The organism is Cupriavidus sp. 96C5-1, assembly GCF_057798855.1.
The window spans coordinates 1-113869 of sequence record NZ_JBYOJU010000031.1 but is presented as its reverse complement, the minus strand read 5'-3'; the positions used below and the strand labels follow the sequence as shown (position 1 = coordinate 113869).

The window sequence follows — 113869 nt, the reverse complement described above, 5'->3', positions numbered from 1 at the left end:
CATCGAGCGCGACCAGCTTGGCGTCGAGCGTGCCCATGTAGAGGCGGCCGCCGCTGACGGCGACGCCCCGGTTGTTGGGCCCGCAGCAGAATGTCGTGATCGGCCCCATCTTGTGCTTGTAGTGCCAGAACTCCTTGCCGGTCACGGCGTCGATCGCGTAGACGTGGTTGTACGAGGTGGTCAGGAACATCACGCCGTCGATCACGACGGGCGCGGTTTCCATCGATTCCAGCACGGCGGTCTGGAACAGGAAGGCCGGCTTCAGTTTCGACACGTTCCTGGTGTTGATCTGGCTGCCCGGGTAGTAGCGGGACTGGGCGTAGGAGCCGTTCGAAATCAGCCAGTCGTTGGCATTGCCGCCGGCGGCATCGAGTTGCGCCTGCGTGACCGGCGGGAGGGAACGGGTCATGGGTGCGCCCGTGGTGGTGGCGCCGCCCTGGATTTCCTCCGCGCCGAAGGCAACGGTCGCCACCGACACGACGGCTGCCGCAAGGGCAAGGAATAGCAGGGGGAGGGTCAACCGGGAAAGGCTGCGTGGCAAGAGCATGGGAAGCTCCTTTCTTGACATTTTCTTCGTGCCCCGGCTTTCCCGAGGCGAACACATGCGCTGTCGCACAAGCAGACGGCCCGGGGTCACAAGCAGTATAGGTAAGAGTGCCGGCAAAACAACCGCGCGTCGCGCCCGCCGGCAAAAAGCACGGGGCGTGCGCCGTTGCGCCGCAGGAACCCCGTATGTCGCGCTGCAGCACGCGTATGCGCGCGCCTTGAATTTGCGCGTCTTACGCACCACACTTAGGCGGCGATGGCCTCGCGGCGAACGAGGCCGGCAACGTACGCCAGGGTGAAGACGGCGGGAGACCGACATGAACACAGGCACGGGATGGCGCGCGGGGCTTGCGGTGCTGTTGTGCAGCGCCGGCATGCTGTGCGCGCAGGCGAGGGCGGATGACGACATCAGTCCCAATGCCCGCCTGCTGGCAGCCGCCAGGGCGGGCGACACCGCCGGGGTGAGCGCCACGCTGCAGCAAGGCGCGGCCGTGGATACGCGCAACCGCATCGGCGACACGCCCCTGCTGAGCGCCAGCAAACGCGGGCTGACCGAGATGGCGCGCACGCTGCTCGAACACGGCGCCAACGTCAACCAGGCCAACGTGCAGGGCGTGACGCCGCTGATGGCCGCCGCCTTCGGCGGCTATGAGGAGATCGTGGCGATGCTGCTGGCACGGCATGCCGAGCTGGCCGCGACCGACCGCGTCGACAAGACCGCCATGGTCTATGCAGCCGGGCAGGGCCACGCGGGCGTGGTGCGCCAGTTGCTGGAGGCCGGCGTCGACGTCAACACGACTTACGGCAACGGACTGACCGCGTTGATGTGGGCGGCCGGCTACGACCAGGCCGATGCGGTCCGGCTACTGCTCGCCAAGGGCGCCAGGCCCGAGTTGCGCGACAACCGCGGCAAGACCGCGCGCGACATTGCCGAGCAGGCCGGGGCGGCGAACGTGCTTGGCCTGCTCGGCACGCCGCGTTGAGGCACTGCCTCCGGCGCGTCGCCGACGTACGCCGATGCGCGCTTACGGCGCATCCAGCGTGCCCGCACTCTTGGGATAGGTGACCACGCCCCAGCTCAATGCGAGCCCGTCGAACTGCCGTACCGGCCGGTAGGTCTGCGCGTCCACCACATACACCGCATTGGAGCGGCCGCAGGCAAGCAGCAGGCGCGTGTCGTCGGGCGTGAAGCTGAAGTGCCAGCAGCGTTTCCCGGTGGGGATGTCGGCGATGTTCTGGTAGCTGTTCGCATCGAACACCTGCAACGTGTCCGCGCGCGAGGCGGCGATGAAGAGCCGCTTGCCGGCGCGGTCGAAGGCGACGCCGTAGGGGCCGTTGCGCGTCGGCACCGTTTGCAGGATGCGGTAGTCCCCGGCATCGAGCACGATGAAGGCATTGCCCGATTCCAGCGTGACGATGTAGCGCCGTCCGTCCGGGCTCACCTTGATGCCGCGCGGCCGCGAGCCCGGCGGCGCCTTCAGCAGGCCGACGCGGCGGCCGCTCGCGCGCTCATAGACCGAGATCGTATCGTCGCCTTCGTTGGTGACCAGCAGCCGCCGCCCGTCGGGGGAGAACTCGATGCCTTCGGTCTCCAGTCCGCTCGGGATCGCGCGGGTGACGCGCCACTGCGCGAGGTCGATCACGGCGATCTCCGCCGGGACCGGTGCGTCGTCCCCGGCCTTGGGCTGTACGGGCGCGTCAGGCGCCGCGCCGGGCGCGCCCGTGCGCTCGCCGGGCTCGTAGGTGACGAAGGCCTGCCCGCCGGAGACGCGCACGAATTCCGGGTTCTTGCCGATCGGCACGCGCCGGAGCACCTGCCCGTCGCGGGTGTCGATGACGGAGAGGTCGCCGGTGGCCTTGTTGGCGGTCAGCAGATATTTGCCGTCCGCGCTGATGGCGAGGCCGCGCGGGCCCTTGCCGCCGGGATCCAGGGTGCGCGTGACTTCGAGCCGGTCGAGATCGATCACCGCGATGCCGCCGCTCTCGCTCGACACATAGGCCGTGGCGGCGCGCAAGCCGGTTGTGAGCGCCGCGCAGGCCAGTCCCGCGCAGCATGCCAATATGGCGAGCCCGGGTTTGCCACCTGTCCATCTTGCCGCCATGCCTGCCTCCGTTGTCAGCTTTGCCGCTGCTTTTGATCCGATCGATTCATTCTCGGCGAGGGCGCGCCATCTTCCAAGGCTTTCCGGCGCGCTAGTGCCCGCCCCATTCGTAGCGCACGCCGACCAGGAACAGGCGCGGCGCGCCGGGCGCGACAAAGCGCTCGGTCGGCACCGTCGCGCCGGGCTGCAGCAGCGTGCCGCCGGGAAATACGTTGAGACCCGCATGGCCATAGCTTTCGTAGCGGCGGTCGAACACGTTGTCGACGCGCGCATAGAGTTGCCAGTGCGGGTCGACCTGCCAGCTTGCCCGCAGGTTGAACAGCACAAGGCCCGCGGTGCGGGCAAGCCGCGGGTCCTGCGCGCTCAGCGCGCCGTCCTCGTTGCCGGCGACGGGGCGCGAGGACGACACGGTCATCGCTCCGCCCAGGGTGACGGATGCGGTCGCGCGCCAGTCTGCCCCGAGCTTGAAACCATGCAACGGCACGCCGGCCATGCGCGTGCCGGGGCGCACGTTGACGGGCGCCGCGAACGGCGTCTGGATCTGGCCATCGGCCTGGTAGGTGGCCTGCAGGTAGCTGTAGCTGGCACGCAGCGTTAGCCGGCCCAGCCGGCGGCGCAGGCCGAGTTCCAGCCCCTGGCTGCGGGTCTTGGGAAAATTCGTGAAGTAGCCGAGCGGGCTGACCGGCGATCGCTCGAACAGGATGTCGTCGCGGTTGTCGCTGCGGTACAGCGCCAGCGTCAGGTCGGTGGCATCGCTGGCTTTCCAGCGGCCGCCGAACTCGACGGTGCGCGAAACCACCTGCCGCAGGTAAGGATCCGCCTGCAGCCCCGTAGGCAACTGGCAGGCGTTGGCCGGGTCGGCGCAACCGAGTTCGATGGCGGTGGGCATGCGGGTGCCCTGCGAGCCCGAGGCGAAGACGGTGAGGCCGCTCAGCAACTGGTGCGAAAGGCCAAGCGAAGGATTGAGCCGCGAGAACGTGAAATGCTCGTCGGAGGCCTTCGGCAAGCTCAGCACCGTATGCGTGCGCGAGGTGTTCCAGCGTGCGCTCGCGGTGAGGTAGGTATGCGGCAGCAGCCTGATGGTGTCGGAAGCGTACAGGCTGGCGGTGGTGGTACGGCCATCGAGCGAGGCATTGGCGGTGGGCGTGGAGCCCGGTTCCGCGATGGCCACGCGCTGCGCGTCGAAGCTGCCGTCCTGCGTCTCCTGGCGATACGACGCGCGGCTGAGCTCGAACGCGGCGCCGAGCACCGCGTTATGGACGTCGCCGGAATGCGACCACTGCGTGGAGACGCCGTAGTCATGCGTGCTTACCGTCGACGTATTGAAGACGGCGCTGGCCGGCGCATCGCCGGGCCGGCAGCCGGCGCCTGCGGCATTGCCCTGGCAGCCCTGCAGCCAGCTCAGGTAGTCGTCGCTGACGTCGCCGGTCGCGGCGGTGGCGTGGCTCTGGCGCATGTAGAGCGTCAGCGCCAGCTGGTCTTCGGCATTGAACTGGTGCGCGCCGTTCAGGATCAGTTGCAGGGCGTGCGAGCGGGTCAGGTCGGGGGCGGAGTAGATGGCCTGCCGCCGCTGCGCATAGATGCTGTCGGGCAACAGGCCATTGCCCGCCAGCTTGCTGCTGCTGCCCAGGAGGCTGACGCTCCACTGGGTATCTGTGGTGGAGCGCCCCACCTTGGCGAAGAGGTTGCCGAGCTGGCTGCTGGAGAGGTCGCGCCAGCCGTCTTCGCGAAAGCCGGTGCCGGCAACGAAGGCATGCCAGCCATCGCCGAGCATCTTGCCGGCGCCGATATCCAGCCGCGCGCGGCCGTGGCTGCCGAGGCTCAGGTCGGCTTCCACGCCAGGATGCGTCTCGCCGGATTTGGTGGTCAGGGCCAGCGCGCCGCCGAGGGAGTTCAGGCCGTACAGCGGATTGCTGCCCGGCACCAGCGTGATGGCGCTGATGGCGGCTTCCGGAATGCTTGCCCAGTCGACGACGTCGCCGAGCGCGGAATTCTGGCGCACGCCGTCCAGGTAGAGCGACAGGCCCTGGGGAGCGCCGAGCGTGGACGAGAGCCGGTAGCCGCGGTACAGGATGTCCTGCTGGAAGGGATTGCCCTGCGCATCGTTGAGCACGACGTCGTCCATGGTTTCCGCAAGGAAGGAGGACAGGTTGCCGGCCTTGGCGCGTTCCATGTCCGCGTCGGTGGCGCTCTGCACATTGCCCGGGAACGCCTCGCGGGGGATGGCGAACGACGGCAGCGGCGCGGGCGCGACCACGGTGACTTCCTTGAGGTTATGCACCTCGTCCACCGGCGCTGGCGGAGACGTTTCGGCCGCCCCGGCATTGCTGGCCATTGCCAGCCAGGCGCATCCGGCCGCGCTGCGCCGCAGGCTCCCGCGCGTGACCCGGAACCAGGCCGGCTGTCTGGCCTGCATCAGGCTGGATCTGCCAAAGCTGGGGGAGACGGGGGCCATCACCTGCTCCATGGAGACCAGGGCAAAGGAGCGGGGCCGCGCATGCCGGAACCGCCGGTGGAGTGATGCAAGTGGTACTTACTGTAGTGCAGGACAAGGCCATCGCCAAATTCGCCTGCATCGGCCTCCGGCGGCAGTCTGCCGAAGCGGTGCGGGGCACGGCGGTGCGGGCTGCATTTTTCGCCTAGAGTTTGAAGGCAGATCCGGTATTGCCCCCGGCGCCGCGGCCAATCGGGACAAGCCGGCCGAGGCTGATCTGGCACTGCAGCGTGCCGGTCACAGCAGCGAGGAGCCCGTCATGCCGTTCTCCGGCCATCCCATCCGCACCCGCTTTGATACCGCCGAAACCATCGACCGGCGCCGCCGCCTCCTTGCCGGTGGCGCCGGCTGGGCCTTGCTTGCTGCGGCACTGGGCATCCTGCCGGCCCGCCTGCGCGCGCAGGCGGGGCCCGCTGGCGGCGCGGTGCCCATCGGGGTGATCGGTGCCGGGCGCATTGGCGGCACGATTGGCGGACTGTGGGTGCGGGCCGGGCATCCCGTGTTGTTTTCGTCGCGTCACCCCGAAGCACTCCAGCCGCTGGTCGAGAAACTGGGGCCGCTGGCCCGGGCCGGGACGGTCACACAGGCGCTGGCCTTTGCCGACGTCATCTTCCTGGCCGTTCCCTACAAGGCCTTGCCGGAGATTTCGGCGGACTACGGCCGTCTGTTCGCCGGCAAGATCGTGGTGGATGCGACCAACGCCATCCGCGAGCGGGATGGCGAAGTCGCGGTGGAGGCGGCGAGCAACGGGATCGGCATCACCACCGCGAAGTACCTGCCGGGAGCGCGCATCGTTCGTGCCTTCAATTTCATGGGAGCGGCGAACTTCGCCCAGGATAACCACCGTGCGGAGGGCCTGATTGCGGTGCCGATCGCGGCCGACGACCCGGCGGCCTTGCGCATGGGGGCGCAACTGGTGCGCGATGCTGGTTTCGAGCCGGTGGTGGTGGGGCCGCTGGACTCGGCTGACAGCTTTGCGCCGGGCGGGCCGCTGTTCCACCAGATCGGTTCGGCCGAGGCGATGCGCCAGCGGATGGCCCAGGTAGCCAAATCGGGATGGAAGAGAGGGAGGGGAGGCGATGTCCAAATGACATCGCCGCACCGGGAATGAAACAGGCCGGGCGCCTCCCGGTGCCCGGCCCTCCCGTGCAGGCTGCCGTCCTCAGGAGCGCCAGCCGCCCTTGACCCAGGCCCACCCGCCGCCGCCCTCGAAGCGCCAGACCCAGTGGCCGGGCACCCAGAAGGCGTGCGGAGCAGGGGGCGCTACCGTGATCTGTTCGACGATCACGGGTGGCATGGCCTGCACTGGCTGCTGTACCCAGCGTCCGTGCACCCAGAACCAGTCGTTGCCTTCCCATTTCCAGTGGCCCGGTACCCAGTTCCAGCCATAAGCAGCGGGGGCGGGGCCGCGATCCTCATGTACCGGCAGCGGCATATTGCGCACCACCACGTGCGGCGGCGGTGCGGGCTGGCGCACTACCACGCGCTCGGTTACACAGCCTGCCAGGCTCCCGAGCAGGGCCAGCGAAGCCACGGCGGGCAGGGCGGCGCGGAGCAGGCGGCGGCGCTGGGGCGCCTGGGGTTTGCTGCTTGCCATCTTTGTTGTCCTCTTGTTTTCGATCGGGCGTAGTGAAAGGCGCCGGCACCGGCCAGCGCGATCCGTGCGAACGGATAGCTTTCTTAACGGCGCCCGGCCGGGATTCCGGGACAGCAGCGGGGCGGCATTTTGTAATTGAGTATTACGCTGGATACAAGGGCCGCTAAGTTCAGGCGCCGCTTCCGCCCACGCGGCCGAAGGCCTCGGCCACCCAGCCGACAAAGCCCCGCGGCCTGCTGGCCTGTCTGGCCATGCGTGGCCGGGCCCGGCTCAGCCGCCCACGCCAAGCAGCGCCAGCACGCCCAGAGCCAGGAAGATGGCAGCGGCGATCTTGTGCACCAGGCCGATCGGCATCTTGTTGGCGAAGCGGTCGCCCAGCACCACGGCGGGCGCATTGGCCAGCATCATGCCGAAGGTGGTGCCTGCCACCACGGAAATGACCTCGGTGCTGAAGCGTGCCGCCAGCGCCACCGTGGCGATCTGGGTCTTGTCGCCCATCTCGGCGAAGAAGAAGGCCACGATGGTGGTGCCGAGAATGCCGATGGCGCCCTTGACCGGCTTGGCCTGTTCGGCGTCGTCCAGCTTGTCGGGGATCAGCATCCAGCCGGCCATGGCGATGAAGCCGATGCCGAGGATCCAGCGCAATACGTCGGCGCCGAGCATATGCGTGATCCAGCCGCCGAGGGCGCCGGCAAAACCGTGATTGACGATGGTGGCGATGAAGATGCCGAGAATGATCGGCAGGGGCTTGCGGTAACGCGCCGCGAGCACGAGGGACAGCAACTGGGTCTTGTCGCCCATTTCTGCAAGGGCGACGATGCCTGTGGAGACGAGGAAGGCTTCCATTTGATTTCTTGGTGGTAACCGGGCCGCCGCATCGCGAGATGCCAATGACGCACACCTTTCCCGGCCCGGCCAGAAAGGTGAGGTCATCGGTCTCGCCAGGCGCTGGAAGCAGGCATCAAGCCCGTTCCGGTTGCTGCGCACGCCATAACCGCAAGCGGTCAAGTCTGTTGACGTACGCCCCCGTTTTTTCCTTGCTCCACATTGCGTGGATGGCGAAAACGAGGCGGCTACTCCCCAATGGAAGCCCGCATTATAGCCAAGGCGGGTGGCGGCCGTCCATAGCCGCCGTTGGGTGCTGTTGCGTGGTTCAGACCGGTACCGGCGAGTTATCGCTGGTCTGGCGGCCGCGGAAGTCGGTCCAGCACAGGGCCTTGAAGTCGTACAGCTTGCAGCGGCGCGCGGTGTCGAAATACCAGCGCCAGCTGAAGTTCTGGATGATGATGCGGCCCGGCAGCGCATGCTCCAGCAGTGCCTGGGCGCGTTTGAGGCGGTACAGCGGCACGCTCATGTCCACGTGGTGCGCGGTGTGTTCCATGATGTGGTGCAGGGCGGCGCCGATGCCGTAGCTGAAGCGCAGGTGCACGGTGGTGGAAACGAAGGGTTGGGCGCGCGCCCACATCGTCTTGGTGTCGTACCAGGCCACGCTGGTGTGGGTGTGGTGCACGTAGAGCACGAAGCCCACGGTGAAATTCCATACCAGGAAGGGCAGCACGAAACCCAGGCCGATCAGCAGCGCGACCGACTGGCCGCTGGCTGCCGCCGCCCAGACCAGTGCGCCGATCCAGGCCGCGCCGAAGGCGGCCACCAGCGCGCAGTCCCACAGGAAGATGGCGCGGCGCGTGGGCATCTGGCGGCGGCTGGGGAAGAACATCTTGAACCACCAGATCTCGAGCAGGTAATACAGGCCCGCGCCGAAGCCGTTGCGGTACACGCGCTCCAGCGCGCGGCGCCAGCGCGGCAGCGCCTGGAATTCCTCGAGCGAGTAGGGCGCCCAGACGAAGTCGAAGCCCTTGAGGTTGGAGTATCCGTGGTGCACCACGTTATGGCCGACTTCCCACAGGCTGTAAGGCGTCAGCGACGGCAGGAAGGTCAGCCGTCCCAGCCATTTGTTGAGGCGGCGACGGGGCGTCAGGCTCTGGTGGCAGGCATCGTGGCCGATGATGAACAGGCGGGCGATGATGATGCCCATCGCCAGGCTCGCGGCCAGCTTGGCGAGCCAGTGCGAGAACAGCACGACACCGGCCAGGGTGGCCAGGAACAGCGCGGTGTCCAGCGCGAACAGCACCAGCGCGCGCGGCGTGCTGCGCTCGGCCAGCGGGATCAGCCAGCCCCGGATGATCTTGCGCGAGGGCAGTGGCACGTCGGGGGAAATAGGCTCCGGTACAGGGGCTTGCTGCGTGGCAATCATGCAAAAACCTTCAGTTGTCGAACGCGGGATGAGCGCGGGATAGGACGATAAGACGGCGCAGGCCGCAATGGGGCCAAGGTTGCGACAGCTTAGAAGGCTTGCGTGACAGGGGTGTTGATCGGGGTCAAGCCGCCGTGGCGCGGCCGGCTGCGAGTGATGCACCGTACACATGGTGCATCCCCAGCATGGCGAGAGAGGCGGGCAAGTCCCCGGGGCAGGGCGCTTAGTGCGCGGCGGGAGCCGACGCGCCGGCTGCCTCGCCCATCACATAGACGTTGCCGATGACGCGGTCGTCACCCAGCATGGCGAAGGCGAACAGTTGTTCTTCCAGGGTTTCCGAGCGCTCGCTGCGGCGGGCGATGAGCGGCGTGGCTTGCGGGTCGAGCACGATGAAATCGGCCTCGCAGCCGGGCGTGAAGCTGCCCACGCGCTCGCTCCAGCCCAGTGCGTCCGCCGCGGCGCGGGTGGCCAGGTAGAACATGCGCAGCGCGCTCAGGTGATAGCCGCCCATGCGGGCCACCTTGTGCGCGGCGTTCATGGTGCGCAGCATCGAGAACGAGGTGCCGCCGCCCACGTCGGTGGCCAGCGTTACGTTGAGGCGATGGGCGTCGGACTGGTGGAAGTCGTAGAAGCCGCTGCCCAGGAACAGGTTGGAGGTGGGGCAGTGCGCCACCGCGGCGCCGCTGTCGGCCAGGCGCTTGCGGTCATCCTGGTCCAGGTAGATGGCGTGGCCGTAGAGCGCGCCCGGACGCAGCAGGCCATAGTGGTCATAGATGTCCAGATAGCTGCGCGCTTGCGGGAACAGCTCGGCCACCCACTTCACTTCGTCGCGGTTTTCCGCCACGTGGGTCTGGATGAAGGCGTCCGGGTAGGCCCTGGCCAGTTCGCCGCAGGCGGCCAGCTGCGCGTCGCTGGAGGTGGGCGCGAAGCGCGGCGTGATGGCATACGACAGGCGGTTCTTGCCGTGCCAGCGCGAGATCAGGTCGGCCGAGTCGCGTGCGCCGGATTCGGCGGTGTCGCGCAGGAACTCGGGGCAGTTGCGGTCCATCAGCACCTTGCCCGTCACCAGGCGCAGGTTGCGGCGGTCGGCTTCGGCGAAGAGCGCGTCGGCCGACGCCGTATGCACGGTGCTCCAGGCTACCGCGCTGGTGGTGCCGTTGCGCAGCAGTTCGTCGGCGAAGAAGCCGGCCACCGCGGCCGCGTACTCCGGCTCGGCAAAGCGGCGTTCCTCGGGGAAGGTGTAGGTCTCGAGCCAGTGCAGCAGGCCGGGCGAGGGCGAGGCGATGATGTCGGTCTGCGGGTAATGCACATGGGTGTCGATAAAGCCGGGCAGGATCAGCTTGCCACGGTGGTCGATCACCTCGGCCCCGGCGGGGATCTGCGCGGCCAGCGCGGTATAGTCGCCGGCCGCGGCGATATGCCCGGCGGTGACGATCAGCACCCCGTCTTCCCAATACTGGTACGCGTCGTCATGAAACTGCGGATCGCGCAGGAAGTGCAGCACGCGGCCACGGATGGCGCGGGTGATGGACTGGGTGGGGGGCGTGGTCGTCATATCCATGTCTCGTCGTGCGCCGGCGCGCGTGGCGCGCCGGCATCTTGGTGTGCGCCGCGCGTCAGGCCGTGGAGGCCGTGGCGGGCAGTGGGGATTGCCAGAAGTGGTCGACTTCGGCGAGGAAGGCGGCCTTTTGCGTGGCGGGCAGGAAGGCCGCCTCGAAACTGTTGCGGGCCAGCTTGTGGCCATCGTCCGCGGTCAGCGGCAGGGCGTCGAAGGTGGCTTCCCAGTTGGCGTTCATATAGCCGCCGAAATAGGCGGGGTCGTCCGAGTGCAGTGTCACTGCCACGCCGGCGTCGAGCAGGCGCTTGAGAGAGTGGTCGCGCAGGTCGGGATAGACCTTGAGCTTCTGGTTGGAGAGCGGGCACACGGTCAGCGCCACGCGCTCGCGTGCCAGGCGTTCGACCAGCGCCGCGTCGTCGATGGCGCGCACTCCGTGGTCGATGCGCTCCACTTTCAGGATGTCGAGTGCGTCGGTGACGTACTGCGCCGGGCCTTCCTCGCCGGCATGCGCCACCAGGTGCAGGCCAAGCTCGCGGGCGCGGGCGAAGACGCGGGCGAATTTCTCCGGCGGGTTGCCTTGCTCGGAAGAATCCAGCCCCACGCCGACGAAGCGGTCGCGGTAGGGCAGCGCGGCTTCCAGCGTGGCGAAGGCGTCTTCCTCGGACAGGTGGCGCAGGAAGCAGAGGATCAGGCTGCTGGAAAAATCGTATTGCGTGCGGGCCTGGGCCAGCGCGTCGGAGATGCCGTCGATCACCACGCTGATCGGCACGCCGCGCGCGGTGTGCGTCTGCGGATCGAAGAAGATCTCCGCGTGGCGGACGTTGTCGGCGACGGCGCGCTGCACGTAGGCCATCGTCATGTCGAAGAAATCTTCCTCGGTCAGCAGCACGCTGGCGCCGGCGTAATAGATATCGAGGAAGGATTGCAGGTCGGTAAAGGCATAGGCTTCACGCAGTGCCTCCACGCTGGCGTAGGGCAGCTTGACCTGATTGTGCTGGGCCAGCCGGAAAATCAGCTCGGGCTCGAGCGTGCCTTCGATATGGACGTGCAGTTCCGCTTTCGGCGTTTGGCGGATACGGTCTGCTAGCGCGGCATCGAGCGTCATGGGGTTCCTTTTGCGGTCTTGGTTTGCGTCGTGTCCGTCGCTTGGCTGCCGCGGCCGGCGGCCAGCGCGCCCAGGTGGGCGAGGCGCTGGTCGCGAACCTGCAGCAGTTGCGCGACGATGGCAACCGCAATCATAGCCGGAGCTTTGTCCGTGATGCCGGAGACGCCCATCGGGCACGTCATTTCCGCAAAGCGGGCAGGGTCAATTCCTTTTTCCGCCATGCGATGCTCGAAGCGCGCGCGCTTGGTCCTGGAACCGATCAGGCCGAAATAGGCAAAATCATTGCGCCGCAGGATGCGCTCGCACAGCGTCTGGTCCAGCGCATGGCTGTGCGTCATCACCAGGAAGTAGCTGCCGGCGGGTGCGTCGTCGACCACGGCCTCGGCCGTATCGGTCGCTTCCGCGACAACGTTGTCCGGCAGGCCGGGCGGGAACAAGGTGTCACGCTCGTCCACCCAGTGCACGCGGCAGGGCAGGTTGGCCAGCACCTTGACCAGCGCATGGCCGACGTGGCCGGCGCCAAACAGCACCACATGCAATTCGTCGGGCACCATGATGTCGGTCCAGCTGCCGTCCCTGCGCAAGGCCACCGAAGGCGTCAGTGCCTGTGCCGCGGCGTGCCGCACCGGGCCTGCCGGCGGCACCGTGCGCGTCAGCGCGCGTCCGGCGGCGAAGGCCGCTTGCACCGCGTCCAGCCACGGCAGGTCGGCTTCGCTCAAGACTTCGAAGGCAAGTTGCACTACGCCGCCGCAGCATTGCCCCAGTGCCGGCCCCAGCGGGATGCGCACGATTTGCCGCGTGGCGCCGTCCTCGGCCAGCATCGTGCGCGCGATCTCCATGCCGCGCCATTCCAGGTGCCCGCCGCCGACCGTGCCAACCAGATCGTCGGCCGTCACCAGCATGCGCACGCCCGGCTCGCGCGGGGCCGAGCCTTTCACCTCGGCGATGGTGACCATCGCCACCGGCACGCCGGCACGCACCAGGCGGGTGGCGTCGGCGAAGCGGAAGGGTTTGAGAGGAGCGTCCTGCATGGTGGTGCCTTTTGGGGTTGATGCTGTGCTTCTTTGAAGCGCCTTACGTCGTCGATTCGTTGCGGTCTTCAGCGATGGCGGCGGACGGGAGGCGCTGTCGTCAGCCGCCTCGCCTCACTGCACCACCGGCGCAGTTGCCCGCATGGCATCCACCGCATCCAGAATCGCCTCGCTGGTAGCCGGCGCCACCAGCGGTGGATTCATCTTGTAATCTCCCACGCTGGCCACCGCATCGCGGATCGCGAAGAACACCGAGAACGGCAGCAGCAGCGGAGGCTCGCCCACCGCCTTGGAGCGATGGATGCTGTCTTCCGCGTTGTCGTTCTCGAACAACCGCACGTGGAAATCCTCCGGACAGTCGTTGACCGTCGGGATCTTGTAGGTGGAAGGGGCATGCGTCATCAGCTTGCCGTCCCTGTTCCACCAGAGTTCCTCGGTGGTCAGCCAGCCCATGCCCTGGATAAAGCCGCCTTCCACCTGGCCGATGTCGATGGCCGGGTTCAGCGAGCGGCCGGCATCATGCAGCACGTCGGCGCGCAGCAGGCGCCATTCGCCGGTGAGCGTGTCCACCAGTACCTCGGAGCAGGCCGCACCGTAGGCGTAGTAGTAGAACGGCCGCCCCTGCAGCCTGGACTGATCCCAGTAAAGCTTGGGTGTGGTGTAGAAACCGTCGGACCACAACTGCACGCGCGCCACATAGGCCTGGCGCGCCAGGTCGCTGAAGTCCAGGCGCAGTTCGCCGGCGACGATCAGGTCGTCGCCGAACTGCACGCTGTCCGCATCCACGCCGGCCTGGCGCGCGGCGAAGGCGGCCAGGCGCTCGCGGATCTGGCGCGCGGCGTCCTGGGCGGCCTTGCCGTTCAGGTCGGTGCCGGTGGAGGCGGCGGTGGCCGAGGTATTGGCCACCTTGCTGGTGTCGGTGGCGGTCACACGCACGCGCTCCAGGCGGATGCCGAGTTCGTGCGCTACCACCATCGCCACCTTGGTGTTCAGGCCCTGGCCCATCTCGGTGCCGCCATGGTTCACCAGCACCGAGCCGTCGTTGTACACGTGCACCAGCGCGCCGGCCTGGTTGAAGTGCGCGACGTTGAAGGAGATACCGAACTTCACCGGCGTGATGGCGATGCCTTTCTTCAGCACCGGGCTGCCTGCATTGAACGCACGCGTGGCCGCGCGGCGCTCGCGGTAGGCGCTGCTGGCCTCGAGTTCGTCGAGCAGTTCGTGGATGACGTTGTCTTCCACGGTCTGGCCGTAGGGTGTGACGTTGCGCTCGGCCTTGCCGTACAGGTTGGCGCGGCGCACGTCGAGCGAATCGCGGCCCACGGTGCGCGCCACGTTGTCGAGGATGTACTCGATGGCGAAGGCGCCCTGCGGGCCGCCGAAGCCGCGGAAGGCGGTATTGCTCTGCGTGTTGGTCTTGCCGCAATAGCCGTCGATCTTCACATTCGGCAGCCAGTAGGCGTTGTCGAAGTGGCAGATAGCGCGGGTCATCACCGGGCCGGACAGGTCGGCCGAGAAACCGGCGCGCGAGACCATTTCCACCGCCACGCCGTCGAGACGGCCCTCGGCATCGTGGCCGACTTCGTAGTTGAAGACGAAGTCGTGGCGCTTGCCGGTGATCATCATGTCGTCGTCGCGGTCCGGACGCAGCTTGACCGGGCACAGCAGCTTCCAGGCAGCCAGCGCGGCGCAGCAGGCGAACATGGCCGACTGGGATTCCTTGCCGCCGAAGCCGCCGCCCATGCGGCGGCATTCGACCAGCACCTGATGCGCGTGCCAGCCCAGCATATGTGCGACAGCGTGCTGCATTTCAGTGGGATGCTGGGTCGAGCACCACACGTGCATGCCGTCGTTTTCCTTGGGCGCGGCGTAGGCGATCTGGCCTTCCAGGTAGAACTGCTCCTGGCCGCCCAGGCGGATATTGCCCCTGTCGCGATGGACGGCGGCGGCAATATGGCTGGCCGGCTCGCCGCGCGTCAGGTGCATCGGCGGCAGCACGTAGCTGCCGGCCTGGTGCGCCGCCTCGGGCGACAGCACGGGCGGCAGGTCTTCATATTCGATCGCGCCCAGGCGTGCCGCACGGCGCGCGGCATCGTGCGAGGTGGCCACCACCACGAACACCGGCTGGCCGATGAACTGCACCAGGCCGTTGGCGAGGATGGGGTCGTCGTGGATGATCGGGCCGCAGTCGTTGGCGGCGGGGATGTCCTCGGCGGTCAGCACGGCGACCACGCCCGGCGCGGCCCGCACCTGGTCGAGCGAAATGGCCTTGATGCGGGCATGGGCCCGCGCGCTCATGCCGAGCGCGGCGTGCAGCGTGCCGGCCAGCTCGGGAATGTCGTCGGTATAGGTGGCCGTGCCCGCCACATGCAGGTGGGCGGATTCATGCGGGCGCGAGATGCCAACCTGCGGCGTGGAGACGGCGGCCCTGGCCTCGATCCCGGCGTCGAACAGGAAGGGTTCGGTTTGCTTGTTCATGCCGATCTCTCCTTATGCGGTGGCGGTGGCGGTGGCGGCGGTCCGGCCCGCGCCGATGGCGCGGACATTGACGGCGGCGGCGGGCAGCGCGCCGGCGCGCGTTTCCAGCCAGAAGCGGTACAGCAGGTTGGCGGCGCCGCGGCTGCGGTAGGCTGCGGTGGCGCGCATATCGGTGAGTGGCGTGAAGTCCTGCGCCAGTTCGCCCATGGCGGCGCGGGCGGTGGCTTCGGTCCAGGGCTGGCCCACCAGCGCGGCTTCGGTGCGCGCGCCGCGCTTGGGTGTGGCGGCCATGCCGCCGAAGGCAACCCGTGCCTGCCGGATCACGCCATCTTCCACCGTCACGGCAAAAGCGGCGCACACCGCGGAGATGTCTTCGTCGAAACGTTTTGACAGCTTGTAGGTGCGGAAGTGCTGCGGTCCCGCCAGCGGCACGCGCAGCGCCGCGACGAACTCGCCCTCGGCCATCGCGGTCTTCTGGTAAGCCAGGTAAAGGTCCTCAAGCGGCAGGGTGCGGCGCGTTTCGCCGCGCTGCAGCACCACTTCGGTGCCAAGCGCGATCAGCGCGGGCATGGAATCGCCGATCGGCGAGCCGTTGGCGATATTGCCGCCGAGCGTGCCGGCGTTGCGGATCGGCAGCGAGGCAAAGCGTTTCCACAGTTCTTCCAGCGCGGGGTGCACGGCATTGAGCGCCGCGTAGGCGCGCTCAAGCGAGACTGCCGCACCGATTTCCATAGCGCCGTCGACCTGTCCGATGCTGTTCAGGCCGGCGACCTGGCCCACGTACAGCAGGTTGCCGAGTTCGCGGAACTGCTTGGTCACCCACAGGCCCACGTCGGTGCTGCCGGCCAGGATGCGCACGCCCGGCTCGGCTGCCTTGATGGCGGCAAAGGCAGACGCCGTGCGCGGCGCGTAGAAGTGCTGGCCGTCGAAACTGTAGTGGAAGGTAGCTTCGCGTTGCAGCGAGCGCAGCGTGTCGGCGATCCGGCGCGGCTCGAGCTTGCTGGCCTGCGGCGCCGGCAGCGCCATCATGCGCTGGCCGGCCTCGATGATGGGGCGGTAACCGGTGCAGCGGCACAGGTTGCCGGTGAGCGCATCGCAGATGGTAGCGCGGGCCGGCGCGCGGCCGGTGCCGGCGTCCTCGGCGTTCTGCTGGTAGAGCGCCCACAGCGACATCACGAAGCCGGGGGTGCAGAAGCCGCACTGGGAGCCATGGCATTCCACCATCGCCTGCTGGACCGGGTGCAGCGCGCCATCGGCCTGGCGCAGGTCTTCCACGGTGATCAGCGCGCGGCCGTCCAGCGTGGGCAGGAACTGGATGCAGGAATTGACCGCCTTGAACTCGACCTCGCCGTCCTCGCGCAGTTCGCCCAGCACCACGGTGCAGGCGCCGCAATCGCCTTCGGCACAGCCCTCCTTGGTGCCTGTGCAGCGCGCGTCCTCGCGCAGGTACTGCAGCACGGTACGGGTCACGGGGGCGTCGGCGATCTCCTGGACCTTGCCGCGGTGGTAAAAGCGGATGGTTTGCGTCTCCATGGCGTGTTCTCTCTTTATGATGGGGACTAACATAGCACTGGTGCCGGTGATGCAATATTCGGCCCAGGTGATATGCCCCATCAAGGGGGGAGAGCGTTGCGCGGCCGGCAAGGAGAGTGACGGCCGGATTTGACCGATGACGGGGTGCCTGACATACACTATGCGCCGTTCCCATCCCCCACGCCACCGGTCGCCATGCGCGCCTGGCGCCCCCTCGCCATGCATGGACGCGACCATCTCGACACCTATTTGCTGCGGGTGCTGCACACGCTGCTGACCGAGCAGAGCGTGACCCGCACCGCGGTTCGGCTCGGCCAGTCGCAGCCGGCCATCAGCAATACGCTCAAGCGCCTGCGGGAGATCACCGGCGACGCCATCCTGGTGCGCGGCAAGAGCGGCATGGTGCCGACCGAGCGCGGGCGCGAACTGCTGCAACTGGCCGAGCAGAGCCTGGCGGCGATGGATCGCATTGCCCGTCCGCCCCAGCATTTCGACCCGGCCACCACCACCCGCACCTTCCACCTGGGCGCGCCCGACTACCTGGACGCCTTTTTCCTGCCCAATATCGTCGAGCGGGTGCGCAGGCTGGCGCCCGGCGCCAAGCTGTTCGTGCACCCGATGACCTCGTCCAGCGATTTCCTGGAGAGCCTGGAGCAGGGGCAACTGGACATCGTGGTCGGCAACTGGCTGTCGCCGCCCGAGCACCTGCATATCTCGCCGCTGTTCGACGACGAGGTGGTGTGCATGCTGGGCGCCCAGCACCCGCTGGCGCGCAAGGGGCTCACGCTCAAGCATTACCTGGAGATGCCGCACCTGGCGCCCGCGCCGTATGCCTCGATGCAGCGCAGCATGATCGACCAGGCGCTGGCCGAGCAGGGCTATAAGCGCAATATCCAGGTCACGCTGCCGTACTTCGGGCTGGTGCCCTACGTGCTGATGAAGACCGACATGGTGTTCACCACCGGACGGCAGTTCGCCGCGCATTACGCGCAATACCTGCCGCTGAAGATGGTGCCTTCGCCGGTGGCCTTTCCGCGCATGCGGTTCTACCAACTCTGGCACGAGCGCTGCCACGCAGCGCCGGACGTGATGTGGCTGCGGCGCATGATCGCGGAAGTGGCGGGGGAGTTGCCGGTGTTGCCGCAGTTGCCGAGGGTGGGAGAGGCGCAACCCTGAGCGGGCTGAGCCTTACACTTCGCACCCCGCTTTTTCCCGGCCTGCTTGCCCTTATCGCCCGGGAAGAACAGCGCCGGCCTGCTTCGTTCCGTCTTTTTCCATCGCGCCGGCGCCGGCGTTGTCGTCGTGCGAGATGAATTGGACACCGGCCATGACGTCCTTGTCACCCTTGAGCCTGGCCGGCCCGACCCCACGAAGTCGTTGTACGTCACGTTATGTCGCGGCGGTTGACACCCATGGCCGGCGGCGACGAATTCGTCCCCCCATCTTTCCATCTTGCCCCGCAATAAGTCCACGCCGCTTAATTCGCCCATTATGCGATGAGCAGCGGTGATTATCCTTGTCTTATGCTTTTATAAACATAATTGCCATAAACTCATGGCATCGGTGAGAATGCGGCGGAGAACGAGAAAATCAAGGCTTTACGTTGTCGATGCCCCATATCTCCGAAGTAAATATGAAAAGCGTTGCATATGACATTCCGCTTTGACCTGTTCCCGGTGGTAGCCGCGGACGATAATCCGCGCTCCAACGGCAAGGTGTTCCAATTGCTCAAGGCCGTGCGCGAGACCGGCTCCCTGCATCGCGCGGCGCGCGAGATCGGGCTGTCCTACCGCCATGCCTGGGGCGTGATGCGCGCATGGGAGGAAATGCTCGGGCGCAATATGCTCGATATGGAGCGAGGCCGCGGCGCGTCGCTGACCTTGTTCGGCGAGCGCCTGCTGCGCGCGGAAGGGCGCCTGCGCGAGTCCATCGATCCCATCGTGCAAAAGGCCATGGTGGACTTTCTGGCCGATCTCGACGACGCGGCCCAGCCCCAGACCCGCATCCGCTTTTCCGGCAGCCACGATCCCGCCATGGAGGTGCTGGCAGGCGCGCTGCACGGCCAGCCGGCCGGGCTCCATCTCGATACGGTGTTCTGCGGCAGCGTGGAAGGCCTGATCTGCCTGCAGGAGCGGCAGTCCGAACTGGCTGGCTTCTACGTTTCGCCGATCCAGACCGCGGGCTCGGTGGCCCATGTGACCCTGCGCAAATGGCTGCGGCCCGTCGGCGTGCGGCTGATCCGGCTGGCCTGGCGCGAGCAGGGCCTGATCGTCACGCCTGGCCTGGCCCGCGAGATTCGCGACCTGCGCGATCTGGCGCGCACCCGGGCGCGCTTCGTCAACCGGCAGCGCAGTTCCGGCACGCGCATGCTGTTCGATCAGTTGCTGGCGACGAACGGTCTTTTTCCGGACCAGATCGTCGGCTACGAAACCCCCGAATTCAGCAACGAGAAAGTGGCGGAAGCGGTGCACGCCGGCCGCGCCGAGGCCGGCTTCGGCCTGCGCATGAACGCCGAAGCCCACGGCCTGGCTTTCGTGCCGCTCACGCGCGAGGCGTATTTCCTGGCGCTGCGCAAGAATGACCAGTTGGCGCCCTGGGCGCACGCGCTGCTGGCGCTGATTGCGGATCCCGCTTTCGCGCGCCGCATCGAGGCGCTGCCGGGGTACATCATGGCGCAGCCGGATGGGATACTCACGCCGCAGGAGGCCTTGCCCTGGTATGGCCCGGACGGCAAGGAAGGCAGCTAGGGACAGGGCGCCTGCAAGCGCCGGCGAAACGGTATTTGCGTTCGCCGCACGCCATGCCGCAAGCCACGCCCGGCCTTCCGGGCGGCCCCGTATTACACTGCTTGCATCGGCAGGCCGCGTGCCCGCCAGCCTGACCTTGCAAGGAGCGCCATGCTAGAAACGGCCGCACTGGCCGCGGGCTTGTCCTGGACCAGCGGATTTCGCCTTTACCTGGCTGTATTCACCGCCGGCGCGCTGGGCCGCGCTGGCTGGCTGCACCTGCCGCCCGGCCTGCATGCGCTGGAGTCGTGGTGGGTGATCGCGCTGGCCGCGGTACTGGCGCTGGCCGAATTCGTGGCCGACAAGGTACCTGGCTTCGACTCCTTCTGGGACAGCATCCAGACCTTTATCCGCATTCCCGCCGGCGCGATCCTGGCGGCCGCGGCGTTCGGGCAACTCGATCCGCAATGGGTGGTCGCCGCCGGACTGGTGGGCGGCACCCTGGCCGGCACCGCCCACGCCGCCAAGGCAGGCACCCGCGCGCTGATCAATGTGTCTCCGGAGCCGTTTTCGAATTGGGTGGCCTCACTGAGCGAGGACGTGGCAGCCAGTAGCGGATTGCTGCTGGCATTCTTCCTGCCGGTAGTGTTCCTGGCGGTACTGCTCTTGCTGCTGCTGGTGGCGGCATGGCTGCTGCCGAAGTTGTGGCGCGGCGTGCGGCGCTTGCGGGATGCCCTGCGCAAGCGTTCGGAGGCCGCCTTGCCGCCAGCCCGCCAGCGCCAGCCCAGGCGCTAGCGCGCCCACGATCGCCGCTGCCCAGGCGATATCCGGCAATATGCCGGGGCCCTGCGTGGATTCAGCAGGATTTACCGATTACCCGCACGCAGCCTGCCAGGCAGGCTGCAGCAACGCATGCACGGATAAGAAATCAATGCCTTCAGAACGCGCCTCGCAGTCCGCCTCCCAGTCCGCATCGGACAACGACGCCGCAGCGCCGGCCGGCGCCGCCCGGCGCAGGGGGCCGGCACGCTTCTCGCCCTGGCGCCAGGCCCTGCGCATGGCGCGGCGCGACTGGCGTGCCGGTGAGCTGGGTCTGCTCCTGTTCGCACTGGTACTGGCCGTGGCGTCGCTCAGCAGCGTGGGCTTTCTCGCCGACCGTATGCGCCTGGGTCTGGAGCGAGACGCGCGCCAGATGATCGCCTCCGACGTGCTGCTGGTGTCCGACCAGCCGTTCGACGCGGTATTTGCCGGCCACGCCGCTCAGGCTGGGCTGGCCACGACGCAGACGGTTACCTTTCCCAGCATGGCGACCGTGCATGTGCCGGGCACGGCAGGACCGCAAGGCAAGTCCGACGCCGCCTCGCAACTGGCCGCGCTGAAGGCCGTCGCGCCCGGTTATCCCTTGCGCGGGCAGCTCAAGGTTACCGCCGCGCCCGGCGCGCCGGAAATCGCCGCCACCGGCATTCCGGCCGCGGGCACGGTGTGGGTGGACGCGGCCTTGCTGGATTCGCTCGGGGTGTCCGTGGGGGACACCATCCAGCTGGGCAGCCGCGGCTTTCGCATCGAGCGCATCATCACCCAGGAAATGGACCGCGGCGCCGGCTTCATGAATTTCGCGCCGCGCGTGATGCTGCCCTTGTCGGACCTGGAATCCACCGGGCTGGTGGGCTGGGGCAGCCGTGTCACCTACCGCTTGCTGGTGGCCGGCCCCGACGCTGCCGCGCAGGCCTACCAGAAGTGGGCGGAGGCCGAAATCGACAAGCGGGCCCTGCGCAATACCCGCGTCGAGTCGCTGGAATCCGGCCAGCCGCAAATGCGCGCCACGCTGGATCGCGCCGAGCGCTTCCTGTCGCTGGTGGCGGTCCTGTCGTCGATGATCGCCGCGGTGGCCATCGCCATGTCGGCACGCCGCTATATGCAGCGCCATACCGATGCCTGCGCGGTCTACAAGTGCATGGGCCTGTCGCGCCGCGAGATCCTGCTCGCCTTTGGGCTGGAGTTCCTGTTGCTGGGCATCGGTGGGGCGGTGGCCGGCGTGGCGCTGGGCTATCTGGCGCACTATGGCCTGCTGCTATCGCTGGGCAGCCTGCTGACCGTGACGCTGCCGCAGCCGTCCGCCTTGCCTGCCCTGGTGGGCTTGCTGGCCGGCGTCGTGCTGCTGGCAGGCTTTGCCCTGCCGCCGCTGCTGGCGCTGACCCGGGTGCCGCCGCTGCGTGTGCTGCGACGCGATATCGGCGCGCCGCCGGTCTCCACCTGGGTCGCCTACGGGCTGGGCCTGGGCGCCTTCGTGGCGCTGCTGCTGGTGGCTGCGCGCGATCTCAAGCTGGGCTTGACCACCGCGGGTGGCTTTCTTGCCGCCGGGGCCCTGTTCGCGCTGCTGGCGCTGGGCTTGCTGAGCCTGCTGGCACGCCTGATGCGCGGCCGGCGCCTGGCGCGCGGCCGCGTGGGCTGGCGCTTTGCGCTGGCGGTGCTGGAGCGGCGCCGCGCCGTCACGGTGCTGCAGACGGTTGCGCTGGCGGTGGGTCTGATGGCGCTGCTGCTGCTCGGCATGACCCGCAACGACCTGATCGCCTCCTGGCGCAACGCCACGCCGGCGGATGCGCCCAACCGTTTCATCATCAATATCCAGCCGGACCAGCGCGCGCCGCTGGCCGGCATGCTCGCGCACGCCGGCATCAAAGACCTGCTGTACCCGATGGTGCGCGGCCGCCTGACGCATATCGACAACCAGCCGGTGCGGGCCGAGCGCTATCCCGATGGCCGCGCCCGCAACCTGGTCGAGCGCGAGTTCAACCTGTCCTACACCGATGCGCTGCCGGCCGGCAACCGCGTGGTCGCGGGCCACTGGCTTGGCGGGGGCAAGGCCGGGGCATCGGTGGAGGAGGGCATTGCCAAGACGCTGGGGATCCGGCTGGGGGATACGTTGCGCTTCGACGTGGCGGGCCAGTCGGTGGAGGCGCCGGTCACTTCACTGCGCAAGCTCGACTGGGGTTCGATGCGGGTGAACTTCTTCGTGATCCTGCCGCCAGCCGCCATGAAGGGCTTGCCGGAGACCTACATCACCGCCTTCCACCTGCCCGTCGCGCAGGCCGCGCTGGGCAACCGGCTGGTTTCGGCCTTCCCGAATATCACGGTGGTCAACACCGACCTGATCCTGCGCCAGATCCAGGACATCCTCGACCAGGTCATCGCCGCGGTCGAGTTCCTGTTCGTGTTCACGTTGGCGGCCGGCGTGACCGTGCTCTACGCGGCGCTCTCCGGCGCGCGCGACGAACGCAAGCGCGATGCCGGCCTGCTCAAGGCGCTGGGTGCCTCCGCCGCCGTGGTGCGGCAGACGCAATATGCCGAGTTCCTGGTGGTGGGCGGGCTGGCTGGCCTGCTGGCCAGCCTGGGGGCGAGCGCGGTGGGCTGGGGTTTGTCGCAGTTCGTGTTCGATTTCCCCTACCGCTTCAATGGCTGGATCGTGCCGGCGGGCGTGCTTTCTGGCATGCTGTGCGCTTTCGCGGGCGGCTGGCTGGGTTTGCGCGAGGTGCTGAGGCAGCCGGCGCTGGCTACCCTGCGCGAGACCTGAGCGTCTTGCCCGCTTGCCATGCAGCCCGCGCCCTGAGTATTTCCGAGTGTCTTATGCGTACCGAATCCAAGCCTGAAGACGTCACTTCCGCAACCGCCGAGAGCACTGCCTATGAACTGGTGGGTGGCGAGGCGCGCGTGCGCGAACTGGTGGACCGTTTCTACGACCTGATGGACCTCGAGGCCGAGTTCAAGGGCCTGCGCGCCCTGCATCCCGCCTCGCTGGATGGCTCGCGCGACAAGCTGTTCTGGTTCCTGTGCGGGTGGCTGGGTGGGCCCAATCATTTCATCGAGCGCTTTGGCCATCCGCGGCTGCGCGCGCGCCACCTGCCGTTCGAGATCGGCACCAGCGAGCGCGACCAGTGGATGCGCTGCATGGCGCTGGCGATGCAGGACGTGGGCTTGTCCGAAGACCTGCAGATGCGCCTGATGCAGGCCTTGTTCCAGACCGCGGACTGGATGCGCAACGTGCCGCGCTGATGACCCGGCGCACGGCTCCAGCCCCCCACCGATCGCCAATGACCAACACAACCCCCCAAGCTGCCGTGATTCCCACTGCCGACGCCAGGCGCGTGCTGGACTTCTGGTTCGGCGCGCCCGCATCGGCCGGATGGGACACCACGCGCGCGCAGTGGTTCACCAAGTCCGAAGCGTTCGATGCCGGCATGCGCGAGGCCTTCCTGCCGCTGTGGCAGGCCATGCACGCCGGCGCGCACGCCGGCTGGGCGCAAAGCCCGCTGGGCGCCTGCGCGCGCATCGTGGTGCTGGACCAGATGCCGCGCAATATTTTTCGTGGCGACCCGCGCAGTTTTGCTTCCGACGCGCAGGCGCTCGAGACGGCCCGGGAAACGGTGGCGAGCGGCGCCGATCGCCTGCTGCCCACGCCCTTCCACCGCATGTTCTGCTACATGCCCTTCGAGCATTCCGAATCGCTTGCCGACCAGAACGAGGCCGTGCGGCTGATGACGGCGCTGCGCGACGAAAGCGGGGGCCGCGTCGACGAGGTCGATTGGGCGCTCAAGCACCGGGCGGTGATCGCGCGTTTCGGGCGCTTTCCGCATCGCAATGCCCTGCTGGGACGGCAGAGCACGGAGGCAGAGACGGCTTTCCTGCGGGAGCCCGGATCGTCGTTCTGACCGGCAGCCGGCGTTACCGCGCCGGCATCAGGGCCAGCCGCACCAGTTCGATCCGGTACGCCGGGCCCGGCGGCAGGCAGTTGCCATCAGGTCTGCCCGCGCTTCTCCTGCCATTTGTCCACCAGCACGCGAGGCGCGTTGCCGAGCTTGTCGAGGATGCCCTCGGGCGTGGGGGCCACATGCAGCAGGTCGTTGTGGACCTGCTTCAGGAAGCCCTCGTCGACCGCATGCTGCAGGAAGCCGAGCATGCCATCATAGAAGCCAGCCACATTGAGCAGACCGACCGGCTTGGCGTGGTAGCCCAGTTGCAGCCAGGTGAAGGTCTCGAACAGTTCCTCGAAGGTGCCGACGCCGCCGGGCATGGCGATAAAGGCATCGGCGCGGTCGGCCATCATCTGCTTGCGTTCGTGCATATTGCGCACCACGTGCAGCTCGGTCAGGCCGCGGTGGCCGACCTCTTTCTGCATCAGCGCCTCGGGAATGATGCCGATGGCGGTGCCGCCGTGCGCCAGCACGGCGTCGGCCACGGTGCCCATCAGCCCGACCTTGCCCCCGCCGTACACCAGCGCGAGGCCACGTTCGGCCAGGGTCTTGCCCATGGCGCGCGCCGCGTCGGCGTACTCGGGACGGTTGCCCGGGCTGGAGCCGCAATAAATACAAAGCGATTTCACTTTTTGTCCTTTGCCGTCTGCGCCGCCCTGGCGGCGGCGTATTCCTGGGCCTGCTTGTCGAATGCCTGGCGGGCCTTGCCGCGCAGGTAAGGGGCCAGGATCGAGAAGATATGGTAGCTGGCGCCGTGCAGGTAGCCACGGATCTGCTCGGGGTCGTTGTACTGGCGCGGATGCTGGACGAACTGGAACGACAGCCAGTAGGTGGCGATCACCACGATGTTGGTGCAGATGGCCTCGACCTGCTCGGGCGTGGCCTCCATCTCGCCGTCTTCCTGGAACTGCCGGCAGATTTCCATCGCAAAGCGCTTCTTCTGCTCGACGATGCGCTTGAAATTGGTCTCAAGCATGCGGTTGCGCGCCAGCAGGTCGTTGATGTCGCGATACAGGAAACGGTAGTTCCACAGGAATTCCGCCATGTACTGCAGGTAGCCCCAGCTTTCGTCCAGCGTGGCCTTGTGGTCCGCCGGCATCTTGAGGCGGCGCTCCATCTCCTGCTCGAACAGCACGAAGATGGAGTTGATGATGTCGTCCTTGTTGCGGAAGTGATAGTAGAGATTGCCGGGGCTGATCTCCATCGCTTCCGCGATGGTGGTGGTGGTGACGTTGGGTTCGCCGACTTCGTTGAACAGGCGTAGCGAGACGTCCAGGATGCGGTCCCGGGTGCGGCGGGGACCGGCTTGCTGTTTGGGTTCCATAGGCGACCGGGCGAGCGGCAATTCGGTGAGTTGAAGGCGATTATAAGCAATCGCCGTATGCCATCGCCGTTTGCCGCGTTGCCGCAGGTGCCTTCTTGGGGCGTGCCGGGGCGCTTGCGCCATGCCCGCCACCAGCCGCGGCGCCTGCCGGCGCCGCCGCATCCCGCCCGGCGGGGGTGGCCTCAGGCTGCCAGCCCGCGCAGCCAGTCCAGCACGATCGGTCCGGCGATCGCCACCCAAGTGCCGCCGCACAGCACCAGCGCCAGCATCACGGCGGCGCTGCCGAAATCCTTGGCGCGCTTGGACAGGCTGTGGCGCTCCAGCGAGATGCGATCGACCGCGGCCTCCACGCTGGAATTGAGCAGTTCGACGATCAGTACCAGCAGCAGGGTGCCCAGCAGCAGGATGCGCTCTACGATGCCGACCGGCAGCAGCAGTGCGCAGGGCGTCAGGATCGCCACCAGCGTCAGTTCCTGGCGGAACGCGCTTTCCTCCAGTACCGCGTAGCGCAGGCCGGACAGGGAATTGATGGCCGCGTGCCAGGCCCGCGCCAGGCCGCGGTTGCCCTTGTGGGGGTTCTGCTCAATCGTGTAGTCGCTGTTCGGCGAGTCCGGCGCCATGGTCTGCGGCGCTGGCGGGTGGTGAGGGTCGGACGGCGGGCGATGCGGAGTCGGCATGTTCGGGGGAAGGACGGGCAGCATTGCCATTCAGGGCCGCGCGGACCGTCGGCAGCGGTTGCAGGTGTGTCAGGAATTGCTCGGAGGCGGCGCGCCACGAGAACCGCTCGGCATGGGCGCGAGCGGTGGCGCGGTCGATGCGCAGCGCCTCCAGGCAAGCTTCACGCAAGTCTTCGTGCATCACACCGGCAGTACTGTCGCCAAGCACGTCGATCGGCCCGGTCACCGGATAGGCCGCTACCGGCAGGCCACTGGCCAGTGCTTCCAGCAAGACCAGCCCGAAGGTATCGGTGCGGCTGGGAAATACGAAGACGTCGGCTGAAGCATACACCTTGGCCAGCTCCGGCTGGCTCAGCACGCCAAGGTAGCTGGCGGCGGGATAGCGGGCGCGCAGCGATGCCAGCGCCGGTCCGTCCCCAACGACCCACTTGGAGCCCGGCAGGTCCAGCGCGAGGAAGGCTTCGACGTTCTTCTCCACGGCAACGCGGCCGACGTAGAGAAAGATCGGATGGGCCGTGTTGAGCACGTTCACCTGCTGGGTGGTGAACACGTCCAGGTCGACGCCGCGGGTCCACAGTACGCCATGCGCGATGCCGAAGTGCCGGAGGTCCTGCAGCACCACCGGGGTCGGCGCCATCACGGCACGCGCGGGGCCATGGAACCAGCGCAGGAAGCGGTAGGTCCAGGCCAGCGGAATGCCGAAGCGGGCCTGCACGTATTCCGGAAAGCGCGTGTGGTAGGCCGTGGTGAACGGGATTTGCTCGCCGATCGCATAGCGCCGTGCGGCCAGCCCGAGCGGCCCTTCGGTGGCGATGTGCAGGGCGTCCGGCGCGAAGGCGCGGATGCGCTCCCGGACTTTGGCGCCGGCGAACAGCGATAGCGCGATCTCGGGATAGGTCGGGCAGGGAATGGTGCGGAATTCCTGCGGTGTGATCAGCTCCACCGTGTGCCCCATCGCAAGCAGTTCGCGGCGGGTGGATTTGAGCGTGCGCACCACGCCATTGACTTGCGGCTCCCAGGCATCGGTGACGATCAGGATCTTCATGCGTGCTCCTTGCGGCGGGGCCGCGTGGACGACTGGCCTCGGCGAAGCCAGGGGATTGCGTTGGCGGGGGCGTCAGGCCTTGTCACGCCGGGGCGGTGGCGCGTCGGCGCGTGGCCGTGGCGGGGGCGTCGAGCAGGGTGGTCCAGTAGACGATCCGTAATTCGCCCTCCTGCGTTTCCACGAGGGCGGACAGGCTTTCCACCCAGTCGCCGTCGTTGCAGTAGAGTTGTCCGTCCACCTCGCGGATCTCGGCCTTGTGGATATGGCCGCAGACCACGCCGTCGCAGCCGCGCCGGCGCGCCTCGTCCACCATGGCGTGCTCGAACGAGTTGATGTAGTTGACGGCGTTCTTGACCTGGTGCTTCAGGTATTGCGACAGCGACCAGTAGGGGAAGCCGAGGCGGGCCCGGATGCTGTTGAAGTGGCGGTTGATGGCCAGGATCACGGTATAGAGCGAGTCGCCCAGGTAGGCGAGCCAGCGCGCGTGCTGCACCACGCCGTCGAACAGGTCGCCATGCACCACCCACAGGCGCCGGCCGGCTGCAGTGACGTGGACGGTATCTTCGCGCACCGTGATGTCGCCGAAGGCGAGGCCATCGAACTGGCGTGCCGCTTCGTCATGGTTGCCCGGCACGTAGATTACCTCGGTGCCCTTGCGCGCCTTGCGCAGCAGCTTCTGCACCACATCGTTGTGGCTTTGCGGCCAGTACCAGCCGCGGCGCAGTTGCCAGCCGTCGATGATGTCACCGACCAGGTAGAGCTGGTCCGATTCGTTGTGCTTGAGGAAGTCGAGCAGGTAATCGGCCTGGCAACCCGGCGTGCCGAGGTGGATGTCGGACAGCCAGATGGCGCGGTAATGGCGGACCGGGTGGGTTGGATGCGGGGTCTGGGCGGTGGCGCCGGGAGGGGTGGGGTCGGCTGGAGCGGGAGCATTGGCGGACGACGGGGCGGGCTGCGCCGCTGGCCGTGGCGGCAAGGCGTTGCCTGGTGGCATGAAGGCGGCCAGTGCGGTGGGCAATGAATGGCGTTGCGGTTGCGGCTCGGTCTCGGCATTGCGGCTGCGCAGCTGTTGCGCAGCCTCGGCCAGACGCCCGCAGGCAGAACGAAGAGCTTGAACCATGGCGGCCCCGGTAGCGACGATGGCTGCATTGGGCCAGCAGACCATGACCGAGCCGTGACGGGAACATGAACGTCACATGACCGTTGCGTCGCCGCCATGGGGGCGCGCATGGAGTCCCTGCCCGGCTGTCCGCGGGGCGGGACCCGCCGAGGTTCGGCTCAGGCGGTGGGCGCCACGGCAGACAGCTGTGCAAGTGCGCCCAGCACGGCCTGCGTGACCCGTGGATGGCGCAGCAGGCTGACGTGGCCGATGCCCGCCAGGGCAATATGATGTGCGCCATCCAGCCAGGCCGTGCCTGCCGGGCCGGCAATCGAGTCGTGCCAGCTGAAGATGGATACCAGGGTCTCGCGCTGGCGCGGCTTTTCGCGTGCCGCCAGCGCACGTAGCCAGGCGCTGCCGCAGCGCATCTGCCGTGCATTGAAGCCGCTGCCGTAGCGCGCCAGCGCGCAGCCATGGTGCGGCGTGCCCAGCGTGACGATGCCGCGGCAGGGCGGCGCGGCGCCCCGGCCCGCCAGTGCGGCGCGCGCGGCCAGGCCGCCCATGCTGTGGCAGAGCAGCAGCGGTGGCTGGCCGCTGGTGGCGGCGATGCGCGCGATGGCGGCGCGCACTTCGAGGGCGTACTGGTCGATGTCGCCGAAGACCGGCTCCAGGTCGATCGCTTCGCAGTGATAGCCGGCAGCCGCCAGGGCCGGCTGCATGTCGAGCCAGACCGCATGGTTGCAGCCGTAGCCGTGCACCAGCAGCAATGGGGGGTGCGATGCAGGAGCCCTGGCCGGCGCGAAGCGCCGTTGCGAGCAGAATGGCTGCAGCCAGTTGAACATGCGGAATACGGCGGCGTATTCGCGCAGAAAGCAGGTCAGCGCCTGCGCCAGCGTCAACGGCGCAGGCCGGATGGCCTGCAAGACGGGCGGGACCGGCGGCCGAGTCCCGGCCGGCTCGCCCAGGCCGCGCAAGGAAATGGCAAAGGCGCCCGCGACTGACAATCCATATGCCGCCAGCGCGACGCCGATACCGGCCAGCAAGCCCGCGGCGATGGGCCAGCCAAGCCAGGCATGGAGCGCGGCGGCGCAGCCCAGCGCGGCGGCGGCCTGCAATGCCACCGCGATGCGGCGCAAGGCGGCGGCCGACAGCTTCATGAATTGGGCGGGCGCAGGTCAGTCAGGCGGGTGCGGGCCAGGCGGTCGTGCAGGAACTGCCGCCTGGGGTCGAGCCAGGCGAGCAGGATCCAGATCAGCAGGCCGGCGGCGAGCACGCCGACGAAGGGCCCCTTGACCAGGCCGAGCCAGTGGCCGACCGCCGCCGATGGCGGCAGCCATAGCCAGGCCAGGAGGTAGCGCAGCGCTGCCTGGGGCCAGCGCGGGGGGACGCCCGCGCTGGTTTCCACGCGCATGCGCCAGGTCTGCATGGCCAGGGTCTGGCCATTGCGCTGCCAGAACCAGGCGAAGTAGCAGCCCAGCACCAGGAAGCTCCAGAGCTGCATGGCGAACGGGCCGTCCAGCCCCAGCTGCCGCAGTCCCGGGCGCGCCAGCAGGTACAGCGCGGTGGACGCGCTCAGCACGCCGAACAACAGCACGCCCTCGTACAGCATGCAGGCAATGCGCCGGCGGAGCGTGGGCGCCCTGGCCGGCAGCGCGGGGCCGGCTGGCGCGGAGGTGGCTGGCTTGGCGTCGGGTTTGGGCGTGATCACGGCAGGCATGGCGCAGAGGCGGGAAAGCGGCGAGGCCCGGTGATGAGGCCGCATCGGGCGGAGTGCCGTCGGGTAGATAAGACTGCCGGCTCGGCGGTGTCGCGTGTCGCCACGTGGCACCGCTGTCATTCGCGGCAGCGGCAGCCAAGGCATGGCGGTATCGCAACGCCCGGCCGCAAGGCAGCAAACAGGGCGCGGCGAGGCCGGGACAAGCGTGCATTATGCCAAAAGGCAGCGGCGGCAGGGCGGGAAGGCAGCGCCCGGCGACCTGTACGGCTCAGCGGCGTACCGGTTCGTCCGGCATGCCGGCGGTGCTGCTGCTGGCGGCTTCGGTGGCCGCCTCGCGCGGCGTGTCGGCGGCCGCCCCCGGCGCGCCGGTGGTTGCCGCAGGCGCCGGAGGCTCCTGGGCGGGCGCAGCGGATGCTGGCTCGGTCTTGCGCATGGCGGTCGACGTGGTGCCGGCGGGGGCCTTCTTCTGCAGGTGCAGCTGGCGGTTGGTTTCGGTGGGCAAGTGCCTGCCCGAGGGCAGGGCGCTGACGGCTCCCGGACGGCGCGGCACTTTTTCGGCCGCCGCGAGATTCTTCTTCTGCTCTTCCGGCAACTGCTGATACTTGTCCCAGGCTTCAGTCTTCTTCTTGGCCGGCAGCGAGCGCGTGATCTGGTAGTTTTCGCGCGCCAGGCGCCGCTGCTGCGGCGTCATCTTGACCCATTCCGTCATGCGGGTCTGCAGGCGAGCCTGCTCGGCCGGCGAGAACTTCTCATAACGCTCGGCAATCTTCAGCCATTTACGCCGGTTCAGCTCGGGAAAGCTGTTCCACTCTCCCGCCAGCGGCGCGAGCGCATGCTGCTGCACCGGGTTGAGTTCTTCCCAGGTCGGATGGGCATTGGCGACGGCGACGCCGGGCGCATGGCCGCCTTGCGCCTGGCAGGTGGCCGGGCTCAGCCACAAGGTCGTGGCCGTGGCCATCGCCGCCAGCAGCAAAACCGCCAGCCGCCGGCGCGTCGCGTCGGGATGCAGGGGTGCGCTGGTCATATTACTGGCCGCGCTTCAGGAACACGTGGAAGCCCTGATCGGCGTAGGCGGTGGGCGGCAGGTCGTCGAGCAGCATGGCCGCATCCACATCCGCCAGTTCGTCGACGCGTTTTTGCTGCTGCCAGTGGTAGATACCCGCCAGGCCGGCGGCCAGCGCCACCAGTGTCCAGACCAGACCCAGCCGGCGCAGCCACGAGCCCGCCCGATGCAGTGGCGAATCGTCCTCGCCGAAGTCGGCCGTCTGCATGCCGGCAATCGCCAGTTGTGGAACAGTGGCAACGGCCTGTGCCTTTTTACGGGACAGCGCGATGCGCCGCGCGGCGGCGAGCCGTTCGGTCACATCTGCCGGCAACGCATTCGCCCCGGCATCCAGTGCCGTACGAATCTCGTGTGCCAGGCGGCGTTCGTTGATCTCTTTTTCGTTTCTCGTGCTCATAGTCGGACCCCCCGCGCTCGCAATGCCTGCGCCAGTGTGTGCGTGGCACGGGAACAGTGCGTCTTGACGCTGCCTTCGGAGCATCCCATGACGGCAGCCGTTTCCGCGACGTCCATATCCTCCCAGTAACGCATCAGGAAGGCTTCGCGTTGACGTGCGGGCAGGCGCTGGATCTCCTGTTCGATGATGTGCATGGTCTGCGCGCGCTCGACCTTGTCGGCGCTGCTTTCGGCGGATTCGGAGCCGATTTCGGCCTCGAAAGTGTCGAGCAGGTCATTGTCTTCGCCCTCCCGGTCATCGCGCAGGTTGGAGAACAGCGTGACCCAGGTGTTGCGCACTTTCTGGCGGCGGAACCAGTCGTGGATGGTGTTTTGCAGTATGCGCTGGAATAGCGGCGCGAGTTCGGCGGCGCTCTTGTCGCCGTATTTTTCGGCGAGCTTGATCATCGCGTCCTGGACGATGTCCAGGGCGGCTTCGTCGTCGCGCACCGCAAACACGGCCTGTTTGAAGGCGCGCCGCTCGACGCTGGCGAGAAAGTCGGATAGTTCCTGATCGGTTGCCATGCAGGCGGGGTACAGACGGTGGGGCCGTGGCCGGCGGAAGTGCAGAATGGGGCTTCTTGCACGTCCAAAATGGTGGGATGCTAGCAAATAACCCCCCCTGTGACCATCCTTGTTCTCTCTTGTGGTCATTCAGGCGCAGGAAGCTGCCCCCCGCTCGCGACGCCATGCGATGGCCGGCAGGATGAAAAAAGCCCATAGACCAGCCTGATGCAATGCAGTAGAATCCTTGGTTCACACGACATCAGTGGTTGTCTCATCCGGCCGCTTATGAGGCGGTCTTCCATGCAGACGCGCACCGCTTGAACCCGTGCCACAAGCCCGGCAGAGAGCATCCGAACAATTTTTTGCCGAAAATTGCAAAGGACTGAAATGAACATGCCCAGCGCGGAATTCTCCCACGCAGACAGCAATTCATCTGCCGCACCCGAAATGATCGGGGCGGAAATTCTCGTTCACGCACTTGCCGAAGAAGGCGTCGAGTACGTCTGGGGCTACCCTGGCGGCGCAGTGCTGTATATCTACGACGAGTTCTACAAGCAAAAGAAGATCGAGCACATCCTGGTGCGCCACGAGCAAGCCGCGGTTCATGCCGCAGACGGCTATGCGCGTGCGACCGGCAAGGTGGGCTGCGCCCTGGTGACCTCCGGTCCCGGCGTCACCAATGCGGTGACGGGCATCGCCACGGCCTACCTGGATTCGATCCCGATGGTGATCATCACCGGCAACGTGCCGACGCACGCCATCGGACAGGATGCTTTCCAGGAGTGCGACACGGTCGGCATTACCCGCCCCATCGTCAAGCACAACTTCCTGGTCAAGGACGTCCGCGATCTCGCTTCGACCATCAAGAAGGCGTTCTATATCGCCGCGACCGGCCGTCCCGGCCCGGTTGTCGTGGATATCCCCAAGGACGTCTCCCGCAATTCCTGCAAGTACGAGTATCCCAAGTCGATCGACATGCGCTCGTACAGCCCGGTGAACAAGGGCCATTCGGGCCAGATCCGCAAGGCGCTCGCGCTGTTGCAGGGCGCCGAACGACCGTTCATCTACGCCGGTGGCGGGGTGGTGCTGGCCAACGCCAGCGAGGAGCTGCGCCAGCTGGCTGCGCTGACCGGCCATCCGGTTACCAACACGCTGATGGGTCTCGGTTCGTTCCCCGGCACCAGCAAGCAGTTCGTCGGCATGCTCGGCATGCACGGCACGTATGAAGCCAATATGGCCATGCAGAACTGCGACGTGCTGATTGCCATCGGCGCCCGTTTCGACGACCGCGTGATCGGCAACCCGGCGCACTTCACCTCGCAGCCGCGCAAGATCGTTCATATCGACATCGATCCCTCTTCCATCTCGAAGCGGGTCAAGGTCGACATTCCCATCGTCGGCAACGTCAAGGACGTGCTGCAGGAGCTGATCGCGCAACTGCAGGCCAGCGACGTCAAGCCCAAGCGCGAGGCCCTGGCCCGCTGGTGGGAGCAGATCGAGCAATGGCGTTCGGTGGACTGCCTCAAGTACGACCGCAACTCCGAGATCATCAAGCCGCAGTACGTGGTGGAAAAGATCTGGGAACTCACGCACGGCGATGCCTTCATCTGCTCGGACGTGGGTCAGCACCAGATGTGGGCGGCGCAGTTCTACAAGTTCAACGAGCCGCGCCGCTGGATCAATTCCGGTGGCCTGGGCACGATGGGCGTGGGCCTGCCGTATGCGATGGGCATCAAGAAAGCCTTCCCCGAGAAGGAAGTGGTGACCATCACCGGCGAAGGCTCGATCCAGATGTGCATCCAGGAACTGTCGACCTGCCTGCAGTACGACACCCCGGTCAAGATCTGCGCGCTCAACAACCGCTATCTCGGCATGGTGCGCCAGTGGCAGGAAATCGAGTACGACAACCGCTACTCGCATTCCTACATGGACGCGCTGCCCGATTTCGTCAAGCTGGCCGAGGCCTATGGCCATATCGGCATGCGCATCGAAAAGACGGCCGACGTCGAGCCCGCCCTGCGCGAAGCCTTCCGTCTGAAAGACCGTACCGTGTTCCTCGATTTCCAGACCGATCCGACTGAAAACGTGTGGCCCATGGTGCAGGCCGGCAAGGGCATCTCCGAAATGCTGCTCGGCGCGGAGGACCTGTAATGCGACACATTATTTCGGTCCTGCTTGAAAACGAAGCCGGCGCGCTGTCGCGCGTGGTCGGCCTGTTCTCGGCCCGCGGCTATAACATCGAGACGCTGACGGTGGCGCCCACCGAAGACGCCTCGCTGTCGCGCATGACCATTGTCACCAGCGGCTCCGACGACGTGATCGAACAGATCACCAAGCATCTGAACCGCCTGGTGGAAGTGGTCAAGGTGGTGGACCTGACCGAAGGCGCGCACATCGAGCGCGAGCTGATGCTCGTCAAGGTGCGCGCGGTCGGCAAGGAGCGTGAGGAAATGAAGCGCACCGCCGACATCTTCCGCGGCCGCATCATCGACGTCACCGAGAAGACCTACACCATCGAGCTGACCGGCAACGGCGTCAAGCTGGATGCGTTCCTGGACGCCATCGACCGTGCCGCGATTCTCGAGACCGTCCGTACCGGCGGCTCGGGCATTGGCCGCGGCGAGCGCATCCTGAAGGTCTGACCCGATTGCAGTATCCAAGGGCGGCGCCGATGCCGGCACTAGCCGGGCGGTAGCCGCCAGCCCGACACACGAAAACGAAAGATCGAAGGAAATATCATGAAAGTGTTTTACGACAAGGACGCCGACCTCTCCCTGATCAAGGGCAAGAACGTCACCATCATCGGCTACGGCTCGCAAGGCCACGCCCACGCGCTGAACCTGAATGATTCGGGCGTGAAGGTCACCGTCGGCCTGCGCAAGAACGGCGCCTCGTGGAACAAGGCTGTGAACGCCGGCCTGCAGGTGAAGGAAGTGGCCGAGGCCGTCAAGAGCGCCGACGTGGTCATGATCCTGCTGCCGGACGAGCAGATCGCCGACGTGTACAAGAACGAAGTGCACGACAACATCAAGGAAGGCGCTGCGCTGGCCTTCGCCCACGGCTTCAATGTGCACTACGGTGCCGTGATCCCGCGCGCTGACCTCGACGTCATCATGATCGCGCCGAAGGCCCCGGGCCACACCGTGCGCGGCACCTACGCCCAAGGCGGCGGCGTGCCTCACCTGATCGCCGTGCACCAGGACAAGTCGGGCTCGGCCCGTGACATCGCCCTGTCGTACGCAACCGCCAACGGCGGCGGCCGTGCCGGCATCATCGAGACCAACTTCCGCGAAGAAACCGAAACCGACCTGTTCGGCGAGCAGGCCGTGCTGTGCGGCGGTACCGTCGAGCTGATCAAGGCTGGCTTCGAGACGCTGGTGGAAGCCGGCTACGCGCCGGAAATGGCTTACTTCGAGTGCCTGCACGAACTCAAGCTGATCGTCGACCTGATCTATGAAGGCGGCATCGCCAACATGAACTACTCGATCTCCAACAACGCCGAATACGGCGAATACGTCACCGGCCCGCGCGTCGTGACCGAGGAGACCAAGAAGGCCATGAAGCAGTGCCTGACCGACATCCAGACCGGCGAATACGCCAAGAGCTTCCTGCTGGAAAACAAGGCTGGCGCACCGACCCTGATCTCGCGCCGCCGCCTGACCGCCGAGCACCAGATCGAGGAAGTAGGCGCGAAGCTGCGCGCCATGATGCCCTGGATCGCCAAGAACAAGCTGGTCGACCAGTCGAAGAACTAAGCTGTACCGCAGTCCTACGGCCTGCCGCGGCTGACGGCGCGGGCCGCGGCCGTTCAGATTTCCGCACGATTCCCCGCTTCGAGGGGTTATTCGGGCGGAGGCTGAACGGCTTTTTGTTATCCTTGTCAGACTTTATCCACCTAGTAAGCACTGCATGAACTATCCTCATCCGCTAATCGCCCGTGAAGGCTGGCCGTTCCTGGCTGGCGCCTTTGTCATCTCGCTGCTGGTGCAGGTCGGCGCCGGCTTCTGGTGGGCCTTGCCGCTGTGGATCATTACGCTGTTCGTGCTGCAGTTTTTCCGCGATCCGCCGCGGCCGATCCCGGCCCAGCCGAACGCCGTCCTGGCCCCCGCCGACGGCCGTATCGTGGTGGTCGAGAAGACCATGGATCCCTATGCGGGGCGCGAAGCGCTGAAGATCAGCGTATTCATGAACGTGTTCAACGTACACTCCAACCGCGTGTCCGTGGACGGCAAGGTTGAGAAGGTCGAGTATTTCCCCGGCAAGTTCGTCAACGCCGACCTCGACAAGGCCTCGCTGGAGAACGAACGCAACGCCGTGGTCATCCGCCGTGCCGCCGACGGCAAGGTGGTGACCCTGGTGCAGGTGGCCGGCCTCGTCGCCCGCCGCATCCTGTGCTATACGCGAGTTGGCGAAACGCTCTCGCGCGGCCAGCGCTACGGCTTTATCCGCTTTGGCTCGCGCGTGGACGTCTACCTGCCGGTGGATGCGCGTCCGCGCGTCACCATCGGCGAGAAGGTGTCGGCCTCGTCCACCATCCTGGCCGAGCTGGATTGATCCGGCTTCGCCGGAGCAGATCAGACCCACTGGAGAACAGGCATGGGTGCTTTCAACCGACGCAACAAGCGCGCCAGCAACGGCAATGTGACTCACTTGCGTCCCTTCCGCCATAACCAGCGGCGCGGCAACGAGGCCGACGGCTTCGACGACGAGGCGGCCGCCGACGATCACGACATCGAGTACGTGCGTCCGCGCCGGCGCGGCATCTACCTGTTGCCTAACGCCTTTACCACGGCGGCGCTGTTTGCCGGCTTCTTTGCGATCGTGCAGGCCATGAACATGCGCTTCGACAGCGCGGCCATCGCCATTTTCGCCGCCATGGTGCTGGACGGCATGGACGGCCGCGTGGCGCGCATCACCAATACGCAGAGCGCGTTCGGCGAACAATACGATTCGCTGTCGGACATGACCTCGTTCGGCGTCGCGCCGGCGCTGGTGATGTATGAGTGGATCCTGCACGACCTGGGCAAGTGGGGGTGGATCGCCGCCTTTGTCTATTGCACCTGCGCCGCGCTGCGGCTGGCCCGCTTCAATGCCAATATCGGCGTGGTCGACAAGCGCTTCTTCCAGGGGCTGCCCAGCCCGGCGGCGGCGGCGCTGGTGGCCGGTTTTGTCTGGCTGGCGATCGACAACAAGCTGCCGGTCAAGGAGCTGTGGATGCCGTGGGCGGCGTTCGGCATCACGCTGTATGCCGGGCTGTCGATGGTGACGAATGCGCCCTTCTATAGCGGCAAGGCGCTCGACGTCCGCTACCGCGTGCCCTTCGGCATGATGGTGCTGGTGCTGGTGCTGTTCGTGGTGGTGTCGACGGATCCGCCGGTTGCCTTGTTCGGCTTGTTCGTGGTGTACGCGATCTCCGGCTATGTGCTGTGGGGCTGGCGGGCGCTCCACGGCGAGCCGGCCGGCGCGCGCAAGGTGCGCGACGGCGGGAACGATCGTTCCTGAACGCAGGTCAGTAAAAAGGCGCTTCGGCGCCTTTTTACTTTTTGGTTCCCGGGTCCGCAAGGATCCAGGCGCCGGTTTCCGGAATCCCGGGCTTCCCCTGCGGCAGGGCGGAGCCCGGGCCAGCGGCGCAGTCGGCCGTGGTTTGCTGTACCCATTGTTGTCCACTTATCACTGGAGGTTTGTCATGGGCATGCTCGACTTCATCAAGGAAGCAGGAGAGAAACTGTTCGGCGGCGGCGAAGCCAAGGCCGCACAGGATGCGGCTGCCGCGGATGCGTCCCCGGCCAATGTCGATGCGGCCAACCGCGCCGCCGGCGATGCCATCGAGGCCTATATCAGGCAGATGGGGCTGGATGCCACCGGCCTGATGGCGCAGGTGGATGGCTCGCAGGGGTTGGTGACGGTATTCGGCGTGGCGCCGGACCAGGCCACGCGCGAGAAGATCATCCTGTGCTGCGGCAATGTGCAGGGCGTGGACAAGGTAGAGGACAAGATGTCGGTCAATGTCGAGGCGGCCGAGTCGCAGTGGCATACCGTGGCCAAGGGCGACACGCTGTGGGCAATCTCGCAGGCGGCCTACGGCAACGGTGCGCTATACACCGCCATCTTCGAGGCGAACCGGCCCATGCTGTCGGATCCGGACAAGATCTATCCCGGCCAGAAGCTGCGCATTCCGTCCAAGGACTGACGACGGCCGGCGGCCGGCATCCCGGGGCCTGCCGTGCCCGGAGCCGGCCGGAGCCCGCCATCGAACCGATTGACGCATCCGTATTGCGCGCGCGCGGCTTCTCGGCTATAGTCGCTGACATGATTTCGCGCCAAGCCCTACTCGCCCGCACCATTCTAGGTGGCCTACTAGGCCATCAGGTCGGGACGCGTTCGCGCTGAGGGAAGCCAACCCCCTCGCGCAAAGTCACACAGGATTCACAAACGCCCCGGCCTGCATTACTGCACGCCGGGGCGTTTTGCATTCAGCGGAAATACAGCAGGACAGCAGAACGAAACGGCGGACGCCGAGACAGCAACTTGATTCGCCAGACACAAAGATAAGCCCAGGAGCCCCACCCATGTCCGACAAACTCATTATTTTCGACACCACCTTGCGCGATGGCGAGCAGTCGCCTGGCGCCTCCATGACCCGCGAGGAAAAGATCCGCATCGCGCGCCAGCTGGAGCGCCTCAAGGTCGACGTGATCGAAGCCGGCTTCGCGGCCAGCTCCAACGGTGATTTCGAAGCCATCCGCTCCATCGCGCAGGTCGTCAAGGACTCGACCATCTGCTCGCTGGCACGCGCCAACGACCGTGATATCGCACGCGCCGCGGAGGCACTGAAGCCGGCCAACTCCTTCCGCATCCATACCTTCATCGCCACCTCGGCGCTGCATATGGAAAAGAAGCTGCGCATGACGCCGGACCAGGTCTACGAACAGGCTCGCCTGGCAGTGCGCTTCGCGCGGCAGTTCACCGACGACATCGAGTTCTCGCCGGAAGACGGCAGCCGCTCGGACATGGATTTCCTGTGCCGCGTGCTGGAAGGCGTGATCGCCGAAGGCGCCACCACCATCAACCTGCCGGATACGGTGGGCTACGCCGTGCCGGAAGGCTACGCGGCGCTGATCCGTTCGGTGCGCGAGCGTATCCCCAATTCCGACAAGGCCGTGTGGTCCGTGCATTGCCACAATGACCTCGGCATGGCGGTGGCCAATTCGCTGGCGGCGGTCAAGCTCGGCGGCGCGCGCCAGGTCGAGTGCACCATCAACGGCCTGGGCGAACGTGCCGGCAATACCAGCCTGGAAGAGGTGGTGATGGCGGTCAAGACCCGCCGCGACTACTTCGACCTGGACGTCGGCGTGGACACCACCCAGATCGTGCCGGCCTCCAAGCTGGTATCGCAGATCACCGGCTTCGTGGTGCAGCCGAACAAGGCCGTGGTCGGCGCCAACGCTTTCGCCCACGCTTCCGGCATCCACCAGGATGGCGTGCTGAAGGCGCGCGATACCTACGAGATCATGCGGGCCGAAGATGTGGGCTGGACCGCCAACAAGATCGTGCTGGGCAAGCTGTCGGGCCGCAACGCCTTCAAGCAGCGCCTGCAGGAGCTCGGTATCGAGCTGGACAGCGAAAGCGAGGTCAACGCCGCGTTCGCCCGCTTCAAGGAACTCGCCGACCAGAAGTCCGAGATTTTCGACGAAGACATCATGGCCATCGTTTCCGACGAGGCGCACGACGTCAACGACCATTTCCGCTTTATCTCGCTGTCCCAGCACTCCGAGACCGGCGAGCGCCCGCATGCGCGCGTGGTGTTCAATATGGACGGCCAGGAACTGACGGGCGAAGGCGAGGGCAATGGTCCGGTCGATGCCACCCTGCACGCGATCGAGGGCAAGGTCGGCAGCGGCGCCGAGCTGGTGCTGTATTCGGTCAACGCCATCACCACGGGCACGCAGGCCCAGGGTGAAGTGACCGTGCGCCTGTCGAAGGGCGGGCGCATCGTCAACGGCGTGGGTACCGATCCCGATATCGTCGCCGCCTCGGCCAAGGCCTACCTGGCCGCATTGAACAAGCTGCACGACAAGGCCGTGCAGAAGATCAACCCGCAGATCTGATCCAGGTCCGTGCGGTAAGCCCGCGGCCTATCCGGCCCGCGGGGCTTGAATCGGCCCGCCGCGTTCCCACGAGGACGCCGGCGGGCAATTTGCGTTCACCGTCCGGCCCGCGCGAGGTCAATGGATGGCAGGCGGGTGGGGCTCAGCGCCGCCGGCTGGGCCGATCGAAGAGCGGATCCGGCGTGATCTGGGTCTGGCGCAGCACGCCGCCGTCGTCGAAATAAAAATTGAACAGCGACGGCCAGTTGTCTTCATGGCGGAATCGGTACGACCACACTTCCCGTTTCATCAGCGGGTAATACTGCGAGGGCTCGCGGGGCTTGCCGAAGTGCTGCTCCACGTCCAGCTTGGTCCAGACATCGACCTTGGCCTTATAGAGTTCTTCGGTCTGCAGCATCTGGCGGAACCTGGTCAGCCGTCCGCTTTTGTCGAAGTCGGCCGCGTAAGCCTGCTGCCCGAGGGGTTGCTTCGAGTAGATCCAGCGCTGCGTGCCGTCGGATAGCTGATACGTATCCGTTGGCGTGCCGAACCGCGCCTGCACGGCCGCTTCCGGCGCACCTACCATTTTCTGGCCTTCCTCGACGGGTTGCAGCACGGAGCAGGCCGATAGTGCCGTCGCTGCTGCAGCGAGCACGATCCAGCTGACTGCACGTGGCGCTGACGTCTTCATGGCTGTCCTTTTGCGGAAATATCCGCGTGATAAAACTTAAGAGTGTAGCCGCGCGCAAAACGTTGTGTGCGAGGCTAGTAACATGCACGGACTTCCCGGCGCTGGGGCGTGCTGGGTCCGTGGCACGTACTAAAGATCACTTGCGGCCGGCCGATATCCTTTCTTTTGTGCAGCAGCCATTCGAACAAGAGGGATACCGTCCATGCAAGGCAGACACATTCCGTCCAACCTTCAAGCACTAGGGCTAGACGGTATTCTCATCATCAACGTCCGATCCTTCGTGGAGCGGCGCAAGCATATCGAGGCGCAACTGGCCCGCTTTGGCATGACCGGCGAGCTCGTCCACGAGTTTGATGCCGACGATATCGACCCGGAAACCGACCGCGCCTATTTCAAGGGGGAAGGGCTGCGCCCTGCGCAGAAATCCTGCTCGCTGAAGCATATCGTCGCGCTCGAGCGTATCCGGCAACGCGGATGGCGGCGCGCGCTGGTGCTGGAAGACGATGCCGTGCTATCGGACGCCTTCCTGGCGGGCCTGGCGCAAGCGCTGGAGGAAGCCGGTTCCCACGCCGGCCCGCACGTCATCTACCTGGGCTGTGGCGGGAACCAGTACACGCCCCGCAGCAAACGGGTTGCCGGGCAGTACCTGTACCGCAACTGCCGCGGCCGGCTCACCGACTCCTATCTGCTTGGCGCTGCCGCGGCCGGCCTCAGGCTTGAGTGGATGGCACGCAACCCGACCGAATTGCCGATCGATCTCGCGTTCGACAAGATGGATCATGAAATGGGAATTGCCATTCTCTGGTTCGAAGACCCGTTGGTGGAGCAAGGCAGCAAGAACGGCGCGTTTCGCAACACGTTGGAGCCCGTCGCTCGCCCACCCGTGGTGCAGCGAGTCCATTTCCACTGGAAGAAACTCTGGCAAAAGCGCCTGCGCCAGCTCTGGCGCTAGTGGTCGTGGTCTCGCACTGAGATGCGCTGGGCAAGCAAGTCTCCTGGGAACGCGGCGCGTCCGGTGTTGCCGCAGCCCGGTCCCTGGCTTACCATGCACCGCTTTGGCGGGAGATCTATCGATGCGGGTGAAACGATGGCTGGCGGGCTGGCTGCTGGCGATAGCGGCAAGCGCCGGCGCGCAGGAGCCGATCCGGCTCGGCCTGATCGAAGGGCTGTCCGGCCCTTTCGCCAACGCGGGCGATGCGGTGGTGCGCAATCTGCGGATGGCCATCGACCGCGTGAATGCGCGCGGCGGCGTCAGGACCGCCGAAGGCCCGCGCCCCTTCGAGCTGGTCACGTTCGATAGCAAGGGCAATGTCGACGAGAGCCTGATCCAGCTGCGCGGCCTGGTGGACCGGCGCATTCCCTTTGTCTTGCAGGGCAACAGTTCGGCGGTGGCCGGCGCGCTGGTGGGCGCCATCAACCGCAACAATGCGCGGCAGCCCGATGCCCGCGTGCTGTTTCTCAACTATTCGGCGGTCGATCCGGTTCTCACCAACGAGAACTGCAGCTTCTGGCATTTTCGCTTCGACGCCAGCGCCGATATGCGCATGCAGGCGCTGACCGAGGTCATCCGCACCGACAAGAGCGTGCGCCGTGTCTACCTGATCGACCAGGACTATAGCTTCGGCCACCAGGTGGCGCGTTCGGCCCGCGAGATGCTGGCCGCCAAGCGGCCCGACCTGCGCATCGTCGGCGACGAATTCCACCCGATCGGCAAGATCAAGGACTTCGCCCCGTACATCGCCAAGATCAAGGCCAGCGGCGCCGATGCGGTGATCACCGGCAACTGGGGCAACGACCTGACCCTGATGGTCAAGGCCGCGCGCGAAGGCGGGCTGAACGCCAGGTTCTATACCTTCTACGGCAATGGCCTGGGCGCGCCGGCGGCCATGGGCGATGCCGGTGTAGGGCGGGTGCTGGCCGTGGCGGAGTGGCATCCCAATGTCGGCGGCGCGGCCTCCGACGCCTTTTACCAGGCCTTCCGCGCCCGCTACCCGGAGCCCAGGGACGACTATGTGCACCTGCGCATGCAGATGATGGTGGAAATGCTGGCGCGGGCGATCGAACAGGCGGGCTCGACCGATGCCGCCAAGGTGGCGCGAGCGCTGGAGGGCATGCGCTATGTCAACGACTTCCATGAAGCCACGATCCGCGCGGACGATCACCAGGTGCTGCAGCCGCTTTATGTTTCCGTGATGGAGCGGCAGGGCGGGGAGGTCCGGTTCGACAATGAGGGCTCGGGGTACGGGTTCCGGACGGTGAAGAAGCTGAAGGCGGCGCAGACGACGTTGCCGACGACCTGCAAGATGGAGAGGTTTTAAGTCTTGAGCCGGGGCGTGGCCGCGTCAACAGCGTGTCAGGCCGCCGCTGCCCACGCCGGCTCCGTAACGGCGCCATAAGCCGTTGCAGGTCAAACAGCGGGATTTGGCCGCGTATCCGGGCCTGCGCATCGGGGACTGGCCGGCGCCGCCCGGGCGCTGAGACCAGTCCAGTGCGGCGCCGTATGGCGCCGCACCTCTCAAGCCGTAATCAACGCCTCCAGCTTCACCGCATCCGCCGCAAACAGCCGGATGCCTTCAGCCAGCTTCTCGGTAGCCATCGCATCCTCGTTGAGCTGCCAGCGGAAAGCCGCCTCATCGCAGGCGATGCGGGCAATGTTGCCGGCCTGGGCCTGGTCCACCGAGAGCTTGCATTCCACCGTGCCTTGGCCCGCGGCCAGCTTTTCGAGCAGGTCGGGGCTGATGGTCAGCAGGTCGCAGCCGGCCAGCGCCAGGATCTGTTCGGTGCTGCGGAAGCTGGCGCCCATCACTTCGGTAGGGTGGCCGAACTTCTTGTAGTAGTCGTAGATCTGGCGCACCGAGCGCACGCCGGGATCGTTGTCGCCCGCGTTGGCGGCGGCGTCCCATTTGTCGCCGGCCTGCTTCTTGTGCCAGTCCAGGATGCGGCCGACGAAGGGCGAGATCAGTTGCGCGCCGGCCTCGGCGCAGGCCACCGCCTGGGCCAGCGAGAACAGCAGCGTCATATTGCAGCGGATGCCGTCGCGCTGCAGGATTTCAGCGGCGCGGATGCCTTCCCAGGTGGAGGCGATCTTGATCAGCACGCGCTCGCGCGCCACGCCGCGTTGCTCGTACAGCGTGATCAGGTGGCGTGCCTTGGCGACCGTGGCTTCGGTGTCGAACGACAGGCGGGCATCGACTTCGGTGGAGACGCGGCCCGGCACGATGGCCAGGATCTCGCAGCCGAAGGCGATCAGCAGGGCGTCCATGACGGCCTGGGTGCCTTCGTGGTCGCGCACCGCTTTTTCGAGCAGCGGGCGGTATTCCGCCTTCTGCACCGCTTTCAGGATCAGGGATGGATTGGTCGTGGCGTCCTGCGGCGTGTACTGCTTCATCAACTGGAAATCGCCGGTGTCCGCCACCACGGTGGTGAACTGCTTGAGCTGATCGAGCTGGTTCATGGTCAGTGCATTACTGGTAAGGGTTGGGGATGGCGCGGGGCCGAAACGGCAGGCCCGCAGCGCCGGCGTGCATCCTTGCAGGCCCAGGCCCGGATGGCGGGAACCACGACGGGTGGCGCGCGCAGCCCTGGGGTTGCCTCGCGGCCATTGTACCGTTGGCAGGTGGCGGAACCTGCGATGCCACGGCAATCCGGTACACTATGCGGTTTCCCCCCAAAGCAGACGGGCTGTTGTCATGACTCAGGATGAACTCAAGGCGCTGGTAGCGCAAGCCGCGGCCGACTATGTCGAGAAGGAAGTGCCGGCGGGTGCGGTGCTTGGCGTTGGTACCGGTTCCACGGCCAACCTCTTTATCGACGCGGTGGCGGCGTTCAAGGAACGCTTTGCCGGTGCGGTTTCCAGTTCGGAGGCTTCCACCCGCCGCCTGCAGCAGCACGGTTTCAAGGTCCTGGACCTGAACGAGGTCGACGAGATCCCCGTGTATGTGGACGGCGCCGACGAGATCGATGCCAGCGGCGCGATGATCAAGGGCGGCGGCGGCGCGCTGACGCGCGAGAAGATTGTCGCTTCGGTAGCGAAGCGCTTCGTCTGCATTGCGGACGGCAGCAAGCTGGTGGCCGCGATGGGCGCGTTCCCGCTGCCGGTGGAAGTGATTCCAATGGCACGCGCCGCCGTGGCGCGCAAGCTGGCGGCGCTTGGCGGCCAGCCGCGCCTGCGCATGACCAAGGAAGGCGGCATCTACAAGACCGATAACGGCAATGTGATCCTGGACGTGGCCGGGCTGAAGATCACCGATCCGAAGGGGCTGGAAGAGATCATCGACCATGTGCCCGGTGTGGTAACGGTGGGGCTGTTCGCCCTGCGCGGTGCCGATGTGCTGCTGCTCGGCACATCCGACGGTGTGACGCGTAGCGATTATTGAGCATTGGCCGGGCTCGCCGGCTGCCGCCTGCATGAAAAAAGGGTGCCTCGAACGGCACCCTTCTTGTTTTCCGGCCGCGCGGCAACGACCGCGGGCAGCGGCAATCAGGCCTGCGGCGGCGGGACGTAGCCCTGCGCCTGGTCGGCGCCTTCGCCGAAGAAGTACTTTTCGGTCTGCTTGAGCAGGTATTGGCGCGCACGGGCATCCGCCATATTGAGGCGGTTCTCGTTGATCAGCATGGTCTGGTGCTTGAGCCAGCCGGCCCAGGCTTCCTTGGACACACTTTGCCAGATCTTCTTGCCGAGTTCGCCCGGCAGCGGCGGCAGGTCGAGCCCTTCGGCTTCCTTGTTGAGCTTGACGCAGTTGACCATGCGGGCCATTGGGGAACTCCTTGTTGTCGTGTGATGTAGCCGGCGCGGCGAGAGGCCGGCCGTTGCGATGCCGCTATTGTAGCGAAGCGGGGGCGAGCCTTCCGGCTACCCCCACCGCCGTCACAGTTTTTTCATCAGCACCATCGATTTGCGCTGCCAGTTGTAGAGCTTGCGCTTGTCTTCCGGCAGGTCGTCCACGGTGGCGTGGACGAAGCCGCGCTTGAGGAACCAGTGTTCGGTGCGGGTGGTGAGCACGAACAGGCGGTCCAGCCCAAGGCTGCGGGCGCGGCGCTCGATACGCTTGAGCAGGCGCTCGCCGTCGCCGGTGCCCTGCGCTTCGGAGGACACGGTCAGGCAGGCCATCTCGGCCATGCCTTCGCGCGGATAGGCGTAGAGCGCGGCACAGCCGAACAGCACGCCGTCGTGCTCGATTACCGAGAAGTTGGCGATGTCGCGCTCGATCAGGTGACGTCCGCGCGGCACCAGCGTGCCATCCTGCTCCAGCGGCGCGATCAGCTGCAGGATGCCGCCGACGTCGTCCAGCGTGGCTTCGCGCAGGCTTTCCAGGTCGGTGTCGGAAATCATGGTGCCGACGCCATCGTGGAGGAACAATTCCAGCAGCACCGAGCCGTCCAGGTCGAAGGGTATCAGGTGGGCGCGCGGCACGCCGCCCTTGAGCGCCTTGACCAGGTGTTCGAGGTAGACGGCGACCTCGGCGGGCAGGTGGTTGTTCTGCAACCGTTCGATGGCGGTGCGCAGCGACATTTCCGGCATCAGCTTGCCGACCGCGTCCTGCACGCCGGGCACCTCGGTGATAAAGACCAGCTTGTCGGCCTTCAGCGCGATGGCGGTGGCGCTGGCCACGTCTTCCATCGACAGGTTGAAGGCTTGCCCGGTGGGCGAGAAGCCGAGCGGGGAGAGCAGCACGATCTTGCCGTGCGACAGCGACATGCGTACCGATTCGCCGTCGATTTTCCGTACCAGCCCGGTGTGCTGGTAGTCCACGCCCTCGACGATGCCGACCGGGCGCGCGGTGACGAAGTTGCCGGAGATCACGGAGAGCTGGGCGCCGGCCATGGGCGTATTGGGCAGGCCCTGGCTGAACGCGGCCTCGATATCCAGGCGCAGTTCGCCGGCGGCTTCCTTGGCGCACTCCAGTGCGGCGTTGTCGGTGATGCGCACGCCTTCGGCGAATTGCGACTCGACCTGGCGCAGCGCCAGCTGTTCTTCCACCTGCGGGCGCGAGCCATGCACCAGTACGATCTGCATGCCCATGGCGTGCAGCAGCGCCACGTCGTTGACCAGGGCGTTGAGCGTGCCGGCCTTGACCAGTTCGCCGCCAAAGGCGATCACGAAGGTCTTGCCCCGGAAGGCGTGGATGTAGGGGGCGACCGCACGCAGCCAGTCGACGAACTGCTGGTGGTCGGGGCCGCCGCGCTCGACCGGGTCGGTGCCGGTGGCGGTCGCGGGCTGCGCTGCAGGGGCGGGGACGGGCAGGGGCTCGTCCATTTCGGACGGCGCGGGCGCGTCGGCTAGCGTGTCGGTTCGTGCATTCATGCCGCGGATTATAATCCCGGCCAATGTCAGCACAACGTCCCGCCAAACCTTTGTCGCCGGATCGGAAAACCGATGCCGGCCGGCCCGCGCCCGAGGTCGCCCCGTCTCCCGCCCAGCCCGTCGCGAGGCAGGCGCGCGCGCCTGCCGTAGCCGCGCCGCCGGCAGCGGGTCCGGACAACCGCCAGCCGGAGCGCCGGCAAGCAGGCCGCTCCCCCCAGCCGGGCAGCGGTTCTCCTGCCCGGGCGGTAGCGCCGGCCGAGCGCCGTCCCGGGCAGCCCGGCCCGTCCCGGCCAAGGCCCATCGATGCCACGGGCAGGCCGCCGCGCCAGGAAGGCGATCGGCGCCCGTCACGGCAGGACCAGGAGGTGCGCCCGGAACGTGCCGGGCGCCCGGCACGCGAGGCGCGCCGTCCGCTTCGCGTCGCCAATCCGCTGCCGCCCATCGCGTTCCCGGAAGCCCTGCCGGTTTCGGCCCGGCGCGAGGAGATCGCGCAGGCCCTGCTGGCCAACCAGGTGGTGATCGTCTCCGGCGAGACCGGCTCCGGCAAGACCACCCAGCTGCCCAAGATCTGCCTGTCGATCGGGCGCGGCCCGGGCGCGGACGGCGGCGGCGGCCTCATCGGCCACACCCAGCCGCGCCGGATCGCCGCCACCTCCACCGCAAAGCGGATCGCGCAGGAGATCGGCACGCCGCTGGGCGAGCACGTGGGCTATCAGGTGCGTTTCAACGACACCATGTCGCCGGGCGCCTCGGTCAAGCTGATGACCGACGGCATCCTGCTGGCCGAGACCCAGACGGATCCACTGCTGCGGGCCTACGACACCATCATCATCGACGAGGCGCATGAACGCAGCCTCAATATCGATTTCCTGATCGGCTACCTGAAGGAGATCCTGCCGAAGCGGCCGGACCTGAAGCTGATCATCACGTCGGCCACCATCGATGCGAAGCGCTTCGCCGAGCATTTCGCCCAGGGCGGCAAGCCGGCGCCGGTGATCGAGGTCAGCGGGCGCCTGTACCCGGTGGAGATCCGCTACCGGCCGATCGAGAAGGATAAGCCCGCGCCGGGCGAAGCTGCGCCCAAATCGGCGCAAACCAAGGAGCGCGATCTCTTCGACGGCATCGTCGAGGCCGTGGACGAACTGTGCCGGCTCGGCCCGGGCGATGTGCTGGTATTCCTGCCCGGCGAGCGCGAGATCCGCGAGGCGGCCGAGGCGCTGCGCAAGCACCATCCGCCGCACACCGAGATCCTGCCCCTGTTCGCGCGCCTGTCGGTGCAGGAGCAGGAACGCGTGTTCCGGCCCTCGAACGCGCGCCGCATCGTGCTGGCCACCAACGTGGCCGAAACCTCGCTGACCGTGCCGGGTATCCGCTATGTGGTGGATACGGGCCTGGCGCGGGTCAAGCGTTACTCCTACCGCAACAAGGTCGAGCAACTGCAGATCGAGGCGATCTCGCAGGCGGCGGCCAACCAGCGCGCCGGGCGCTGCGGCCGGGTGGCCAACGGCGTCTGCATCCGTTTGTACGAGGAGGCCGATTTCGCCGGCCGTGCGCGCTTCACCGATCCGGAAATCCTGCGCTCGTCGCTGGCCGCCGTGATCTTGCGGATGAAGGCGCTCAAGCTCACCGCGATCGAGGCGTTTCCCTTTATCGAGCCGCCGCTGGGCCGCGCCATTGCCGACGGCTACCAGTTGCTGCAGGAACTGGGCGCGGTGGAAAGCGTGGGCGACGACGCCAACGCGCTGACCCAGACCGGCCGCCAGCTGGCCCGCCTGCCGCTGGATCCGCGCGTGGCGCGCATGACACTCGCCGCGCGCGAGCACCATTGCCTGCGCGAGGTGCTGATCATCGCCAGCGCGCTGTCGGTGCAGGATCCGCGCGACCGCCCGCAGGAGGCGCAGGAAGCTGCCGACCAGGCCCACCGCAAGTTCATGGACGAGAAGTCCGAGTTCCTGGGCTGGGTCAAGCTGTGGAAGTGGTTCGAGGAGGCGGTGGCGCACAAGAAGACCAACCGCCAGTTGCAGGACCAGTGCCGCGCCAATTTCCTCTCGCACGTGCGCCTGCGCGAATGGCGCGACGTGCATTCGCAGTTGCTGACCACGGTGACGGAGCAGGGCTGGCGCCTCAACGAGAGCGAGCCCACCTACGAGCAGGTGCACAAGGCGCTGCTGACGGGTTTGCTCGGCAACGTGGGCTGCAAGCTCGAGGACGCCGACGGCCGCGGCCGCGAGTATCTTGGCGCGCGCGGCATCAAGTTCCACCTGTGGCCCGGTTCGCTGATCGCGCGCAAGGTGGGCCGCTGGATCATCGGCGCGGAACTGATCGAGACCAGCCGGCTGTTCGCGCGCACGCTTGCCAGGATCGAGCCCGAATGGCTGGAGCAGGTGGGCCGCCACCTGCTGAAAGTGAGCTGGAGCGATCCGCACTGGGAGAAGAAGTCCGGCCAGGTGATGGCGATGGAACGTGCCACGCTGTACGGGCTGGTGGTCTACCAGCACCGGCGCGTGCACTACGGCCCGATGAACCCGGCCGAGGCGCGCGAGCTGTTTATCCGCCGCGGGCTGGTGGAGGGCGAGTTCGATACCAGGCTGCCGTTCTTCGCCCACAATCAGCGCCTCACGCGCGAGATCGAGAACCTGGAGCACAAGGCGCGCCGGCAGGACGTGCTGGTCGACGATGAGCTGATCTTTGCCTTCTACGATCGCCTGATTCCTGCCGAAATCCATCAGCAGGCCACCTTCGAACAGTGGTATCAGGCCGAAAGCGCGCGCGACCGCAAGCTGCTCTACCTGAACCGCGAAGAGCTGATGCGGCACGAGGCCGCAGGTATCACCACCGACCTGTTCCCCAAGGTGCTGCCGGTGGCGGGCGTGGATATGTCGCTGACCTATCATTTCGAGCCAGGCAGCCATCGCGATGGCGTGACGCTGACCGTGCCGCTGTACGCGCTCAACCAGGTGCGCCCGGAGCGGGCCGAGTGGCTGGTGCCAGGCATGGTCAAGGAGAAGGTGCACCTGCTGCTGAAGTCGCTGCCGCAGAAGCTGCGCCGCCATTGCGTGCCGTTGCCCGATTACGCAGCGGGTTTTGTCGAGCGCAATCCCTTCGGCGAAGGCGAGTTGCTCGACGTGCTGATCGCAGACATCCGCGAGCAGACCGGCACCATGGTCAAGCGCGCGGACTTCAAGCTGGAGACCTTGCCCGCCCACCACGCGATGAATTTCAAGGTGGTGGACGAACATGGCCGGCAACTGGACATGGGCCGCAACCTGGCGCAACTGCGCGCCGAGTTCGGCGGGCAGGCGCAGCAGTCGTTCCAGAACATCGCCGCGCGCGATGTGCCGGCGGCGGAGGCCGGGCAGTACGAGAAGCTGACCAGCTGGTCGTTCGGCGAGCTGCCCGAGCTACTGGAAATCCGCAAGGGCAACCAGACGCTGTACGGCTATCCGGCGCTGGTCGACCACACCACCCATTGCGACGTGGAGGTGTTCGACGATCCGCAGGAAGCCGTGCGTGTGCACCATGCCGGGCTGCGCCGCCTGTTCGCGCTGCAACTGCGCGAACAGGTGAAGTTCCTGGAAAAAAATATTCCCGGCCTGCAGCAGATGGCGATGCAGTACATGACGCTGGGCACGCAGGAGATGCTGCGCGACCAGATCGTGATGCTGGCGCTGGAGCGGGCCTGCCTGCAGGCGCCGCTGCCGCGCGTCGAGGCCGAGTTTGCCGCGCGCAAGGAAGAGGGGCGTTCGCGCCTGAACCTGCTGGCGCAGGAGATCGCCCGGCTGGTGGCGGCCGTGCTGGCCGAGTACGCGACGCTGCCGCGCAAGCTGATCCAGGCCAAACCCTTTGCCGCGGCGCATGCCGATATGCAGACACAGATGGCGCGGCTGATGGGCAAGCAGTTCGTGGCCGACACGCCTTACCAGCAGCTGGTGCATTTCCCGCGCTACCTGAAGGGCATCGCCATGCGCATCGACAAGATCAAGGGAGACCCGGCGCGCGATACGCAGCGGCTGCAGGAAATCACCCCGCTGTTGCAGCAATGGCAGCGCGCCGAAACCCAGCTGCGGCAGCAGGGCAGGGGCGTGGAGGACGCGCGCCTGGACGAGTTCCGCTGGATGCTGGAAGAACTGCGCGTGGCGCTGTTCGCGCAGGAGCTGCGCACGCCGGTGCCGATGTCGGTCAAGCGGCTGCAAAAGGTGTGGGAGGCCATGCAGCGGTGAGGCCGGTCCCCCGGTCCCGCGCGGGACCGGGGGAGATTGTGACCAAATGTTAGTTTGTTGAGCTACGTCATCGGTTCGCAGTCTGGAAACGTTAGAATGGCCGATTAAGTCATTGATCAACAGCCTTTATGCTCGCTTTGCGTCGTGTAGTTTCCGGGTTTGCCGCGATCGGCACCCTGGCCCTGGGGGTAGTGGCGGCGCCCGCGTCGGCGGAAGTGGTGGTGGTGCTCAACTCGGGTGACGCCACGGTCACCCTGATCGACAAGGACACCCAGAAGGTGCTGGAAACGTTCCCGATCGGGAAGGAGCCCCACCACCTGATCGCCACCCCCGACGACAAATCCCTGATCGTCGCCAATGCGGTGGGCAACGACCTCGTCTTCCTCGATCCGGTGACGGGCAAGGTCCAGCAGCGCGTTGCCAATATCGACGATCCCTACCAGATCGGCTTCTCGCCCGACCAGAAATGGTTCCTGACCACCGGCAACCGCCTGGACCGGGTCGATGTCTACCGCTGGGACGGCAAGGCGCTGAAGATCGCCCGGCAGTTGCCGCTGGCCAAGACGCCGAGCCATATCGCCTTTACCAGCGATAGCCGGGTTGCTTTTGTCACGCTGCAGGATTCCAACGAGGTGGTCGCCATCGACCTGCCCACGCAGACCGTGATGTGGCGCATGAACGCCGGTTCTGCGCCGGCGGGCGTGTGGGTCACGCCCGATCAGAAATACCTGCTGGTGGGCATGACCGGCGCCGACTATGTGGCGGTGATCGACTGGCACACCCGCACCGTGGTCAAGCAGATCCCGACCGGCAAGGGCGCGCATAACTTCCGCGCGGTGGGCGACAAGCGCCACCTGTTCCTGTCCAACCGGGTCTCCGGCACCATCAGCATCGTGGACCAGCAGACCTTGACCAAGGTCGGCGATATCGCCGGCCTGCCGGCCGGCCCCGACGATATGGAACTGACCGCGGACGGCAAGACCCTGTGGGTGAGTTTCCGCTGGGCGCGCTCGGTGGGCCTGATCGACGTGGCCAGCCGCAAGCTGATCAAGACCATCCGCGTGGGCCGCTCGCCGCACGGTATTTATTTCCGCACCCGCGCACCGCTTTACTGACTTTTTACTGACGCTTTGCCGGGATTGGCCTGCGCCACGGCATGAGGCGGGAGCGCGGTGGCGCCAGCAGCATAGAACTAGTCTGGCTGCGAGCACTCCAACGCAGTCACAGGACATCAGGACAGGCATCATGAGCAAGACTTCGCTGCCCCGGCTGACCCGCGCCCTGAGGCGCGTCGTGCGCCGCGCGGCAGCCCCGGCGCTCGCCGCCGCCGGCCTGGCGCTGGCCGCCGCGCCGGCCGGCCCGGCGCTGGCTGCCGCGCCGACGGCGCCCCAGCCCTGCCGCGCCGGCACGCTTTACCTCACCTTCGATACCGGCAGCATGAGCCAGGCGGCATTCATCGCCGACACGCTGCGCCGCCACCATATCAAGGCCACCTTTTTCCTCGCCAACGAGCCGACGATCAACAAGGACAGCTCGCTCGATCCGGGCTGGGCCGCCTACTGGAAGGGCCTGGTGGCGGACGGCCACGTGTTCGGCAGCCACACCTTCGACCACGTCTACCTGCGCAGCACGCGCGATGGCAAGGTTGTCATGCGCCCGCAGTTCGGCGCGCATGCCGGGCAGGACGTGGTGATGGACCAGCAGGGCTTCTGCGCCGAACTCAATCGCAGCGCACAGGCGCTGCGCGGGCTGACCGGCGCGGCCATGTCGCCGCTGTGGCGGGCTCCTGGCGGCCATACCGCGCCGCAGACGCTGCAGTGGGCCGAGCAATGCGGCTTCAAGCATGTGGGCTGGGCGCCGGCCGGTTTCCTGGGCGACGAACTGTCCTCCGAGCGCTTCCCCAACAAGGTCCTGCTGGCGCATGCGCTGCGCGACCTGCGCGATGGCGATATCACCCTGGCCCACCTGGGCATCTGGTCGCGCAAGGACGCCTGGGCGCCCGGCGTGCTCGAACCGCTGATCAGCGGACTGGAGCAGAAGGGCTTCTGCTTCGCCACGCTGCGCGAGCACCCCGCCTACCGTGACTGGCTGGGCAAGGAGGCCGCCAGCGTGGCCGGGCGCGAGCCTGGAGGGCGCTGATGTTCGATGCGCTCAATGCGTGGATAGGCCAGGTAGAGGCTGCGCTGTTCCAGGACGTCATCCTTCCCGTGGTGTACCAGCTCGGCCTCGGCGGCTATGCCGAAGACGCTTTCACCGGCACCGAATGGCTGCTGGTGGGGCTGGTGCAGATCGCGGTGATGGTGCTGATCCTCGGGCCGCTGGAAAAGCTGCGCCCCGTGGAGGCGGTGACCGACCGCGCCGCCATCCGCACCGATATTCTCTATACGCTGGTGCACCGGCTGGGCCTGTTCCGGCTCGCCATGTTCTTCCTGCTCGATCCGCTGATGGACGCGCTGGAGGGGCATCTGCGCCTGCTTGGCTGGCAGCGGATCAATGTGGAGGACTGGTGGCCGGCGGTGACGTCGATCCCGCTGGTCAGCTTCCTGGTCTACCTGTTGCTGTTCGACCTGCTCGACTACTGGTATCACCGCCTCTCGCACACCTATCGCTGGTGGTGGAGCCTGCATGCGGTCCACCACAGCCAGCGCCAGATGACGCTGTGGAGCGATAACCGCAACCACCTGCTCGACGATATGCTGCGCGACGTGGTGTTCGCGGCGGCGGCGCTGGCGGTAGGTGTGGAGCCGTCCCAGTATGTGCTGCTGGTAGCCTTGTCGCAGCTCTTGCAGAGCCTGCAGCATGCCAACCTGCGCATGCACTTCGGCGCGCTGGGCGAACGGCTGCTGGTTTCGCCGCGCTTTCACCGTACCCACCACGCGGTTGGCGTCGGGCACGAGGCGATCGGCCGTCCGGGCCGCCTGGGCGGTTGCAACTATGGCGTGATTTTCCCGTGGTGGGACATGCTGTTCCGCACGGCGGTCTTCTCCGGCGCCTATTACCCCACCGGCATCCGCGACCAGATGCCGCCGCCGGCGGGCAAGGGGCGCGACTATGGCGCCGGTTTCCTGTCCCAGCAGTGGTACGGCATCAAGCGGCTGCTGCGGCTTGGCTGAAGCAGCCGCTGTCCGGCTGGCCCCGGCCCCGGGATGCCGGGGCATCGGCATCCGGCCCTTCGCCGCCCGCCGCACACGCGTCTCCCGCTATCGCGGGTGACGTGTGCTAGTCTATCTGTCCCCCGCTTTCGTGGTATCCCAATTCACTGCATGAACGATATTTTCCGCGCGTTTGGTCGTGCCCTGATCAGCCAGCTGCATCCGCGCATGCTGATGCTCACCGTCATTCCCTTCCTGCTCGCGACCGGGTTGTGGGGTGGCCTGCTGCTATGGGGATGGGAGCCCATCATGACCACCGCGCGCGGCGTGTTGGAAACCTCGGTGCTGACCAGCTGGATCTATGGCGCGCTCGACTGGTTCGGCCTGCAGTCCCTGCGCGCGGTGGTGGCGCCGCTGTTCGTCGTGGCGCTGATGATCCCGCTGGTGATCGCGTCGATGCTGGTGTTTATCAGCCTGTTCTCGGTGCCGGCGGCGGTGCGCCATCTCGAGCGCAGCTACCCGGACCTGGTCAAGGCCAAGGGCGGCAACATGATCGGCAGCGTATTCCAGGCGCTGGGCAGCACCGTGGTCTTCCTGTTGCTGGCGCTGGTGACGTTGCCGCTGTGGCTGATTCCGCCGTTCTTCGCGCTGATCCCGCCTTTGCTGTGGGGCTGGCTGACCTATCGCGTGATGACCTACGATGCGCTGGCCGAGCATGCCAGCCCGGAGGAGCGCAAGACGCTGATGAAGCGCCACCGCATTCCCTTGCTGGCCATCGGCGTGGCCGTGGGCCTGCTGGGCTCCGCGCCGACCCTGGTCTGGGTATCCTCGGCGGCCTTGATTTTTCTCTTTCCCTTCGTGCTGGCCGGCACGCTCTGGCTCTACGTGCTGATCTTTATTTTCTCGGCGCTGTGGTTCGGCCATTTCTGCCTGCGCGCGCTGGAGCAGTTGCGCGCCGAACGCGCAGCGGCCGCAGCGGCGGCGGCACCGTTGGCGGACGTTATCGATCTCGCGCCGTCCGATGTGCGGCGCATTGAACAATCCTGAAGCGAGGGCATCATGGGTTTCGGCCTGATCGTCATTGGTGACGAGATTCTGTCGGGGCGGCGCGAAGACAAGCATATGCGCCGTGCCATCGAACTGCTGGCGGCGCGCGGGCTGGCGCTGGACTGGGCTGAATATGTGGGCGACGAGCGCGCACGCATTACCGCCACGCTGCGCCGTACCTTTGCCGGCGAAGATGTGGTGTTCTGCACCGGTGGCATCGGCGCAACGCCGGACGATCACACCCGGCAGTGCGCCGCCGCCGCGCTCGGCGTACCGCTGGCGCTGCACCCCGAGGCCCGCGAGCTGATCGCCCAGCGCATTGTCGAGACCGCGGCGGGCGATCCCGCCAAGGCCGACCTGGACCTGCCGGAGAACCAGCACCGCTTCAAGATGGGCGAATTCCCCGCCGGCGCGCGCATCATTCCGAACAGCTACAACCGGATCCCGGGCTTCTCGGTGGGCAACCATCATTTCATGCCGGGCTTCCCGGTGATGGCGTGGCCGATGATGGAGTGGGTGCTGGATCATTACTACCCGCACCTGTTCCATCAGGCTGTGCAGGTGGAGCGCTCCTTCCTGGTGTTCGAGGCGCCGGAGTCCACCCTGACGCCGCTGATGGAGCAGGTCGAAGCCGCGTTCGACGGTATTCGGGTGTTCAGCCTGCCGTCCGTGGGCGATGCGAAGCGCGGCGAACTCTATGCGCGCCGGCATATCGACCTGGGCGTGAAGGGGGCGGCGGAGCGTGTGGAGCCGGCCTACCTCATGCTGCGCGAGGGCGTGCGGGCGATGGGCTTCGAACTGGTGGAGGTTGCCGCCAGGCGGCCGGGAGATCCCGCCGGGGACTGAGCCGCAATGGCCGGGAAACAAGAAACGGGACAGCATGGCTGTCCCGTTTTATCTTCTGTTTGCGGCTATCTGCCGCGCAGGCGGTCCGGATCTTCAGGCGCCATGCCAGGGCAGGCCGCGTACACACCATCCTTCCACCGTCTTGCGGTGGTGGTGTTCGTCGCGGTTGCCCTCGAACCCCTCCAGCACATCCATCGCAAACTGGAAACCTGCTTCCGTGGCGACGCGTGCGGCATGCTTGGAGCGTGCCGCGCTGCGGCACAGGAACAGCACCGGCACGTCGGCGGGCACGCGGGCCTTGAGCTGGGCGACGAAGGCGGCATTCTGCGCACCGCCCGGATAGCTCATCCACTCCACATGTGCCGACTGGGCTTCCGGCAGGTCAGGTGCGCCGATCCAGTCCAGCTCGGCCTGCGTGCGGACGTCCACCATCACGGCGGTGGGATCGCTCTGCAGCAAGGCAAAGGCCTCCTGCGGGGTGAGCGCGCCGAAGTAGGGCAGTTGGTTTTGCTGCTGGCGCTGGCGCGCCGCTTGGAGGAGTTCGTCTCGGGTGGTCATCGGGGTGACAAAATCGAAGGGTGGAATGGCATATGGGAGCGCCTGCCAGGTATTCTAGCGCGGCGGACACGGTGTCCGGCGCGTTTGGGCTCCCGAGGGGCCGTATGCGCCGGCAGGCCCCGGGGGCAACACGCTCCGGTGCCGGGTTCTGCACCGCATGCAGGCGGCAGTGCGGAAAATGCACCAAAATGGTATCTGTCGGCGTATTTGCACATCGATGGTGCATTTTTTGGTGTGGGTGCACCTTTCTGGTGTTTCCTTCGTCGGCGTTGCCGACGCTGCGCGCTGCTCCTGGCGAGGGACGGGACAGGCGGTGCGCGGCGTATGCCGCATGCGCCACCGGCAACGGGCCCGGAACCCCCGTACGGGGCTGCGGAGGTGCACTTTTTTCGGGAACGCAGGGCCAACAAGGGGCATCCCTTGGCACGCTTTCTGCTAACATCCCTCGTCCCTTTCGCGGCCGGTCTTTGTGCTCCCCCAACGCCTTCCTGGCGTGGCCCAGCAAAGAACGACGCAAGAATGGCTTTCTAGACTTCAGCCGAATTTCCAGGAGATAGGCATGGCCCACAGCGTTGCAGATGTGATGAAGCTGGTGAAGGAAAACGACGTCAAGTTCGTCGACTTCCGTTTCACCGATACCAAAGGCAAAGAGCAACACGTGTCGGTACCCGTGTCGCACTTCGATGAAGACAAGTTTGAAAGCGGCCACGCTTTCGATGGCTCGTCGATCGCCGGCTGGAAGGGTATCGAGGCTTCGGACATGCTGCTGATGCCGGACCCGAATACCGCCAACGTCGATCCGTTCTATGAAGAACCGACGCTGATTCTGACCTGCGACGTGGTCGAGCCGTCCGACGGCAAGGGCTACGACCGCGACCCGCGTTCCATCGCCAAGCGCGCCGAGGCTTACCTGAAGAGCACCGGCCTGGGCGATACCGCCTTCTTCGGTCCGGAACCCGAATTCTTCATCTTCGACGGCGTGACCTGGAATGTGGACATGCAGGGTTGCTCGGTGAAGATCGAGTCGGAAGAAGCCCCCTGGTCGTCGGCCAAGGAATTCGAGCACGGCAACAGCGGCCACCGCCCGGGCAAGAAGGGCGGCTACTTCCCGGTTGCCCCGATCGACACCTTCCAGGACATCCGTTCGGAAATGTGCCTGATCCTGGAATCGCTGGGCATCCCCGTGGAAGTCCACCACCACGAAGTGGCTGGCCAGGGCCAGAACGAAATCGGCACCAAGTTCAGCACGCTGGTGCAGCGCGCCGACTGGACCCAGCTGCAGAAGTACGTGATCCAGAACGTCGCCCACACCTACGGCAAGACCGCCACCTTCATGCCGAAGCCGGTGGTTGGCGACAACGGCTCGGGCATGCACGTGCACCAGTCCGTATGGAAGGACGGCCAGAACCTGTTCGCGGGCAACGGCTATGCCGGCCTGTCGGAATTCGCGCTGTACTACATCGGCGGCATCATCAAGCACGCTCGCGCGCTGAATGCCCTGACCAACCCGGGCACGAACTCGTACAAGCGTCTGGTGCCGGGCTTCGAGGCACCGGTCAAGCTGGCGTACTCGGCACGCAACCGTTCGGCTTCGATCCGTATTCCGTACGTTGCCAACCCCAAGGGCCGTCGCATCGAGACCCGCTTCCCGGACCCGCTGATGAACCCGTACCTGGGCTTCTCGGCACTGCTGATGGCCGGCCTGGACGGCGTGCAGAACAAGATCCACCCGGGCGAGGCTGCCGACAAGAACCTGTACGACCTGCCGCCGGAAGAGGATGCAAAGATCCCGACCGTCTGCTCCAGCCTGGACCAGGCCCTGGAATACCTCGACAACGACCGCGAGTTCCTGACGCGCGGCGGCGTCTTCTCCAACTCCATGATCGATGCCTACATCGAACTGAAGATGGAAGAAGTCACCCGCTTCCGCATGACGACTCACCCGATCGAGTTCGATATGTACTACTCGCTGTAAGGCGAGGCGTTGCCAGGTTGTGACCGGGCAACAGTAGCACCAGGAAGGGGCGGCTTCGGCTGTCCCTTTTTGTTTGGTTCGCTGGTTTGATCGCTAGAATGGGGCTCCTTTCCCAACACCCCCCCGCTGATGTCAATGGATGCGCTCGAATTCCCGCTCTCCCCGCTCCGCCCGATGCACCGGTTCGGTGCCCGCATGCACGGATCGGCAGCTGCCTGCGCCATGCTGGCGCTTGCACTGCTGTGCTGGAGCCGCCCGGCTCCGGCGCAGTCGGATATCTACGTTTGCGCCGGCCCCAACGGGGTGCCGGAATACCGCAACGGCAACGGGGGCAAGGGCTGCAAACGGCTGAACCTGCCCGAGGTGACCACCGTGCCGGGCGGGCGCATCAATTCGCCGCCGGCGGGCAAGGGCACTGCGCCTGGCGCCGCGCCCGCGGCGTTCCCGCGCGTGGACAGCGCAACCCAGAAGAGCCGCGATGGCGAGCGCCGCGCCGTGCTGGAGCAGGAACTGCAGAGCGAGGAAGCCAAGCTGGCCGCGCTGCGCGCCGAGTACAACAACGGCCAGCCCGAGCGCCAGGGCAATGAGCGCAACTACCAGAAGTATCTCGACCGTACCGCCACGCTGCGCGACGACATTACGCGCGGCGAGGCCAACGCCGCCTCGTTGCGGCGAGAACTCTCCAACCTGAAGGACTAGTACTATGCGTCGCCTGATTCGCAGCGTCTCGCGCAAGGTAGCTTCGGCCGGGGCCGGCGCCCCGCCCGAGGGTGGGGCTGCAGTGCTGCCGTTGGGCGATGTGGCCTACCACCATGGGCTGGACGTGGTGGCCAACCCGGTTTTGCTGGTGCGCCAGCCTGGCCTGCGCATCGTCTACGCCAATCCCGCCGCGGAAGCGAGTTTCGCGGTGTCGCGCAAGGCCATGGTGGAGTTGTCGCTAGCCGACCTGTTCGGCGCTTCGGAAGAACTGGCCAGCATGATCGACACGGTGATCTCGCGGCAGTTCGACGCCCGCCGGCAGGATGTGGTGCTGCACCCGCCCCTGCAGGAGCCGATGCATGCGCACGTGGTGATTGGCGTGCTGGACGCCAATTCCGACACCGTGGTGGTGGAGGTGCTGCCCAACGAGCAGAAGGTGCGCAGCGAACGCGAGGAGCGCATCCTCGACCTGACCTCCGCCAACAAGGAACTGATCCGCAATCTCGCCCACGAGATCAAGAATCCACTGGGCGGCATCCGCGGCGCGGCGCAGCTTCTCGAGTTCGAGCTGCCTGAGCGTTCGCTGCGGGAGTACACCCAGGTCATCATCAAGGAGTCGGACCGCCTGCAGACGCTGGTGGACCGCCTGCTGGAGCCGCACCGCCATCCGCATATCGTGTCGGAGCTCAATATCCACGAAGTGCTGGAGCGCGTGCGCTCGGTGGTGCTGGCTGAATTCCCCTCGGGGCTGGACATCGTGCGCGACTACGATGCGAGCCTGCCCGACCTGCGCGGCGACATGGAGCAGTTGATCCAGGCCGTGCTGAACATCGTCCATAACGCGGCACATGCATTGTCCGAGCGTATCGCGCGTGGCGATGCGCAGATCGTCCTGCGTACCCGGGTGGCCCGCCAGGTAACAATTGCCAAGCGTTTGTTCAAGCTGGCATTGGACTTGCATGTCATCGATAACGGTCCGGGCATCCCCGAGGATATTCGCGAACGCATCTTCTACCCGCTGGTGTCGGGCAGGGATGGCGGCAGCGGCCTCGGTCTCACACTCGCTCAAACCTTCGTGCAGCAGCACGAGGGCTTGATCGAATGCGAGAGCCGGCCTGGCTGTACCGACTTCCGTATCCTGCTGCCCCTGCATTGATCGCACCGGCGCCAGCAATTGGAACTGCCCCATTGATTGCTGCCGTCCGGCTCGCCAGCGGTGCGCAAGCAGGTTCACGGAAGACCAAATGACACCGAGCAGACAAGCGACGCACATGAAGCCGATCTGGATAGTCGACGACGATCAATCAATCCGCTGGGTCCTGGAAAAGGCCCTCGCCCGTGAAAGCCTGCTTTCGCGCAGCTTCACCAATGTGCGCGACGTACTGGCCGCGCTGGAAGACGACGAGCCGCAGGTCCTGATCTCGGACATCCGCATGCCGGGAGGCTCGGGGCTGGACCTGCTGCAGGCGCTCAAGGCGCGCCATCCGGGGCTGCCCGTCATCGTGATGACGGCCTACTCCGATCTCGATAGCGCAGTAGCGGCTTTCCAGGGCGGGGCCTTCGAGTATCTCGCCAAGCCCTTCGATGTCGACAAGGCGGTCGAGCTGATCCGCCGCGCGCTGCAGGAAAGCCTGCGCGAGGAGGAACTGGAAGACCGTCTGGTCGATGCCCCCGAGATACTGGGCCAGGCGCCGGCCATGCAGGACGTGTTCCGCGCCATCGGACGTCTCTCGCAGTCGAACGTGACGGTGCTGATCACCGGCGAGTCCGGCACCGGCAAGGAACTGGTGGCGCAGGCCCTGCACAAGCACAGCCCACGCGCCAACGGTCCCTTTATCGCGCTCAATACCGCGGCCATCCCGAAGGACCTGCTCGAATCCGAACTGTTCGGCCATGAGCGCGGCGCCTTTACCGGCGCGCAGACCATGCGCCGCGGTCGCTTCGAGCAGGCCGAGGGCGGCACGCTGTTCCTGGACGAAATCGGCGATATGCCGTTCGACCTGCAGACGCGCCTGCTGCGCGTGCTGTCCGACGGCAACTTCTATCGCGTAGGTGGCCACAATCCGCTGCGCGCCAACGTGCGCGTGATCGCCGCGACTCACCAGAACCTGGAGACGCGTGTCAAGGAAGGGCTGTTCCGCGAGGACTTGTTCCACCGCCTCAACGTGATCCGCCTGCGCCTGCCGCCGCTGCGCGAGCGGCCGGAGGACATCACGCTGCTGGCCCGCCATTTCCTGCAGAAGAGCGCCAAGGAACTGGGCGTGGAGCCCAAGCGCATGTCGGACGAGGCGCTGGCCTATGTCAGCACGCTGCCGTTCCCCGGCAACGTTCGCCAGCTTGAGAACCTCTGCAATTGGCTGACCGTGATGGCGCCTGCCCAGACCATCGAGGTCAAGGACATGCCGCGCGAGATGATCGGGACCGGGGCTGCGCAGGGCGGGCTCGGCGGCGCGGCGCGCCTGCCGGAGCCGCGTGGCGAGGGCCGGGCGGAGAGCGCCGATGGCCTTGAGGCCGTCGATTACGGCGCCGCACCGACCATTGTGAACGGCGAGACCGATGCCGCGCTGGCCTATGCCAGCCGGCCGCACGTGGCCAGTGCCCTTGCCGGCTGGGAGAGCCTGCTGGCAGGCGAGGCTCGCGCCATGCTGGAATCAGGCCAGCCGGAGGTGATGGATGCGCTTACCCGCCGCTTCGAGAAGGCGGTGCTGGAGGCGGCCCTGGGGGTGACCCGCGGGCGCCGCGTGGAAGCCGCCACGCGCCTCGGTATCGGGCGCAACACCATCACGCGCAAGCTACAGGAACTGGGCTTCGACTGAGGTAATGCCAGCGACGGAAGTCGTGGCGATTGCTGCAATGCAAAACAAAACGGCCGGGATCAGATCCGGCCGTTTTGCTTTTTGTTTCTTGCTTTCCGCGTTGGGCATTTGTTTTGTCGTGCTTGCGGATTTCGCCGCATGTCCTGTGTCTTCGATTCATGTGGCGTTTTGTATTGTTTGGTAATGTATTGCGGCCCTAATCACGTGCCGCCAGCAATAATGCCGCCATTTCCGCAAACCCTTCGCCGCAAGCGGCTTCGGTGATATAGGCAGGCCGGGCCGGTAGTTGCGGCAGGATATCGCGAATATTCGCCACCCCGACCGACAGCGGAAAATGGGCGAACATGCTCGCGTCGTTGGCCGAGTCGCCGATAAACAGCCACTCGTCGCGGCCGGCGTCGAGGTCGGCGCCCAGTAATTCCGCAACGCACAAACGGCTCATGCTGAGCTTGTCGTGCTGGCCGAACCAGCCGTTCACATGGATGGAACTGACCGTGGCTGTCATGCCGGCCTCCCGCATCAGGCTGGCGATGCGTTCGACCGCCCCGGCGGGCAGCGGCGCCACGTCCTCGGCATGGTCGATGGCAAGGTCGGCGGCATGCCAGGCCTGGTCCGATGCCAGTGCGCAGCCGGGCACCTGCCGCACGATGCGCTCGCCCAGCGCCTGGATGCGTGCCAGGTTGCCGGCACGGGTAATGGCATCGTCCAGGTAGCGGGTAAGCAGCTTGCCGGCGCGCAGATGGGAGTAAAACGCGCCGTTTTCACCAATGATGGCGTCCACCGGCCAAAGCCGGGTCAGGATCTCGGCCCAGGCGATGCAGCGGCCGGTGACCGGGATCACGTGAAGGCCGGCGGCCTTGAGCCGGTCCAGTGCAAGATAGGTGGACGCCGGCAGCCTGCCGTCGGTGGTAATGGTGCCGTCGATGTCGGTCAGTACGCCGCGTACGCGGCGCAGCGCCGAGGCGGGGAGGGTCTGGATGGCTTGCATGGCGCAAGATTCTACCCTGTCAAGCTGCCGATAAAACGTTGTCATATTATTGTGATTTAGTGGAATTGCCCGGTTTTCCTATCCAACAAGGCGCGGTAACATCCGGCTGTCACAAAAACTGCATACAGTCGGGCGATTTTTGTCCCATGTCGCGATATAAACAGGAGAGTTTCCCATGACCGTCAAACGTACCGCGTTGACCCTGGCCGCCTTCGCCATGCTGGCCGGCGCAGGATCGGCCAATGCCGCCGTCGAGATCCAGTGGTGGCATTCGATGGAAGGTGCGCTCAACGACAAGGTGAACGCGATCGCCACGCAGTTCAATGCCAGCCAGTCCGACTACAAGATCGTGCCGATCTACAAAGGCCAGTATGACGAGTCGCTGGCAGCCGGCATTGCGGCCTACCGTTCGGGCAATGCTCCGGCGATCCTGCAGGTGTTCGAGGTGGGCACGGCGACCATGATGAGCGCCAAGGGCGCCATCAAGCCGGTGGCGGCGGTCATGAAGGACGCCGGCGAGAAGTTCGACGCCAAGATGTACATTCCGGCGGTGGCTGGCTACTACACCTCGAACAAGGGCGAGATGCTGTCGTTCCCGTTCAATAGTTCGACCACGGTGATGTACTACAACAAGGATGCCTTCAAGAAGGCCGGGCTGGATCCGAACAAGCCGCCCGTGACCTGGCAGGAAGTGGCGACCGACTCCGCCAAGCTCAAGGCTGCCGGCGTCTCCTGCGGCTACACCACCGACTGGCAGTCGTGGGTGCAACTGGAAAGCTTCTCGGCCTGGCACAACGTCCTGTTCGCCACCGAGAACAATGGCTTCGGCGGCACCGGCGCGCGCCTGGTGTTCAATTCGCCGCTGCACGTCAAGCATATCGCCAACCTGCTCGACATGCAGCAGAAGGGCTATTTCGTCTACGGCGGCCGCAAGGACGAGCCGAAGGCCAAGTTCATCGCAGGCCAGTGCGCGATGCTGACCGGGTCCTCGGCGGCGCTGGCCAATATCCGCAAGAACGCCAAGTTCGATTTCACCGTGGCGCAGCTGCCCTATGAGCAGGGCGTGCCGGGTGCGCCGCAGAACACGATCATCGGCGGCGCGTCGCTGTGGGTGATGGGCGGCAAGAAGGCCGAGGAGTACAAGGGCGTAGCCAAGTTCTTCACCTACCTGTCGCGCCCCGAGGTGCAGGCCGACTGGCACCAGTCGACCGGCTACCTGCCTGTGACGATGGCGGCCTACGAGCTGACCAAGAAATCGGGCTTCTATGACAAGAACCCCGGTGCCGACGTCGCGGTCAAGCAGATGATCGTCAAGACCACCGACAAGTCGCGCGGCATTCGCCTGGGCAACTTCCCGCAGATCCGTACCGTGATCGACGAGGAGCTCGAAGCGGTGTGGACCGGCAAGAAGCAACCCAAGGAGGCACTCGATTCGGCGGTGGCGCGCGGCAATGAGCTGCTCGAGCGCTTCCAGAAGACGGTCCGCGAGTAAGCGCCCGGCGTTGTGAGCGTGCAGAAGGCGGAGGCTTTGCCTCCGTCTTTGGTTTGAGCGGCCCGCAAGGGCCGCGCTGTTCCCGATAGATGACGCCCCGCTGCTGGCGGTGGTCTGGATGCGTGATGGAAAAACGGGTCGTATTCCAATCTTCATGGTTGCCCTATCTGCTGGTGTTGCCGCAGATGGCGGTAACGCTGATCTTCTTTTTCTGGCCGGCCGGGCAGGCGCTGTACCAGTCCGTGCTGAGGCAGGATGCCTTCGGCATCGACCTGCAGTTCGTCGGCCTGGAAAACTTCAGGGATCTGTTCAACGATGCGCAGTACCTGAACTCGTTTCGCGTGACGGCGGTGTTCGCCGTCGGCGTGACGCTGGTCGGGCTCTCGATCTCGCTGCTGCTGGCCTATTTCGCCGATCGCGTGGTGCGCGGCGCCAGCGGCTACAAGCTGCTGCTGATCTGGCCGTACGCCGTGGCGCCCGCGGTGGCGGGCGTGCTGTGGATGTTCATGTTCAACCCCACGCTGGGCGTGGTGTCCTATGCGCTGCATGCGTTCGGCGTGGACTGGAATTTCCTGCTCAATAGCAACCAGGCCATGCTGCTGGTGGTGCTGATTGCCGCGTGGAAGCAGATCAGCTACAACTTCCTGTTCTTTCTGGCTGGCCTGCAGAGCATCCCGAAATCGCTGATCGAGGCTGCCGCCATCGACGGCGCCGGGCCATGGCGGCGCTTCTGGTCGATCATCTTCCCGCTGCTGTCGCCGACCACCTTCTTCCTGATGGTGATCAATGTGGTGTACGCCTTCTTCGATACCTTCGCCATTATCGACGCGGTGACCCACGGCGGCCCGGTCAACGCCACCAATACGCTGGTCTACAAGGTCTACCAGGATGGCTTCCGCGGGCTGGATATCGGCGGGTCGGCAGCGCAGTCGGTTGTGCTGATGGGGATCGTGATCGTTCTCACGGTGGTGCAGTTCCGCTACGTGGAACGCAAGGTGCAGTACTGAGGATTGGCAAAATGGTAGAACGACGACCCTTTCTTGATTTTCTCTCGCACCTGATGCTGGTGCTGGGCGTGCTGGTGGTGGCTTTCCCCGTCTACGTCACCTTCGTGGCCTCGACGCTGACCGCCGACGAGGTGCTGCAGGCGCCGATGACGCTGCTGCCGGGCAGCCATTTCCTGGAAAACTATCGCACCGTGCTGGTGGCCGGGGTGGGCAATGCCGCCTCGCCGGTCTCCACCATGATGGTCAACAGCCTGATCATGGCGCTCGGCATCGCGGTGGGCAAGATCACGATCTCGATCATTTCGGCCTTCGCGGTGGTGTACTTCAAGTTTCCGCTGCGCAAGACCTTCTTCTGGATGATCTTCGTCACGCTGATGCTGCCGGTGGAAGTGCGGATCCTGCCGACCTACAAGGTGGTGTCGGATCTTGGCATGCTGGATAGCTACTTCGGCCTGACCATCCCGATCATCGCCTCGGCCACCGCGACCTTCCTGTTCCGCCAGTTCTTCCTGACTATCCCGGACGAACTGGCCGAGGCCGCGCGCATCGATGGCGCCGGGCCGCTGCGCTTCTTCAAGGACGTGGTGCTGCCGCTGTCCAAGACCAGCATCGCGGCGCTCTTCGTGATCCAGTTCATCTATGGCTGGAACCAATACCTGTGGCCGCTCCTGATCACCACGCAGAAATCGATGACGCCGGTGGTGGTGGGCGTGACCCAGATGATCTCCCGCTCCGGGGACGCAGCGACCGACTGGAACCTGGTGATGGCCACCGTGATGCTGGCCATGGTGCCGCCCGCCATCGTGGTGCTGCTGATGCAGAAGTGGTTCGTCAAGGGCCTGGTCGAAACCGAAAAATAAGCGGGTGGGGCGGAGCGCGATGACGCGTTTCGCCACGCTTGCCCAGCGAGAAAGAATAGCAATGGCAAAACTGTCGCTTCGCAACGTACAGAAAACCTACGCCGGCAACGTGAAGGTCGTGCACGGCATCGATATGGAAATCAACGATGGCGAATTCATCGTCATCGTCGGCCCGTCGGGCTGCGGCAAGTCCACGCTGCTGCGCATGGTGGCCGGGCTGGAGGCCATCAGCGGCGGCGAGGTGCATATTGGCGACAAGATCGTCAACAACCTCGAGCCCGCCGAGCGGGACATCGCCATGGTGTTCCAGAACTACGCGCTCTATCCGCATATGAGCGTGTACGACAATATGGCCTACGGGCTGAAGATCCGCGGCATGGCCAAGGCCGAGATCGAGCAGCGCGTCAAGCATGCCGCGGGCATTCTCGAGTTGGCGCCGCTGCTGGAGCGCAAGCCGCGCGCGCTGTCCGGCGGCCAGCGCCAGCGCGTGGCCATGGGCCGCGCCATCGTGCGTGAGCCTGCCGTGTTCCTGTTCGATGAACCGCTGTCCAACCTGGACGCCAAGCTGCGCGTGCAGATGCGCCTGGAGCTGAAGGAGCTGCATCGCCGCCTGCGCACCACCAGCATGTACGTGACGCACGACCAGGTCGAGGCCATGACGCTGGCCGACCGCATGATGGTGCTCAATGGCGGCCGCGTGGAGCAGATCGGCACGCCGCTGGAAGTCTATGCGCGTCCCGCCAGCACCTTCGTGGCCGGCTTCATCGGCTCGCCGCCGATGAATCTCGTTCCGGTTGCGCGTACCAATGGCGGCCAGGGCGGAGCCCAGATGCGGGTCGAGTCGAAGGAGGGCGCGCAGGCGCAGCCGGCGGCCACGCTCGGCCACCTGCCGATGGGCCTGCACTTGCCCGAGCGCGCGTTGCTCGGCCTGCGTCCCGAGCATATCGAGCCGTGCGCGGCGCACGAAGCCATCGCCGAGATCGACGTGCGGCTGGTCGAGGCGCTCGGCGCGGACTCCTTCGCCTACGGCGCGCTGGGCGGCCAGCCGGTCGTGGTGCGGCTGGACAGCAATATGCAGGTGCGCGGCGGCGACCGGCTGCCGATCACCGCATCGGCCGAGCACCTGCATTTCTTCGATACCGATTCCGGCAAACGCATCGAGGCTTGATATGACCCAAGCGGCTTTCGCTCCCTGGCCGGCGGCCTGGCCCTATCCGCGCCATATCGCGCATCGCGGCGCCGGCAAGCTGGCGCCGGAGAACACGCTGGCGGCATTCCGCCACGGTGCCTCATTCGGCTATCGCATGTTCGAGTTCGACGTGAAGCTGTCGGGCGACGGGCGGGCGATGCTGCTGCACGACGCCACGCTGGACCGTACCACCAACGGCCATGGCCGCGCCGACGCGCTGACCCTGGGCGAAATCGCCATGCTGGATGCCGGCAGCTGGCATAGCCCTGCCTATGCCGGGGAGCCGGTTCCCACGCTGGCGTCGATTGCCCGCTATACGCGCGCCAACGGGTTCATGGTCAATATCGAGATCAAGGCCGTGCCCGGCGCGGAATGGCGCACCGGCGCGGCGGTAGCCGTCGATGCCCAGGCGCTGTGGGCCGGCAGCGACGTGCCGCCGCTGCTGTCGTCGTTCTCGGAGGAATCGCTGGAGGCGGCCCGCAAGGCCGCGCCGGCCCTGCCGCGCGCGCTGCTGCTGGACACGCTGCCGCAGGACTGGCTGGAGCGGCTGCGCCGGCTGGACTGCGTGGCGCTCGACGCCAACCATCGCGAACTCACCGAGGACGTCATCCGCACGGCCCACAACGCCGGATTCCACGTGACCTGCTATACCGTCAACGACCCCGCCCGCGCGGCGCAACTGCTCGGCTGGGGACTGGACGCGCTGATCACCGATTCGGTGGACGCGATCGCGCCGCGCCAGGCCTAGCCTTCAAGGCGACAGGGCGCCGCCCCGGGAGCGGGGCGGCTGGCCGGGCTTCCTAGTCTCCGCCTCCCATCGCTTCGCGCACAGCGTCGTCCACGCTCCAGCCGCGCCACATTTCCTCGGGGATGGCGGGGTTGTGTGCCTGCGCCAGCAAATCCCGCACTTCGTCCTTGACCCGGGCAAGCCGCAGCGGCATGCCGTGGGCCCTCGCGAAGACCGCCAGCTCTCCCAGCGCTTCGAGCGTGGTGCCGTCGAGATCGGGCGACTCTTCCAGGCTAAGCACCAGACCATACTGAGGATGGTCTCGCGCCAGTGCCTGGCGCACGTTGCCGAGCACGCTATCGACGTTGCCGAAGAACAGCGGCACCTCCGGGCGCGCGATCAGCAGGCCCTTGGGCGCCGCGGCCTCGGGATGGCGCGTCGTGTCGACGAAGTCGTGACTATCGGCGAGGCGCCCCAGCCAGCTGACCTGCGGACGCGACAGGCGATGCAGCAGCATGGCCAGGCTGACCACGATCGCCAGCAGCAGGCCGTGCAGCACGCCCAGCAGCAGCACGCCGGCAAAGGCGGTCAGCGCGACCAGGCGGTCGCGCCGCCAGTCGAAATACGGCTTGAGGCTGCCCGGATTGAGGCTGTGCCCGACCGCACGGATCACGATGGCCGCGAGCACGGGCTCGGGCGTGCGGGAGATCCAGGGAAGCAGGGTGCACACCGCGGCGAATACCACGGCGCCGGCGATCAGGCCGGCGCGGCGGCTTTGCGCGCCGGCCGATTCGTTGGCCGAGGTGCCCGAGAAGCCCGCGCCCACCGGCATGCCCTGGAACAGGCCCGAGGCGAGATTGGCCAGCCCCAGCGCGGCCAGGTCCCGGTTGGGCGAGACGTTGTCGCCGTGGCGCATGGCGAAAGTGCGGATCGAGCCGTAGCTCTCGGCGTACAGGATCAGCGCTAGCGCCGCCGCCAGTTCGCCCGCCCGCATCCAGTCGGCCGTGGTCAGGCCTGGCACGCGCGGCATCGAGAACTGCAGGGCGATATTGCCGACGGCCGCAATGCCATGCGACTGGGTCCAGCCGCTGAGGTCGAGCGCGATGCCGGCGGCGATGACCAGCAGCGCGCCCGGCACCGCGCGCCAGCGCGCGAACAGGTGCAGCAGCGCCAGCGCGCCCAGGGCCAGTGCCGCGCCGGACAGGTTCCAGTGGCGCCAGCCAGCGAGCAGGTCCCACGCCAGGCGCAGGAAATCGCCGTGTGCCGGTTTCACGTCGAGGATCTTCGGGCACTGCTTCAGTACGATGGTCAGCGACAGTCCCAGGGCGAAGCCACGCAGCACGGGCTTGGCGATCAGGTTGGATATCGCCCCCAGGCGCAACGCCGCGGCCAGCAGGAACAGCATCCCCGCCATCAGGATGACCGCCGCGCCGAGGGCGATGCGCAGTCCGGCGTCACCCTCGGCTGCGGCAGTGGTGGCTGCCAGCAGCACTGCGGCCGACGACGAAGTGGCCGAAACGATGGCAAAACGGCTGCTGCCGAGCAGGCCATAGACCAGCAACCCTGCAAACAGCGCAATCACGCCGGCTTGCGGGGGCAGCCCGGCGATGCCGGAGTAGGCCACGGCTTCGGGCAGAAGCAGCCCGGCAATGGCCAGCCCCGCGACCAGGTCGGCGCGCCATGCGCCGGGCGTGGCGCCGGTCGGGGCCGTGCCAGCGGTAGGGGCGGGCATCATGCCGTCTTGCCCTGGCTGGCCGGGCGCGCCAGGACAGCGGGGGCGGCGTGATGCGGGGATGGCGGGAAGTGCACAGATATCTCCATTGTTGTTTCGTCCCATGCTATCGAACCGTCTGCCTTCGCGGCCGTCCGGCGGCCCCTGCGTTTGCCTGCGCGCAACACTGGAAGCCGTACGGATGCATTGCCGGCAAAAATCGCTCGGGCTGCGCGCCAAACGTGCTATCCTTATGCGAGTGAAGACTTAGGTCCTTCCACGCACAACTGACCCTTTTGGGGGCGACTGAACAAATGCAGCTGAACAGACCGGCACCCGTCGCGGTGCCGTTTGCATAATGATGCATTTGATGTGCTTCGGTTGTTGCCCCGAAAGAGTTGTTTGCAATCCGCTAACCGGTCAAGCCGTGTCGCGGAAGGTTGATGAACCCGCTTTACTCCGGCATTCCCGGAGAATAGTGAGCGCCCCATGATGCAGCAGTATCAGAGCAATTCGTACCTCTTCGGCGGCAATGCCCCCTATGTGGAAGAGCTGTACGAGGCCTACCTCGAAAATCCCTCCTCGGTTCCCGATAACTGGCGCGCGTATTTCGACGCGATGCAGAACGTGCCGGCCGTCGATGGCTCCAGCGCCCGCGACATCCCCCACGCGCCCATCGTCGCCTCGTTCGCCGAGCGCGCCAAGGCTGGCCCGATCAAGACCATCGTTGCCTCCGCCGACTCCGATATGGGGCGCAAGCGCGTCGCTGCCACGCAGCTGATTGCAGCCTACCGCAACATCGGTTCCCACTGGGCCGACCTCGATCCGCTCAAGCGCCAGGAACGTCCGCCCCTGCCGGATCTCGACCCGGCTTTCTACGGTTTCTCCGAAAGCGACCTCGACATCGTTTTCAACGCCAGCAATACGTATTTCGGCAAGGAATCGATGAGCCTGCGCGAGCTGCTCAACAACCTGCGCGAGACCTATTGCAGCAGCATCGGCGCCGAGTTCATGTACATCAGCGACCAGGCGCAAAAGCGCTGGTGGCAGGAGCGCCTGGAAACCACGCGTTCCAAGCCGGTGTTCACGCTCGAGAAGAAGAAGCACGTCCTCGACCGCCTGACCGCGGCGGAAGGCCTCGAACGCTTCCTCCACACCAAGTACGTCGGCCAGAAGCGCTTCTCGCTGGAAGGCGGCGAGAGCTTCATCGCTGCCATGGACGAACTGATCCAGCACAGCGGCAGCAAGGGCGTGCAGGAAATCGTGATCGGCATGGCCCACCGCGGCCGCCTGAACGTGCTGGTCAATACGCTGGGCAAGATGCCGGCGGACCTGTTCGCGGAGTTTGAAGGCAAGCACGTCGACGACCTGCCGGCCGGCGACGTGAAGTACCACAAGGGCTTCTCCAGCGACGTCTCCACCGAAGGCGGCCCGGTCCACCTGTCGCTCGCCTTCAACCCGTCCCACCTGGAAATCGTCAACCCGGTCGTCGAAGGCTCGGTCAAGGCCCGCCAGGAACGCCGCGGCGAGCCCGCAGGCCATGCCGAAGTGCTGCCGGTGCAAGTGCACGGCGACGCGGCATTCGCAGGCCAGGGCGTGGTGATGGAAACGCTGAACCTGGCACAGACCCGCGGCTACGGCACGGGCGGCACGATGCACATCGTGATCAATAACCAGATCGGCTTCACCACCTCGGATCCGCGCGACTCGCGTTCCACGCTGTATTGCACCGACGTCGTCAAGATGATCGAAGCGCCGGTGCTGCACGTCAACGGCGACGATCCCGAAGCCGTCGTGTTCGCCATGCAGCTGGCCGTGGACTTCCGCATGGAGTTCAAGAAGGATGTCGTGGTCGACATCATCTGCTTCCGCAAGCTGGGCCACAACGAGCAGGACACCCCGGCCGTCACCCAGCCGCTGATGTACAAGAAGATCGCCCAGCACCCGGGCACGCGCAAGCTGTACGCCGACAAGCTGGCCGTGCAGAACCTGGTGGCCGCCGACTTCGGCGACCAGCTGGTCAAGGAATACCGCGCTGCCATGGATGCGGGCAAGCACACGGTCGACCCTGTCCTGTCGAACTTCAAGAACAAGTTCGCCGTGGACTGGATGCCGTTCCTGAACCGCAAGTGGACCGACGCCGCCGACACCGCAGTGCCGGTGACCGAGCTCAAGCGCCTGGCTGAACGCATCACCACCACCCCCGAACACCTCAAGCTGCACCCGCTGGTCGAGAAGGTCGTCAAGGACCGCGCCAACATGGGCCGTGGCGAGCAGTCGCTGGACTGGGGCATGGGCGAGCATCTGGCCTTCGCCTCGCTGGTGGCTTCGGGCTACCCGGTGCGCATCACCGGCCAGGACGCCGGCCGCGGTACCTTCACCCACCGCCACGCCGTTCTGCATGACCAGAACCGCGAGCGCTGGGATGCCGGCAGCTACGTGCCGCTGCAGAACGTGTCGGAAAACCAGGCACCGTTCACGGTGATCGACTCGGTGCTGTCGGAAGAGGCCGTGCTCGGCTTCGAATACGGCTTCTCCACCGCCGAACCGAACGCGCTGGTGATCTGGGAAGCCCAGTTTGGCGACTTCGTCAACGGCGCCCAGGTGGTGATCGACCAGTTCATCTCCTCCGGCGAAGTGAAATGGGGCCGCGCCTCGGGCCTGACCCTGATGCTGCCGCACGGCTACGAAGGCCAGGGTCCGGAACACAGCTCGGCGCGTATCGAGCGCTTCCTGCAGCTGTGCGCCGACCACAATATGCAGGTTTGCCAGCCGACCACGCCGGCCCAGATCTTCCACCTGCTGCGTCGCCAGATGATCCGTCTGTTCCGCAAGCCGCTAGTGATCATGACGCCGAAGTCGCTGCTGCGTAACAAGGACGCGGTCTCGCCGCTGTCCGACCTGGCCAAGGGCCACTTCGAGACGGTCATCCCCGATCACGAGGAACTGAACGCCAGCAAGGTCAAGCGCGTGGTCATGTGCTCGGGCAAGGTCTACTACGACCTGGTCAACACCCGCAAGGAACGTGGCGCCAGCGATACCGCCATCATCCGCATGGAACAGCTGTATCCGTTCCCGCACAAGGCAGTGGCAGCCGAGCTGAAGAAGTACCCCAACGCCAACGAAATCGTGTGGTGCCAGGACGAACCGCAGAACCAGGGCGCCTGGTTCTTCGTCCAGCACTACATCATGGAAAACATGGGCGAAGGTCAGAAGCTCGGTTACGCCGGTCGTCCCGCCTCGGCATCGCCGGCGGTGGGCTACTACGCCAAGCACAACGAGCAACAGAAGGCGCTGCTGGATGCGGCGTTCTCCAAGCTCAAGGGCTTTGTCCTGACCAAATGATCGTGGCCAGCATGGCGGCGCGCGCAACGGCGCGCTCCGCCATGTTTTTTGCCGCCTGCCTGAAGCACACACGAATACATCGAGGAAATACCTAACCATGGCTATTGTTGACGTCAAGGTTCCGCAACTCTCTGAATCGGTTGCAGAAGCAACCATGCTGAACTGGAAGAAGAAGCCGGGCGAAGCCGTTGCCCAAGACGAAATCCTGATTGAAATCGAGACCGACAAAGTCGTGCTCGAAGTGCCCGCCCCGTCGGCTGGCGTGCTGTCGCAGATCGTCCGCAACGACGGCGACACCGTGGTTGCCGACGAAGTGATCGCCAAGATCGACACCGAAGCCACCGCTGGCGCCGCCGCTCCGGCCGCTGCCGCACCGGCCCCTGCTGCCGCGCCTGCGCCGGCGGCTGCCGCACCGGCCGCTGCCGCCAATCCCGGCGCCGTGGCCATGCCTTCCGCTGCCAAGCTGATGGCCGAAGGTGGCCTGTCGGCCAGCCAGGTCGCCGGCAGCGGCCGCGATGGCCGCATCACCAAGGGCGACGTGCTGGCCGCTTCGGCTGCTCCCGCCGCCGCGCCTGCCGCCAAGGCAGCACCGGCTCCGGCCGCCGCCAAGCCGGCGCTGCAGCAGGTTTCCGCCCCGGTCGACTTCGCTGCCCTGGGCGACCGTCCGGAAGAGCGCGTGCCGATGAGCCGCCTGCGCGCCCGTATCGCCGAGCGCCTGCTGCAATCGCAAGCCACCAATGCCATCCTCACCACCTTCAATGAAGTGAACATGAAGCCGGTGATGGACCTGCGCAACAAGTACAAGGACCGCTTCGAGAAGGAACACGGCGTCAAGCTGGGCTTCATGTCCTTCTTCGTCAAGGCCGCCGTGCACGCGCTGAAGAAGTTCCCGCTGATCAACGCGTCGATCGACGGCAACGACATCGTCTACCACGGCTACTTCGACATCGGCATCGCGGTGGGCTCGCCGCGCGGCCTGGTGGTGCCCATCCTGCGCAATGCCGACCAGATGAGCCTGGCCGACATCGAGAAGAAGATCGCCGAATTCGGCGTCAAGGCGCGTGACGGCAAGCTGTCGCTGGAAGAACTGACCGGCGGCACCTTCTCCATCTCCAACGGTGGCGTGTTCGGCTCGATGCTGTCGACCCCGATCATCAACCCGCCGCAGTCGGCCATCCTGGGCGTGCACGCCACCAAGGACCGTGCCGTGGTGGAAGACGGCCAGATCGTGATCCGTCCGATGAACTACCTCGCCATGTCCTACGACCACCGCATCATCGACGGCCGCGAAGCCGTGCTGGGCCTGGTCGCCATGAAGGATGCGCTGGAAGATCCGGCACGCCTGCTGCTGGACCTGTAATCATCCGCATAGCCTGAGGTCTTGCCCGCCGCGCGCGCCAATGCGCACGGCGCGGCGGGCACGACGGACCGAAGAGTTGAAAGGCGGCCTGGCGGGCGAGTTTGCCCTGCCCGGGCTGCATAAGGAATCTCCATGAGCAAACAATTCGACGTACTGGTGATCGGCGCCGGCCCCGGCGGCTATATCGCCGCCATCCGTGCCGGCCAGCTGGGCCTGAACGTGGCCTGCTGCGAAGGCAATGCCTACGACGATCCCAAGGACGAACCGCGCCTGGGCGGCACCTGCCTGAACGTGGGTTGCATCCCCTCCAAGGCACTGCTGGCGTCCTCGGAAGAGTTCGAGAATGTGCAGCATCACATCGCCGACCACGGCATCACCGTGGGTGACGTCAAGGTCGACGTGGCCAAGATGCTCAAGCGCAAGGACGATATCGTCGGCAAGATGACCAAGGGCATCGAGTTCCTGTTCCGCAAGAACAAGGTCACGCTGCTCAAGGGCTATGGCAAGTTCGTCGGCAAGACCGCCGAGGGCTTCCAGGTCGAAGTCGCCGGCAAGGCCGGCACCGAAGTCGTGACGGCCAAGCAGGTCATCGTCGCCACCGGTTCCAAGGCACGCCACCTGCCGGGCGTTCCCGTCGACAACGTGCTGGTCAGCGATAACGAAGGCGCGCTCAAGTTCGCCGGCGTGCCGAAGAAGCTGGGCGTGATCGGCGCCGGCGTGATCGGTCTCGAGCTGGGTTCGGTATGGCGCCGCCTGGGTGCCGAAGTGACCGTGCTGGAAGCGCTGCCGGCTTTCCTGGGCGCCGCCGACGAAGGCGTGGCCAAGGAAGCGCAGAAGCTGCTGACCAAGCAGGGCCTGAAGTTCAGCCTGGGCGTGACGGTCAATGAAGTCAAGACCGGCAAGGACAACGTCACCGTCAGCTACACCGACAAGGACGGCGCTGCCCAGACCCTGGAAGTCGATCGCCTGATCGTCTCGGTCGGCCGCGTGCCCAACACCGACAACCTCGGCCTGGAGGCGATCGGCCTGGCTACCGACCAGCGCGGCTTCATCGAGGTGGACGACCACTGCGCCACCAAGGTGCCGGGCCTGTGGGCGATCGGCGACGTGGTGCGTGGCCCGATGCTGGCGCACAAGGCGGAAGACGAAGGCGTGGCGGCTGCCGAGCGCATCGTCGGCCAGAAGCCGCACATCGACTACAACTGCATTCCGTGGGTGATCTACACCTTCCCGGAAATCGCATGGGTGGGCAAGACCGAGCAGCAGCTCAAGGCCGAAGGCCGCGAGTACAAGTCCGGCCAGTTCCCCTTCATCGCCAACGGCCGCGCGCTGGGCATGGGCCATTCGGACGGCTTCGTCAAGATGCTGGCCGATGCCAAGACCGACGAGATCCTGGGCGTGCACGTGGTTGCCGCGAATGCGTCGGACCTGATCGCCGAAGCCGTGGTGGCGATGGAGTTCAAGGCCGCCAGCGAAGATATCGGCCGCACCTGCCATCCGCATCCGTCGATGTCGGAAGTCATGCGCGAAGCCGCACTCGCAGTCGACAAGCGCCAGCTCAATATGTAAGGCGTAAGCCTTCGTATTGTTGAGTACCGGCGCGCCGCTCCAGCGGCGCGCCGTTTTCGCTTTCGGGGCGGCAGGGCGGTTTGTCCTGCCACGCGCCCCGATCCTCATCCAGGCCGGAGCCTACCGGCATCCAGCGCAAGCAGTCACATGAACGTCCGTGAGTACTACGAACAGGAACTGAAGCAACGCGGCTACACGTCCGATGAAGCGCAACTGCGCGCCGTCGAGCGGCTGCAGCAGTGCTTTGACGAGTGGGTGGCCTACAAGAGCCGGCGCAACAGCACGCTGAAGAAGCTGCTGGTGCATCCGGACGTGCCCAAGGGCGTCTACCTGTGGGGCGGGGTGGGGCGCGGCAAGTCCTTCCTGATGGACAGCTTCTATACCTGTGTGCCGGTGGTGCGCAAGACGCGGCTGCACTTCCATGAATTCATGCGCGAGGTGCATCGCCAGCTGGAAGAACTGCGTGGCCGCCCGGATCCGCTGGACGAACTGGCCAAGCGCATTGCGCGCCGTTTCCGCCTGATCTGCTTTGACGAGTTTCACGTCAACGACGTCGCCGATGCGATGATCCTGCACCGCCTGCTGCAGCAATTGTTCGAGAACGGCGTGCAGTTCGTGATGACCTCCAACTACCGGCCCGACCTGCTGTATCCGGATGGCCTGCACCGGGACCGCGTGCTGCCGGCCATCGCGCTGCTGCAGCAGAAGCTCGATGTGCTCAATGTGGACGCCGGCATCGATTACCGCAAGCGCGCGCTCGAACAGGTGCAGGCTTATCTCACGCCGCTGGGCCCCGCGACCGGCTCGGCGCTGCGCCACGCCTATGCTGGCATTGCGGAGGTGGCCGACGAATCGCCCATCCTGCATATCGAGCACCGCGAGCTGCGCGCGCTGCGCCGCGCGGGCGGCGTGGTCTGGTTCGATTTCAACACGCTGTGCGGCGGGCCGCGCTCGCAGAACGATTACCTCGAGCTGGCCACCCAGTTCCACACGGTGATCCTGTCCGATGTGCCGAAGATGGCCCCGCGCATGTCGTCCGAGGCACGCCGCTTTACCTGGCTGATCGACGTTTTCTACGACCACAAGGTAAAGCTGCTGATCTCCGCGGAAGTGCCGGCCGATGAACTCTATACCGAAGGCCAGATGGCCAACGAGTTCAGCCGCACGGTGTCGCGCATCATCGAGATGCAGTCGCGCGAATACCTGGAAGCGCCGCGCCGCACGGTCGATACCTCGCTGACCTGAAGCGCCGGCCAGGGGTGTGGCTGTCCCCCGCTTGATCTGTATCAAGGCGGCTTGCCGCCGGGGCTCTTACCATGCAACTGGTAAAAAAGAGCCCCGATGCCGCCTTCTCCAGCCTGTTCCTTGCCCGATCTGCCCAATCCGCCGCTTGTACGCGCAAGCGGTGCGCCGGCGGCCGTCGCGCAGGACGGCTGTTTTCACTGCGGACAGCCGCTTCCGGCTGCTGAGCCTGCCCTGCATGCCAGCATCGACGGCCATGAGCAATCCTTCTGCTGCGGCGGTTGCCAGGCCTTGGCCCAGACCCTGCACGCGGCTGGCTTCGGCCACCTCTATGGCGACCAGGTCCGCTTTGCCCGTCCGATCGACGAGGCGGCGCGCCGCGAGGCCGAGCCCGTGTGGGCCGCCTATGACACCGACGAATTGCGGGCCCAGTTCGTGCGCCCGCTCGACGAGCGCCGTGCCGAGATTACGCTGGCGCCGGAGAATATCCGCTGCGCCGCCTGTGCCTGGCTGATCGAGCAGCATCTGGGCAGCCTGCCGGGCGTGGAGTCGGTCATCGCCAATGTGGCGACGCGCCGCGTGATGGTGCGCTGGCGCGCTGCCGAGCAGCCGGTCTCCGCCTTGCTCGCGGCGCTGGCCGCGATTGGCTATCTGGCGTGGCCTTTCGAGGTGTCGCGCTCGGACCGGCAGGACCGCCACGCGCGCCGTGGGCTGCTGATGCGCATGGCGGTAGCCATGCTGGGCATGATGCAGGTGATGATGTACGCATGGCCCATCTATACCCACGAAGCCAGCATCGATCCCGGACAGTTGCAGCTGATGCGCTGGGCCAGCCTGCTGCTGACCCTGCCGGTGGTGCTGTACTCGGCTTCGCCGATCTTCGCCGGGGCCTGGCGCAGTCTCAGGCAGCGCCATCTGGGCATGGACGTGCCGGTGGCGCTGGGGGTGGGCGCGGGCTTTCTCGCCAGCACCGTGGCGACGCTGCGGGGCGCCGGCGAGGTCTACTTCGACTCCGTGACGATGTTCGTGGCGTTTCTGCTGCTGGCGCGCTACCTTGAGCTGCGCGTGCGCCAGGCGTCGCGCAGTGGCGCCGAGATGCTGGCGCGGCAGTTGCCGGCCACCTGCGAGCGCTTGCGCGCCGAAGGCGAGGTGAGCGAACGGGTGCCGGTGGCGCGCCTGCGCGCGGGCGACCTGATCCGCGTGAAGGCCGGCGAGGTTGTGCCGGCGGACGCCACCGTCGTCGCCGGCGCGAGCGAACTGGACGAGTCGATGCTGACCGGCGAGAGCCGTCCGGTGCCGCGCGGTATCGGCGATCCGGTGCTGGCGGGCTGCTTCAACACCAGCAGTCCGCTCGAGCTGCGCGTGGCCAAGGTAGGCGCGGCCACGCGGCTGGCCGAGATCGTCGCGGTGCTTGACCGTGCGCTGGCCGAGAAGCCGCGGCTGGCCACCGTGGCCGATCGCGTCGCCGGCTGGTTCGTGGCGATATTGCTGGTGCTGGCGGCGCTTGCCGGGGTGGTCTGGTGGGCCTGGATCGATCCGTCGCGCGCGCTGCTGGTGACGGTGGCGGTGCTGGTGGTGAGCTGCCCCTGCGCGCTCTCGCTGGCGACGCCGGCGGCGCTGGCCGCTGCCGGCGCGGCGCTGTCTCGCCGCGGGCTGCTGCTGACGCGCGGCCATGCGCTGGAAACCCTGGCCGGCGTCACCGATGTGATGCTCGACAAGACCGGCACGCTTACCCAAGGGCGTTTCATGCTGGCACAGACCGTGGTGCTGGGCGACGCCAGCGCCGATGCCTGCCTGCAGCTGGCCGCGCTCATGGAGCGCTCCGGCGAGCATCCCATCGCGCGCGGTATCGTCGAGGCGGCGCAGGCGCGGGGCCTTGCCGGCGGGACGCAGGCCATCGATACCGTGCGCAATGTGCCCGGGCAGGGCCTGGAAGCCGAGGTGGACGGGCAGCGCTACCGCCTGGGCCGGCGCGAGTTCGTGGCGGCGCTGGCGGCAAGCGGCAGCGTGGGCGAGGCCGGCGGACATGCGCGGGATAGCGCCGCTGCCCTGGCCGCCAGCCAGCGCAGCGGCGCCACGCTGGTATGGCTGGGCAACGCGGCGGGCGTGCTGGCCGCGTTCGTGCTGGCCGATGCCGAGCGCGAACAGTCGGTGCAGTTGCTAGCCGAGTTGCGCTCGCTCGGCGTGACCTGCCATCTTGTCTCCGGCGACACCCCGGAGACGGTTGGCTGGTGGGCCGGCTATTTCCACATTGCGCGGCACGAGGGTGGTGTTACCCCGGAGGGCAAGCGCGAATATGTGGAGCGCCTGCAGCGCGATGGCGCGGTGGTGCTGGCGGTGGGCGACGGTATCAACGACGCCCCCGTGCTGGCGCAGGCGCAGGTCTCGATCGCGATCGGCAGTGGCGCGCCGCTGGCGCAGGCAGGCGCCGACGCCGTGCTGACGCACGGGCGCATTGCCGAGGTCGCAAGCGCGCTGCGGATGGCGCGCCGCACGCGCCGCGTGGTGCGGCAGAACCTGGGCTGGGCCTTTACCTACAACGTGATCGCCATCCCGCTGGCGGCTACCGGCTATGTGACCGCCTGGATGGCGGGCATCGGCATGTCGGTGTCGTCGCTGCTGGTGGTGGCCAACGCCTGGCGCCTGCTGCGCGCGGGCAAGCCTGGAGACTGACGCATGGACATGCTCTACCTGCTGGTGCCGATGAGCCTGGTGCTGGTGGCCGTGATTGCCGGCGCGCTCTGGTGGGCGCTGCACGCCGGGCAATACGACGATCTCGACCGGCCCGGCGAAGCCATCCTGCTCGACAACGACACGCCCTGAGCCCTTCGCGGCCACGCCGGGCCGCCTTTTCCGCGTTTGTCCGGCCGCGCGCCGCGGCAGGGTTAGCCGTTTTCCGCGCAATGCGGCCCCGGTTTATGCGGATGTGAGACGCGCTGACACAAGAGTTCCCATGCATTCCGGAGCGATTGATACAGATCAAGACGGTCCGCGCCTGCTTTTCCTACAGTGACACCATTCCATCTTGTCTTGTTGTTTATCCAATCTGGGGGTCTGAATGGCTGTCACCGCCGCGTATTCTCGCGCCGACACCTTCAATTACGGGGTCGTGCGGCAATTTGCCGTCATGACGGTAGTGTGGGGGATCGTCGGTATGGCCGTAGGCGTGCTGCTCGCAGCACAGCTGATCTGGCCTGAACTTAATTTCAACACGCCGTGGCTGTCCTTCGGGCGCCTGCGTCCGCTGCATACCAATGCGGTCATCTTCGCCTTCGGCGGCAGTGCGCTGTTCGCCACGTCGTACTACATCGTGCAGCGTACCTGCCAGGCCCGGCTGTTCTGCGGCCCGCTGGCCGCGTTCACGTTCTGGGGCTGGCAACTGGTGATCGTCGCCGCGGCCATCACGCTGCCGATGGGCTTCACCAGCTCGAAGGAGTACGCCGAACTCGAATGGCCGATCGACATCCTGATCACGCTGGTCTGGGTGGCCTACGCGATCGTGTTCTTCGGCACCATCATGAAGCGCAAGACCCGCCATATCTACGTGGCCAACTGGTTCTTCGGCGCTTACATCCTGACCATCGCCATCCTGCATATCGTCAACAACGTCGAGATGCCGGTGTCGATGTGGAAGTCCTACTCGGCCTATGCCGGCGTGCAGGACGCCATGGTGCAGTGGTGGTACGGGCATAACGCGGTGGGTTTCTTCCTGACCACCAGCTTCCTGGGCATGATGTACTACTTCATCCCCAAGCAGGCCGGCCGCCCGATCTATTCCTACCGCCTGTCGATCGTTCACTTCTGGGCGCTCAACTTCACCTATATGTGGGCCGGTCCCCACCACCTGCAATACACCTCGCTGCCCGACTGGGCGCAATCGCTCGGCATGGTGTTCTCGCTGATCCTGCTGGCGCCTTCGTGGGGCGGCATGATCAACGGCATCATGACCTTGTCGGGCGCCTGGCACAAGCTGCGCACCGATCCCATCCTCAAGTTCCTGGTGGTGGCGCTGTCCTTCTACGGCATGGCGACCTTCGAAGGCTCGATGATGTCGATCAAGACCGTCAACGCGCTCTCGCACTACACGGACTGGACCATCGGCCACGTGCACTCCGGCGCGCTGGGCTGGGTCGCGATGATCTCGATCGGCTCGCTCTACTACCTGATTCCGCGGCTCTTCGGCGAGAAGGAGATGTACAGCGTGCGGCTGATCGAGCTGCACTTCTGGATCGCCACCATCGGCGTGGTGCTGTATATCGCCTCGATGTGGATCGCTGGCGTGATGGAAGGCCTGATGTGGCGCGCCACGCAGCCCGACGGCACGCTCACCTACGCCTTCGTGGAAGCCGTCAAGGCCAAGTATCCGTTCTACCTGATCCGCTTGCTGGGTGGCCTGTGCTTCCTCTCCGGCATGCTGCTGATGGCCTACAACGTGGCCCGGACCATCATCGGCAAGCCCGCCGTGGACGCGCCGATTCCGACCGGCGTCGCCGCCTCCGCCCATTGATCATTCCGGGATAGAAACGATGTCCGAAAAAAGAAGCTTCTTTACGCACGAGACCCTGGAGAAGAACATCGGCTGGCTGATCGTGTGCACCATCCTGGTGGTCAGCATCGCCGGGCTGGTCCAGATCGTGCCGCTGTTCTTCCAGCACTCCACCACGGAGCCCGATGCGGGGATCAAGCCGTATTCGCCGCTGCGCCTGATGGGCCGCGATATCTATATCCGCGAGGGCTGCGTGGGCTGCCATTCGCAGCAGGTGCGCACGCTGCAGGGCGATGTCGAACGCTATGGCCACTACTCGACGGCCGGCGAATCGGTCTACGACCACCCCTTCCTGTGGGGTTCCAAGCGTACCGGGCCCGACCTGGCGCGCGTGGGCGGCCGCTACTCCGACGACTGGCAGCGCATCCACCTGCGCAATCCGCGCGACGTGGTGCCCGAGTCGGTGATGCCGTCTTATCCGTGGCTCGAGAAGGCCGTGCTGCCGACCAACGATATCGGCGACCGCATGCGTGCGCTAAGACGCCTGGGCGTGCCCTATACGGATGCCGAGATCGAGCAGGCTCCCGCCGCGCTGGCCAACAAGACCGAAGAAGACGCGCTGGTGGCGTACCTGCAGGAACTTGGCATCACCAAGCGCAACGTGCGTGTGGATACCGCCGCCGCCGCCCAGGCCACGGCCGAGCCGGCCAAGGAGTAAGCGATGGCAATGATCACTGCATTCTCCACCGTGATTTCGCTGGTTGTCTTCATTGCAATCTGCTGGTGGGCCTGGTCGGCCGGCCGCCAGCCCGCTAACCAGGAATCGGCGATGCTGCCTTTCGCCTTGCCCGACGAGCCGTTGGCGGTGAGCCGCGACGGGCGCCGCCATGCAGGCAGCGCAAACCATACCAAGCAGGAACACTGAGTCATGAGCGACTTCTTCACGGATTTCTGGAGTTACTACATTGCCGCCATCGCGCTGGTCGGCATCGTATGGTGCGTGTGGCTGCTGTTCTCCCAGCGCAAGGTGGCCAAGGTCGCCGGCGCCACCGAAGACACCGGCCACGTGTGGGACGGCGATCTGCGCGAGTTGAACAATCCGCTGCCGCGCTGGTGGATGTGGATGTTCCTGCTGGCGTGCATCTTCGGCCTGGCCTACCTGGCGCTGTATCCCGGCCTGGGTTCCTATGCCGGAGCGCTCAAGACCTCCAGCCGAGTTGAACTGGAAGCGCACCGCAAGGCGGCCGAGCAGGTGCAGCGCGAGGTCTATGGCAAGTACATGCAGATGGACATCAAGCAGGTGGCGGCGGATCCGGGCGCGCGCGAGATCGGGCAGCGCCTGTTCCTCAACTACTGCGCGCAATGCCATGGCTCCGATGCGCACGGCGGCCGCGGCTTTCCCAACCTGACCGATGGCGACTGGCTGTACGGCGGAGACCCCGCCACCATCACCCAGACCATCACCAAGGGGCGCAATGGGGTGATGCCGTCGTTCGCTTCGACCATCGACGCCAAGCTGGCCGGCGACGTGGCGCAGTATGTGCGGTCCCTGTCGGGCCTGGCTTCCGACCCGATCCGTGCGTCGCGCGGCGAGGGCACGTTCAAGACCACCTGCGCTGCCTGCCATGGATCCACGGGCAAGGGCAACCAGGCGCTCGGCGCGCCCAATCTGTCCGACAATGTGTGGCTGTACGGCAGTTCGGAGGCGACCATCGTCGACGCCATCCTGAAAGGCCATAACAACCACATGCCGGCGCACGAGGAAATCCTCACGCCGGAGCGCATCCGCATGCTGACCGCCTATGTATGGGGCCTCTCCAACAGCGGCAGCGGCACGGATGCGGGAGGCGGGAAATGAGCCGCGCCATCGCTTGCCGGATCTTCATGCGCGCCGGCCAGGGTGAGCGCCCATGAACGCGCCTGAACCGGAACCGCTTGTCAGGACTGCGGCCGCCCAGGCGCCGCAGCGCAAGCGCGCCGCGCCCGTGGCAGACGCGGAAACCTCGGACGAAACCCTGTACGAAGTCCGGCGCAAGATCTATCCGCGCTCGGTGACGGGGGCGTTCTCGCGGTGGCGCGTCTGGCTGGTGCTGCTGACCCAGCTGTTCTTCTATGGCATGCCGTGGCTGAACTGGAACGGGCGCCAGGCCATGCTGTTCGATCTCGGGGCGCGCAAGTTCTATATCTTCGGCCTGGTGCTGTGGCCGCAGGACGTGATCTACCTGGCGGTGCTGCTGGTGATCTCCGCGCTCTCGCTGTTCCTGTTTACGGCGATCGCGGGACGCTTGTTCTGCGGCTATGCCTGTCCGCAGACGGTCTACACCGAGATTTTCATGTGGATCGAGCGGCATGTGGAAGGCGACCGCTTTGCCCGCATCCGCCTGGACGGCGATCCCTGGAGCGCGCGCAAGCTACGGCTGAAAGCGACCAAGCATTCGCTCTGGATACTGATCGCGCTTTGGACGGGCTTTACCTTCGTCGGTTACTTCTCGCCCATCCGCGAACTGGGCGGCGAGGTGCTGAGCCTGTCGCTGGGCCCCTGGCAGACGTTCTGGATGCTGTTCTACGCCTTCTGCACCTGGGGCAACGCCGGCTTCATGCGCGAGCAGGTGTGCAAGTACATGTGTCCATACGCTCGCTTCCAGAGCGTGATGGTGGATCGCGACACCTATGTGGTGACGTATGACGTAGGCCGCGGCGAGCCGCGCGGCAGCCGCTCGCGCAAGGCCGATCCCACGGCCGCGGGGCTGGGCTCTTGCGTGAACTGCAGCATCTGCGTGCAGGTATGCCCCACCGGGATCGATATTCGCGATGGCCTGCAGTACGACTGCATCGGCTGCGGCGCCTGCATCGACGCCTGCGACCAGGTGATGGACAAGATGTCGTATCCGCGCGGGCTGATCCGCTACACGTCCGAGAACGCCATGCGCCGCGCGCTGTCGGCAACCGTGGCGCGCAAACGCCTGATCCGGCCGCGCACCGTGGTCTACTCGGTGATCTGGCTGGCACTGGTGGGCGGCTTCGTGGTGTCGCTGGCCATGCGCACGCCGCTGAAGGTCGACATTATTCGCGACCGCGGCGCGCTTGGCCGCGAAGTGGAAGGCCGCTGGATCGAGAACGTGTACCGCCTGCAGCTGATCAATACGACCGAAGCGCCGATGCGCGTCGCCATCCGCGCGAATAGCGACGAGTTGAAGGGAATCGCCGTGGAGTATGACCACAGTGCAGACGACCTGGCGCCGACCTCCAACCGGCTGATTCCGGTTCGCGTGCGTGTGCCGATCGAATCCGCGGGCCAGGGTACGCACAAGATCGAGGTGACCGTGACCGCGGCTGGCAATGAGGCCGAGGGAAGGAGCGGCGCCGAGATCCGGCAGAGCACCAGCTTTATCGTGCCGCGCAATCTTTGATGCAGCAAACCGGCGAGGCGGCCGGAAGACAGGGAGACCGGAGGATCGGGCCTGGGCCCGGTCGCCGGACGCAAGGAATATGACCCAATATAGAGGAGGCCAGATGATGCAACAAAGCAATCCCTGGTGGAAGGAGCCCTGGCCATGGCTGCTGATGAGCGGGCCATTGCTGGCGATGGTGGCCTGCGGCGTTACCATCTGGCTGGCGATGTCGCATCCGGATCAGCCCATTGTCGAAGGCGTGTCGCGGCACGGGCTGGTGGTTGAAAAGACCGGCGTTGCCGCACGGCAGGCAGTACCCGCCGCGGTCCAGGCGAGGTGACCATGAGACTACGCTGGCTGATGTGGGTGCTATGGCCCGCCTTCCTGGTTGCCGGATTGACGACCGCGCTGGTGTTTTCCATGGTCGACCCCGGTGACCTGCGGTTCTTCGGGCAGCCGGTGGAAGCGTCGCGGGAGGCCGTCTATACGGTGGGCTTCCTGGTCGCGTGGCTGCTTTGTTCGCTGTCGAGCGGCCTGACGCTGTACACCATGCCCACGCGCCTGGCAGAGACAGACGAGCTGGAGTGAACGCAATGCGCGCCTTCCCGGCTCAGGCGAGAGGGCGTGGCATCGCGGCGAACCCGCCGGCGCAGGGACGCGTCCGCGCAGGCCCGGCGGTGCGGCGTGGGAAGGACGGCCGCCGGGGCAGTCGGTGCCGGCAATGCGGGAGCGCGGGCCGCAGGAACCTCACGGCTCCGGCCGGGCAGTGCCTGCCGGCCGCGCTAGCAGGATTTGTTGACGATCTGCTTGATGCCAGCCATGTCGACCAGTTTGACGTGGCGCTGGCGGATCTGGATCAGCCCGGCCTCCGCAAAGCGGGAGAACAGGCGGCTGACGGTCTCGAGCTTGAGCCCCAGATAGCTGCCGATTTCCTCGCGGCTCATGCGCAGCACGAACTCGGAAGCGGAGTAGCCGCGCGCGGAAAGCCGTTCGGACAGGTTGATCAGGAAGGCGGCAAGCCGCTCTTCGGCGCGCATCGAGCCGAGCGTGATCAGCATGACCTGGTCCTGCGAGATTTCCTTGCTCATCAGCCGCATGAACTGATGCTGCAGGGACGGCAGGACGCCGGAGAGCGACTGGAGGTCGCCGAAGCGCACTACGCAGACTTCGGTATCCTCGAGCGCGGTCGCATCCGAGGCATGTTGCATTTCGCCCAGGCCGTCGAGCCCGACGACTTCGCCGGGGAGATGGAAGCCTGTAATCTGCGAACGGCCGTCCTCCATCGTCAGATGGGTCTTGAGCGTGCCGAAGCGGATCGCGTAGACGGCGGTGAGCGGATCGCCAAGGCGGTACAGGGTCTCGCCCTTGCGTACGCGCACGCGTTCCTGCACCAGCGAATCCATTTTTTCGAGGTCCTGCTGCGACATGCCAACGGGCAGGCAGAGCTGGCCCAGCGAGCAAGTGGAGCAGCGGGGCGACATCTCGGATATGGGAATGGATGTGAGCAATTGGGGCCTGTCGGTTTAGCGCAGTCAATCCAGCCCGGTGTGGCGAGCGTATGGATTGAAAGCTTGACGTTGATAGCTGTCGGTTGGAAGCACTATCAGCATAAGCCTGGCGCGCGAGTCTGTCCGGCTTGCGCCGTGCCTTGCCCGCCGTCATTGGTGGCGATTGCGCGTCGCCGCGGGCGCCTGGCCTTATGTCGATAGCGCCTCTTGAAGCTGCGGGGGCGCGTTGGGCGCATTTTACCGCGCCACGTGATGCGATTGGGAGGGGAAGTTGACCATAGGCGTGCTTTTCAGCGTATTTACCCTGGCTTTGCTGGGTGGAGTGCATTGCGCGGCCATGTGTGGCGGGATTGCACTGGCAGCAGAGCAGGGCGGGGTGGCGCGCGTGCCTGCCACCATCCTTCGGCGTCCGGGCCACTGGTTGCTCGAGTTGCTGGTCATGCATGCCGGCCGGCTCAGCATGTATGCGGTGCTGGGCGCCTTGCTGGGCGCCCTCGGCGCGGGCGTCTGGAAGGCCCAATACCTGCCGCTGCAGCGGTGGCTGTTCGGTATCGGCAGCGTCATGCTGGTGTTGTCGGGCCTGTGGATGCTGCGCGGGCGCAGCGTGGGCGCCGCATGGCTGGAACGGCTGGCCGCACGTGGTGCCGGCGGTCTGCTGCGCGGTGTTTCCGGTGTCGCGGCGCGCCTGCCGGCGGCGGCCCTGCCGCAAGGGCGATTGCTGCGCCGCTACGGCATGGGCCTGGCCTGGGGGCTGGTGCCGTGTGGTATGGTCTACGGCGCCCTCGCCATGGCGCTGCTGGCTGGAAATGCGCCGTCTGGCGCACTTGTGATGAGCGTATTCGGTCTTGGCACCTTGCCCAACCTGCTGGTGATCTCTGGACTTTCCGGCTATCTCCGCCAGTTGTCGCGCCGGCCCGTGGTGCGTACCGGGGCCGGCCTGGCGGTGGCCGCCTTCGGCGTGGCCGGGGTGGCGCGGGCGCTGCTATTGCCTGAGTCCCTGGCCGCACATGGCTTCTGCCTGGTGTTCTGATATCTTGCATAGTGTTGTAGCCGGCACCTCGCTAGTCATCCACCCGTGCGAATCGGTTGCAGGTTTGCCCGGGAATGCCATACAATCGCAAGAACAGCGATATCGCGCAGCGTATTTCATCGTGGCATCGTCAGGCAGCATTCGCTCGCAGGGATGCTTGCCAGGAACTTCCGGGCAGGTATTAGCGCCAGGTACCGTTCCCCTTCCGCCGTCCGGTTCAAAAGATTCGGTTCAAAAGACCAGCCACGGCAGGGCGGGGTGAAATAGGCCAGCAGGGCCGATATCCATATTTTTCTTGCACCCGGAGCGATGCATTTTGCGCCGGACAGGTCCGCCACATCAGGGGGAAGGCGCGACGCAAGGGCTCCGTCGACCGGCAGGTAAAGCCGGTGGCCGGGCGATCTCCTGCCGGCCAGGTCCGGCACCCGATGCAATAAGGAAAGCGCACAACCGGCATGCATCAAGCATGCGGTTGGCTGCGCGGTCAGATGGCGGTGGCACCCTACCGCTGAACCCGCAATCTCCAGTGCGCCCGGGCTTGTCCGGGGCGCAGGTGCAAAGACAGGCTGCACGCAATCAACATGAATACCCAAGAGGCGAAGATCGTCCTCGAGACCGCGCTGATCTGTGCGCAGGAACCCTTGCGCGTCAATGACTTGCGCCGGCTGTTTACCGACGATGTCGGTGCCGACACCATTCGGGTGCTGCTCGAAGAGCTGCGCCGCGACTGGGAGCAACGGGGCGTGGAACTCGTGGCGCTGGCCAGTGGCTGGCGTTTCCAGAGCCGCCCGGCCATGCGCGAATACCTGGACCGGCTGAATCCCGAAAAACCGCCCAAGTATTCCCGCGCGGTGATGGAGACGCTGGCGATCATTGCCTACCGGCAGCCGGTCACCCGGGGCGATATCGAGGAAATCCGCGGTGTCACGGTCAGCACCGAGGTTGTCAAGAAGCTGGAGGACCGCAGCTGGATCGAAGTGATCGGCCACCGCGACGTACCGGGCCGGCCGGCGCTGTACGCCACGACCAAGACCTTCCTCGATGATCTTGGCCTGCGTACGCTCGATGAGCTGCCGCCGCTGGAAGATCCGCAGGCGCAGGCGCAGGTCGCGCTGCTGAACCAGGAGGCCATCGATTTCGAGTCTCTGGGTGGCGTGCCCGACGCACCGGCCGGCAGTGACGAAGAAGCGTTCGCGCAAGCCGGGCTGGAACAACCCGAGGCCGGCACCGACAGCGTGAATGCAGCCCCGGCGATCGAGCAGGAAGAGCCCGGCGCTGCCGAAACCGCTGCACAGGGCGATGCGGGGATCGGCTTGGGTGCGGCAAACGACCAAGACGACGCAGGCGATGCGGGCACGGCCCCTGTCGATGCGCCAGCCGCCGAATCGAAGCAGCCCTTCGCGGTCGCATTCGACGATCTGGAAGCCCCGGCGGTCGATGATGCCGCCGAAGCCGCGGATCGGGATGAAGTCCCGGCGCCGGCCGAGGTTGTGCCAGCGGCCGGGATTGAAGTGCCGCCGACTCCCGGGCCGGTGAATGAGCCGGAGTCCACCGCATCCTCCGGCGAACGCCTTGATGGCGCGGCCGCCGAGGAAACCGTCATCGACGGCGAAACAGATGAGCAAACGGAAGTGCCCGCTAACGGTTACCACATGCAAGTGGCCTCCGGCGAGCAGGAGTCCGAAGTCCCGGCTTCGTCCCAGGCGAATCCGGCGCACCCCAGCGAGCACGACGAGCGCGTGTCCAACTGAACACCATGCAACATCCGAATGTGAATACCTTGTCCGATTCTGTTGATCAAGACGTCCGCCAGGCGGATACGCCGGCCGGCGACGCCGGCAATGCCGCCGAGGGCGGTGCCGGCACCGAAGGCGCACCGCGCCGCAAGGGCCTGCGCCGCGGGTTGCGCAACCTGGTAGCCACGCGCCGCCAGGCCGCGCAGGACCGCGACGGCGGGCGTGCCGCGGACGATGAGGTGGGCGCCCCGGGCGGCCAGGAGGCTGGCGCCACGGCGGACGCACAGGCCGGGCGCGGCGACGGCGCGAGGAAGGGGCGTACCCGTGGCAAGCGCAAGCCGGCCGACGGCGAGTCCCCGCAGGCCGGCGAGCCGCAGGGCGAGCGTCCCGCGCCGCGTGGCCGCCGCGCGGCTGGCGGTGCCGCCGCCGAGGGCGGGGGCGAGGTTGCCGGTGAAGCTGCCGGCGAGCGCCAGCGAGATGGCGCGCGCGCCAATCCCAACGGGGCACGCAAGCGCAAGCCGCAGCAAGGCCAGTCCGGTCAGCAGCCGCAAGGCGCCGGCCGGCGCCATGGCGCGGAAGGGCAGCAGGGCGGTGCGCGCCAGGCTGGCAAGGGTGGCAAGGGCAAGGGCGGCGCGCAGCGCCAGGCTCCGGGTGCGTCCGAGAAGGTGTCTGCCAGCCCCGCGGCCGGCGGCGAAGACCTGTTCCGCTTTGTCATCTCCGGCCAGTATGACCAGGAGGATAGCGGTGCTTCGCACGTCAAGGCCAAGCCGGTGCGGGAGCTGTCGGCGGATGACGATGCCCCCAAGCTGCACAAGGTGCTCGCCGAAGGCGGCCTGGGTTCGCGCCGGGAAATGGAAGAGCTGATCCTGCAAGGGCGCGTGTCGGTCAACGGCCTGCCGGCCCATATCGGCCAGCGTATCCTGCCGGCGGACCAGGTCCGCGTCAACGGCAAGCTGATCCACCGCCGTGTCTCGACCAAGCCGCCGCGCGTGCTGCTTTACCACAAGCCGTCCGGCGAGATCGTCAGCCAGTCGGATCCGGAAGGCCGTCCGACGGTTTTCGACAGCCTGCCGCGCATCAAGGCAGGGAAGTGGGTCGCCGTGGGCCGGCTCGACTTCAACACCGAGGGCTTGCTGATTTTCACGTCCTCGGGCGATATCGCCAACAAGTTCATGCATCCGCGCTATGGCGTGGAGCGTGAATACGCCGTGCGTACGCTGGGCGAGCTGGCCGAGGCCGATCGCCAGCGCCTGCTGCATGGCATCAAGCTCGACGATGGCGAGGCAAATTTCCTGCGCATCGCCGACGGCGGCGGCGAGGGGATCAACCACTGGTACCACGTGGCCCTGACCGAAGGCCGCAACCGCGAGGTGCGCCGCATGTTCGAGGCGGTCGGCCTGACCGTGTCGCGCCTGATCCGCACCCGCTATGGCCAGTTCCTGCTGCCGCGCGGCCTCAAGCGCGGCCGCTGGCAGGAACTCGAAGCCGACGATGTGCGCGCGCTGATGGCTTCCATCGGCCTGAAGGCGCCCTCCAAGGGCGACAGCGGTCCCAAGGGCGGCAGCAAGGTGGGTGGGCGCAAGCAGCGCACCGAGGCAGCCATCGCTGGCATGCCGATGGTGACGGGCATGGATGGCCTGCCGCGCATCAACCGCGGCAGCGGCCCACGCGGCAGTGGCGCCGGCCGTGGCCAGCCTGACCCGATGCAGACCTCGATGGGATATATCGGCGGCCCGACCCTGCTGACTTCGCATACCACCAAGCTTGGCGGCGGCGCGGCGGGTTCCCCGCGTGGTCCCGGCGGCCAGGGGCGTGGCGGTGGCCGTGGCGGCCGCGGCATGAGCGGACCCATGGGTCCCATGGGTGGGATGGGTGGCATGGGCGGTGGCCAGGGCCGCGGCCCGCGTCGCGGTGGCGGCGAGGTCAACGGCAATGTGATGCCGCAGGCAGGAAAGCCGGGTGGCAATCGCCGCCCTCGCGGCGGCGGCCGCGACGGCAACCGCTGACGCGATGCGGGGCGGGATGGCCAGGGTGGCCGCCGGACGGGGGCAAGAGCGGCGTGCGCCGCTTTCCTGTTCGGGTTCACCCGGCTGTCTTTGCCTTTCGCACCGTTTCAGCGTATAATCAAAGTCTATTCAAAAGTCATCCTGCAAAAGGGTGGGCGAATGATGGGCATTGCGCCCATTTTTTTTTGCTTCGTCCGTTTCGTGTGTTTGCCGTTGTTTCACGGCGCGCCGGTCGGGATGGCTGGCAGGCAAGCAGGCTGCAAGCCGTCAACTCAGACGGCCGTGCCGGTGGGCTGGGTCTGCCACGGTATTGATGGCCATTATTCGGGAATACAGTGCATCTGGCAGATTTGATCGAAACCACCCTGAACGGCATGGGGTACGAGCTGGTTGAGCTCGAGCGCGCTCCGGGCGGACTCATGCGCGTCTACATCGATCAGCCTGAAACCGGCATCGTCATTGAGGATTGCGAGAAGGTAAGCCGACAGCTTACCCACGTGCTGACCGTCGAGAACATCGACTACGAGCGCCTCGAAGTGTCCTCGCCGGGGCTGGACCGGCCGCTCAAGAAACTGGCTGACTACGTCCGCTTCGCGGGCCAGGAAGCCAGGGTCACCCTGCGTCTCCCGGTCAACGGACAGAAGAATTTCGTCGGCATTCTGCAGGCGCCCGCCGGTGAGCCGGGGGCGGAGCAGATCGGCCTCGAGTTCGAAGGACAAAACGGCACGGCACTGCTGGAATTCACCATATCCGATGTCGATCGCGCACGCCTGGTGCCGGTGATCGACTTCAAAGGAAATCAGAAAAAAGGGAACAAGCAATGAGCCGCGAAGTTCTGTTGCTCGTCGATGCGCTTGCGCGTGAGAAGAACGTCGACAAGGATGTGGTATTCGGTGCGCTGGAAGCGGCACTCGCTTCGGCAACCAAGAAGCGTTTCGAGGAAGACGTGGATATCCGCGTTGCCATCGATCGCGAGTCCGGTGAGCACGAGACGTTCCGCCGCTGGCTTGTGGTCCCCGATGAGCAGGGCCTGCAGGAGCCGGACAAGCAAATCCTCATGTTCGAGGCACGCGAGCAGAATCCGGACATCCAGCTGGACGAGTACATCGAAGAGCAGATCGAGTCGGTCGAGTTCGGCCGTATCGGCGCGCAGGCCGCCAAGCAGGTGATCCTGCAGAAGATCCGCGACGCCGAGCGCGAGCAGATCCTCAATGATTACCTGGATCGTGGCGAAAAGGTCATGACCGGCACGGTCAAGCGCGCCGACAAGAAGGGCCTGATCGTCGAGTCCGGCCGCGTGGAAGCGCTGCTGGCCCGCGACCAGATCATCCCCAAGGAAAACCTGCGCACCGGCGACCGTGTGCGCGCTTATATCCTGAATGTGGATCGCACCGCACGCGGACCGCAGATCGAGCTGTCGCGCACCGCGCCCGAGTTCCTGATCAAGCTCTTCGAGAATGAAGTGCCGGAAATGGAGCAGGGCCTGCTGGAGATCAAGGCTGCCGCCCGCGACCCGGGCGTGCGCGCCAAGATCGCCGTGGTGGCCCATGACAAGCGTATCGATCCGATCGGTACCTGCGTCGGTGTGCGCGGCACGCGGGTGACCGCGGTGCGCAACGAGATCGGCGGCGAGGCGGTTGACATCGTGCTGTGGTCGGAAGACCCGGCGCAGTTCGTGATTGGCGCGCTGGCGCCGGCACAGGTACAGTCGATCGTGGTCGACGAGGAAAAGCACAGCATGGACGTGGTGGTCGACGAGGAAAATCTCGCCGTCGCCATCGGCCGCAGCGGCCAGAACGTACGCCTGGCGTCCGAGCTGACCGGCTGGCAGATCAACATCATGACGCAGGAAGAATCGGCGCAGAAGCAGGCCGAGGAAAGCGACGTGGTGCGCAAGTTGTTCATGGCCAAGCTGGACGTGGACGAAGAAGTGGCTGACATCTTGATCGACGAAGGATTCTCCACGCTGGAAGAAGTGGCCTATGTGCCCATCAGCGAGATGTTGGAGATCGATGCCTTCGATGAAGATACCGTCAACGAGCTGCGCAACCGCGCACGCGATGCGCTCTTGACGATGGAACTGGCCCGGGAAGAGAAGGTGGAAGAGGTGTCGCAGGATCTGCGCTCGCTCGACGGCCTGACCCCGGAACTGATCGGCAAGCTGGCCGAAGGCAATATCCACACGCGTGACGAACTGGCCGAACTGGCCGTCGACGAACTTGTCGACATGGTTGGTCTGGGCGAGGAAGAAGCCCGCGCGCTGATCATGAAAGCACGGGAACATTGGTTTAACTGAGGGACACGCTCATGTAACGCTGGTTGAGGCTACTTGAGCGCGCATTCCACACACAACTGTCCCGACGTATAAACCGAGCATTGAAAGGGTTTGAATGGCAAGCACAACAGTTGCCCAACTGGCCGCAGAACTGAGCCGCAGCGCAGCTGCCCTGCTGGAACAATTGCAGGCAGCTGGGGTGGGCAAGGTGACGCCTGAAGACATCATCACCGAATCCGACAAGACCAAATTGCTGGATTACCTCAAGCGTTCGCACGGGGCGGCCGATGACAGCGCGCGCAAGAAGATCACGTTGACCAAGCGTGAGACCTCCGAGATCCGCCAGGCTGATTCCACCGGCAAGACTCGCACGGTGCAGGTCGAGGTGCGCAAGAAGCGTGTCCTGATCAAGCGCGACGAGGCCACGCCGGACGGCGCCGCCGACGGCCAGGAAGTGGTCGAGGTTCAGGTCGATGCCGCCGAACAGGCACGCCAGGAAGCGGAAGAGCGTCAACAGGCCGAAATGCTGGCACGCCAGGAAGCCGAGCTGAAGGCGCGTCATGAAGCCGCCGAACGCGAAGAAGCCGAGCGCCGCGCCAAGCAGGAAGCACTGGAGGCGGAAGAGCGCCGCCAGGCCGAACTCGCCGCCCGCAAGGCGGAAGAGGAGGCTGCCGCCCTGCGTGCCGCCGCTACCGCCGCTGCGCCCGAAGACGACGATTCGCGCAAGAAGGCCGAGGACGACAAGGCTCGCCTGGCGGCCGAGCGCGCCGCCGCGCAGAAGGCTGCCGACGAAGCCAAGCAGGCTGCCGACAAGGCGCGTGCCGAGCAGGACGCCGCCCGCAAGCGCCGCGAAGCCGCCGAAGCCGAAGCCCGCGCCATCCAGCAGATGCTGAATGCGCCGGCGCGCGTGCTCAAGGCGCCTTCGGAACGCAAGGCCGAAGAGAAGAAGGCCGAGCAGACCGGCACGCTGCACAAGCCGGTCAAGGCGCCGGGCACCGAAGTCAAGAAGGACGAGAAGAAGCCCGCTACCACCACTGCCACCGCTACCACCACGGTCGACAAGAAGACCGGCAAGGTAGTGAAGGCCGGTACTTCCTCGACCTGGCAGGACGAAGGCTCGAAGAAGAAGGGCAGCGGCCTGAAGACCCGCGGCGATTCGTCGGGTGGCGTCGGCGGCTGGCGCGGTGGTCCGCGCGGCCGTGGCAACCGTCATCAGCAGGACGATCGCGGCACCAATTTCCAGGCGCCGACGGAACCGGTGGTGCGTGAAGTGCACGTGCCGGAAACCATCTCGGTGGCGGATCTCGCGCACAAGATGGCGGTCAAGGCATCCGAGGTCATCAAGCAGATGATGAAGCTCGGCCAGATGGTGACCATCAACCAGGTGCTGGACCAGGAAACCGCCATGATCGTGGTGGAAGAAATGGGCCACAAGGCGTTTGCCGCCAAGCTGGACGATCCGGAAGCACTGCTGGTGGTGGGTGGCGAAGAGCACACCGACGCCGAACTGCTGCCGCGTCCGCCGGTCGTGACGGTGATGGGTCACGTCGACCACGGCAAGACCTCGCTGCTGGACTACATCCGCCGTGCCAAGGTGGCGGCGGGCGAAGCCGGCGGTATCACGCAGCATATCGGTGCCTACCATGTGGAAACCGAGCGCGGCGTGATCACCTTCCTGGACACCCCGGGTCACGAGGCCTTCACGGCCATGCGTGCCCGCGGTGCCAAGGCAACCGACATCGTCATCCTGGTGGTGGCGGCCGACGACGGCGTGATGCCGCAGACGAAGGAAGCCATCGCCCACGCCAAGGCGGCGGGCGTGCCCATCGTGGTGGCGATCAACAAGATCGACAAGCCCGAAGCCAACCCGGACCGCGTCAAGCAGGAACTGGTGGCCGAGCAGGTGCTGCCGGAAGAATACGGCGGTGATTCGCCGTTCGTACCGGTATCCGCCAAGACCGGCACCGGCATCGACGACCTGCTGGAGCAAGTGCTGCTGCAGGCCGAAGTGCTGGAGCTGAAGGCACCGGTGGACGCCCCGGCCAAGGGCCTGGTGGTGGAAGCCCAGCTGGACAAGGGCAAGGGCCCGATCGCGACCATCCTGGTCACCAGCGGCACGCTCAAGCGTGGCGACGTGGTGCTGGCTGGCAGCGCATACGGCCGTGTCCGCGCCATGCTGGACGAAACCGGCAAGCCGACCAAGGACGCGGGCCCCTCGATTCCGGTCGAGATCCAGGGCCTGTCCGAAGTCCCGGCCGCCGGCGAAGAAGTGCTGGTACTGCCCGACGAGCGCAAGGCGCGCGAAATCGCGCTGTTCCGCCAGGGCAAGTTCCGCGACGTCAAGCTGGCCAAGCAGCAGGCGGCCAAGCTGGAAACCATGCTGGAGCAGATGAGCGAAGGCGAAGTGCAGACGCTGCCATTGATCGTCAAGGCCGACGTTCAGGGTTCGCAGGAAGCGCTGGTGCAATCGCTGCAGAAGCTCTCCACCGACGAAGTGCGCGTACAGATCGTGCACGGCGGCGTGGGCGGCATCTCGGAGTCGGACGTCAACCTGGCCACCGCCTCGAAGGCGGTCATCATCGGCTTCAACGTGCGTGCCGACGCTGGCGCGCGCAAGCTGGCCGAGAACAACGGCATCGATATCCGCTACTACAACATCATTTACGATGCGGTAGACGAGATCAAGGCGGCGATGTCGGGCATGCTGGCGCCGGAAAAGCGCGAAGTCACGCTGGGTACGGTCGAGGTGCGCCAGGTATTCCGCGTGCCGAAGATCGGTGCGGTGGCCGGTTGTATGGTTACCGATGGCCTGGTCAAGCGCACCGCCCTGGTGCGGGTGCTGCGCAACAACGTGGTCATCCATACCGGCGAGCTCGATTCGCTCAAGCGCTTCAAGGACGACGTCAAGGAAGTCAAGCAAGGCTTCGAGTGCGGTCTGTCGATCAAGAACTTCAACGACGTTCAGGAAGGCGACCAGCTCGAAGTGTATGAAATCACCGAGGTGGCGCGCACGCTGTAAAGCGTGGCGCGGGCGGCGAGCCAACCGGCTCGCCGCAGCCAGTCTCGACAGAAGCGTATTGAATGGCCAAGAAAGGCAATATCTCCTCTCGTAATCTCCGGATTTCCGACCAGATCCAGCGCGACCTGGCCGAGATGATCCAGCGTGAGCTGCGCGATCCCCGCCTGGGGCTCGTCACGCTGCAGTCGGTCACGCTGACCCCCGACTACGCGCACGCCAAGGTGTACTTCACGGTACTGGCGGCCGACGCCGCGGAAGTGGAAGGCATCCTGAACGAAAAGTCCGGCTATCTGCATTCGCTGCTCTACAAGCGGCTGCATATCCATACCGTGCCGACGCTGCGCTTTTTCCACGATACCTCGGTGGAGCAGGCGATCGAGATGTCCAAGCTGATCAAAGAAGCTAACTCGACCCGCGCAAAAGAAGATTAAAAAGGCGGCCCGTTTTCACGGGCCGTTTTCTTGTTCCCCAGAGACTTTGTCGTTGCCGTTGTCGCGCCTGGCCGGGGCTTTCCGAACCCGAGCCGGCGTCACATCACTCCCGTCATGACCGATCCCAAACTCAATCGCCCGCCCCGGCAGCCGCGCCGCGAGGTGCATGGTGTGCTGCTGCTCGACAAGCCGCTCGGGCTGTCGTCGAACGACGCGCTGGTGCGCGCCAAGCGTCTGCTGCGTGCGCTCAAGGCCGGGCATACCGGCACGCTCGATCCGCTCGCCACCGGACTGCTGCCGCTTTGCTTCGGCGAAGCCACCAAGTTCTCGCAGGATCTGCTCGAGGCCGACAAGACCTATGAGGCGGCCGTCCGCCTGGGCATCAAGACCGCCACGGGCGATGCAGAAGGCGAAACCATCGCGGAGCGCGCGGTGACTTGCGATATCGACACCTTGCGCGCCACGATGGCGCGCTTTTCCGGTGAAATCGAACAGGTGCCGCCGATGCATTCGGCGCTCAAGAAGGATGGCCGCCCACTGTACGAGTACGCGCGCGCGGGTCAGACGGTGGAGCGTGCGGCACGGCGCGTCACCATTCACGACATCACGCTACTGGATTGCGGCTTGCCGCAGGCGCCCGCCTTCCGTATGCGCGTGACTTGCAGCAAGGGGACCTATATCCGTACCCTGGCCGAGGACATCGGCGAGGCGCTGGGTTGCGGCGCGCACCTGACAGGCTTGCGCCGCACCGCGGTGGGAGACCTGACCCTGGCCGGCGCCGTGACGCTGGAGCAGATCGAGCAGCACGGCGACGAAGAGCGGCCCGCGATGCTGGCTCCGGTCGATGCGTTGCTGCAGCGCTGTGCGCCGGTCGTGCTCGACGAGGCGGCAATGAGCCGCTTCCTGCAGGGCCAGCGCATTGCGCTGCGCGACCTGCCCGCCGGCACGGCGCCGGCGGAAGGCGAACTGGTCCGCGTCTACGGTGGCGAGCCCCAGCACCTGCTTGGCGTGGCGCGGATGCGCGAAGGCGCCCTGCGGCCTGAGCGTCTGGTGAAGCTGTAGCAGAACCGGCGCCATCGCGGCATCGTGCCGCGGTGGCGGAATGCGCGCCTGGCCGCCGTTTTGCTTTTAAATTCAGCCTAACGTGCAATAAAACCACGCTAATTTTCACCATTGACGGTCGAAATGACCGTCGCTGCGCCGCCGGCTTCCCTTTGCTCCGAAACTTTGTTTAAATGTCATCTATTGACGGCGCGGCATTGGCACACCCTGTGTCGAGGCGCACGGCATGACGGCAAGGCTTTCGTGAACCTCCTCGTCTTACTCCTTCGCGCGGCAACAGCCGCCACGCTCGCTACCGCCCGGTACCCTGCCTGACCCCTCTCGAGGTTTTCGAAGGTGCGTCAATCGCAGCGCACCGGGCCGAACCCCGCTCCCCCTGGTCCTCCGAATCACCGAAACCGGCCGGCGTCTGCTCGCCTGCTGTTTCAGCGATCCGGCGGACCTGCCAGCCATTGCCACGCGCGTGAGCGCGTTGCGCGTATTGACACCGGGAGTCAGCATGCGAAAGACCGTTTTCCTTACCCCCTCAGATATCGAGCGCCTGCGCGCGCTCGCGGCAGATCGGCAAACGGCGGCGCTGCAGCGCGAGTCGCTGCGCCACGTCATCGATGGCGCCGTGGTTGGCGCGCCCGCCAGCCGGCTGTGCCAGGCCGTCACGCTCGACACGCCGTTCCTCTGTATCGAGGCGCAGCACCGCGAGCACTTTGTCTGGCGCATCGTCCATCCCGAAGAGGCGGATTTCCGGCGTGGCAAGCTCTCCGTGCTGTCCCCCGCCGGCATGGCGCTGCTGGGCGCGCCCGCGGGACGGCACGTCCGTTTGCCCGTGCCCGGTGGCGCGCAGTCCGTCGAAGTCGTGGTGCATGAAATCCTGCCTGGCTGAGCGAGCCGGGGCGTGCCGGGTGCGCGATGCCGCGCGCCGCAGACAAGAGGAGGGCTGGAGTGATAGCGATGTATCGGAGGACGGCCCTGGCCGGGCAGCGCTTGTTCAATGCGCGATACGAGGACCGCGTCGACGCCTACGCGCATTGCACGGATGGAGGACTTGGCGGGCAGGACCGCAGCCGGCTGCACGATCTCCTGGTATGCCAGGACCTGGCCGATATCCTGGCACACCAGGGGGCGGGCTGGTTGCGGCGGATCGAAGTGGATGCGCTGAGCGGACACTGCATCGGGCATGGCCAGGATGGCGGCCAGTGCCGCATGCTCGTGTCGGCGCTGGCCACCTTGCTGCCGGCGGCGGCACGGGACTGGTCGGCTGGTGCGCTGCTTGCTGCCGCGGATCGTTCGCTGCATCGCCTGGACGGGCAGGCGTGGCTTGGTCCCGGCGGCGGGCAGCGGTGCGTCGCGGTGCTGTACCTGGATCACTGCCCGGCGGGCGCGCTGCGCTCGCTGCCCGTGTTCGAGATGTTCGGCTTTGGCCCTTACCGGCGATTGTCCGGGGCCTATCTGCTGGTGCCGAATCCGCAGCGCGATTGCGGCCTGCAGGCCATGCGCCTGGCGGTTCAGGCGGGTGCCGCCGACCTGGCGGGGTAAGTGCCATTGCCGATGCCGGGAACGGCATCGGCTGGCGCCATCGGGCGAGCCCGGCTTGGCGCCTGGCGCTCAGCCGCTCAGTGCGCCCCGGCGGCGGAGGCGTCCAGGTCTCCGCCTTTCTTTGGCTTGGTCAGCCAGACAAAGACGATCAGCACGAAGAACAGCACACCCGAGATCCAGAAGATGTCGTTGGCGCCGAGCATGGCCGCCTGTTGCGTGATGTTGCGCTCGATCATGCCGGTGGCCTGGGCCTGGCTCATGCCGAGCTGCATCAGGTGATTCAGCTGTTCGGCATAGGCCGGGTTGTATTGGTTGACCTGCTCCACCAGTTGCGCGTGATGCAGCGCCGAGCGGTTTTCCCAGATGGTGGTCGAGATCGAGGCCCCGATCGCGCCGAAGGTGATCCGCACGAAGTTGGACACACCCGAGGCCGACGGGATCTTTTCCGGCGGCTGGCCCGACAGGATGATCGAGGTCAGCGGGATGAAGAACATCGCCATCGCCGCGCCCTGGATCAGCGTCGGGATCATCAGCGAGCGGGTATCGACCTGCAGCGTGAAGCCCGAGCGCATCAGGCTGACCACGCCGAACGTCATGAAAGCCAGGGTGGCCACCCAGCGCGCATCCATCTTGGGCAGGTTCTTGCCGATCACGGGCGACAGCAGGATGGCGAAGATCCCGACCGGCGCCATCACGATGCCGGCATCGGTCGCGGTATAGCCGACCACGGTTTGCAGCCAGAGCGGCAGGATCACCAGATTGCCGAAGAACAGCCCGTAGGCCACCGAGATGGCCACCACCCCCGCGCTGAAGTTGCGGCCTTTGAACAGGTGGATGTCGACGATCGGGTGCTTCTCGTAGCTCTCCCAGGCGAGGAAGAACAGGAAGCCGACGATGGCCACCACCGTGAGCACCACGATCTCGGGCGAGTGGAACCAGTCGAGTTCCTTGCCCTTGTCGAGCATCAACTGCATCGAGCCGACCCAGATCACCAGCAGCGCCAGCCCGATCCGGTCGATCGGCAGGATCTTGATGGGCGTTTCGCGGTCGCGGTAGATCGCCCAGGTTGCATAGGCGGCACCGAGGCCTACCGGGATGTTGATATAAAAGATCCACGGCCAGGTCATATTGTCCGAGATCCAGCCGCCCAGCAGCGGGCCCATGATCGGCGCCACCAGCGTGGTCATGCCCCATAGCGCGAGCGCCATGGTGCTCTTCTGCGGCGGGTAGCTCGATAGCAGCAGCGACTGCGACAGTGGGATCATCGGCCCGGCCACCGCACCCTGCAGCACGCGCGCGGCCAGCAGCACCTCCAGGTTGGGCGCGACGCCGCACAGCCACGACGAGATCACGAACAGCAGGATCGAGGTGATGAACAGCCGCACCGCCCCGAAGCGCGTGGTCATCCAGCCGGTCAGCGGCACCGAGATGGCGTTGGCCACGGCAAACGAGGTGATGACCCAGGTGCCCTGGTTGGGCGCCACGCCGAGGTCGCCCGAAATGGCCGGGATCGATACGTTGGCGATCGAGGAGTCGAGCACGTTCATGAACGTGGCGAGCGAGAGCGCGATCGTGCCGATCACCAGCTTGTCGCCGGAGAGCGGCACTGGCGCGGCGGGGCGCGCTGCCGGCGCCGGGGCGCCAGGCGCGGCGCCGTCGCGCGCGGGGAGGGAGGTAGCCATGCTCAGGTGTTGGCGGGCTTGGCGGCGGCCGGAGCTGCAACCGGCGCTGCCATGGGTTCGGCCGCCTGGCGGCCGCCATTGTTCAGCGAGATGATGCGGGCGATCAGCGCATCGGCGTCCTGCGCCACCTTGTCATAGACGTCGGTCTGCATCGGGCGTGCCACGGTGGTGTTGGTCATCACCGCGCCTTCTTCCTTGCGCACATCGACCGTGACGTTCATCGACAGGCCGACGCGCAGCGGGTGGTCCTTCAGCTGTTGCGGGTCGAGCGCGATGCGCACCGGCAGGCGCTGCACCACCTTGATCCAGTTGCCGGTGGCGTTCTGCGCCGGCAGCAGCGAGAAGGCGGAGCCGGTGCCGGCCGAGAAGCCTTCCACCTTGCCGTTGTAGGTCACCTTGGAGCCGTACAGGTCGGCCTCCAGCTTGACCGGCTGGCCGATGCGCATGTGCGTGATCTGCACTTCCTTGAAGTTGGCGTCGATCCATACCTGGTCCAGCGGCACCACGGCCATCAGCGGCGCGCCGGCGGCCACACGCTGGCCCACCTGCACGGAGCGCTTGGCGACATAGCCCGTCACTGGCGCCGGCAGGGTCGAACGCGCAAACGACAGATAGGCGGCACGCAGGTTGGCGGCGGCACGCTGCACATTCGGATGCTTGTCGACCGTGGTCTGGTCGGTCAGTACCTTGTTGGATGCCAGTTGCTCGCGCGTTGCCAGCAGGGTGGACTCGGCCGCCTTCAACGCGGTTTCGGCGTGCGAGATTTCCTCGCCCGACACGGCGCCGGAGCCGGCAATGGCCTGGCGGCGCTTGAGATCCTCACGCGCCTTGGCCACGTCGGCCTCGCGCATTGCCACATTGGCTGCCAGCGAACCGTTGTTGACGTAGAGCGTGCGGACTTCGCGCACGGCTTGCGCCAGTTGCGCCTCGGCCTGCTCCAGGGCGACCTGCGAGTCGGCGCGGTCGAGCTGGATCAGGGGCTGGCCGGCGGTGACCAGTTGCGTGTCGTCGGCCGCGATCGAGATCACGGTGCCGCCGACCAGCGGCGTGACCTGCACCACGTTGCCCGCGACATAGGCGTCGTCCGTGCTCTCGAAGTGGCGCGCGTACAGGCCCCAGTAGATACCGTACGCCACGCCGGCCACCACCACGGCAGCGGTCAGCGTGACCAGCAGGCGCTTGCGCTTGCCATTGTTGTTGACGGGGGCCGCCTGGGAGGCGGGAGTCTGGGCCGCTTGCTTGTTGTCGCTCATGATCGTCTTTTAGGAATGCTGTCAGTCTGTCAGTACTGTTCTGAGGTCTCGGTGTCTCAGCCGCGTGCCTCTGCCGGCTTGCGCGTTGCCCGCTCGCCGCCCTTGGCGTCTTCCGCCGGTTCCTGGTAGCCCCCGCCGAGTGTTTTCATCAAGCCCATCTGCAGGTCCAGGCGCCGGGCTTGCAGGTCGGTGGCGAGGCGGCGCTGCTGCAGCACATTGCTTTCCGCGTTCAGGACGGTCAGCTGGGTTCCCAGTCCGGCCTTGTAGCGGATGGTGGACAGTGAATAAGCACGCTCGGCCAGGTCGAGCGCTTCGCGCTGGGCCACGATCTGCGTATCGACGCTGCGGATGCTGGTCACCGCGTCCGCGGTTTCGCGCAGCGCGTCGACCAGCGTCTGGTTGTAGTTGGCCACCGCGAGGTCGTATTGCGCATACTTGCCCTTCAGGTTGGCGCGCAGCTTGCCGCCCTCGAAGATCGGCAGGGTGAGGGCGGGGCCGATGCCGAAGGTGCGGCTGACGCCCATCAGCAGGTTGGACGGGTCCAGCGATGCAAAGCCGGCGAAGGCGGAGAGCGTGAGCGCGGGCAGGAATTCCGCGCGCGCCACCTGGATATCCTTGCTGGACGCCTCCACGCGCCAGCGCGCGGCGACCAGGTCGGGGCGGCGGCCCAGCAGGTCGATGGTGAGGTTGTCCGGCAATTGCGGCGTGGCCTGCGCGAGCAGGGTCGGGCGCTGGATCGCCAGGCCGCGGTCCGGGCCCTTGCCTAGCAGGGCAGCGAGCTGGTTGCGCGCCAGCGCGATGTCTTCGTCCACGCGCAGCAGGTCGGTTTGCGCCGATGCCACCGTGCCGCGCGCCTGGGTGGTTTCCACCTGGGTATCGAGGCCGGCCCGCAAGCGGTCTCCGGACAATTTGGTCAGGTCGCGGCGCTGGGCGATGGCGCGTTCGGCCACGTCGCGCTGCGCGTACAGTGCGGCCAGGCGGGCGTAGGTGCGGGCCACGGCCGTCGTCAGGATCAGGCGGGAGGCCTGGCTCTCGGCTTGCGCTGCGCGGTCGTCGGACAGCGCGGCTTCCAGGGCCGCGCGGTTCTTGCCCCAGAAGTCGAAGTCATAGGAGAGGCCGGCTTGCAGGCGGGACTGGCTTTGCCACGAGCCAGCCAGCGGCGTGCCTTCGAACAGGTCTTTCTCGGAGAAGCGCTGGCGGACCAGGCTGCCTTCGAAATCGACATGGGGGTAGAGGGCGCTGCGGGTGGCGTCGGCCATTGCGCGGGACGCTTCCACGCGTGCGAAGGCGGCCTGCAGGCTGGGGCTGTCCTTTACCGCCTCGTCGGCCAGGCTGCGCAACTGCGCATCCTTGAACTGGTCGATCCAGTCGAGCGAAGGCCATTGCCCGTGCTGGGAGGGCAGGCTTTGGCCGCTGGCCAGCGCCGCCGGCTCGGTGACCGTCTGCGTGCTGTGCGAGTTGCCGAAGGCGGCGCAACCGGCCAGGACCGCGGCCGCCAGCGCCGTCAGCGCCAGCGTGCCGGTCCGGCGGCCTGCTGCGCGTACGCGCGGCGACAAGGCGGAGGCGGAGAAAGAGAAGAGAGCTTGGTTCATCTTGGTGCCCTGCGACAGAGCCTGAGTGTTCTGAATGTTTGTTCTTGTATTTGTGTCCGTATCCGGTGGGCTACCCGCTGCTGTTGCCGATGATCCGGTGCAACATGGAGCGGAAGGTCTGGAGTTCGGTTGCGGAGAAGCCATGGAAATGCCGGTTCAGCACGCGGCAATAGATGCGGGGCAACTCGTCCAGCAGCGCCTGGCCAGCCGGGGTGATCGACAGGTCGACCACGCGCCGGTCGGCATCGCTGCGCTGGCGCTCGATCAGGCCGCGCTTTTCCATGCGGCTGAGCAGGCGCGTGACCGAGCCCATGTCGGTACCGAGCTCCCGGCCCAGGTCGGTCACCGTACTGCCTCTTCCGGCGGCCAGCATCATCAGGCAGGTAGCCTGGGCGTGAGTGATATCCAGGCAGTTGACTTCCTGCTCCACCTCGTGCGACAGCACATTCTTGGCGCGCGCCACCAGGTAACCAATGCTCTCGCCCATGCGGTATTCGGCCGGATCGAAAGGGTAGGCCTCGGCGGAGGCGGGCTGAGTCTGCTCGGACATTTCTGCTGGGTGCTTGTCGCTGCAATGGTTGTCGTGGCAACTATATGTTCACGTTCGTCGGATCGCAAGGACGGCAATTTGTTATTGCGGATATCGCAATAATTGTTTTTTCGCCAAGCGGGGCGACTCGGAAGGCTCCGAACGTTGGCCTCGGGTTTTGCGCCGCAGCATGCTATAATTTCGGGTTATCTTTTGATGCTCAGCCCCAAAGCGAGACGCTGCAATGACCCGCGCCATCCGCAATATCGCCATCATCGCTCACGTCGATCATGGCAAGACCACTCTGGTCGACCAACTCCTGCGCCAGGCAGGCACCTTCCGCGACAACCAGCAAGTGGTCGAGCGCGTGATGGATTCCAACGATATCGAAAAGGAACGCGGGATCACCATCCTCGCGAAGAATTGCGCTGTCGAGTACAACGGCACCCATATCAATATCGTCGACACCCCTGGCCACGCCGACTTCGGCGGTGAGGTGGAGCGCGTGTTGTCGATGGTTGACGGCGTGCTGCTGCTGGTCGACGCCGTTGAAGGCCCGATGCCGCAGACCCGTTTCGTCACGCGCAAGGCGCTGGCGCTGGGCCTGAAGCCGATCGTGGTGATCAACAAGGTCGACCGCCCGGGCGCGCGCCCGGAGTGGGTGATCAACCAGACTTTCGACCTGTTCGACAAGCTGGGCGCCACCGACGAGCAGCTCGATTTCCCGGTGATCTACGCCTCGGGCCTGAACGGCTATGCCGGCCTGACCGACGACGTGCGCGAAGGCGACATGAAGCCGCTGTTCGAGACCGTGCTGGCCAAGGTGCCCGTGCGCGACGACAACCCGGATGGCCCGCTGCAGCTGCAAATCATCTCGCTCGATTACTCCAGCTACGTCGGCAAGATCGGCGTTGGCCGCATTTCGCGTGGCCGCGCCCGCTCGCTGCAGGACGTGGTGGTCAAGTTCGGCCCGGAAGGCAACCCCATCAAGGGCCGCATCAACCAGGTGCTGAAGTTCCAGGGCCTGGAACGCGAAATCGTGCAGGAAGCGGAAGCCGGCGACATCGTGCTGATCAACGGCATCGAGGAACTGGGCATCGGTTGCACCGTGTGCGCACCGGACGCGCAGGACGCGCTGCCGATGCTGAAGGTGGACGAGCCGACGCTGACCATGAACTTCTGCGTCAACACCTCGCCGCTGGCCGGCCGCGAAGGCAAGTTCGTGACCAGCCGCCAGCTGCGCGAACGCCTGGACCGCGAACTGAAGTCGAACGTGGCGCTGCGCGTGCAGGAGACCGGCGACGATACCATCTTCGAGGTATCGGGCCGCGGCGAGCTGCACCTGACCATCCTGCTGGAAAACATGCGCCGGGAAGGCTACGAGCTGGCCGTGTCGCGTCCGCGCGTGGTGTTCAAGGAAATCGACGGCGTCAAGCACGAGCCGTACGAACTGCTGACCGTGGACGTCGAAGACGGCCACCAGGGCAGCGTGATGGAAGAGCTGGGCCGCCGCAAGGGTGAACTGCTCGACATGGCATCGGACGGCAAGGGCCGCACCCGCCTGGAGTACCGCGTTCCGGCCCGTGGCCTGATCGGCTTCCAGGGCGAGTTCCTGACGCTGACCCGCGGCACCGGCCTGATCAGCCACATCTTCGACGACTACGCGCCGCTGCGCGAAGGCGGCCTGGGCGAGCGCCACAATGGCGTGCTGATCTCGCAGGACGACGGCGATGCCGTGGCCTACGCGCTGTGGAAGCTGCAGGATCGCGGCCGCATGTTCGTCAAGCCGGGCGATGCGCTGTATGAAGGCATGATCATCGGCATCCACAGCCGCGACAACGACCTGGTCGTGAACCCGATCAAGGGCAAGCAGCTGACCAACGTGCGTGCCTCGGGTACCGACGAAGCCGTGCGCCTGGTGCCGCCGATCCAGATGTCGCTCGAATACGCGGTGGAATTCATCGCCGATGACGAGCTGGTGGAAATCACGCCGAAGAGCATCCGCCTGCGCAAGCGCCACCTGAAGGAGCACGAGCGCAAGCGTGCTTCGCGCGAGACGGCATAAGCGTCTTTCGCCGCAGGCTGTTCAAGCCAACAAAAAACCGCGCCAAGTGCGCGGTTTTTTGTTGGGCGGTACGCGTGCGAGGCGCATTCAGGCATCGCGCCTGCGCTCTGCGGCAAGCGATGCACCGGCGCTTGGTGCTTCCATGGGCGTCTGCTCGTGCGGATTACGCCACTCGGGTGGCTTCCAGAGATGGCGCGGGTCGCGGTGGCGCCATGCGTCGGCAAGCATGGCGCGCCATTCGTGGAAGGTGAGGGTGATCGGGTTATGGCTGGCGATGCGGCGGGTGATACCGTATTCGGGCGGGGCCTCCTCGGGCACGAAAGAGCCGAACATCCGGTCCCACACGGTCAGCACGCCCGCATAGTTGCGGTCGATGTATTGGGGATTCCGGGCGTGATGCACGCGATGGACCGAGGGCGTATTGAACAGCCATTCAATCCTGTGCCAGCGTCCGCCCAGCCGGGTGTGCACAAAAAACTGGAATGCCAGGTTCAGGCCCACCGCAAGGATCACCCAGTCGGGTGTGAAGCCGATCAGCGCCAGCGGCATCCAGAACAGCCACATGCCAGACAGCGGGTAGGTCAGGCTCTGGCGGAAGGCGGTGGAGAAATTCATCCCCTCGGAGGAATGATGGGTGACGTGCGAGGCCCACATCCAGCGCACGCGATGGCTGGCGCGATGGAACCAGTAGTAGAGGAAATCCTGCAATAGCAGCAGGAGCAGGAATGACCACAGCGTCTGCGGCATCGCCTTCAGGCCATGCTGGTAGCTCCAGGTGTAGACCGTGCGGACCATGAGCCACAGGAAGAAGGCGTCGGACGCCTGGTGCATCAGCGCCAGTGCGGCATTGGAAACCGTGTCGCGCAAGCTGTAGACGGCAGGAGCGCGCCGAGACCAGTACCGCGCTTCCGCGCCGATGGCGAGCAGGAATGCTGGCGCGAAAGCCAGCAGGACCAGGCCGGGATCGATTGTTGACGGTGTCATGCGGGAAGTGTTGCCCGATTCCGGCGCATTTGTCTGGAGGACATCCTCTATACGGCCGTGCGGCCTCGCCGAATCGTTGCCTGATGCGCACGCATGCGCACTTTGGGACCGCAGCGGACCGTGTTCGGATTACTGACCATTTTGCAGTACTGAATATCCCCGCGCTCAGGTCAAGGAACGGGGTGGAGCGCCGTTGATAGCGGGGCGGTCGAAAACGGCCGCCAGAGCGCAAATTCAAACGGGGGAGCCATCATGTTTCGCAACACGACCATCGGTACCAGATTGTGGATCTTAATCATTGTCATCAATGCCCTGCTGCTGATTGTCGGTGCCGTGGGCTGGCTGGGGATGTCGCGCAGCAATGACGCCACGCGCCAGATCTATCAGCGTCAGCTAGCCGCCGCGGTCAATCTTGCCGAGGCGCGTTCGAACCAGTTGCTCGTGCGCGTCCTGCTGGACGAGGCGACGTTTGCCACCGATCCCGCCTACGCGCGTGCACGCGCTGATACCGCAGAGGGGTTTGCGCGCCAATCCGACGCCGCCTGGAAGGCCTATCTGGCACTGCCGCGGTCGCCGCAGGAAGCCAAGGTCGCGCAGGACGTAGCCGCCAAGCGCGAAGCTTTGTTCACGCAAGGCGTGGCGCCGCTGATTGCGGCCTTGCACCGGGGCGATCGCGAGGCCGTGATGCGCGCCGTGCTCGATACCATTCCAAAGCTCGATATCGCCTTCAGCGCGGTCAATACCGAGTTGGCCAAGCTGCAGCTCGCTGGCGCGCAGGAGGTTTATCACGCTTCGCAGGACCGCTATACGATCCTGCGCGCGCTGTCGCTTGGCGTGCTGATGCTGGGCCTGTGCTTCAGCACGGCGGTGGCCTGGCGCCTGCGCCGCTCCATCGTGGGGCCGCTTGACATGGCGATCGCGCGTTTCGAGCGGATCGCGGCCGGCGATCTGGCGACGAGCACAGAGCATGGCGGCGAGCCGCGCATGGAGAGCGAGCGCAGCGAGACGGGCCGCATGCTTGCCATGCTCGGCCGCATGCAGGCCAGCCTGGCGGCGATGGTGAGCGAGGTGCGCGGCGGCGCTGATTCCATCGCCGCGGCCAGCAAGCAGATTGCCAGCGGCAACAGCGACCTGTCGCAGCGCACCGAGCAGCAAGCCGCCTCGCTGGAAGAGACCGCCTCCAGCATGGAAGAACTGACAGGCACGGTGCGCCAGAACGCCGACAGCGCACGCGAGGCCAACACCCTGGCCAGCGCCGCCACCGGGCTGGCCGAGCGAGGCAGCGAGGCGGTGGCCCGCGTGGTCGATACCATGCAGGCCATCGATGCCAGCGCGAACAAGATCGTCGACATCATCGACGTGATCGAGAAAATTGCGTTCCAGACCAATATCCTCGCGCTCAACGCAGCGGTGGAAGCCGCGCGCGCCGGCGAGCATGGCCGTGGCTTTGCCGTGGTGGCAGGCGACGTGCGCGATCTGTCGCAACGTTGCGCAGGCGCTTCCAAGGAGATCCGCGTGCTGATCGGCGACTCGGTGTCGCGCGTGCGCACCGGCGGCGAGATGGTCGACCAGGCCGGGCGGATCATGCAGGAGATGGTGGGCGCGGTGCGCCGTGTCAGCGGCATCATGGGCGGCATCAGCGCGGCTTCCGACGAGCAGTCGTGCGGCATCGACCAGGTCAACCAGGCGGTGGCGCAGATGGACGGCATGACCCAGCAGAACGCGGCGCTGGTCGAGCAGGCCGCCGCCGCCGCCGCGTCGCTGGAGGGGCAGGCGCAGCGCCTGACCGGCCTGATGTCGGCATTCCGCGTGGCTTGAGTGGAGGCCGCGCTCCGCCCCTGGCCGATGCGCCGCGGGCCCGGCCCCGAGGGGGCGGTTCGCGGCACGGCTGGTGTAAAGTTGCGGGTTGCATTCGTGGAGAAAGAGACATGACTGACCTGGTCACAAGCGAGATCCATGGCGGTATCGGCTACCTGACGCTGAACCGGCCCCAGGCGCTGAACGCGCTGTCGCTCGAGATGATTCGCGCCATCACCAAGGCGCTCAACGACTGGGCGACGGCGCCCGAAGTCGTGGCGGTGGTAGTTGCTGGTGCCGGCGGCAAGGCCTTCTGCGCCGGCGGCGACATCCGCTTCTTCCACAAGGCCGCGTTGGCCGGGGATCCCTTGCTCGACCAGTTTTTTGTCGAGGAGTACGCGCTCAACCACCTGATCCACCGCTACGCCAAGCCTTATATCGCGCTGATGGACGGCGTGGTGATGGGCGGCGGCATGGGCATCTCGCAAGGCGCGCGCCGCCGGCTCGTGACCGAGCGGACCAAGATGGCGATGCCCGAGACCAATATCGGCCTGTTCCCGGATGTGGGCGGCGGCTGGTTCCTGTCGCGCACGCCCGGTCGCCTGGGCGAATACCTGGGCCTGACGGGCGCGGTGCTTCATGCCGCCGACGCGCTGTATGCGGGACTGGCCGACGCCTACCTGCCGGGCAACGCGATGGCGGAACTGGTGGACGTGCTGCGTGCCCGCCAGTTCGGCAGCGGCGATGCCGTGCTGGCCTGCATCGATGAGGCCACCGCGGCGCACCGCGCCGCCTGCCCGCCGGGCGAAAGCCACCTGGCCGCGCTGCAGGGCGAGATCGACCGCCTGTTTGCCGGCGCGTCGGTGATCGATATCGTGGCCGCGGTCAGCGATGCCGGCTCCGACTGGGCCGCGCAGACTGCCGCCATGCTGCGCGCCCGCTCGCCGCTGATGCTGAACGTCACGCTGGAGCAGGTCCGGCGCGCCCGCACCATGGCGCTCGAAGACGAGCTGCGCATGGAGCTGGACATGATGTACTGCGTATTCCGCCATGGCGACGGCGTGGAGGGAATCCGCGCGCTGGCGGTCGACAAGGATCATGCACCCAAGTGGCAGCCGCCGCGCCTGGACGAGGTGACCCGCGAACGCGTGCGCGCCTTCTTCGACAGCCCCTGGGCGCATGGCGAGCATCCGCTTGCGGCGCTGTAGGCCCGCCTCGGACGGCACCTTTCACGCAGATGGACTAGAGTGACGTCTGGACCGGCCGCCGGGTGTGGCGCACTGCGCATGGCGGCCGGGTCCGGGCAGCACATTCCGACCCTCCCTGGTGACGTGAACGAGTAAGGACCCGAGATGAGTACTCCCCGTGATGTAGCCGTACTGGTAGGCAGCCTGCGCAAGGACTCCTTCAGCCGCAAGCTGGCGCTGGCGCTGGCCGCGATGGCGCCCGCCGGCATCAAGCTCGAGATTGTCGAGATTGGCCAGTTGCCGCTGTACAACCAGGATGAAGACGCAAGCCCGCCCGCGTCCTGGGTTGCCTTCCGCGATCGTATCCGCCGCGCGGACGCCGTGTTGTTCGTCACGCCGGAGTACAACCGCTCGGTACCGGCCGCGCTGAAGAACGCCATTGACGTCGGCTCGCGTCCTTACGGCCAGAGTGCCTGGAATGGCAAGCCTGGCGGCGTGATCAGCGCTTCGCCGGGCGCCGTCGGCGGCTTTGGCGCCAACCACCATCTGCGCCAGTCGCTGGTGTTCCTCAATATCCCGGTGCTGCAGCAGCCGGAGGCCTATATCAGCGGCGTCGACAAGCTGCTCGATGAACATGGGGGTATCGCGAGTGAATCCACACGCGGTTTCCTGGGCACGTATCTGAGCGCCTTCGCTGCCTGGATCGAGCGCAACGCGCCGAGGTGAGGCAGGGGCCGCGCATGGGGAGAGGGGCTTCCCGCACGCCCCTCGAAAAGCAGACGCCCGCTGCCGATACGGCAGCGGGCGCGGAGGGCAGGTGAATTCGCTGCCGTGCGCTTTGAAATGTACTTACTTGCGCTTGGTTCCCCCGGCCGGCCGCGCCTGCGTGCCTGCCAGCGGCTGGCCTGGAAAGCCCTCCGGATAGCGGATGACGCGCAGGCCTTCCCCGGGCTTGCGCAACGGCCATGCATGGCCGGCGCGAACTCTCGCGCCGCCTGTGATCGCGGCCATGGCTTCCCTGTCGAGCTCCACGCTGTCCGGCAAATCCTTGATGACGATGATGGCCATGACTCCCTCCTGCTTGGTGGCGAAGGCCGGCTTGGCCGGCGTTCGCCTGGTGGGCGGCGCGCATTCGGCAAGCCCAGCCGGACCAGTATAGGCCACGGGCTCTATCTCCGAGGCAGTGCCTTGCGTGCGCGCAACTGCCGTGGAGACCCTGCGGTCTCCACGGGGCGGGGTGCGTGTTGTTCAGACCGCTGCGTGGGTGGCGGCCCATTGCGACGGGTTGACGTCGATGCTCAGCGGACCGAAGCCGGAGCCGATCACGCCAACGTTGTTCAGCGTGTTCACGTTGATACTTTGCAACTGGGCGATGTTCTGGTTGACGTTGACATTGACGTTGGCCACCGGGCCCAGTCCTTGCAGCCAGGAATTGCTGCCGCCGCGCACCGTGGCCAGGGATTTGCTGTCGAGTTCCTTGTCCAGGGCGAGATCGCGCACGATGATGGATGACATGATGGTTCTCCTTTGATTCACTCTGCTTTGCTTCATGTGATCGAGGGCCGCGGAGGTGGCGGTGCCGCCTCCGCGTAGACCGCGCCGTTCAACGATAGATATTGTTGCTGGCGTTCTGGGTCGAATCGACATGCGACTTGATGTCGGCGGCGAAGGCCGTGTTGTTGCCGTTCATGTTGACCACGTTCTGGGTCTGGCCGATCAGCTGCGAGGCGTTGAAGGTGGAGTCGAGCTTGACCGTGCTGAAGACGGGCAGGAAGGGCATGTAGCCGCCACGCACCGCGCGCATGGCGCGGCTATCGAGGGCTTCGGTGACGGGCAGGTCCTGGATGGTCAGGGTGGTGTTCATGGCAGTTCTCCGGGTATTCGGTCGTTGGCGGATGCAGCGTCAGCGGTGGGCAGCGGCCCGTGGCTCAGTAGATGTTGTTGCTGGCGTTCTGGGTGGAATCGACATGCGACTTGATGTCGGCGACGAAGGCGGCGTTGTTGCCGTTCATGTTGACCACGTTCTGGGTCTGGCCGATCAGTTGCGAGGCGTTGAAGGTGGAGTCGATCTTGACGGCGCTGAAGACCGGCAGGAAGGGCACGTAGCCGCCGCGCACGGCGCGCATGGCGCGGCTGTCGAGTTCTTCGGTGACCGGCAGGTCCTGGATGGTGAGGGTAGTCATGGCAGTTCTCCTGGGAGCGATTGGGACTTGGGCTGGGTTGAGCATCGGTGCTGCGCTCGGGAGGTACAAACGCATGGAGTGTGCCAGGGCGGGCCAGGCCGGCGCCGATCGCCCGCAAACGCAGGCGGGGACTGCAAACTGCCGTTCCGCAGCGGGATCGCGCGGGCCAGGGTACGGCCGGCGGCGATGCTGAATGGATGGGGCTCGGCCAACACAACGACACCATGTGTTCGCTCCCGTACGACAGGCAGCGGC

At 66.2% G+C, this 113869-nt stretch carries 98 protein-coding genes and 1 riboswitch (1 of these 99 cut by a window edge); of the genes, 60 read left to right on the top strand and 38 right to left on the bottom strand.

Annotated features, from left to right (window positions below; genetic code table 11):
• Nucleotides 1–547, bottom strand: partial view of a pyrroloquinoline quinone-dependent dehydrogenase gene (locus AC3FOF_RS28850; protein WP_488728527.1) — the 5' end (the start) only. It extends 1202 nt beyond the left edge of the window; only the first 547 of its 1749 coding nucleotides appear in the window; the start codon lies at nt 545–547; its stop codon lies beyond the left edge, outside the window.
• A 316-nt stretch (nt 548–863) separates the two neighbouring features.
• Here AC3FOF_RS28850 and AC3FOF_RS28845 point away from each other — a divergent pair, with 316 nt between their 5' ends.
• Nucleotides 864–1529, top strand: coding sequence for an ankyrin repeat domain-containing protein (locus AC3FOF_RS28845; RefSeq protein ID WP_488728526.1), 666 nt, complete (start codon nt 864–866; stop codon nt 1527–1529).
• Nucleotides 1530–1571: 42 nt separating this feature from the next.
• Here AC3FOF_RS28845 and AC3FOF_RS28840 read toward each other — a convergent pair whose 3' ends face one another.
• Together AC3FOF_RS28840 and AC3FOF_RS28835 are read right to left on the bottom strand one after the other, a co-directional pair.
• On the bottom strand, nt 1572–2648 hold the full coding sequence (locus AC3FOF_RS28840; RefSeq protein ID WP_488728525.1) for a beta-propeller fold lactonase family protein: 1077 nt from the start codon (nt 2646–2648) through the stop codon (nt 1572–1574).
• Nucleotides 2649–2739: 91 nt separating this feature from the next.
• On the bottom strand, nt 2740–5103 hold the full coding sequence (locus AC3FOF_RS28835; protein WP_488728524.1) for a TonB-dependent receptor: 2364 nt from the start codon (nt 5101–5103) through the stop codon (nt 2740–2742).
• A gap of 298 nt (nt 5104–5401) precedes the next feature.
• On the opposite strand from AC3FOF_RS28835, the gene AC3FOF_RS28830 reads away from it, so the two are divergent.
• Nucleotides 5402–6253 (top strand): NADPH-dependent F420 reductase, encoded by an 852-nt coding sequence (locus tag AC3FOF_RS28830; protein ID WP_488728523.1) that lies wholly within the window; start codon nt 5402–5404, stop codon nt 6251–6253.
• A gap of 51 nt (nt 6254–6304) precedes the next feature.
• Here the strand turns inward: AC3FOF_RS28830 and AC3FOF_RS28825 are convergent, their stop codons facing one another.
• From AC3FOF_RS28825 to xdhA, 8 genes are all read right to left on the bottom strand, one after another.
• Nucleotides 6305–6739 (bottom strand): hypothetical protein, encoded by a 435-nt coding sequence (locus tag AC3FOF_RS28825; RefSeq protein ID WP_488728522.1) that lies wholly within the window; start codon nt 6737–6739, stop codon nt 6305–6307.
• A gap of 270 nt (nt 6740–7009) precedes the next feature.
• Nucleotides 7010–7585, bottom strand: a complete 576-nt coding sequence (locus AC3FOF_RS28820; RefSeq protein ID WP_017226464.1) for a TMEM165/GDT1 family protein — start codon at nt 7583–7585, stop codon at nt 7010–7012.
• A 114-nt stretch (nt 7586–7699) separates the two neighbouring features.
• Nucleotides 7700–7833, bottom strand: a riboswitch (yybP-ykoY riboswitch).
• Between the two features lie 59 nt (nt 7834–7892).
• Complete coding sequence (locus AC3FOF_RS28815; protein WP_017226463.1) at nt 7893–8993, bottom strand: fatty acid desaturase; 1101 nt, start codon at nt 8991–8993, stop codon at nt 7893–7895.
• A 223-nt stretch (nt 8994–9216) separates the two neighbouring features.
• Nucleotides 9217–10548 carry a guanine deaminase gene (gene guaD / locus AC3FOF_RS28810; RefSeq protein WP_035810984.1) on the bottom strand — a complete coding sequence of 444 codons (1332 nt, stop codon included), beginning with the start codon at nt 10546–10548 and terminating at the stop codon, nt 9217–9219.
• A 61-nt stretch (nt 10549–10609) separates the two neighbouring features.
• Nucleotides 10610–11656, bottom strand: coding sequence for an adenosine deaminase (locus AC3FOF_RS28805; RefSeq protein WP_017226461.1), 1047 nt, complete (start codon nt 11654–11656; stop codon nt 10610–10612).
• The gene (xdhC, locus tag AC3FOF_RS28800; protein WP_017226460.1) at nt 11653–12687 is read right to left on the bottom strand and encodes a xanthine dehydrogenase accessory protein XdhC; all 1035 of its coding nucleotides are present in this window, start codon (nt 12685–12687) and stop codon (nt 11653–11655) included. The genes AC3FOF_RS28805 and xdhC overlap by 4 nt, the downstream gene beginning before the upstream one ends.
• A gap of 114 nt (nt 12688–12801) precedes the next feature.
• Nucleotides 12802–15165: a xanthine dehydrogenase molybdopterin binding subunit gene (gene xdhB, locus AC3FOF_RS28795; protein WP_488728521.1), complete on the bottom strand. Its 2364-nt coding sequence runs from the start codon at nt 15163–15165 to the stop codon at nt 12802–12804.
• A 12-nt stretch (nt 15166–15177) separates the two neighbouring features.
• Nucleotides 15178–16698: a xanthine dehydrogenase small subunit gene (gene xdhA / locus AC3FOF_RS28790; RefSeq protein WP_488728520.1), complete on the bottom strand. Its 1521-nt coding sequence runs from the start codon at nt 16696–16698 to the stop codon at nt 15178–15180.
• 219 nt (nt 16699–16917) lie between these two features.
• Between xdhA and AC3FOF_RS28785 the strand changes: the two genes are divergently transcribed.
• The 6 genes from AC3FOF_RS28785 to AC3FOF_RS28760 all read left to right on the top strand — a co-directional run bounded on the left by AC3FOF_RS28785 (nt 16918) and on the right by AC3FOF_RS28760 (nt 24130).
• Entirely contained in the window at nt 16918–17874 is a 957-nt protein-coding gene (locus AC3FOF_RS28785; protein WP_035810312.1) for a LysR substrate-binding domain-containing protein, read from the top strand.
• 473 nt (nt 17875–18347) lie between these two features.
• A complete protein-coding gene (locus tag AC3FOF_RS28780) occupies nt 18348–19445 on the top strand; it encodes a substrate-binding domain-containing protein (protein ID WP_017226172.1) in 1098 nt (365 codons plus the stop codon).
• A 150-nt stretch (nt 19446–19595) separates the two neighbouring features.
• Complete coding sequence (locus tag AC3FOF_RS28775; RefSeq protein ID WP_276266786.1) at nt 19596–20219, top strand: DUF4126 domain-containing protein; 624 nt, start codon at nt 19596–19598, stop codon at nt 20217–20219.
• Between the two features lie 136 nt (nt 20220–20355).
• Complete coding sequence (locus AC3FOF_RS28770) at nt 20356–22995, top strand: ABC transporter permease (RefSeq protein WP_488728519.1); 2640 nt, start codon at nt 20356–20358, stop codon at nt 22993–22995.
• Between the two features lie 53 nt (nt 22996–23048).
• Nucleotides 23049–23474: a group II truncated hemoglobin gene (locus AC3FOF_RS28765; protein WP_017225767.1), complete on the top strand. Its 426-nt coding sequence runs from the start codon at nt 23049–23051 to the stop codon at nt 23472–23474.
• Nucleotides 23475–23512: 38 nt separating this feature from the next.
• Entirely contained in the window at nt 23513–24130 is a 618-nt protein-coding gene (locus tag AC3FOF_RS28760; protein WP_488728518.1) for a DUF924 family protein, read from the top strand.
• 86 nt (nt 24131–24216) lie between these two features.
• On the opposite strand, the gene AC3FOF_RS28755 is transcribed toward AC3FOF_RS28760, so the two are convergent.
• The 10 genes from AC3FOF_RS28755 to AC3FOF_RS28710 form a co-directional block, all read right to left on the bottom strand.
• Nucleotides 24217–24801 carry an LOG family protein gene (locus AC3FOF_RS28755; protein WP_017225769.1) on the bottom strand — a complete coding sequence of 195 codons (585 nt, stop codon included), beginning with the start codon at nt 24799–24801 and terminating at the stop codon, nt 24217–24219.
• Nucleotides 24798–25496, bottom strand: a complete 699-nt coding sequence (locus AC3FOF_RS28750; protein ID WP_017225770.1) for a TetR/AcrR family transcriptional regulator — start codon at nt 25494–25496, stop codon at nt 24798–24800. The genes AC3FOF_RS28755 and AC3FOF_RS28750 overlap by 4 nt, the downstream gene beginning before the upstream one ends.
• Before the next feature lie 182 nt (nt 25497–25678).
• Nucleotides 25679–26173 (bottom strand): diacylglycerol kinase, encoded by a 495-nt coding sequence (locus AC3FOF_RS28745; protein WP_035807411.1) that lies wholly within the window; start codon nt 26171–26173, stop codon nt 25679–25681.
• Nucleotides 26079–27218, bottom strand: a complete 1140-nt coding sequence (locus AC3FOF_RS28740; RefSeq protein ID WP_276266784.1) for a glycosyltransferase family 4 protein — start codon at nt 27216–27218, stop codon at nt 26079–26081. The genes AC3FOF_RS28745 and AC3FOF_RS28740 overlap by 95 nt, the downstream gene beginning before the upstream one ends.
• A gap of 82 nt (nt 27219–27300) precedes the next feature.
• Nucleotides 27301–28338 (bottom strand): UDP-2,3-diacylglucosamine diphosphatase, encoded by a 1038-nt coding sequence (locus tag AC3FOF_RS28735; RefSeq protein ID WP_488728517.1) that lies wholly within the window; start codon nt 28336–28338, stop codon nt 27301–27303.
• Between the two features lie 158 nt (nt 28339–28496).
• A complete protein-coding gene (locus AC3FOF_RS28730) occupies nt 28497–29474 on the bottom strand; it encodes an esterase/lipase family protein (protein WP_488728516.1) in 978 nt (325 codons plus the stop codon).
• On the bottom strand, nt 29471–30034 hold the full coding sequence (locus AC3FOF_RS28725; protein ID WP_276265414.1) for an RDD family protein: 564 nt from the start codon (nt 30032–30034) through the stop codon (nt 29471–29473). The genes AC3FOF_RS28730 and AC3FOF_RS28725 overlap by 4 nt, the downstream gene beginning before the upstream one ends.
• 268 nt (nt 30035–30302) lie before the next feature.
• Nucleotides 30303–31058, bottom strand: coding sequence for a DUF3106 domain-containing protein (locus tag AC3FOF_RS28720; protein ID WP_488728515.1), 756 nt, complete (start codon nt 31056–31058; stop codon nt 30303–30305).
• Between the two features lies 1 nt (nt 31059).
• The gene (locus AC3FOF_RS28715) at nt 31060–31494 is read right to left on the bottom strand and encodes a DUF3619 family protein (RefSeq protein ID WP_017225619.1); all 435 of its coding nucleotides are present in this window, start codon (nt 31492–31494) and stop codon (nt 31060–31062) included.
• On the bottom strand, nt 31491–32057 hold the full coding sequence (locus AC3FOF_RS28710) for an RNA polymerase sigma factor (protein ID WP_017225620.1): 567 nt from the start codon (nt 32055–32057) through the stop codon (nt 31491–31493). The genes AC3FOF_RS28715 and AC3FOF_RS28710 overlap by 4 nt, the downstream gene beginning before the upstream one ends.
• A gap of 369 nt (nt 32058–32426) precedes the next feature.
• On the opposite strand from AC3FOF_RS28710, the gene AC3FOF_RS28705 reads away from it, so the two are divergent.
• From AC3FOF_RS28705 to AC3FOF_RS28675, 7 genes are all read left to right on the top strand, one after another.
• Complete coding sequence (locus AC3FOF_RS28705; RefSeq protein ID WP_017225621.1) at nt 32427–34190, top strand: acetolactate synthase 3 catalytic subunit; 1764 nt, start codon at nt 32427–32429, stop codon at nt 34188–34190.
• A complete protein-coding gene (ilvN, locus tag AC3FOF_RS28700; RefSeq protein WP_017225622.1) occupies nt 34190–34681 on the top strand; it encodes an acetolactate synthase small subunit in 492 nt (163 codons plus the stop codon). The genes AC3FOF_RS28705 and ilvN overlap by 1 nt, the downstream gene beginning before the upstream one ends.
• A gap of 96 nt (nt 34682–34777) precedes the next feature.
• Nucleotides 34778–35794, top strand: a complete 1017-nt coding sequence (gene ilvC / locus AC3FOF_RS28695; RefSeq protein WP_017225623.1) for a ketol-acid reductoisomerase — start codon at nt 34778–34780, stop codon at nt 35792–35794.
• Between the two features lie 154 nt (nt 35795–35948).
• A complete protein-coding gene (locus tag AC3FOF_RS28690; protein WP_017225624.1) occupies nt 35949–36593 on the top strand; it encodes a phosphatidylserine decarboxylase in 645 nt (214 codons plus the stop codon).
• Between the two features lie 42 nt (nt 36594–36635).
• Nucleotides 36636–37541: a CDP-diacylglycerol--serine O-phosphatidyltransferase gene (gene pssA, locus AC3FOF_RS28685; RefSeq protein WP_017225625.1), complete on the top strand. Its 906-nt coding sequence runs from the start codon at nt 36636–36638 to the stop codon at nt 37539–37541.
• A 184-nt stretch (nt 37542–37725) separates the two neighbouring features.
• The gene (gene lysM, locus AC3FOF_RS28680) at nt 37726–38229 is read left to right on the top strand and encodes a peptidoglycan-binding protein LysM (RefSeq protein WP_488728514.1); all 504 of its coding nucleotides are present in this window, start codon (nt 37726–37728) and stop codon (nt 38227–38229) included.
• 379 nt (nt 38230–38608) lie between these two features.
• Complete coding sequence (locus AC3FOF_RS28675; protein ID WP_017225627.1) at nt 38609–40147, top strand: 2-isopropylmalate synthase; 1539 nt, start codon at nt 38609–38611, stop codon at nt 40145–40147.
• Between the two features lie 142 nt (nt 40148–40289).
• Here AC3FOF_RS28675 and AC3FOF_RS28670 read toward each other — a convergent pair whose 3' ends face one another.
• Nucleotides 40290–40817 carry a hypothetical protein gene (locus AC3FOF_RS28670; protein WP_035808837.1) on the bottom strand — a complete coding sequence of 176 codons (528 nt, stop codon included), beginning with the start codon at nt 40815–40817 and terminating at the stop codon, nt 40290–40292.
• Nucleotides 40818–41019: 202 nt separating this feature from the next.
• Here AC3FOF_RS28670 and AC3FOF_RS28665 point away from each other — a divergent pair, with 202 nt between their 5' ends.
• Nucleotides 41020–41769, top strand: a complete 750-nt coding sequence (locus AC3FOF_RS28665; protein WP_051078430.1) for a glycosyltransferase family 25 protein — start codon at nt 41020–41022, stop codon at nt 41767–41769.
• 121 nt (nt 41770–41890) lie between these two features.
• Nucleotides 41891–43135 carry a branched-chain amino acid ABC transporter substrate-binding protein gene (locus AC3FOF_RS28660; protein ID WP_488728513.1) on the top strand — a complete coding sequence of 415 codons (1245 nt, stop codon included), beginning with the start codon at nt 41891–41893 and terminating at the stop codon, nt 43133–43135.
• Between the two features lie 197 nt (nt 43136–43332).
• Here the strand turns inward: AC3FOF_RS28660 and tal are convergent, their stop codons facing one another.
• A complete protein-coding gene (tal, locus tag AC3FOF_RS28655; protein WP_488728512.1) occupies nt 43333–44271 on the bottom strand; it encodes a transaldolase in 939 nt (312 codons plus the stop codon).
• 235 nt (nt 44272–44506) lie between these two features.
• On the opposite strand from tal, the gene rpiA reads away from it, so the two are divergent.
• Nucleotides 44507–45193 carry a ribose-5-phosphate isomerase RpiA gene (gene rpiA, locus AC3FOF_RS28650; protein ID WP_017225632.1) on the top strand — a complete coding sequence of 229 codons (687 nt, stop codon included), beginning with the start codon at nt 44507–44509 and terminating at the stop codon, nt 45191–45193.
• A 104-nt stretch (nt 45194–45297) separates the two neighbouring features.
• Here rpiA and AC3FOF_RS28645 read toward each other — a convergent pair whose 3' ends face one another.
• Nucleotides 45298–45573, bottom strand: a complete 276-nt coding sequence (locus tag AC3FOF_RS28645; protein WP_017225633.1) for an oxidative damage protection protein — start codon at nt 45571–45573, stop codon at nt 45298–45300.
• Between the two features lie 111 nt (nt 45574–45684).
• Complete coding sequence (argA, locus tag AC3FOF_RS28640; RefSeq protein WP_488728511.1) at nt 45685–47121, bottom strand: amino-acid N-acetyltransferase; 1437 nt, start codon at nt 47119–47121, stop codon at nt 45685–45687.
• Between the two features lie 23 nt (nt 47122–47144).
• On the opposite strand from argA, the gene hrpA reads away from it, so the two are divergent.
• The 6 genes from hrpA (at nt 47145) to AC3FOF_RS28610 (ending at nt 56326) form a co-directional block, all read left to right on the top strand.
• A complete protein-coding gene (gene hrpA / locus AC3FOF_RS28635; RefSeq protein WP_488728510.1) occupies nt 47145–51341 on the top strand; it encodes an ATP-dependent RNA helicase HrpA in 4197 nt (1398 codons plus the stop codon).
• Between the two features lie 128 nt (nt 51342–51469).
• Complete coding sequence (locus tag AC3FOF_RS28630; RefSeq protein ID WP_488728509.1) at nt 51470–52456, top strand: YVTN family beta-propeller repeat protein; 987 nt, start codon at nt 51470–51472, stop codon at nt 52454–52456.
• A gap of 130 nt (nt 52457–52586) precedes the next feature.
• Nucleotides 52587–53480: a polysaccharide deacetylase family protein gene (locus AC3FOF_RS28625; RefSeq protein WP_488728508.1), complete on the top strand. Its 894-nt coding sequence runs from the start codon at nt 52587–52589 to the stop codon at nt 53478–53480.
• The gene (locus AC3FOF_RS28620; protein WP_276264036.1) at nt 53480–54454 is read left to right on the top strand and encodes a sterol desaturase family protein; all 975 of its coding nucleotides are present in this window, start codon (nt 53480–53482) and stop codon (nt 54452–54454) included. The genes AC3FOF_RS28625 and AC3FOF_RS28620 overlap by 1 nt, the downstream gene beginning before the upstream one ends.
• A gap of 150 nt (nt 54455–54604) precedes the next feature.
• Entirely contained in the window at nt 54605–55480 is an 876-nt protein-coding gene (locus tag AC3FOF_RS28615) for an EI24 domain-containing protein (protein ID WP_276264035.1), read from the top strand.
• 12 nt (nt 55481–55492) lie between these two features.
• The gene (locus tag AC3FOF_RS28610) at nt 55493–56326 is read left to right on the top strand and encodes a competence/damage-inducible protein A (protein ID WP_017228200.1); all 834 of its coding nucleotides are present in this window, start codon (nt 55493–55495) and stop codon (nt 56324–56326) included.
• Nucleotides 56327–56419: 93 nt separating this feature from the next.
• Here AC3FOF_RS28610 and AC3FOF_RS28605 read toward each other — a convergent pair whose 3' ends face one another.
• Nucleotides 56420–56884, bottom strand: a complete 465-nt coding sequence (locus tag AC3FOF_RS28605; RefSeq protein WP_017228201.1) for a rhodanese-like domain-containing protein — start codon at nt 56882–56884, stop codon at nt 56420–56422.
• 559 nt (nt 56885–57443) lie between these two features.
• Here AC3FOF_RS28605 and AC3FOF_RS28600 point away from each other — a divergent pair.
• From AC3FOF_RS28600 to ntrC, 4 genes are all read left to right on the top strand, one after another.
• Nucleotides 57444–58859 (top strand): 3-hydroxylaminophenol mutase, encoded by a 1416-nt coding sequence (locus tag AC3FOF_RS28600; RefSeq protein WP_017228202.1) that lies wholly within the window; start codon nt 57444–57446, stop codon nt 58857–58859.
• Between the two features lie 174 nt (nt 58860–59033).
• Complete coding sequence (locus tag AC3FOF_RS28595) at nt 59034–59558, top strand: DUF4124 domain-containing protein (protein ID WP_430869499.1); 525 nt, start codon at nt 59034–59036, stop codon at nt 59556–59558.
• Between the two features lie 4 nt (nt 59559–59562).
• Nucleotides 59563–60714 (top strand): nitrogen regulation protein NR(II), encoded by a 1152-nt coding sequence (gene glnL, locus AC3FOF_RS28590; protein WP_276264033.1) that lies wholly within the window; start codon nt 59563–59565, stop codon nt 60712–60714.
• Between the two features lie 115 nt (nt 60715–60829).
• Nucleotides 60830–62374 (top strand): nitrogen regulation protein NR(I), encoded by a 1545-nt coding sequence (gene ntrC / locus AC3FOF_RS28585; RefSeq protein WP_276264032.1) that lies wholly within the window; start codon nt 60830–60832, stop codon nt 62372–62374.
• Nucleotides 62375–62570: 196 nt separating this feature from the next.
• Here the strand turns inward: ntrC and AC3FOF_RS28580 are convergent, their stop codons facing one another.
• Nucleotides 62571–63362 carry an HAD-IIB family hydrolase gene (locus tag AC3FOF_RS28580; RefSeq protein WP_017228205.1) on the bottom strand — a complete coding sequence of 264 codons (792 nt, stop codon included), beginning with the start codon at nt 63360–63362 and terminating at the stop codon, nt 62571–62573.
• A 175-nt stretch (nt 63363–63537) separates the two neighbouring features.
• Here AC3FOF_RS28580 and ugpB point away from each other — a divergent pair, with 175 nt between their 5' ends.
• The 5 genes from ugpB (at nt 63538) to ugpQ (ending at nt 68658) form a co-directional block, all read left to right on the top strand.
• The gene (gene ugpB, locus AC3FOF_RS28575) at nt 63538–64854 is read left to right on the top strand and encodes a sn-glycerol-3-phosphate ABC transporter substrate-binding protein UgpB (RefSeq protein WP_017228206.1); all 1317 of its coding nucleotides are present in this window, start codon (nt 63538–63540) and stop codon (nt 64852–64854) included.
• A gap of 125 nt (nt 64855–64979) precedes the next feature.
• Nucleotides 64980–65861 carry a sn-glycerol-3-phosphate ABC transporter permease UgpA gene (ugpA, locus tag AC3FOF_RS28570; protein ID WP_035813429.1) on the top strand — a complete coding sequence of 294 codons (882 nt, stop codon included), beginning with the start codon at nt 64980–64982 and terminating at the stop codon, nt 65859–65861.
• Between the two features lie 11 nt (nt 65862–65872).
• The gene (ugpE, locus tag AC3FOF_RS28565) at nt 65873–66721 is read left to right on the top strand and encodes a sn-glycerol-3-phosphate ABC transporter permease UgpE (protein ID WP_035813431.1); all 849 of its coding nucleotides are present in this window, start codon (nt 65873–65875) and stop codon (nt 66719–66721) included.
• 61 nt (nt 66722–66782) lie between these two features.
• The gene (locus AC3FOF_RS28560) at nt 66783–67889 is read left to right on the top strand and encodes a sn-glycerol-3-phosphate import ATP-binding protein UgpC (protein ID WP_276264030.1); all 1107 of its coding nucleotides are present in this window, start codon (nt 66783–66785) and stop codon (nt 67887–67889) included.
• Between the two features lies 1 nt (nt 67890).
• Complete coding sequence (ugpQ, locus tag AC3FOF_RS28555; RefSeq protein WP_488728507.1) at nt 67891–68658, top strand: glycerophosphodiester phosphodiesterase; 768 nt, start codon at nt 67891–67893, stop codon at nt 68656–68658.
• 52 nt (nt 68659–68710) lie between these two features.
• Here the strand turns inward: ugpQ and AC3FOF_RS28550 are convergent, their stop codons facing one another.
• On the bottom strand, nt 68711–70372 hold the full coding sequence (locus AC3FOF_RS28550; protein WP_430869658.1) for a SulP family inorganic anion transporter: 1662 nt from the start codon (nt 70370–70372) through the stop codon (nt 68711–68713).
• Nucleotides 70373–70837: 465 nt separating this feature from the next.
• Here AC3FOF_RS28550 and AC3FOF_RS28545 point away from each other — a divergent pair, with 465 nt between their 5' ends.
• The 13 genes from AC3FOF_RS28545 to AC3FOF_RS28485 all read left to right on the top strand — a co-directional run bounded on the left by AC3FOF_RS28545 (nt 70838) and on the right by AC3FOF_RS28485 (nt 86330).
• A complete protein-coding gene (locus AC3FOF_RS28545; protein ID WP_017226135.1) occupies nt 70838–73693 on the top strand; it encodes a 2-oxoglutarate dehydrogenase E1 component in 2856 nt (951 codons plus the stop codon).
• 97 nt (nt 73694–73790) lie between these two features.
• A complete protein-coding gene (gene odhB / locus AC3FOF_RS28540) occupies nt 73791–75053 on the top strand; it encodes a 2-oxoglutarate dehydrogenase complex dihydrolipoyllysine-residue succinyltransferase (RefSeq protein ID WP_276267617.1) in 1263 nt (420 codons plus the stop codon).
• Nucleotides 75054–75185: 132 nt separating this feature from the next.
• On the top strand, nt 75186–76622 hold the full coding sequence (lpdA, locus tag AC3FOF_RS28535) for a dihydrolipoyl dehydrogenase (RefSeq protein WP_488728506.1): 1437 nt from the start codon (nt 75186–75188) through the stop codon (nt 76620–76622).
• A 147-nt stretch (nt 76623–76769) separates the two neighbouring features.
• Nucleotides 76770–77867 carry a cell division protein ZapE gene (gene zapE / locus AC3FOF_RS28530; protein ID WP_017225906.1) on the top strand — a complete coding sequence of 366 codons (1098 nt, stop codon included), beginning with the start codon at nt 76770–76772 and terminating at the stop codon, nt 77865–77867.
• Nucleotides 77868–77963: 96 nt separating this feature from the next.
• The gene (locus AC3FOF_RS28525; RefSeq protein WP_488728505.1) at nt 77964–80537 is read left to right on the top strand and encodes a heavy metal translocating P-type ATPase; all 2574 of its coding nucleotides are present in this window, start codon (nt 77964–77966) and stop codon (nt 80535–80537) included.
• 3 nt (nt 80538–80540) lie between these two features.
• A complete protein-coding gene (ccoS, locus tag AC3FOF_RS28520; RefSeq protein WP_017229785.1) occupies nt 80541–80687 on the top strand; it encodes a cbb3-type cytochrome oxidase assembly protein CcoS in 147 nt (48 codons plus the stop codon).
• Between the two features lie 235 nt (nt 80688–80922).
• Nucleotides 80923–82371 (top strand): cytochrome-c oxidase, cbb3-type subunit I, encoded by a 1449-nt coding sequence (gene ccoN, locus AC3FOF_RS28515; RefSeq protein ID WP_017229786.1) that lies wholly within the window; start codon nt 80923–80925, stop codon nt 82369–82371.
• 19 nt (nt 82372–82390) lie between these two features.
• Nucleotides 82391–83068 carry a cytochrome-c oxidase, cbb3-type subunit II gene (gene ccoO / locus AC3FOF_RS28510; protein WP_488728504.1) on the top strand — a complete coding sequence of 226 codons (678 nt, stop codon included), beginning with the start codon at nt 82391–82393 and terminating at the stop codon, nt 83066–83068.
• 3 nt (nt 83069–83071) lie between these two features.
• Nucleotides 83072–83275: a cbb3-type cytochrome oxidase subunit 3 gene (locus AC3FOF_RS28505; RefSeq protein ID WP_017229788.1), complete on the top strand. Its 204-nt coding sequence runs from the start codon at nt 83072–83074 to the stop codon at nt 83273–83275.
• A 3-nt stretch (nt 83276–83278) separates the two neighbouring features.
• On the top strand, nt 83279–84208 hold the full coding sequence (gene ccoP, locus AC3FOF_RS28500) for a cytochrome-c oxidase, cbb3-type subunit III (protein ID WP_017229789.1): 930 nt from the start codon (nt 83279–83281) through the stop codon (nt 84206–84208).
• Between the two features lie 52 nt (nt 84209–84260).
• Nucleotides 84261–85760, top strand: a complete 1500-nt coding sequence (gene ccoG, locus AC3FOF_RS28495) for a cytochrome c oxidase accessory protein CcoG (protein WP_276269443.1) — start codon at nt 84261–84263, stop codon at nt 85758–85760.
• Nucleotides 85761–85863: 103 nt separating this feature from the next.
• Complete coding sequence (locus AC3FOF_RS28490; protein ID WP_017229791.1) at nt 85864–86082, top strand: FixH family protein; 219 nt, start codon at nt 85864–85866, stop codon at nt 86080–86082.
• A 2-nt stretch (nt 86083–86084) separates the two neighbouring features.
• Complete coding sequence (locus tag AC3FOF_RS28485) at nt 86085–86330, top strand: hypothetical protein (protein WP_035816036.1); 246 nt, start codon at nt 86085–86087, stop codon at nt 86328–86330.
• A gap of 194 nt (nt 86331–86524) precedes the next feature.
• Here AC3FOF_RS28485 and fnr read toward each other — a convergent pair whose 3' ends face one another.
• On the bottom strand, nt 86525–87250 hold the full coding sequence (gene fnr / locus AC3FOF_RS28480; RefSeq protein ID WP_035816037.1) for a fumarate/nitrate reduction transcriptional regulator Fnr: 726 nt from the start codon (nt 87248–87250) through the stop codon (nt 86525–86527).
• Nucleotides 87251–87521: 271 nt separating this feature from the next.
• On the opposite strand from fnr, the gene AC3FOF_RS28475 reads away from it, so the two are divergent.
• The 10 genes from AC3FOF_RS28475 to AC3FOF_RS28430 all read left to right on the top strand — a co-directional run bounded on the left by AC3FOF_RS28475 (nt 87522) and on the right by AC3FOF_RS28430 (nt 100342).
• A complete protein-coding gene (locus AC3FOF_RS28475; protein ID WP_276269442.1) occupies nt 87522–88280 on the top strand; it encodes a sulfite exporter TauE/SafE family protein in 759 nt (252 codons plus the stop codon).
• Between the two features lie 581 nt (nt 88281–88861).
• Nucleotides 88862–90031: an SMC-Scp complex subunit ScpB gene (gene scpB, locus AC3FOF_RS28470; RefSeq protein WP_488728503.1), complete on the top strand. Its 1170-nt coding sequence runs from the start codon at nt 88862–88864 to the stop codon at nt 90029–90031.
• A 5-nt stretch (nt 90032–90036) separates the two neighbouring features.
• Entirely contained in the window at nt 90037–92022 is a 1986-nt protein-coding gene (gene rluB / locus AC3FOF_RS28465) for a 23S rRNA pseudouridine(2605) synthase RluB (RefSeq protein WP_276269440.1), read from the top strand.
• Nucleotides 92023–92357: 335 nt separating this feature from the next.
• Nucleotides 92358–92846: a ribosome maturation factor RimP gene (gene rimP / locus AC3FOF_RS28460; protein WP_017229859.1), complete on the top strand. Its 489-nt coding sequence runs from the start codon at nt 92358–92360 to the stop codon at nt 92844–92846.
• Nucleotides 92843–94318, top strand: a complete 1476-nt coding sequence (nusA, locus tag AC3FOF_RS28455; protein WP_276269439.1) for a transcription termination factor NusA — start codon at nt 92843–92845, stop codon at nt 94316–94318. Before rimP ends, nusA begins: the two co-directional genes overlap by 4 nt.
• Nucleotides 94319–94412: 94 nt before the next feature.
• Nucleotides 94413–97316 (top strand): translation initiation factor IF-2, encoded by a 2904-nt coding sequence (infB, locus tag AC3FOF_RS28450; protein WP_276269438.1) that lies wholly within the window; start codon nt 94413–94415, stop codon nt 97314–97316.
• A 62-nt stretch (nt 97317–97378) separates the two neighbouring features.
• A complete protein-coding gene (gene rbfA / locus AC3FOF_RS28445) occupies nt 97379–97747 on the top strand; it encodes a 30S ribosome-binding factor RbfA (protein WP_006162086.1) in 369 nt (122 codons plus the stop codon).
• A gap of 114 nt (nt 97748–97861) precedes the next feature.
• A complete protein-coding gene (gene truB, locus AC3FOF_RS28440) occupies nt 97862–98809 on the top strand; it encodes a tRNA pseudouridine(55) synthase TruB (RefSeq protein WP_488728502.1) in 948 nt (315 codons plus the stop codon).
• Nucleotides 98810–99308: 499 nt separating this feature from the next.
• Complete coding sequence (locus AC3FOF_RS28435) at nt 99309–99689, top strand: GreA/GreB family elongation factor (protein WP_017229855.1); 381 nt, start codon at nt 99309–99311, stop codon at nt 99687–99689.
• 68 nt (nt 99690–99757) lie between these two features.
• Entirely contained in the window at nt 99758–100342 is a 585-nt protein-coding gene (locus AC3FOF_RS28430; RefSeq protein ID WP_017229854.1) for a hypothetical protein, read from the top strand.
• A gap of 77 nt (nt 100343–100419) precedes the next feature.
• Here AC3FOF_RS28430 and AC3FOF_RS28425 read toward each other — a convergent pair whose 3' ends face one another.
• The 4 genes from AC3FOF_RS28425 to AC3FOF_RS28410 all read right to left on the bottom strand — a co-directional run bounded on the left by AC3FOF_RS28425 (nt 100420) and on the right by AC3FOF_RS28410 (nt 105419).
• The gene (locus tag AC3FOF_RS28425; protein ID WP_488728501.1) at nt 100420–102024 is read right to left on the bottom strand and encodes a DHA2 family efflux MFS transporter permease subunit; all 1605 of its coding nucleotides are present in this window, start codon (nt 102022–102024) and stop codon (nt 100420–100422) included.
• A 2-nt stretch (nt 102025–102026) separates the two neighbouring features.
• Nucleotides 102027–103277 (bottom strand): HlyD family secretion protein, encoded by a 1251-nt coding sequence (locus AC3FOF_RS28420; RefSeq protein WP_017226908.1) that lies wholly within the window; start codon nt 103275–103277, stop codon nt 102027–102029.
• Nucleotides 103278–103333: 56 nt separating this feature from the next.
• On the bottom strand, nt 103334–104869 hold the full coding sequence (locus tag AC3FOF_RS28415) for an efflux transporter outer membrane subunit (protein WP_488728500.1): 1536 nt from the start codon (nt 104867–104869) through the stop codon (nt 103334–103336).
• 70 nt (nt 104870–104939) lie between these two features.
• Nucleotides 104940–105419 (bottom strand): MarR family winged helix-turn-helix transcriptional regulator, encoded by a 480-nt coding sequence (locus AC3FOF_RS28410; RefSeq protein ID WP_017226910.1) that lies wholly within the window; start codon nt 105417–105419, stop codon nt 104940–104942.
• A 223-nt stretch (nt 105420–105642) separates the two neighbouring features.
• Here AC3FOF_RS28410 and typA point away from each other — a divergent pair, with 223 nt between their 5' ends.
• A complete protein-coding gene (typA, locus tag AC3FOF_RS28405; RefSeq protein ID WP_017226911.1) occupies nt 105643–107463 on the top strand; it encodes a translational GTPase TypA in 1821 nt (606 codons plus the stop codon).
• An 87-nt stretch (nt 107464–107550) separates the two neighbouring features.
• On the opposite strand, the gene AC3FOF_RS28400 is transcribed toward typA, so the two are convergent.
• On the bottom strand, nt 107551–108447 hold the full coding sequence (locus tag AC3FOF_RS28400; protein WP_488728499.1) for a sterol desaturase family protein: 897 nt from the start codon (nt 108445–108447) through the stop codon (nt 107551–107553).
• Between the two features lie 252 nt (nt 108448–108699).
• On the opposite strand from AC3FOF_RS28400, the gene AC3FOF_RS28395 reads away from it, so the two are divergent.
• The 3 genes from AC3FOF_RS28395 (at nt 108700) to AC3FOF_RS28385 (ending at nt 112157) form a co-directional block, all read left to right on the top strand.
• Nucleotides 108700–110265, top strand: coding sequence for a methyl-accepting chemotaxis protein (locus AC3FOF_RS28395; RefSeq protein ID WP_488728498.1), 1566 nt, complete (start codon nt 108700–108702; stop codon nt 110263–110265).
• Between the two features lie 110 nt (nt 110266–110375).
• The gene (locus tag AC3FOF_RS28390; RefSeq protein WP_488728497.1) at nt 110376–111452 is read left to right on the top strand and encodes an enoyl-CoA hydratase/isomerase family protein; all 1077 of its coding nucleotides are present in this window, start codon (nt 110376–110378) and stop codon (nt 111450–111452) included.
• A gap of 144 nt (nt 111453–111596) precedes the next feature.
• Complete coding sequence (locus AC3FOF_RS28385; RefSeq protein ID WP_017226915.1) at nt 111597–112157, top strand: NAD(P)H-dependent oxidoreductase; 561 nt, start codon at nt 111597–111599, stop codon at nt 112155–112157.
• Nucleotides 112158–112280: 123 nt separating this feature from the next.
• Here AC3FOF_RS28385 and AC3FOF_RS28380 read toward each other — a convergent pair whose 3' ends face one another.
• From AC3FOF_RS28380 to AC3FOF_RS28365, 4 genes are all read right to left on the bottom strand, one after another.
• Nucleotides 112281–112499, bottom strand: coding sequence for a hypothetical protein (locus AC3FOF_RS28380; RefSeq protein ID WP_488728496.1), 219 nt, complete (start codon nt 112497–112499; stop codon nt 112281–112283).
• 180 nt (nt 112500–112679) lie between these two features.
• Entirely contained in the window at nt 112680–112946 is a 267-nt protein-coding gene (locus AC3FOF_RS28375) for a hypothetical protein (protein ID WP_488728495.1), read from the bottom strand.
• 88 nt (nt 112947–113034) lie between these two features.
• On the bottom strand, nt 113035–113295 hold the full coding sequence (locus AC3FOF_RS28370) for a hypothetical protein (protein WP_017226918.1): 261 nt from the start codon (nt 113293–113295) through the stop codon (nt 113035–113037).
• A 64-nt stretch (nt 113296–113359) separates the two neighbouring features.
• Complete coding sequence (locus tag AC3FOF_RS28365) at nt 113360–113614, bottom strand: hypothetical protein (RefSeq protein ID WP_276269202.1); 255 nt, start codon at nt 113612–113614, stop codon at nt 113360–113362.
• Nucleotides 113615–113869 lie beyond the last annotated feature (255 nt).

Excerpts from the sequence above, each read along its gene's own strand:
- AC3FOF_RS28845 (WP_488728526.1), top strand. The coding sequence starts at position 864 with ATGAACACAGGCACGGGATGGCGCGCGGGGCTTGCGGTGCTGTTGTGC.
- AC3FOF_RS28840 (WP_488728525.1), bottom strand. The coding sequence starts at position 2,648 with ATGGCGGCAAGATGGACAGGTGGCAAACCCGGGCTCGCCATATTGGCA.
- AC3FOF_RS28835 (WP_488728524.1), bottom strand. The coding sequence starts at position 5,103 with ATGGCCCCCGTCTCCCCCAGCTTTGGCAGATCCAGCCTGATGCAGGCC.
- AC3FOF_RS28830 (WP_488728523.1), top strand. The coding sequence starts at position 5,402 with ATGCCGTTCTCCGGCCATCCCATCCGCACCCGCTTTGATACCGCCGAA.
- AC3FOF_RS28825 (WP_488728522.1), bottom strand. The coding sequence starts at position 6,739 with ATGGCAAGCAGCAAACCCCAGGCGCCCCAGCGCCGCCGCCTGCTCCGC.
- AC3FOF_RS28820 (WP_017226464.1), bottom strand. The coding sequence starts at position 7,585 with ATGGAAGCCTTCCTCGTCTCCACAGGCATCGTCGCCCTTGCAGAAATG.
- AC3FOF_RS28815 (WP_017226463.1), bottom strand. The coding sequence starts at position 8,993 with ATGATTGCCACGCAGCAAGCCCCTGTACCGGAGCCTATTTCCCCCGAC.
- guaD (WP_035810984.1), bottom strand. The coding sequence starts at position 10,548 with ATGACGACCACGCCCCCCACCCAGTCCATCACCCGCGCCATCCGTGGC.
- AC3FOF_RS28805 (WP_017226461.1), bottom strand. The coding sequence starts at position 11,656 with ATGACGCTCGATGCCGCGCTAGCAGACCGTATCCGCCAAACGCCGAAA.
- xdhC (WP_017226460.1), bottom strand. The coding sequence starts at position 12,687 with ATGCAGGACGCTCCTCTCAAACCCTTCCGCTTCGCCGACGCCACCCGC.
- xdhB (WP_488728521.1), bottom strand. The coding sequence starts at position 15,165 with ATGAACAAGCAAACCGAACCCTTCCTGTTCGACGCCGGGATCGAGGCC.
- xdhA (WP_488728520.1), bottom strand. The coding sequence starts at position 16,698 with ATGGAGACGCAAACCATCCGCTTTTACCACCGCGGCAAGGTCCAGGAG.
- AC3FOF_RS28785 (WP_035810312.1), top strand. The coding sequence starts at position 16,918 with ATGCATGGACGCGACCATCTCGACACCTATTTGCTGCGGGTGCTGCAC.
- AC3FOF_RS28780 (WP_017226172.1), top strand. The coding sequence starts at position 18,348 with ATGACATTCCGCTTTGACCTGTTCCCGGTGGTAGCCGCGGACGATAAT.
- AC3FOF_RS28775 (WP_276266786.1), top strand. The coding sequence starts at position 19,596 with ATGCTAGAAACGGCCGCACTGGCCGCGGGCTTGTCCTGGACCAGCGGA.
- AC3FOF_RS28770 (WP_488728519.1), top strand. The coding sequence starts at position 20,356 with ATGCCTTCAGAACGCGCCTCGCAGTCCGCCTCCCAGTCCGCATCGGAC.
- AC3FOF_RS28765 (WP_017225767.1), top strand. The coding sequence starts at position 23,049 with ATGCGTACCGAATCCAAGCCTGAAGACGTCACTTCCGCAACCGCCGAG.
- AC3FOF_RS28760 (WP_488728518.1), top strand. The coding sequence starts at position 23,513 with ATGACCAACACAACCCCCCAAGCTGCCGTGATTCCCACTGCCGACGCC.
- AC3FOF_RS28750 (WP_017225770.1), bottom strand. The coding sequence starts at position 25,496 with ATGGAACCCAAACAGCAAGCCGGTCCCCGCCGCACCCGGGACCGCATC.
- AC3FOF_RS28745 (WP_035807411.1), bottom strand. The coding sequence starts at position 26,173 with ATGCCGACTCCGCATCGCCCGCCGTCCGACCCTCACCACCCGCCAGCG.
- AC3FOF_RS28740 (WP_276266784.1), bottom strand. The coding sequence starts at position 27,218 with ATGAAGATCCTGATCGTCACCGATGCCTGGGAGCCGCAAGTCAATGGC.
- AC3FOF_RS28735 (WP_488728517.1), bottom strand. The coding sequence starts at position 28,338 with ATGGTTCAAGCTCTTCGTTCTGCCTGCGGGCGTCTGGCCGAGGCTGCG.
- AC3FOF_RS28730 (WP_488728516.1), bottom strand. The coding sequence starts at position 29,474 with ATGAAGCTGTCGGCCGCCGCCTTGCGCCGCATCGCGGTGGCATTGCAG.
- AC3FOF_RS28725 (WP_276265414.1), bottom strand. The coding sequence starts at position 30,034 with ATGCCTGCCGTGATCACGCCCAAACCCGACGCCAAGCCAGCCACCTCC.
- AC3FOF_RS28720 (WP_488728515.1), bottom strand. The coding sequence starts at position 31,058 with ATGACCAGCGCACCCCTGCATCCCGACGCGACGCGCCGGCGGCTGGCG.
- AC3FOF_RS28715 (WP_017225619.1), bottom strand. The coding sequence starts at position 31,494 with ATGAGCACGAGAAACGAAAAAGAGATCAACGAACGCCGCCTGGCACAC.
- AC3FOF_RS28710 (WP_017225620.1), bottom strand. The coding sequence starts at position 32,057 with ATGGCAACCGATCAGGAACTATCCGACTTTCTCGCCAGCGTCGAGCGG.
- AC3FOF_RS28705 (WP_017225621.1), top strand. The coding sequence starts at position 32,427 with ATGAACATGCCCAGCGCGGAATTCTCCCACGCAGACAGCAATTCATCT.
- ilvN (WP_017225622.1), top strand. The coding sequence starts at position 34,190 with ATGCGACACATTATTTCGGTCCTGCTTGAAAACGAAGCCGGCGCGCTG.
- ilvC (WP_017225623.1), top strand. The coding sequence starts at position 34,778 with ATGAAAGTGTTTTACGACAAGGACGCCGACCTCTCCCTGATCAAGGGC.
- AC3FOF_RS28690 (WP_017225624.1), top strand. The coding sequence starts at position 35,949 with ATGAACTATCCTCATCCGCTAATCGCCCGTGAAGGCTGGCCGTTCCTG.
- pssA (WP_017225625.1), top strand. The coding sequence starts at position 36,636 with ATGGGTGCTTTCAACCGACGCAACAAGCGCGCCAGCAACGGCAATGTG.
- lysM (WP_488728514.1), top strand. The coding sequence starts at position 37,726 with ATGGGCATGCTCGACTTCATCAAGGAAGCAGGAGAGAAACTGTTCGGC.
- AC3FOF_RS28675 (WP_017225627.1), top strand. The coding sequence starts at position 38,609 with ATGTCCGACAAACTCATTATTTTCGACACCACCTTGCGCGATGGCGAG.
- AC3FOF_RS28670 (WP_035808837.1), bottom strand. The coding sequence starts at position 40,817 with ATGAAGACGTCAGCGCCACGTGCAGTCAGCTGGATCGTGCTCGCTGCA.
- AC3FOF_RS28665 (WP_051078430.1), top strand. The coding sequence starts at position 41,020 with ATGCAAGGCAGACACATTCCGTCCAACCTTCAAGCACTAGGGCTAGAC.
- AC3FOF_RS28660 (WP_488728513.1), top strand. The coding sequence starts at position 41,891 with ATGCGGGTGAAACGATGGCTGGCGGGCTGGCTGCTGGCGATAGCGGCA.
- tal (WP_488728512.1), bottom strand. The coding sequence starts at position 44,271 with ATGAACCAGCTCGATCAGCTCAAGCAGTTCACCACCGTGGTGGCGGAC.
- rpiA (WP_017225632.1), top strand. The coding sequence starts at position 44,507 with ATGACTCAGGATGAACTCAAGGCGCTGGTAGCGCAAGCCGCGGCCGAC.
- AC3FOF_RS28645 (WP_017225633.1), bottom strand. The coding sequence starts at position 45,573 with ATGGCCCGCATGGTCAACTGCGTCAAGCTCAACAAGGAAGCCGAAGGG.
- argA (WP_488728511.1), bottom strand. The coding sequence starts at position 47,121 with ATGAATGCACGAACCGACACGCTAGCCGACGCGCCCGCGCCGTCCGAA.
- hrpA (WP_488728510.1), top strand. The coding sequence starts at position 47,145 with ATGTCAGCACAACGTCCCGCCAAACCTTTGTCGCCGGATCGGAAAACC.
- AC3FOF_RS28630 (WP_488728509.1), top strand. The coding sequence starts at position 51,470 with ATGCTCGCTTTGCGTCGTGTAGTTTCCGGGTTTGCCGCGATCGGCACC.
- AC3FOF_RS28625 (WP_488728508.1), top strand. The coding sequence starts at position 52,587 with ATGAGCAAGACTTCGCTGCCCCGGCTGACCCGCGCCCTGAGGCGCGTC.
- AC3FOF_RS28620 (WP_276264036.1), top strand. The coding sequence starts at position 53,480 with ATGTTCGATGCGCTCAATGCGTGGATAGGCCAGGTAGAGGCTGCGCTG.
- AC3FOF_RS28615 (WP_276264035.1), top strand. The coding sequence starts at position 54,605 with ATGAACGATATTTTCCGCGCGTTTGGTCGTGCCCTGATCAGCCAGCTG.
- AC3FOF_RS28610 (WP_017228200.1), top strand. The coding sequence starts at position 55,493 with ATGGGTTTCGGCCTGATCGTCATTGGTGACGAGATTCTGTCGGGGCGG.
- AC3FOF_RS28605 (WP_017228201.1), bottom strand. The coding sequence starts at position 56,884 with ATGACCACCCGAGACGAACTCCTCCAAGCGGCGCGCCAGCGCCAGCAG.
- AC3FOF_RS28600 (WP_017228202.1), top strand. The coding sequence starts at position 57,444 with ATGGCCCACAGCGTTGCAGATGTGATGAAGCTGGTGAAGGAAAACGAC.
- AC3FOF_RS28595 (WP_430869499.1), top strand. The coding sequence starts at position 59,034 with ATGCACCGGTTCGGTGCCCGCATGCACGGATCGGCAGCTGCCTGCGCC.
- glnL (WP_276264033.1), top strand. The coding sequence starts at position 59,563 with ATGCGTCGCCTGATTCGCAGCGTCTCGCGCAAGGTAGCTTCGGCCGGG.
- ntrC (WP_276264032.1), top strand. The coding sequence starts at position 60,830 with ATGAAGCCGATCTGGATAGTCGACGACGATCAATCAATCCGCTGGGTC.
- AC3FOF_RS28580 (WP_017228205.1), bottom strand. The coding sequence starts at position 63,362 with ATGCAAGCCATCCAGACCCTCCCCGCCTCGGCGCTGCGCCGCGTACGC.
- ugpB (WP_017228206.1), top strand. The coding sequence starts at position 63,538 with ATGACCGTCAAACGTACCGCGTTGACCCTGGCCGCCTTCGCCATGCTG.
- ugpA (WP_035813429.1), top strand. The coding sequence starts at position 64,980 with ATGGAAAAACGGGTCGTATTCCAATCTTCATGGTTGCCCTATCTGCTG.
- ugpE (WP_035813431.1), top strand. The coding sequence starts at position 65,873 with ATGGTAGAACGACGACCCTTTCTTGATTTTCTCTCGCACCTGATGCTG.
- AC3FOF_RS28560 (WP_276264030.1), top strand. The coding sequence starts at position 66,783 with ATGGCAAAACTGTCGCTTCGCAACGTACAGAAAACCTACGCCGGCAAC.
- ugpQ (WP_488728507.1), top strand. The coding sequence starts at position 67,891 with ATGACCCAAGCGGCTTTCGCTCCCTGGCCGGCGGCCTGGCCCTATCCG.
- AC3FOF_RS28550 (WP_430869658.1), bottom strand. The coding sequence starts at position 70,372 with ATGATGCCCGCCCCTACCGCTGGCACGGCCCCGACCGGCGCCACGCCC.
- AC3FOF_RS28545 (WP_017226135.1), top strand. The coding sequence starts at position 70,838 with ATGATGCAGCAGTATCAGAGCAATTCGTACCTCTTCGGCGGCAATGCC.
- odhB (WP_276267617.1), top strand. The coding sequence starts at position 73,791 with ATGGCTATTGTTGACGTCAAGGTTCCGCAACTCTCTGAATCGGTTGCA.
- lpdA (WP_488728506.1), top strand. The coding sequence starts at position 75,186 with ATGAGCAAACAATTCGACGTACTGGTGATCGGCGCCGGCCCCGGCGGC.
- zapE (WP_017225906.1), top strand. The coding sequence starts at position 76,770 with ATGAACGTCCGTGAGTACTACGAACAGGAACTGAAGCAACGCGGCTAC.
- AC3FOF_RS28525 (WP_488728505.1), top strand. The coding sequence starts at position 77,964 with ATGCCGCCTTCTCCAGCCTGTTCCTTGCCCGATCTGCCCAATCCGCCG.
- ccoS (WP_017229785.1), top strand. The coding sequence starts at position 80,541 with ATGGACATGCTCTACCTGCTGGTGCCGATGAGCCTGGTGCTGGTGGCC.
- ccoN (WP_017229786.1), top strand. The coding sequence starts at position 80,923 with ATGGCTGTCACCGCCGCGTATTCTCGCGCCGACACCTTCAATTACGGG.
- ccoO (WP_488728504.1), top strand. The coding sequence starts at position 82,391 with ATGTCCGAAAAAAGAAGCTTCTTTACGCACGAGACCCTGGAGAAGAAC.
- AC3FOF_RS28505 (WP_017229788.1), top strand. The coding sequence starts at position 83,072 with ATGGCAATGATCACTGCATTCTCCACCGTGATTTCGCTGGTTGTCTTC.
- ccoP (WP_017229789.1), top strand. The coding sequence starts at position 83,279 with ATGAGCGACTTCTTCACGGATTTCTGGAGTTACTACATTGCCGCCATC.
- ccoG (WP_276269443.1), top strand. The coding sequence starts at position 84,261 with ATGAACGCGCCTGAACCGGAACCGCTTGTCAGGACTGCGGCCGCCCAG.
- AC3FOF_RS28490 (WP_017229791.1), top strand. The coding sequence starts at position 85,864 with ATGATGCAACAAAGCAATCCCTGGTGGAAGGAGCCCTGGCCATGGCTG.
- AC3FOF_RS28485 (WP_035816036.1), top strand. The coding sequence starts at position 86,085 with ATGAGACTACGCTGGCTGATGTGGGTGCTATGGCCCGCCTTCCTGGTT.
- scpB (WP_488728503.1), top strand. The coding sequence starts at position 88,862 with ATGAATACCCAAGAGGCGAAGATCGTCCTCGAGACCGCGCTGATCTGT.
- rluB (WP_276269440.1), top strand. The coding sequence starts at position 90,037 with ATGCAACATCCGAATGTGAATACCTTGTCCGATTCTGTTGATCAAGAC.
- nusA (WP_276269439.1), top strand. The coding sequence starts at position 92,843 with ATGAGCCGCGAAGTTCTGTTGCTCGTCGATGCGCTTGCGCGTGAGAAG.
- infB (WP_276269438.1), top strand. The coding sequence starts at position 94,413 with ATGGCAAGCACAACAGTTGCCCAACTGGCCGCAGAACTGAGCCGCAGC.
- rbfA (WP_006162086.1), top strand. The coding sequence starts at position 97,379 with ATGGCCAAGAAAGGCAATATCTCCTCTCGTAATCTCCGGATTTCCGAC.
- truB (WP_488728502.1), top strand. The coding sequence starts at position 97,862 with ATGACCGATCCCAAACTCAATCGCCCGCCCCGGCAGCCGCGCCGCGAG.
- AC3FOF_RS28435 (WP_017229855.1), top strand. The coding sequence starts at position 99,309 with ATGCGAAAGACCGTTTTCCTTACCCCCTCAGATATCGAGCGCCTGCGC.
- AC3FOF_RS28430 (WP_017229854.1), top strand. The coding sequence starts at position 99,758 with ATGTATCGGAGGACGGCCCTGGCCGGGCAGCGCTTGTTCAATGCGCGA.
- AC3FOF_RS28425 (WP_488728501.1), bottom strand. The coding sequence starts at position 102,024 with ATGGCTACCTCCCTCCCCGCGCGCGACGGCGCCGCGCCTGGCGCCCCG.
- AC3FOF_RS28420 (WP_017226908.1), bottom strand. The coding sequence starts at position 103,277 with ATGAGCGACAACAAGCAAGCGGCCCAGACTCCCGCCTCCCAGGCGGCC.
- AC3FOF_RS28415 (WP_488728500.1), bottom strand. The coding sequence starts at position 104,869 with ATGAACCAAGCTCTCTTCTCTTTCTCCGCCTCCGCCTTGTCGCCGCGC.
- AC3FOF_RS28410 (WP_017226910.1), bottom strand. The coding sequence starts at position 105,419 with ATGTCCGAGCAGACTCAGCCCGCCTCCGCCGAGGCCTACCCTTTCGAT.
- typA (WP_017226911.1), top strand. The coding sequence starts at position 105,643 with ATGACCCGCGCCATCCGCAATATCGCCATCATCGCTCACGTCGATCAT.
- AC3FOF_RS28400 (WP_488728499.1), bottom strand. The coding sequence starts at position 108,447 with ATGACACCGTCAACAATCGATCCCGGCCTGGTCCTGCTGGCTTTCGCG.
- AC3FOF_RS28395 (WP_488728498.1), top strand. The coding sequence starts at position 108,700 with ATGTTTCGCAACACGACCATCGGTACCAGATTGTGGATCTTAATCATT.
- AC3FOF_RS28390 (WP_488728497.1), top strand. The coding sequence starts at position 110,376 with ATGACTGACCTGGTCACAAGCGAGATCCATGGCGGTATCGGCTACCTG.
- AC3FOF_RS28385 (WP_017226915.1), top strand. The coding sequence starts at position 111,597 with ATGAGTACTCCCCGTGATGTAGCCGTACTGGTAGGCAGCCTGCGCAAG.
- AC3FOF_RS28380 (WP_488728496.1), bottom strand. The coding sequence starts at position 112,499 with ATGGCCATCATCGTCATCAAGGATTTGCCGGACAGCGTGGAGCTCGAC.
- AC3FOF_RS28375 (WP_488728495.1), bottom strand. The coding sequence starts at position 112,946 with ATGTCATCCATCATCGTGCGCGATCTCGCCCTGGACAAGGAACTCGAC.
- AC3FOF_RS28370 (WP_017226918.1), bottom strand. The coding sequence starts at position 113,295 with ATGAACACCACCCTGACCATCCAGGACCTGCCCGTCACCGAAGCCCTC.
- AC3FOF_RS28365 (WP_276269202.1), bottom strand. The coding sequence starts at position 113,614 with ATGACTACCCTCACCATCCAGGACCTGCCGGTCACCGAAGAACTCGAC.